Consider the following 115343-nt stretch of genomic DNA (forward strand, 5'->3'; position numbering starts at 1 on the left):
CACGGGCCAGCTGGAAGGCATAAACAATCGAATAAAGGTCATTAAGCGGATGGCGTACGGTTACCGGGACAGCGAATTCTTTTTCATGAAGATCAAGAGCGTCTTTCCCGGTAATCCGTGAAGAACCTTTTTTTTGCCCTTGGAAAAGGTTTCGTCGATCAACGTACTTTTCCCATCCAGGCATTTTTCTGACCCGATCACTCGCCCCCAACCAAAATCCCCGATCCCGTGCAAGCCGCCAACCATCGGACGCGAAATCATTTCGCTACTAAACTCGGGACAAGCATGCTCAGGTGCAGGATCATAGCCAGCACGCGACCGACGCCTACCCGGCGGCAAGGTACACAACAATAGCCAGCCCACTTTAGAGGGCATTACCCAAATGGATAGCAGAACCTTACGTAACCTCATGCGCATTGTGCAGACCGGCTCATTGTCGGCGGCGGCAGAGCATTCCTGTTTGACCGTGCAGGCATTGGCCGCGCAGTTGAACAAGGTCGAAGAGCAGTTCGGTTTTCGGTTGTTTCGTCGCTCCAACAAGGGGCTGACTCTGACAACGCAGGGCACGGAGCTCACGCCCTACATGGACAAAGTGTTGGTCGCTACGCGGCAACTGGAAGAGAAAGTCGCCGCGCTCAAGGTGCCTGGGCAGCGCACGCTCAAGGTTGCGCTTAATACCACGCTCTCGGCCGACTTCAACCGGCGAATGATCGGACGCCTCTTTGAGGTTTTTCCTGATTATCAGCTGGAATTCAGCTACGCGGAGTCGATGGAAAACCTCAGTAAGTTGAAGAATGAAGACTTCGACCTGGCCGTGCTGATCGGCCCGCAGCAACCGGGGTTATCCAGCATTGCCCTGCCCGAGGTACAGGTGCAGGTGGTCGGTGCTCATTGCGGTCAGGAGAACGATCCGCTGATGCTGCTCGGCAATAAGGTTCAGGTTCGACCGGCCGACGATTGTCCGTATTCCCACAGCTTCTTGCGCTTTCTCGACTCCGGTCTTGGCAATTACGAGTCAGGCAAGCGGATGATCTATTCCTGCAGCGAGACCCTGACCCTGTCGTTGATCACGCAAATGGACGGCCTCGGCATGGTTTCCCGTGAGGCAGCCCTGCGTAACGGCTTGACCATTTTCCCGGGTTTCGAGGATTCCCTCGAAGTACGGCTGGCGGTCAATAACCCCGAGTTGTCGGGCCAGGCCCTGAACGACGTGGTCGCTCTGTCGCTACATGAACGATCCGAGCGCAATGTACGCAGCCGTCCCAACCGCCACACTGAGAAAGAGGTTTTTGCTGAAATACGCACATAACAACGTCGGAATCGCTGCATAGAATTCCGGGCGATCGAGCTGCACCTGTTGATCCTTGATCAACAGGGGCGTGAGGCTGATTGCAGCGACGATCGCCACCGGCAGGTATTCCAGCGCCCGGGCGACCAAGGGTGGCCAATGGTCAGTGCTCACCTGCAGCGGCAACGCGCGCGGCAGGAACGTCACGGCCATCATCAGCACGACGACCAGGATCAGGAACGTTTGGTCAGGCATACACCCACCCCGCAGCCCACGAATGTGGCGATGAATACGTTGAAGGGTGAATTGCCGACCAGGCTCAAGACACCCATGCAGGCGACCGCGGCCAGTGCGGCGATCAGTTTGTTGCGGGTGTTGCACAGCGATACCAGCACGTAGAGCATCATCGCGGTCAGCGCATAGTCGAGCTGATATTTGATCAGGTGCGCCGCGTACTGCGCGCAGATTGCGCCCAGCAAACCGCCCAGCACCCACGACGTGTGGCAATACAGATTGAAGCCGATCAGGTAACGCACATTGACCGGGGTGCCCTTGCCCAGTTTGACGCTGTGGAAGGCGAACGATTCATCGGTCAGCCCGCCCGCATAACACCAGCGCTCGAGACGACTGAGCCCCATTGCCTGCAAGGCCTTGGCCATGTAGACCGACATCAGCATGTGCCGTGCATTGATCAGAAACGTGGTGAGGATGATGGTGGTCAGCGACGCGCCGCTGGAGATCAGCGCCAGAGCAGCGAACTGCGAGGCACCGGCGTAGACGAACAAGCACATCGCGACCGGTAGCCACACGGGCAAACCGGCATTGACGGCCATCAAACCAAATACGAACGACACCGTGAAGTAACCCGCCACTACCGGGCTGGCTTCAGCGAAGGTGCGCGAGGGCTGGGGCTCGACCATTAGCGGCTGGCTGCTGGACGTCTCATTCATAGGTCCCTCTCAAAGGTCGTTTCGCCGCGTGGCTCGCAAAAGCCCTGGGCACTCCAAAAACGTTTGCCGGCAAGGTTAGCATCGTCGACAAACAGGAACATCCGCAGCACGCCCACCCGTTTCATGTCCGCCGAGGCCGCTTCCACCAGGCGCTGACCGACGCCTTGGGCGCGATACTGCGGGCTCACCGCCAAGTGATTGATGGTGCCACGGCTGCCGAGCATGCCGCCCAATACCGCGCCGACCACTTCGCCACAGACATCGACCGCGAGGAACGCGATGGTAGTTTTCTGCACCAACACACCGCGCAGGCATTTGGCGTCCTGCCATTCACAGAACGACACTTCTTCGAATTGCCGAAAGAAGCGCTCCAGGCGTTGGGCATCCTTGGCCGTCGCGCGCTGCAGCATCACCCGTGCGGGGCACTCGGCGATGTGCATCATGGGGTCTAGCTGTTCAGCGAACAATGTCGAAAGCGGTCCCGGGCCGCGAGAAGGAAATGGCCAGAATCTGCCGATAGGCCATTTCGTGAGCGTGGGTGTTGCGTGCCGGTGTCACGTAGTGACGCATGTCGCGATCGAGGAAGTAGGTGGTGTCGAGGATTTCCAGATAGGTCGTCACCGCCAATTGTTCCTCTTGGGCCGAATACAAACGGCTCTCCGCCCCATCCACGTTGTTGCGGCCCCAGAAATGCACACCGCTGAACGGATAACCGTCGCAGTGAATACCTTCCGGGGTGATTTCCAGTTGCTTGCCCGGCTTGATCTCGATGCGGATCTGATGAATCTGGCATTGCCAGATTTCGTCGTGCAACTCCGGCGGCAATACGTTTTTGTACACCTCGAAATCCGCATCGATGAGGCTGCGCATCACCGGCGAATTGATGACTTCATTAGAGAAATCCTGGAAGTGCCGCTCAAGTCCCCCGACATAGCTGTTGTTGGCCTTCGATTGCACGTAGGCGCGGTGTTCCAGCTGCTTCAAGTCACGGGTGACCGGGTTGTATTCGAAATCACTGTAACGACGGAAACGCATGCCCGCATCGGCCTGGCCGTAATAACTGTCCGGCTCCATGCTTTCCCAACTTTTGGTCAATCTGACGAAGTCGGAAAAATGACCGAAGAGATTGAAGTCGGCTCCCTTGACGTTGACATACTTGTCGCGCCGTAGCGATTCGCCAACTTCTCTGTTCAACACGATCATTACCAGGTCTCCGCTGCATTTAGCGGCTTAATCTAGTAGGTGCAGGATTTGCGGCCCATGAGAAAGAATTTCAGGCATATCAAGGGTTGCTTGAAACGCGGTATGAAATTGCTTTAATTCGACTTTTTATGAGGAAAACAGTCGTTTCAGATGCTTTTCCAGGGTTATGAGGCAAAAGAACCAAACCAGTCAGGAGTTTTTAAATTCAATGGGCACAGCCGTCGAGACCACAGATTTGAAACGCGGATGAAGACTCTTTTGCCACAAGTGACTGGTTCAACCATTGGGCGAAGGCTTGCGGCTTGCCGAGCCACGGGCCTATGTCGACCAGGGTGAACTGGCCATCCTGTTCCAGCGCGAAGGTCGGGAAACCCTGACCGCCAACATTTGCCAAGAGTGCGCGACTGTCCTTGATATGGCGCTCGGTGTCGGCTTCATTAAATGCCTGTTGGAACGCCTCAAGTTCAAGACCTGTCTGTATGGCGAGTTCCAGCAGAACGGCTTCGTCAGCGATGCGTCGACCCTCTACGTAATGAGCCGTCTGCAAACGCCCCAGCAACGCTAGACCGCGTCCAGCGATCTGCTCGGCTGCCAGCACGGCGGCAATCGGCGGCGCGGAATCGAACACCGCCGTCACATCGCGGAGCAAACCCTCAAAATACGCCTCACCAAACGGCTGGCCGGTGTACTCGGCAATGCGTCGATCGTGGGGCATAACGTAATTGCGCAGTTGTGGCGAAACGGTCTGGCGGTTGGCGCCGGTCATCATGCCGCCACCGTGGGCGATCACTGGCAATACGGCTTGGGCAGCCTGGACCAATGGTTTGGCGCCGTAACACCAGCCGCACAGAGGGTCGTAAATGTAGTGAAGGATCATGGGGAAAACTCCGGCAACAAAGTAAGAAAACTCAATGCCGGCAGATTAATCCCCAGACAGTTTCGGAAAAACGCTGGAATGGCTTTCAGTCTGTTTCATGAATCGGTCGAATACGCCCCTAATACTTTTGTACCAATCACGACATAACTTGAAACAATCAAACGAAGAAACCATTCAAGAACAATTAACGAAAGTAAATAACAAGCATTACCATTCGCGCCCTCGATTTTCTCTACCCTTCCGGATGCGCTTTAGATGCCTGCCCCCTTCCGCCTTACGCCCGTCACCCTTGGGCTCTCCGTTTTTTTGTCTGCCGGTTTTACCTGCGCCGCCACGACTGTTTTACCCGAGACCTCGATCAGCGCCGAAGCGCAAGCTGACGATCCACGCGTAAAGGAAACCAGCACTGCGACGCGCACTGCGACACCGGTGCGTTATGTGCCGCAGGCCATCGATTCGGTGAAAACCGCGAACGTGGTGGATTACGGCACTAACGATCTGGGCACGGCGCTGAGCGGTATCCCTAACGTCAGCAGTGGTGCCGACACCCGCTTCGATAGCCTGCGCATCCGTGGTTTCGACGCCAGCAACGACTTCTATCTCGATGGCATCCGTGACGACAGCCAGTACGTGCGCGACTTGCACAACATCGAACGCATCGAAGTCCTCAAAGGCCCGGCAGCGGTGTTGTATGGACGTGGCAGCCAAGGCGGGATCGTCAACCGGGTCAGCAAGCTGCCGGAGTTCGGCCGCCGCTCGACCCTTGAAGCCCAGGGCGGCAGCGACGATCTGCGTAGTCTTTATGCCGACCTCAGCACCGATCCGAGCGAGAACATCAGCCTGCGCCTGAACATGGGCAACATGGACCAAAACAGCTTCCGCGACGGTGTCAGCGGCAATCGCCAACTGTTCGCGCCGTCCATGAGCTGGCAACTGACGCCCGACCTGAACTGGTTGGTGCAATACGAATACAGCCGCTACAACCGTACGCCGGATCGCGGTATCCCAGGGGTCAATGGGCGCCCGGCGGACGTAGGACGGGACACGACCTACGGCAGCGAGCACGATTTCATCGACGACAAGTCGCAATCCCTGCGCTCGAAACTCAGCTATGAACTCAGCGATAACTGGCAGCTGCGCCATACCTTGGGTGTGTTCAAGCTCAACAGCGATTTCGACAACACTTACCTGACCGGTTACACCCCGGCAACCAACAAGGTCACTCGCCAGCACTGGCAGCAAGACCTGACCACCCGCAACGTCTATAACAACATCGAGCTGGAAGGCGGCTTCGACACACTCGGCCTGGAGCATCGCCTGCTGACCGGTATCGAGATCGGCAGCCAGCGTCGCGATCCGACGCTGTATAACGCAGCAACCTCCGGACCCGGTAGTTCCCCAGTACCGGCGCTGGACTTGTACAACCCGAATCGCGATTTGCGCCACACCGGGCGCATGCAGGTGTCGAGCAGCACCCATACCGAAGTCGAAAGCCGTGCGGTGTACGTGCAGGATCAACTGCGTCTGAACGATCAATGGCAACTGCTTGCCGGTTTGCGTTACGACACTTTTGATATCGAATCGACCAACAAGCTGCGGGGCATTTCCGAAGATCGTGACAGCCACAGCACCAGCCCGCGTGTAGGCGTGGTCTGGACGCCGCTGCAGAATCACTCCTTCTACGCATCCTGGACCAAGACCTTTTCCCCGGTCGGCGGCGGCTTGATCGGCATCACCCCAGGCGCGGCCGGCAACAGCAACGACCTGAGTCCCGAGCTGACCAAGCAGAAGGAAATCGGCGTGAAGAGCGACTGGCTCGACGATCGCCTGAGCACTACGCTGGCGATCTATGAACTGGAACTCTCCAACCGTCGCACCAGCGACCCGAACGATCCGACCGTGACATTGCTCACCGGCCTGCAACGCTCCCGCGGGATCGAGCTGACCGGCACCGGCAAGATCTCTGGCAACTGGTACGTGCGCGGTGGCGTGGGCGTACAGGACGCCACGGTCGAGAAGGATAACAACGGCTTCGAAGGCAAACGCATCAGCAACGTGGCTAAGCGCAACGGAAGCCTGTTCCTGACCTGGAAACCGGAAATGGGCTGGTACGCCGAAACCGGTTTGACCTTGGTGGGTCAGCGTTACGCCGACAACCTCAACACTACCGTGCTGCCAGGTTACGGCCGTTGGGATGCATTGGCCGGCTTCCGGCACAAGGATTGGGATTTGCGGGCGGCACTGAACAACATCACCGATCGCGAGTATTACTCGTCGGCCACCAGTGCGGCACAGATTCAACCTGGCGCACCACGGAGCCTGGTCGTGACCGGTACTTACAGCTTCTAAACACTGTTGATACGGTTTGGGTTGATCGTTCCCACGCTCTGCGTGGGAACGATCAATGATCTCCAGTGCTCATAAAACCTTTCGCCCATAAAAAAAGCGCCGCCTTCCCGGCAGCGCTTTTATCAATCCGTTGTTTTTCTTCTTATCCTTCCATCACATCCCACAGTGCTTCCAGTTCCGCCTCGCTGAATAAACCAGCGGGGTAGCGCTCGATCATCATCCGGCGCGGATCAGGTTCTCTGATCTGACGCGTTCCATTGGACTTCAACCATTGCGCCAAGACCTGGAGCGATTCGCTGTTAACTGCCAGGGGATGCAGTGCCCGCTCGCTCACGACGTTCATTTCGGCGTTCATCTCAGCGCTCTCTCCTGGTTTGTGAGCGGCTAACTTATCCAAGGTTTATGACAGAACATCGAAGTTCTCTCCCTCCCCGTGTTGCGCCATCGAAGATACAAGAGCTGTGCCAATGTTTTCGAAGTGTCGATAAGTGGATACAAAAAAGCCCGCGGTCCTGATGGGCTGCGGGCTTTCTGTGAAACAACGAGGCTGAATCGTTGCTCAATCGATTCTTCAATCAACTCAAGGTGTTACGACCTCACTCACTCCTTGTGCGGGGCTGGCTGTTGTTGGGTAAGGCAGTGGATGTTACCGCCCCCCAGTAACAATTCACGACCCGGCACCATGACCACTTCGTGTTGCGGGAACAACCTCTGCAAAATCTCTTTGGCCGGACCATCCAAGGGGTCGTCGAAGCTCGGCGCGATGATGCCGCCGTTGACGATCAGGAAGTTCACGTAAGAGCCGGCCAGACGAACGGTCGGATTGCGTTCCTGAGTGCCATCCACCGGATCGACACCTGCGCACTCGTCTTCAGTTGCGTACAGCGGCCCCGGAATCGGCATCTTGTGCACCGTGAACGGGCGCCCCTTGGCATCGGTGCTGTTTTGCAGCACGTTCATTGCCGCCTGGCAGCGCGGGTAGTTCGGGTCCTGCGGGTCGTCGGTCCAGGCCAGCAGTACTTCGCCCGGACGCACGTAGCAGCAGAAGTTATCCACATGGCCGTCGGTTTCGTCGTTGAACAAACCGTCTGGCAACCAGATGATTTTATCCACAGCCAGATTGGCGCTGAGCACCGCTTCGATCTGCGTGCGGTCCATGTGCGGATTGCGATTGCGGTTGAGCAGGCACTCTTCGGTAGTGATCAGGGTGCCTTCGCCATCGACATGGATCGAACCGCCTTCGAGCACAAAACCCTCGGTGCGGTAGCGCGGGCTGCGCTCGATTTCGAGGATCTTGCCCGCCACCTGCGAGTCACGGTTCCACGGCGAATACAGACCACCGTCGAAACCGCCCCAGGCATTGAAGTCCCAATCCACACCACGGACTTCGCCGCGGTTGTTGATGACGAACGTCGGGCCAGTGTCCCGAACCCAGGCGTCATCGCTGGACATCTCCACCACACGAATATTCGGCACGTCGAGACGGGCATGAGCATTTTCATACTGGCCAGCGGAGACCGCCACGGTCACCGGTTCGAATCGCGCGATGGCCTTGGCCACCGCCACATGCGCGGCTTGCGCCGGTTTGCCGCCCAGGCGCCAGTTGTCCGGGCGCTCGGGCCAGACCATCCAGGTCTGGGTCTGTGGCGCCCATTCGGCTGGCATGTAAAAGCCGTCGGTGCGAGGGGTGCTGTTCAACGTGGTCATGGTTCAGGACTCCAGGGAACCGTCGAGGGTTTTGATCGCGCCATACAGGTTCGGACGACGGTCACGGAATGAGCCCCATGCGCTGCGGATGTGCTCCAACTCATCGAGGTCGAAGCTGTGAACCAGAATGCCTTCTTCTGTTTCGTTCAGCTCTTGGACTTTCTCGCCAAACGGGTTGGCAATGAACGATGAGCCGTAGAAGGTAATGTCGTAGCCGTCCTGCTCTTCGTTGCCGATGCGGTTGCTGGCGATCAGCGGCATCAGGTTCGCACCGGCATGGCCTTGTTGCACGCGCTGCCAGTGGTCGCGGGACGAAATGGTCTTGTCATGTGGCTCGCTGCCGATGGCGGTCGGGTAGAACAGGATTTCCGCACCTTGCAGCGCCATGCTGCGGGCGCACTCAGGGAACCACTGATCCCAGCAGATGCCCACGCCAATTTTTGCGTAACGGGTATTCCAGACTTTGAAGCCGGTATCGCCCGGGTTGAAGTAGTACTTTTCGTGGTAGCCAGGGCCGTCCGGGATGTGGCTTTTACGATAAATCCCGAGGTTGCTGCCGTCGGCATCGATGATCGCGATGCTGTTGAAACGTGCGCGGCCGGCCAGTTCGTAGAAGCTGATCGGCAGAACGACCTGCAGTTCTTTGGCGACTTTCTGGAAGTGCTTGATGGCGACGTTATCTTCAACCGTCGTAGCCAGTTGCAGATAGTCCGGGTTCGGCTTCTGGCAGAAGTACGGCGCCTCGAACAGCTCCTGGATCAAGATGATTTGCGCGCCTTTCGCCGCAGCCTCACGGACCAGCTTCTCAGCGGTCTCAATGTTGGCCTCAAGGTCCCAGGAACAGGCCATCTGGGTAGCGGCGACGGTAACGATACGGCTCATGAATCATCTCCTGGGCAAGTGCTTGAGGGTCGAGAGTGGCATCGACCGATGACAGAAAGAGGTAGCACCGGGCGTGGTTTGTCCACACCGTGGGCAGTGGCGACTTTATAGCCGATAAAAATCGGCTTTTAAAGCAATAAATATTCTTTCTGTCTAAAATTACTCACTTAAACCCGATAACAATCGATATTTATGTATGTCTTTATGACGCCTTCGCGGGCAAGCCTCGCTCCTACGGGGGGTTATGCCGTGCGGATACAATCCGCGAACAACACAAATCCTGTAGGAGCGAGGCTTGCCCGCGAAAGCGATATCAAGTCTTACAACCCTTCGTCCAAGACCTTCGAGAGCATGTCGACAAAGAAATCCACACTCTGACGCGAGGTAACCATCGGCGGCTTGATCTTGAGGATGTTCAGGTAATCACCCGTCGGCTGCATGAAGATCCCCAACTCACGAAGACGATCGCACAACGCCGTGGTTTCTTCGGTCGCAGGCTCCAGGGTTTCTCGATTGCGAATCAACTCCACGCCCAGATAGAAGCCGGAACCATGCACCGCTCCTACCAACGGATGCCGATCAATCAACGCTTCAAGACGCTCCTTGAAATACCCGCCCACGACTTGGGCGTTTTCCCAGAGTTTTTCTTCTTCCATCACATCCAGCACTGCCATGCCAATCTGGCAACTGACCGGGCTGCCACCGGCCGACGAGAAAAAGTAACCCTCGGCCTCCAGCGCTTCGGCAATTTCCCGACGAGTGATCACCGCGCCCAACGGCTGGCCGTTACCCATGCCTTTGGCCATGGTGATGATGTCCGGCACCACACCCTGCTCCTCGAAGCCCCAGAAGAATGTGCCCATGCGGCCATAACCGACCTGCACCTCATCGGCGATGCATACCCCGCCCTGAGCGCGAACCAATGCATAGACCTGTTTCAAATAGCCCGGCGGCAGCGAGATACCGCCGGCATTGCCGTACACCGGCTCGCAGATGAAACCGGCCAATTGGCGCTTTTGCTCGGCGATTTTCGCCAGGTTGTGTTCAACGCTACGCACGTAGTCCGGTGCGCTGTCGACGCCACGAAACTCACCGCGATAGGTGTTTGGCGCAGTCACCGGATGCACCCAGTCCGGACGGCTGCTCAGGGCCTTGGGGTTGTCGGCAATCGAGGTAGAGACCGCATCCGCCGCCACCGACCAGCCGTGATACGCCTCCAACACGCTGAGCATGTCGCGACCGCCGCTGTAGGCCCAGGCCAGGCGGATCGCCAAGTCATTGGCCTCGGTGCCGCTGTTGACCAGAAATACGCGATCCATATTGTCCGGTGCCAGCTTCAGCAAGCGCTCGGAAAATTCGGCAATCGCCGCGTAGTGAAAACGCGAGTTGGTGTTGAGCAGCGACCACTGTCGGCTGGCGACGGCGGCCATGCGCGGATGGCCATGACCCAGGACCGCGACATTGTTGAGCATGTCGAGGTAAGAGCGGCCCTGCATGTCGATCAGGTGATTGCGCCAGCCTCGCTCGATGCGCGGCGGGTCGACGTAATAGTGCTTCTGGGAGCGAGCGAAACTCGCGTCGCGGCGGGCCAGCAACGTCTGCGGGTTGAGTTCCTCTTCCGCATCGCAGGCCAGGCCCAGCAATGCGGCAGGTGAAGGACATAACGCCTGCCAGGCTGCGGCGCGTGAAGGCGTGCAAAACAACGGCGCGTGCAGTTGAGCGCTTCGACACAACTGCACGATCAACGGCCCGCTGACCGAACCCAGCACCTGGCCTTTGACCAGTGCTGCGCCACTGCGCATGGATGGAGTCACACCCCACAATCGGACGCTCAGTTCCGGGCCATCCAGTTGCAGCAGGTTTTCCCCTTCAATATGGATAACGCCGGCAAACGGTGCTTCGACCGCCGTGCCGTCGGGCACTCGCAACGCAACGTGTAACGGGAAAGTATCCGGTTCGCTGGCACTGTCCGGTCGGGTTTGAGACAGACGATATTGGCCATATCGACTGGCCGCCAGACCGTGAGCAGCGGCGGCCTCCGTCAACAGACGCAGATCGATCCCCTCCTGCTCCCAGTTACCCGCCTCGAAATGTGGGCTGAGCACGCCCAGATCGATCAAAGCAAATTCGCGCCCCACCAGACTCGGCAACAATGGCGTGAAGCCTTCACTGCCGATGCTCGGCAGGCTTTGACCGACTGCGGCAAGAATCGCCGCCTCCATCAACGCCAATGGCACCGACGTAGCAACGCGGAAAATCTCCCACTCATGGGTCAGGTTGTCGCGACTGTACTCATTTCCCGGATCGATGCTGACCTGCTGCTCGCCACTCAGCACCAGCACCGCCGAGCGGGCGACGATCAGCGGCCATAGCGCCAGCAACTCTTCATGCTGCAACTGATTGACCGCGTGATAAGCCCGAATCGCCGGCAAAATATAGAACGGATCGCCATCGGCATGGTGCAGCAGCGCGGCGCAGGTCACCGACAGATCAGTGATCCGCCAGGTTCGGACCAGATCGCCGAAATCGATCACGCCCTGCAACTGCCATTGGCGCTGGGAATCCCGCTGCCAGACCACGTTGTCGTCAGTGATGTCCATGTGAATCGCCTGCACCGGCAACTTACCCACCAGCGGTTGCAAATGGCGCTCAGCCTGTTCGGCCGCCTCAACAATCAATTCTCGCTGCCGATCATCCTTGATCACCGGCAGCAAATGCGCGATCAACGCGTTGGCGTGGCGGGCGTCCCATTGAAGGGTGCGCTCAAGGCCCGGATGATCGAAACCGGCCAGCGCCAGGTCCATTTCGCCGCAGAGCCGACCGAAACCGGTGACCACTGAATGGCTTAGATGATTGAGGTGCGTCAGGGATTGGCCGTCGATGTAGTCGAGCAGGCGCACGTGCACTGCTTGGCCCCCAACCTCAAGTGAGAGCAAGTCTGCGCCATTTTTCGCAGCAATCACTCCAGGCACCGGCACCCCGGAATGTTCCGCCAGATGCTTGAGCCCTGCGTGCTGGGCTTGAAGCTCCAGCGCCGAATAATCGCCACGACAGATTTTCAGGACGAAACGCCCCTGATCACTGTCGACCCGGTAGTTGAGATCCTGCTGGCTCCCAAGCGTCTGCAACCGCCCGCTCAGCCCGTAATGTTCCTCCAGCAGCTCAAGCGCTTGCGCCGCAGACACGTGAGGGCTCGGCAAACTGGCGCGGTGAATCAAAGTAGCGAGCGGCATACAACGACCCCTGAAATTTTATTAGGCGCTTATATCGCCACTGCTTGGGGCGATACGCAACCCCCTCCCTGGTTGGCGCGAATCAAATGTCCACGCAACTCTCTTTATGCCCCACTCGCACCAACCACCACTTTGCGTAAGAATGTCGGCCATCACACCTTCTGCTGGAGAAACACCATGAATGTAGTCACCACCGACCTGCCCGGTGTTCTGATCCTCGAACCCAAGGTATTTGGTGACGAGCGCGGCTTCTTCTATGAGAGCTTCAACGCCAAGGCTTTCGAAGAAGCGACCGGTCTGAATACCCAATTCGTTCAGGACAACCATTCCCGCTCGCAAAAAGGCGTACTGCGCGGTTTGCATTACCAGCTGGAAAACACTCAGGGCAAACTGGTCCGCGTCACCGTCGGTGAAGTGCTGGACGTGGCGGTGGACATTCGCCGCAGCTCACCGCATTTCGGCAAATGGGTGGCGGTGCGCCTGTCCGCTGACAATCATCGCCAACTCTGGGTACCGGAAGGTTTCGCCCATGGTTTTGTGGTGTTGAGTGATTTCGCCGAGTTCCTCTACAAAACCACCGACTACTACACGCCGTCGGCCGAGCGCAGCATTCGCTGGGACGATCCGGACCTGGGCATCGACTGGCAGCTGGACGAAGCACCGAAACTGTCGGCCAAGGATCAGGCCGCCGCGCTCCTCAAGGACGCTGACGTCTTTTCCTGAATGCCTGTGTGAATCTTCACCGCCAGCGCGCACTTGATCCCAGGTGCGCAGACTGCGCCCGCAAGCCTAGGCATAATGCATCTGTCCCCCCAGGCGCTTGATGCTCATGACACCGACTCTCCCTCGCAGACCCCGCTGGCGCAGCCTGGCGCTTTTAGCGCTGTGCCTGGCGCCCTTGCTGTGGCCGCTGGAGCATCTGGCCGAGCGCTATTACCGCAGCGAACTGGCTGGGCAAAACCGTCAGACCCTCGACCTCTACGTCGCCAACCTGCTGGGCACCCTGCACCGGTATGAAGTGTTGCCGCAGATTCTCGGCGAGTTGCCCGCGCTACGTGCGACATTGTCTGCTCCCGATGAGGGTGTGGTTCAAGGCAATGCCAATCGCCTGCTGAAAAACATCAGCGCCCAGACCGGCGCCGAAGTCATGTACCTGATGGACACCACCGGCAAGACACTGGCGGCTTCCAATTGGGACAAACACGACAGCTTCGTCGGCCGCAATTTCGCTTTCCGTCCTTATTTCAGTGAAGCCATGGCCGGACGTCTGGGGCGTTTCTTCGGCCTGGGCACCACCTCGGCCAAACGCGGTTACTTCTTTGCGGCGGCAATACGTGATCGCGAAAAAATCATTGGTGTGCTGGTCATCAAGGTTGACCTCGACCACACCGAAAGCCTCTGGGGCAAAACCCCGGAACAACTGCTGGTCACCGACCACAATGGCGTGGTCATCCTCACGTCGAGGCCCGAGTGGCGTTTCCGCTCGACGCGCCCATTGAGCGACGCAGAGCGCGAGGCCATCACCGCCATTCAACCCTACCCGACCCGCGATCCCAAGCCGTTGAATCTCGACGCCAACGCCTGGCTGACCCAAACCCGGCAGATCGAAGAAACCGGCTGGAGCGTCAGTATCCTTGCGCCGCGTACCCTGATCGACCGCCCGGTACGCACGGTCGTGGCCATCGGCGGCGCAACGCTGTTGGTATTGATGTTGCTGCTCGGCCTGATGATGCAACGCCGACGCCATTACCTGGAGCGGATCGCCTTCGAAGGCAAGGCCCGCCAGGAATTGGAAGGCCGGGTCGCCGAACGGACCAGCGACCTCGAAGGCCTCAACCGTCGACTGAAGCAGGAAGTGCTGGAGCGCGAACACGCTCAGCAGGAACTGGTGCGCGCTCAGGATGACCTGGTACAGGCCGGCAAGCTCTCGGCGCTGGGGACGATGTCGGCGAGCATCAGCCATGAACTCAACCAACCGCTGGCGGCGATCCGCAGCTATGCGGAAAACGCCGAAATACTGCTCGATCATCAGCGCACCGAAGATGCCCGCGGCAATCTCAAGCTGATCAGCGAATTGACCGGGCGCATGGCGTCGATCATCGCCCACCTGCGCGCCTTCGCCCGACGTGATCGCCACGCCCCGGAAAGCGTGGCACTGCAACCGGCACTGGACGATGCGCTGGCGTTATTGGCCAAGCGTCGGCGCAGCATGGAAGTCGAGCTGATCCGTGACCTGCCGGCCGCTACCCTGTGGGTCGAGGCCGGTGAAACCCGTCTGCGCCAGGTACTCGGTAATCTGCTGGCCAATGCCCTCGATGCCCTGACGGAAAAAGGCCCGCCGCGTAAACTCTGGTTGAGTGCCGAGTCCACCGCCGACGGCGTCAATCTGTACATTCGCGACAATGGCCCCGGGTTCTGCATGGAAGCGCTGGGTCGTGCCGGCGAGCCTTTCTACACCACCAAGACCCGCACTCAGGGGCTTGGGTTGGGGCTGGCGATCTGCGACACCTTGATGCGCGCCTTCGGTGGTGAACTGTCGTTCTCCAACCACAAGGAAGGTGGCGCCCTGATTACCCTGAAACTGCGCGCAGGCGCACCGGGCGTGAGCCTGCAACCGTCCGAGGACCGAAGTGCATGACCATCGACAACCGCATTCAGGTCGTGTTGATCGACGACGATCCCCACCTGCGCCAGGCCCTGAGCCAGACCCTGGACCTGGCCGGCCTGAAGATTCTGCCGCTGGCTGAAGCCAAAGGCCTGGCCGGGCAACTGGAACGCGACTGGCCCGGCGTGGTGGTCAGTGACATCCGCATGCCGGGCATGGACGGCCTTGAACTGTTGACTGAACTCCACGCCCAGGATCGGGAGCTACCGGTGTTGCTGATCACCGGCCACGGCGATGTGCCACTGGCCGTACAAGCCATGCGCGCCGGGGCTTATGACTTTCTGGAAAAGCCTTTCGCCAGCGACGCCCTGCTCGACAGCGTGCGTCGTGCCCTGGACCTGCGCCGATTGGTGCTGGACAACCGCAGCCTGCGCCTGGCCCTGAGCGATCGCAACGAACTGAGCGCTCGACTGGTCGGGCAATCAGCTCCGATGCTGCGCCTGCGCGAGCAGATCGGGGCTCTGGCGGCGACCAAGGCGGACGTGCTGATCCTCGGCGAAACCGGTGCGGGTAAAGAAGTGGTCGCCCGCGCGCTGCACGATTTGTCGAGTCGGCGTAACGGCCCGTTCGTGGCGATCAACGCCGGAGCCCTGGCCGAGTCGGTGGTGGAAAGCGAGCTGTTCGGTCACGAACCCGGTGCGTTTACCGGCGCGCAGAAGCGCCGTATCGGCAAGTTCGAATTTGCCAATGGCGGCACGTTGTTCCTCGATGAAATCGAAAGCATGAGCCTGGACGTGCAGGTGAAATTGCTGCGCTTGCTGCAAGAGCGGATTGTCGAGCGCTTGGGTGGCAACCAACTGATCCCGCTGGACATTCGCATCATCGCCGCGACCAAGGAAGACCTGCGTCAATCCGCCGATCAGGGGCGCTTCCGTGCCGACTTGTATTACCGCCTGAATGTCGCGCCGTTACGCATTCCGCCATTGCGCGAGCGGAGCGAAGATGTGCTGATGCTATTCCAGCATTTCGCCGATGAAGCCAGCGCCCGCCACGGTTTACCACCCCACGAATTGCAGCCGGGGCACCGGGCGCTGCTACTGCGCCACACCTGGCCAGGTAATGTGCGGGAACTGCAGAATGCCGCCGAGCGTTTTGCCTTGGGCCTGGAACTGGCACTGGACAACAGTGCACCGGATGGCGGCGTTGGCAGTACGGTTGAAGTGGTCAGCGGCGGTCTGAGCGAGCAAGTGGAGAACTTCGAGAAGAGCCTGATTGCCGCCGAACTGACGCGCTCGCACAGCTCCGTGCGCAGCCTCGCCGAAGCGCTCGGCATTCCGCGCAAAACCTTGCATGACAAACTGCGCAAGCATGGCCTGAACTTCGGCGACAGTGGCGCCAGCAACCCCACCGACGACCTCGATTGAGCTACCGTAAAATCATCCTCTTCAAACAAAAGGCCCGTGAATGAACCGCGACAGTCGTCACCTGGAATCGATCCTCCATTCCGACATTCCCCTCACGCGGGACATGGGCCTCAAAGTGCTCGACTGGCACGACCAACAACTGCGCCTGCATCTGCCACTGGAAGCCAACGTCAATCACAAGAGCACCATGTTCGGCGGCAGCCTGTATTGCGGCGCGGTGCTGGCCGGCTGGGGCTGGTTGCATTTGCGTTTGCGCGAAGAAGGCATCGAAGACGGGCACATCGTGATTCAGGAAGGGCAGATCAGCTACCCGCTGCCGGTCACCATGGATGCAACGGCGATTTGCCAGGCACCGAGTGCGGCGGTCTGGAAGAAGTTTCTGGCGATGTATGAGCGATATGGACGAGCCCGGTTGACGCTGCATTCCCGGATCGTGAATACCGGGAGTGATGAGGATGCGGTGAAGTTTACCGGGCAGTACGTCCTTCACCGATGACTGATCGTTCCCTCGCTCTGCGTGGGAATGCAGCCCGTGACGCTCCGCGTCACTGGACGCGGAGCGTCCCTTGAGGCATTCCCACGCGGAGCATGGGAACGATCTTAGTTGCGGGCCAAAGCCAACAACTTCTCCCGCCACGCAGCCTTAGCCGGCAGCGCCAGGAAGAACTCATTCAGCAACGACTCCCGCGCCGGATAACAGAACGGCTCACCGCTCAAATCCATCACCTCACCACCCGCACCTTCCAGCACACCTTGCGCAGCCGCCGTGTCCCACTGCGAAGTCGGCGCCAACCGCGGATAGCAATCCGCCGCCCCTTCCGCCAGCAGGCAAAATTTCAGCGAGCTGCCGATATTCGCCAGTTGCAGCTCACCCAGGCTGTCACTCAACCCCGCAAGTAACCGCTCCTGCTCAGGGCTCGTATGCCGACGACTGGCGACCACCGTGAACGCTTCACTCGCAGCCGGAACCTCGCGAACCTGAATTGGCAACGGCTCGACACCTTTATCGCCGCGCCAGGCACCCAACCCGGCACCACCAACATAAAAGCGCCCATTGGTCGGCATCGACACCACGCCAAACACCACACGTCCCTGCTCGATCAGCGCAATGTTGACGGTGAACTCTTCGCTGCCGGAGATGAACTCCTTGGTCCCGTCCAACGGATCGACCAGCCACCAGCGCTGCCAGGCGGCACGCACGCTCTGAGGGATATTGGCGTCCTCTTCGGACAACACCGGAATGCTCGGATCCAGCGCCGTCAGCCCGGCCAGAATCAGATGATGAGCGGCCATGTCGGCGGCGGTGACCGGGGAATCATCGGACTTTGCAGTGACGGCAACATTGACGCGCCAGAACGGCAAGATCACCTCGCCAGCCTTCAAAGCCAGTTCAACGACCGGCGCCATCAGCGGATGGGGGAAATTCAACTTCATGGCAGGAACACCCCACGCTGAGTCAGCAAATCACGGACCAGGTACAGCGCCGCCAAGGCCCGGCCCTCTGTGAATTGCGGGTTCAGCGCCAAGGCCGACAATTCACGCAGGTTGACCTTGTCGACCCGCATCGGCTCGGGCTCGTCGCCCTCCAGGCGTTCTTCGTACAAATCGGAGGCCAGCACCACCTGGATTCTTTGGCTCATATAGCCGGGCGACAACGACAATTCGGTCAGATATTCCAGCTGCCGCGCACCATACCCGGCCTCCTCCATGAGCTCCCGCTCGGCCGCCGCCAACACATCTTCGCCCGGCTCGATCAAGCCTTTGGGCAGGGACAATTCGTATGCATCGGTGCCGCCGCAGTATTCCTCCACCAATACGGCGTGCTCCGCATCGAGCATCGCCACGATCATCACTGCGCCATGCCCGGTGCCTTTGCTGACCAGACGCTCGTAAGTGCGTTCCACGCCATTGGAAAAGCGCAATTTCAGCTCTTCGACACAGAACAAACGGCTGGTAGCGACAATCTCGCGGGCGAGTACGGTGGGTTTCTGGCGCATGGGAAGCTCCTTGGCGTGAACGCGTTACTATACCCGGCCTATCCTGATTGTTTATCCCGGATATCTTTTTTACCGCTGGAGAAGTTTTTTATGTCCCTGCTGCCCTGGCGCGACATCGATACCGTTTTACTGGATATGGACGGCACGCTGCTGGACCTGCACTACGACAACCATTTCTGGATGGAACATCTGCCCCAGCGTTATGCCGAGCTGCATGGGGTGAGCCGGGCCATGGCGGAGCTGGAATTGCAGCCGTTGTTCGAACGCAATGCCGGCCAGTTGCAGTGGTACTGCCTGGATTTCTGGAGCGCCGAGCTGAAGCTGTCGGTGCGCGAGCTGAAACTGGAAACCGCGCACTTGATCGCCCTGCGTCCGGATGCGGACACTTTTCTGGCGGCGATCAAACGGGCCGGCAAACGCGTGGTACTGATCACCAACGCCCACCGCGACTCGCTGTCATTGAAGCTGGAACGAATTGAACTGGCGCCGTATTTCGAGCGACTGATCAGCTCTCATGATTACGGTTTTCCCAAGGAAAGCCCGCAGTTCTGGGATGCCTTGCAGGCCGACATCGGCTTCGACCCGACGCGCAGTCTGTTTATCGACGACACGTTACCAATCCTGCGCAGTGCGCGCCATTTTGGCGTGGCGCATCTGCTGGCCGTGAGCGAGCCGGACAGTCGCAAAGGGCCGAAGGACACGGCCGAGTTTGCGGCGGTGGGGGATTATCGGGAATTGATTGCCGGGCTTTAGACCGAGTCGTCTGCTTCGCGGGCAAGCCTCGCTCCTACAGGTCCTGGTCGGCGCATGTTCCGCGAACGACCAGGACCTGTAGGAGCGAGGCTTGCCCGCGAAGGCCATCACACGGTCTCGAACCTTACTCAGGAATCCGCAACACCTGCCCCGGATAGATCTTGTCCGGGTGCGAAAGCATTGGTTTGTTGGCCTCGAAGATTTTGTTGTACTTGTTCGCGTCGCCGTATTCGGCCTTGGAAATCGCGCTGAGGGTGTCGCCCTTTTTCACCGTAACGAAACGCGCGGCCTTCGCCACCGGCCCAGTCACAGTAATCTGGTCATCAACACTGCCGACACCTTGGATATTGCCCACGGCCAGCAGAATCTTTTCCTTTTCTTCCTGACTCGCCACTTCACCGGTGACGATGACTTTGTCGCCCTCGATGGTCGCCTGAACATTCGGATTACCCAGGCCGACCTTGCTGATGTGTTCCTTCAACTGCTCGCTGGCATTGGCATTGCCAGGTGTCAGCAGATCGATAAGTTTTTCGCCTGCTTCTTTCACAAAGCTAAAAATACTCATGATGCACGCTCCTTGGGGTTTAGGTTCCAGACGCCAAAGACTAGACCAGCCTTGCGAAGCCCGGTTCCCGGCCGACCAATGACCCAACCCCGCGCAGGCGGTAGAATCGCAAACCTTGCCCGCGCCCTGGAGCGAAGATGGACATCAAGCAGCTCAAATTCCTCATCGCACTCGACGAAACCCGGCACTTCGGCCAGGCCGCCGCGCGTTGTCACATTACCCAGCCGACCCTGTCCATGCGCCTGCGCAGCCTCGAAGAAGAGCTTGAACTGCCGTTGGTCAACCGCGGCCAGCGCTTCGAAGGTTTCACTGCGCCGGGCGAGCGCGTGCTGGCATGGGCGCGGACGGTGCTGGCGGCCTACGACGGTTTGCAGGCCGAAGCAGCAGCCTGTCGCGGCAACCTCGTGGGCACGTTGCGTCTGGGCGTGGTGCCACTGTCGAGTTTCGACCCGGTACCACTGATGCAACGCCTGCACACAGAACACCCGAACCTGCGCTTCGAACTCTCGGCGCTAAGCTCCGAACAGATCCTTGAACAATTGGCGAATAACCGTCTCGATATCGGCGTCTCCTACCTGGAACGCCTGGACGGTGAGCGTTTCGATTCCCTGGCCTTCAGCGAAACCAGCATGGGCCTGCTTTACGATCAGCGTTTCTTCAGCTTCGGCGAGGCGCCGTTAAGCTGGGAATCGTTGATTGAACTGCCATTGGGCATGCTCACCAGCGGCATGCATTTTCGCCAGTCCATCGACCATAATTTCCACAGCCGTGGCTTGGCCCCTCAACCGTTGCTGCAAACCGATGCAGTCCACCAATTGTTACAAGCGGTACACGGCGGTCTGTGTTGCGCCGTGATGCCGCTGAACGGTGGCCTCGAAAACCTCACCGATCACTTGCGCCTGCAACCCATCGAAAACGCCCAGACCCTCGCCCGGCTAGGGCTGATCATGCGTCGCAGCGCTCCACGTTCGGCGCTCGCAGAAGCCTGTTTCGCGATCTATCAGCAATCACTGACAGCCTCTTGATCGACCTCATCTATCGGTGGATCAGTAATAGCGATTAGACGCGACAAGTTGACGCGCCTAGTCTTAGGGGGCGTTCTCAATTAGTTTCCCCGCCGCGTTGTCGCCTTAAAGCGGGCCAGGCAAGGCGCAGGCCGCTGGGAATGGTTGTTCCCTTTCCAAGGCCTGCAACGCAGCCTGGCCCGCTTTAAGGCACAACCCGAAGGGCCGGGCCTGCTGTTGTGCAGGGCTGCGTTGCTCGAAGCTTATTTGGAATGACCAAACCACGCTTCTCGCGCCTTCCCCTGCACAACAGCAGACCCGGCGCGGCGGGGAAACCAATTGAGAACGCCCCCTAAGCTGACCAAACCGTTGGTGATGCCCATGAACGCCAAGCGCCCTGCCCGCGCGGCGCCTGCTGTTGAAACGCCCGCGACCGCCGCAAGCCAGACCTACAGTTACTGCAACCTTGAATACACCGAATCGGCCAGCACCGCGCTGGCCGAGGAAGTTGCGTTGGCAATCGCCTACAACGGCATCAGCCAGGCGGTCATGTTGGTGACGCCGACGGACCTTGAAGACTTCATCGTCGGCTTCAGCCTCGGCAGCGGCATCATCGAAGACGCTTCAGATATCTACGACTTGCAACTCAGCGGCACGGGGTCGGCGCAATATGCGCAAGTGACTATCGCCAACCGCGCCTTCTGGAACCTCAAGCAGCAGCGTCGGCAACTGGCCGGCACCAGCGGTTGTGGGCTCTGCGGCGTGGAAGCCGTGGAGCAAGCACTGCCCGACCTCAAAGTACTGCCAGGCGCCCCACTGCCCCCGGCCGAATGGCTGGATGGATTGCGCCATCGCATCGGCGAATTCCAGCCTCTGGGTCAGCATTGCGGTGCGGTGCATGCGGCGGTGTTCATGAATGGAAACGGCGAATTGCTGCTGGGCCGCGAAGACATTGGTCGGCACAACGCTCTCGACAAGCTGATCGGCGGGTTGATCCGCCAGAAGATCCCGACCACTGGCGGCCTGGCGATTGTCACCAGCCGTTGCAGCCTTGAATTGATCCAGAAAGTTTTACGCGCCGGCATCCAGACCCTGGTCAGCCTGTCGTCGCCCACGAGCCTTGCCGTGCAATGGGCCCGTCGACACAACCTCAACCTCATCCACCTGCCGCAGAAAAATGCGCCACGGGTTTACAGCCCTGCTAGAGAGAATCAAGCGTGAGCCAACATCGTCAAGCCGACCAGAAACCCGTCCCCCGCTACAAGCCCTACAAAGGCCCAGCCGGTGGCTGGGGCGCGCTGATCAGCGTCGCCCAGGCCTGGTTGACCAGCGATAACGCGCTGAAAAACCTCCGCATCATGCTCAAGACCAACCAGAACGGCGGCTTCGACTGCCCCGGTTGCGCCTGGGGCGATTCTCCGGAAAAGGGCATGGTGATGTTCTGCGAGAACGGCGCCAAAGCGGTGAACTGGGAAGCGACCAAACGTCGTGTCGACGGCGCGTTCTTCGCCAAACACAGCGTCAGCTCGCTGCTGGAGCAGAGCGACTACTGGCTCGAGTATCAGGGCCGATTGACCGAACCGATGAGCTACGACGCCGAGACCGATCGCTACAAACCCATCAGCTGGGAAGACGCCTTCGCGCTGATTGGTAAACATTTGCAAGGCCTGTCGAGCCCGGACCAAGCCGAGTTCTACACCTCGGGTCGCGCCAGCAACGAAGCGGCGTACCTCTATCAGCTGTTCGTGCGCGCCTACGGCACCAACAACTTTCCCGACTGCTCGAACATGTGCCACGAGGCCAGCGGTGTGGCCATGGCGCAAAGTATCGGCGTTGGCAAAGGCACCGTGACCTTCGATGATTTCGAACACGCCGATGCGATTTTCGTCTGGGGGCAGAACCCCGGCACCAATCACCCACGGATGCTCGAACCCCTGCGCGAAGCAGTGAAACGCGGTGCTCAGGTAGTGTGCGTCAACCCGCTGAAAGAACGCGGACTGGAACGCTTCCAGCACCCGCAGCATCCGCTGGAAATGCTCACCAACGGCGACAAGCCGACCAACACCGCCTACTTCCGTCCTGCATTGGGCGGCGACATGGCGGTGCTGCGTGGCATGGCGAAGTTCCTGCTGCAATGGGAACGCGATGCGCAGAAGACCGGCGCCCCGGCGGTGTTCGATCACGACTTCCTGAATGAACATGTCGTCAACGTGCTGGAATACATGGGCGTCATCGACGACACCCCATGGGAACAGATCGTCGAACAGTCCGGCCTGACGCTGGTGGAGATCGAGCAAGCCGCGCGTATGTACGCCAAAGGCAAGAACGTGATCATGTGCTGGGCCATGGGCATCACCCAGCATCGTCATTCGGTGCCGACCATCCAGGAAATCGCCAACCTGATGCTGCTGCGCGGCAACATCGGTCGGCCGGGTGCCGGTCTGTGCCCGGTGCGTGGCCACAGTAACGTGCAGGGCGACCGGACGATGGGCATCAACGAACGTCCACCGGTGGCGTTTCTCGATGCCCTTGAGCGGCGCTTCCAGTTCAAGGTGCCGCGTGAAAACGGCCACAACGTGGTCGAGGCGATTCATGCCATGGCCGACGGCCGCTCGAAAGTCTTCATCGGCCTGGGCGGTAACTTCGCCCAAGCCACCCCGGACAGCACGCGCACCTTCCAGGCCCTGGCCAATTGCGACCTGACCGTGCAGATCAGCACCAAGCTCAACCGCAGCCATTTGGCCCACGGCAAAGATGCGCTGATCCTGCCGTGCCTGGGCCGTACCGACATCGATATCCAGACTGAAGGCGCCCAAGCGGTGACCGTGGAAGACTCGTTCAGCATGGTCCATGCCTCCAACGGTCAATTACAGCCGCTGTCGAACCAGATGCGCTCGGAGCCTGCGATCATCGCCGGTATCGCCGCCGCAACCCTGGGCAGCAAACCGGTGGACTGGAACTGGCTGGTGGCCGATTACAGCCGCATCCGCGACCTGATCGCCGAGACCATTCCGGGCTTCCGGGACTTCAACGAAAAGATTCAGAACCCGGGTGGTTTCCATCTGGGTAACAGCGCCGGCGCACGTCGCTGGAATACTCCATCGGGTCGGGCCAACTTCCGGGCGAACAGGCTGCCCAAAGACCTGGTGCACGAACGCACCCGCGCCACCGGCGTGCTGCCGGACCTGATCATGCAGTCGATGCGTTCCCACGATCAGTACAACACCACGATTTATGGTCTTGATGACCGTTATCGCGGGGTGAAAGGTCAGCGGAATGTATTGTTCGTCAATGAAGCCGACATCATTCGCCTGGGCTTCAAACCGGGACAGAAGGCTGACATTGTTTCGATCTGGGATGATGGCCGTGAGCGTCGGGTGAAGGGTTTCACGCTGCTGGCGTTTGATATTCCTGCCGGGCAAGCGGCCGCTTACTATCCGGAAGTGAACCCGTTGGTGCCGCTGGAAAGTACCGGGGATGGCAGTCATACGCCGACGTCGAAGTTTGTGGCGATTCGGTTGGAGGCGGCGAGTGAGACTGGGTTGATTATGGCGAAGTCGGCTTAACGCGGCAGTAGGTATGGCCTCTTCGCGGGCAAGCCTCGCTCCTACAGATTGTGTTTCGTTCTCAGAATATGCGTATGACGCAAATCTGTAGGAGCGAGGCTTGCCCGCGAAGACATTCGACTTGGCAACACATGTATCGACCCCTTCGAACACTTTCCAATCGCCCACAAAAAAAGGCCGTTTTTATATAAAAACGGCCTTTGCGAATTAGTTAAAGACCGGCGAAAAACACTTAAGTTCCGCCCAAAAAACAGTAACTTATAGAATTGTGTTCAAGTCGTGTTATTCGTCGGATTTCGATTGTCACAACCACAACACAGCCTCAGGATCGCGCCGTCATCCCCTTGAGGTTCCTCTATGAAGTTCTCCTCGATTCTCTTGTTGTCCCTTGGCCTGGTCAGTGGCTTCGCTTCTGCAGGCGGCACCACCGAAGCGGGTGTGGGCGGCGCATTGGGCGGGGTTCTTGGCTCGGTCGTCGGTCAATCGTTAGGCGGCAGTACAGGTTCAACCATTGGCGCAGCCCTGGGCGGCGCGGGTGGTAGCGCAGTCGGCGCAGACAAACGCAGCCGTGGCGAAGCCGCCATTGGTGGTGCGCTGGGCGCAGCAGGCGGCAACGTTGTCGGCCGCAGCATGGGCGGCACCACCGGCAGCCTGATCGGCTCCGCAGCAGGCGGCGGCGCCGGTGGCGCGTTGGGTAACTACATGGGCAGAGAGAGTGATCGCGACGATGATCGTCGTTCCTATCGTGACCGTGACGATCGTCGCTACTACCGTGACGGCCATCCAGGTCGTGGCCATGCCTATGGCCATCGCAAGCATAAACATCGCTATCGCGACTGAGGCTTGAATCGCCTCGTTGACCGGTAGATAAAAAAATCGCAGCCCTCGGGCTGCGATTTTTTTTGCCCCTCAAAGCGCTAGCCGCTCCAATGCACCGCGCAATCCGGCAGGAATCGCCACCGGTTGATTCGATGCCCTATCCACGAACACATGCACGAAGCGCCCCGCCGCACAGGCTTCCTCTTCATCCGCCTTGAACACCGCCAGTTCGTATTGCACCGAACTGTTGCCCAACTTGCCGACCCGCAGGCCAATCTCGATCCGGTCCGGGAAAGCGATGGAGGCAAAGTAGTCGCAGGCGGAACTCACCACAAAACCCACCACCTCGCCGTCATGGATATCCAGCCCGCCGACTTCGATCAGGTAGGTGTTCACCGCCGTGTCGAAGAAACTGTAGTAGGTGACATTGTTGACGTGACCGTAGGCGTCATTGTCATGCCAGCGGGTGGTGATGGGCTGGAAGTGCGGGTAGTCGGAGCGTTGGGGCATCGGAGCGGGTCCTTTCATGATCGTTCCCACGCTCTGCGTGGGAATGCAGTCCGTGACGCTCTGCGTCACATTCAGGAGCGGACGCAGAGCGTCCATGGAGGCGTTCCCACGCAGAGCGTAGAAACGATCAGTATAAAATCACATGTCAGCAAACCCTCGCCCCTCTGCCGCCAACTCACCGATCAACCGCGCCGGCGCCCAGTGATCGCCCTGCTTGGTCTCAAGCTGCAACAACCGCAGATGAATATCCGCCAAACCTTGCTGATCCGCCCAGGCCATCGGCCCTCCCTTGTCCGCCGGGAAGCCATAACCATTGAGATACACCAAGTCGATGTCGTGCGCCGACGTCGCAATACCTTCCTGAAGAATCTTCGCCCCTTCGTTGACCAGCGCCAGCAAACAACGCTCTAGAACCTCTTCAGGGCCAATCTCGCGACGCTGGAACCCCAACCCTTCGCTGACTTTCAGCACCAGCGCATCGACTTCCAGATCGTGCTCAGCCTGGCGACTGCCCGGTTCGTAGTGATAATACCCATCGCCACTCTTCTGACCAAAACGCCCGAGCTCGCACAGGCGGTTGTCCACCTGAATCTCCGGCGCATCCTGGCCCTTGCCAGCCAGTTCCCGAGCGCGCCACTCCAGGTCGATGCCGACCACGTCATACATGCGGAACGGCCCCATGGCAAAACCAAAACCTTGGAGTGCCGCATCCACCTGATAAGGCAAAGCACCCTCCAGTAGCATCTTGCGCGCTTCGAGCACATACGGATGCAGCATGCGGTTGCCGATGAAACCGTGGCAGTTGCCCGAGACCACGCTGACCTTGCCCATGCGCTTGCCCAACTCCAGCGCCGCATCAAGCACCGCCGGTTCCGTCTGGGCGCCGCGCACAATCTCCAGCAATTTCATGATGTGCGCCGGGCTGAAGAAATGCAGGCCCAGCACCTGCTGCGGACGGCGAGTTGCAGCGGCGATGGCGTCGATGTCCAGTGCCGAGGTATTGCTGGCCAGAATCGCTTCAGGCTTGAGCAAGCCGTCGAGTTCGCGAAAGATTTTCTGCTTCAACTCGAGGTTTTCGTAGACCGCTTCGATGACCAGATCGACATCATGGATCGCCGCGTAATCGGCTGCCGCCGACACCCGTGCAACGCGCGCATCCGCCTCGGACTGATCGATCCGTCCCTGGCGCACGTTGTGGGCGTAAGTGTCAGCCACGCTGGTCAGCGCCTGCTCAAGCATCTGCGGATTGTTGTCGACCCACTGCACCGGAACGCCGGCGTTGGCCAGGCACATGACAATGCCACGACCCATGGTGCCCGCGCCGATCACGGCGGCGCGCTGAATATCGAACGGTGTCTGGCTCATGGTTGTTCTCTTGTTAGCGATCCAAAGACAGTCCTCACCATAGTCAGGCGCCGGGCTTTTTTGAAATTTATTCCTGTGATGAGCGACATTCAGCGGATGGATGTGCTTTAAAAAACAACGATATCCGTGTGGGGGCGGGCTTGCTCGCGAAAACGGTGTATCAGGCAACATCAATGTTGAATGTGATGGCCCCTTCGCGAGCAAGCTCGCTCCTACATTAACGGTGCTTCAACTTGGTAGACGCGCTTGAGCCCAGTCACGCACGTCGCCATACGGATAATCCTCCAACGCCGCAAACCCGGGAATCGCCCGCGCCTTGAGCTTGGTAAATAGCGGCACGCTGATCCCGCACAGAAACCGCGTCACGCGCTCCGCCGATGGAACACTCCCCGTGTGGTGCTCGTGCCTGTGGATAAAATCACCACACAGCGCCTCGAAATTTTTATCCACAAGCGCCGGCAATTCCGGTGGCTCTGGCAGCCGTGCCACGTGGCCGTGACACACGGAACAATGCCCGCACCGCTGCGGCGCGTTTTCGTCGCCAAAGTACTCGGCCAGCCGATAGCCCAGGCAGCGGTCGGTGGCGAACAGATCCAGCATGGCGTGAATCCGCGCGATCTCGGTGCGCTCGTGTTGGGTGAAGCAGGCGTGCAATTCAGCGCTCAGGGTTTGGGCATCAAAGTCTGCTTTCTGCAGGCTGTAGACCTCGGTCATCTGCTTGCTTTCAAGCTCTACCCAACCCTTCTCCTGGAAGTAATCCAGCGCCTTGACCACACGACTGCGCTCGGCCTGATGCTGCTCGTACAGCGCATCAAAATTCACCGTGGCCCAGGTTCGTGCACGGCTGGAAGTCTGGATGATCGCCGAGACGAAGTCCCTGCGCTCACCTTCGAAACGGGCAAGCAACGCCTCGGGCTCCTGCAAATACTTGAAGCGGTACTCAGCGTAATAGGCATAACGCGGTGCGATTATTGCGCGCAGCTCCAATTGCACCAGCAAGGTCTTGAGCGGTAACTGGCGAATGTTGCTCTGATCGGCCAAAGGTCCCAACAGAAACTCCCATTGTCCCTCGGGTGCGGCGGCTTGCAACTCCTCGAGCACGTAACGAATGCCATCCCGTTCCGGCGTGTCGCCGTAAACGAAGTTTTCCAGCACATTGAGGCTGTCGCGGTTGGCCAGCACCAGGCAATCGGAAGGCTGCCCGTCTCGGCCAGCGCGACCGATTTCCTGGCTGTAGTTTTCGATGGATTTAGGCAGGTCGAAATGCACCACGTTGCGGATGTCGCTTTTATCGATGCCCATGCCGAAGGCAATGGTGGCGACGATGCAATTGGACTGTCCGCCCATGAATCGCCTCTGAATCCCTTCCCGTTGTTCGTGGGGCAAACCGGCGTGATAGGCCTCGGCCTGTATGCCGTTGCGCCCCAGATGTTCGGCGATGTGCTCGGCGGTTTTCTGCAGGGTCACGTAGACGATACTCGGCTGGCCGGGACGCTGGCTCATCCACTCGACAAGACGTCGGCGCTTGTCCTGGCCGCGTACCGGTTCCACCAGCAAATTGAGGTTGGGTCGGTAGAAACCGGTGGTCACCACATCCTCGGGGGCGATGGCGAATTTCGCCTCCATGTCGGCGATTACCTTGGGTGTTGCAGTGGCGGTCAGCAGCAGGGCCTGAGGGATATTGAACTGACGCTGGTAGTCCGGCAGTTTGAGGTAATCGGGGCGGAAGTTATGCCCCCATTCAGAGATGCAGTGAGCCTCGTCTACCACCAGCAGAGAGATCGGCACTTGCTGCAAAAAATGGCGGAAGCGCTCGTTCTTCAAGCGCTCCACGGAAATCATCAGAATCTTCAATTCGCCGGACTTTGCCCGGGCCATCACATCGCTGGCGTCATCGCGGCTCTGGGCCGAATCGATACTGCCCGCCGCAATGCCGTGACGCTGCAAAAACGCTAACTGATCCTGCATCAACGCCAACAAGGGCGACACAACCAATGTCAGGTGCGGCAGCAATAAGGCCGGCAATTGATAGCAAAGGGACTTGCCCGAACCGGTCGGGAAAATCGCCGCCGCCGAGCGCCCGGCCAACACAGCACTGACCGCCGCCTCCTGACCGGGTCGAAACTGTGGATAACCGAAAACCTGTTCCAGGGTGTTGTGCATAAGCTGTCACTCCGTTGACCGCTGCGAAGCCCAAAGCCTAGCCGGAGAACGCAGCGAGTCGAGAAAAGGTCGGGGGTAAAAACGATACGGGATGATACCGCGGATGGCACGAGTCAACTCAGACGCTTCGAAACGTCCTACAAATTCTGGCGCGCACCATCCCGAGGCCTGATGCGTTAAGCCTGACAATCCTGTAGGAATATCGACCTCTAGGGGAATAGCTTAAAAAATAGTCGGGATGTATGTAGGCAATGGGCGATAGCGCCGGTAAACCCCCTACAAATCCTGTCCATTTGCGCCACCTTGCGACGCCTCGCCGCCGACCTCTATAGTTTTCGACGCGGCTGAAAACACTGTGTCGGCCCGCCAGCGAGACTGCCCGATTTCCCACAGGACCGACTTCGATGAACACGCGCCACTCGTTAACTGACCGCTATCGCCCGCTCAAAACCAGCTACAGCGATACCCCCGTGCTGGTCATCGACACCGAAGCCAATCCTCACGAGATTCTCAACGCCGCCCAGCAACGCATCCGCGCCGCCAGCGACCTGCTCGAAACGCTCTATTGCCTGTGCTTCAAGCAGGCCGACGTGAAAGACATTCCCAATATCGTCAACGCACTGTACCTGCTGACCCAGGATGGTCACGAACTGCTCGAGATAGCCCGGCAACGCTTGCCGAAAACCACAGCGGGTTGAACCCAGACAACGATCCCCTGTAGGAGCGAGGCTTGCCCGCGAAGAACGAAAACGCGGTGTCTGAATACAATCGAAAGAGGGAGATGTCGGCTGGAAACAAGTCCGTAGGCAACGCCCTATCAAATCTTCATACCGTTCCTACAACCGAAGACACCTTGTCGTCTATCGCTGCCCGGTGACTCAAACCTATAGTCGTGAATGTCGCTGCCAAATCAGCGACTCGGGCTTGGTCACCCGAATAGAGAACTCATTCGCTTCCGTTGTATGCTGCGGCACCTCAAGTGCTGCACGCTATATGGTGGCTGTGTTCGGGACGCCTTCGGGCGTACCGGCAAAGTGAGTTCTCACCGGTTTGACCAACCCGAACACAGTCCACCTCCCATCGCTTGGTCACGATGGCGGCGGTTTCTCCCGATGCACTTGAGAATTCTCACTATGAATAAATGGAATCCGCTTACAAATATTCGCTACCTCCCTCTCAATACCAACCTCACTGATTCCCCGCCCCTGATCATCGACACAGAGGCCAATCCCCAAGACATCCTCGAAGCCGCCCTCCAGCGAATCCGGGCCTCCAGTGATCTCCTCAAAACCCTGCACTGCGTTTGCTTCAAACACGGCGACATCGAAGACATTCCCCACATTACCCACGCGCTCTACCTGTTAACCCAAGACGGCTGCGACCTGCTGAAAGTCGCCCAGCAACGCATGATGGGCTGGAAAGCGCCTGCCTGACGCCATGCACAAAAAAGGCAAGTCGCACCTTGTGAGCGCTGGCTTGCCTGCAAAAAAAGATCCGTATAATTCAAGTTCTGGGCGAAAACTCCATCAAGCCTATAAATGAACCTGTTTTTTTAAACACCTAAACATTATGCGAACATATGGATTTACTACCTACAAGAAGCATCACTCGCTCATCATCCTGGTAACAAACTCTTCATAATTAATTTGTCCATCACCATCAATGTCCGCATCTCTGATCATTTTGTCGACCTCCTCATCGGTGAACCTTTCTTCTACCTTGTCGACTAACCTTTTTACTACCTCATCGGTTAAACCTTCTCTTAAGTTAGTCAAAACATCACGTAGTTCTGCCGCGCGAATCCAACCATCACCATTCTGATCAAACACCCTAAAGGCTTCTATAATTTCTTCTTCACTAATTTCACTCATAAAATTTTCCTCCATAGAACGATGCATTGGCCTCACCTACTATGAGCGCGAACAAATCGTTGTCTACTGTCAGAAATATCAGGTTAGTTATATCTATTAGGAATAAAATATTGATTTTTTAGTTGACGAAATTACGCATCTGCATGTTCTACAAAGCGATCGAGATGCACCGGGGGGGGGGATACGCAGGAATTGGAAGGGATCTAGCCAAACCTGAATCGCACCCATAAAAAAGCCGCCCTCAAAGGGCGGCTTTCTCATTACCTCAAACCACTACCGATTCTTACAACTTCGGTCCAGCAGCCTTGATCGCATCGCTAACTTCAAACTTCTTGAAGTTCTCAACAAACAACCCAGCCAGTGCTTTCGCGGCTTCATCATAAGCAGCCTTGTCAGCCCAGGTATTACGTGGGTTCAACAGGCCAGTCTCAACGCCCGGCACAGCCAATGGCACGTCCAGGTTGATGGTGTCCAGGTGCTCAGTCTCGGCACCGATCAACGCACCGCTCTGGATCGCTGCAATCACGCCGCGAGTGGTCGGGATGTTGAAGCGTTTGCCGACGCCGTAGCCGCCGCCGGTCCAGCCGGTGTTGACCAGATAGACCTTGGAGCCGAAGCCGCGGATACGCTTGATCAGCAGTTCTGCGTATACACCGGCTGGGCGCGGGAAGAATGGTGCGCCGAAGCAAGTGGAGAAGGTCGATTTGATGCCGCTGCCTGAACCCATTTCGGTCGAGCCCACCAGTGCGGTGTAGCCGGACAGGAAGTGGTAGGCCGCTTGTTCTTCGCTGAGGATCGATACTGGCGGCAAGACGCCGGTCAGGTCGCAAGTCAGGAAGATCACCGCGTTTGGCTCGCCACCGAGGTTTTTCTCGGAACGCTTCTCGACGTGCTCCAGCGGGTAGGCAGCGCGGCTGTTCTGGGTCAGGCTGCCGTCGGCGTAGTCCGCCTTCTTGGCCTCGTCCAGCACAACGTTTTCCAGGACTGCGCCGTGCTTGATGGCTTTCCAGATGACCGGCTCGTTCTTCTCGGACAGGTCGATGCACTTGGCATAGCAACCGCCTTCGATGTTGAACACAACACCCTCGCCCCAGCCGTGCTCGTCGTCACCGATCAGGTAACGGCTTTCATCGGCGGACAGGGTGGTTTTGCCGGTGCCGGACAAACCGAAGAACAGGGTCACGTCGCCCTCTTCGCCGATGTTGGCGGCGCAGTGCATCGGCAGCACGTCAGCGGCCGGCAGCAGGAAGTTCTGCACCGAGAACATGGCTTTCTTCATTTCACCGGCGTAGCGCATGCCGGCGATCAGCACTTTCTTCTGGGCGAAGTTGAGAATCACGCAGCCATCGGAGTTGGTGCCGTCACGCTCTGGAACGCATTCGAAGTTGGCGACGTTGAGAACTTGCCACTCTTCACGGCCAGCCGGGTTGTACTGGGCCGGGTTGATGAACAGGCAACGACCGAACAGGTTCTGCCAGGCAGTCTGGGTGGTCATCTTCACGGCCAGATAGTGCTCTTCGGCAGCACCTACATGCACGTGGGAAACGAAATGCTCTTGCGCGTTGTTGAAGGCCTCGACGCGAGCCCACAGGGCATCGAACTTGTCGGCCGGGAACTTGCGGTTGATCGGGCCCCAGGCGATGGCGTCCTGGGTGGTCGGCTCTTCAACGATGAAACGATCGACTGGCGAACGGCCGGTACGGTGACCGGTACGAACAACCAGCGCGCCGGTATCGGCAAGCTCGCCTTCACCGCGATTCAGGGCTTCTTTAACCAGATCATCAACACTCAGATCGGTGTACACGGCGTTATTGGCTTGCGTCATGAGGTTCCCCGTCGGCCAGTGGCCGAGTGCTCCAAACGTTTTGTAGTAGAAAGTCCAGCACTACTACCGCGAAAAAAGTGGGCCGGATTATGCCAGAAAAGCCCAAAAAGTGTAGGGTCCTCCCGTCGTAACGGCGTTATTCCGGCGTTAAGCAGTGAATTTACCTGCGCTGAAACGTTTTAGTGACGGGTATCTGACGGCGATTCGACCCCTGCACCCGCAAACAATTGGGTGATATCGGCCCCGTCGAACAGGTAGCGTTCGTTGCAAAACTGACAATCGACCTCGATGCGGCCGCCATGTTCGACGACCAGCTTCTGAGCATCCTCCAGACCCAAACTGACCAGCGCATTGCCCGAGCGTTCCCGCGAACAGCTGCAATGGAAACGCAGTCTCTGTACGTCGAACAGGCGCACCTGTTCTTCATGGTAGAGGCGATGGAGCACGGTTTCGTTGTCCAGGCTCAGCAATTCATCGGCCGTCAGGGTGCTGGCCATGGCGGTGATGTGCTGCCAGCTGGCGGCGCGCTCTTCTTCGTCTTTCAGACGGTCGGCAGGCAATTGTTGCAGCAACAGGCCACGGGCACGACGGCCATCGGCGTAGAGCCAGAAGCGGGTATTGGTCTGTTGGGACATGACGAAGTAGTTAGTGAAGCACTCCGACAGGGTTTCGCCGTCGAGGTCGACGATGCCTTGGTAACGCTGGCCCTGAGTCGGGTCGACGGTCAGTGCCAGCACACCGTTGGGCATCAGGTCGGCGAGGGTCGCGTCGGGGGCAATCTGATCGGCTTCGTAACGAGCCAGACCACGAATTTCACGCTCACTGGAGCACTCGATCATCAGCAACGGCACCGGGCCTTCGGAACGGGCCTGAAGAATCAGCAAGCCATCGAACTTCAAGGTGCCAACCAGCAACGCCGCCGCCGCCATCAGTTCGCCCAGCAGTTGCGCGACTGGCTCCGGATAGGCGTGTTTGGCGAGGACTTCGGCATAGCTACGCTCCAATCCAACCAGCTCGCCGCGGGTGTCGCTGTCATCGAAGATGAAGCGTTGGGTGTAGTCGTTATCCGATAGATTGGTCATAGGTCTGGGTATCTGAAGTGGTGACAAAAAATGAAGATCGCCCCATTGCACACGTGTGGGCGGGCAACGTTTAGCCGTGAAGGCATTTTATGAACAATTCGGGGTTGTTCCAAGCAAGGTCAAACCTCGCTTTTCGACGAACGGTGTTCCCCATCTGCCGAATGCGCACTGGCGAACACCCCATATGGCTGCACAGGTGCGCGATTACAAGTCTGTACCCGACGGCGATCACTACTCGTCGTTGCTGTTACCGCGAAACTTGAATAGATCCCGGCGCTGTTTCTTGCTCGGTTTGCCATCGGTGCTCACGCTCAATGCCCCCGCCTTGCGCATGGCCGCAGCGGCTTCACGTTTGGCGATGCTGGCTTCGGTTTCGGCATACAGGGCCTGAGCCTCTGGCGCGCCACGGCGCACGATCGACAGCGCCTGGACTACCACGGTGCGCTCCTCGAAGCCGGTGCGAATCTGAAACTCATCGCCGACCCTCGGCTCCTTGCCTGGCTTGCAGCGCTCGCCCCGGCAATGCACCTTGCCGCTTTCAATGGCGGCCTTGGCCAAGGCACGTGTTTTATAAAAACGCGCGGCCCACAACCATTTATCGAGACGGACCTTGTCGTCCTCTTCGCTTTTTTGTGCCATCGGATGACCTCATTCTGAAATATCAATGAACTGTACTACCGTTTCTGTCGTGCCATGAATTCCCATGCTGTGGATTAGAATGCAGGCATTCCCCCGCACATTGGGGGATGGAAATCCGGGCAGTAGATATCTGTCGCCTTTTACCCATTATTCTGCGTGAATACCGCGAATTCGGCCGCACGCGGTCTGAGCGGTTTTTGCCGGTTGAGCACTTTTGAAGACATTTGATCATTTGACCGTTATCGGTCTGCGCGAGTGGGTGGCGCTCCCGGATTTGGGAGTCGCGGGCCTTCGGGCAAAAATCGACACCGGCGCCAGCACCTCCAGTTTGCACGCCACTGATATCGAGCCGTTCGAGCGCGATGGGGAACAGTGGGTGCGCTTTACCGCGCACCTGGGCACGGTAGTGCAACTGCGTCACCGGCGTTGCGAAGCCCCGTTGGTAACGAGGAAAACCATTAAAAGCTCCAATGGCCACACGCAGATGCGCTATGTGGTCAGTACCACTCTGGCCCTCGGTGATCGGGTCTGGCGGGTCGAGTTCACTCTCGCCTGCCGCAAGTCCATGCGATATCGCCTGTTACTCGGTTCCAAAGCCCTGATCGACGGCCAGTTGGTGGTCAATCCGGGCATTAAATATGTACAAGACAAGCCGGTGTTCCCGGTATCTACCTTCTCCACAGGTGTTGCATGAAGATCGCTGTGCTGTCGCGGAACCCGCGTCTGTATTCCACCCGTCGTCTGGTCGAAGCCGGTATGGAGCGTGGCCATGAAATGGTGGTGATCGATACCCTGCGCGCCTACATGAACATTGCCAGCCACAAGCCGCAGATCCACTACCGTGGCAAACCGCTGGAGGGTTTCGATGCGGTGATCCCGCGGATCGGCGCATCGGTAACGTTTTATGGCTGCGCGGTGCTGCGCCAGTTCGAAATGATGGGGGTGTTTCCGCTCAACGAATCGGTGGCCATCGCCCGTTCGCGAGACAAACTGCGTTCGCTGCAATTGCTGTCGCGCCGGGGGATCGGTTTGCCGGTCACCGGTTTTGCTCACTCCCCGGATGACATTCCCGACTTGATCGAGATGGTCAACGGCGCGCCGCTGGTGATCAAGGTGCTGGAAGGCACCCAGGGCATCGGTGTGGTGCTGTGCGAGACAGCGACGGCGGCGGAATCGGTGATCGAGGCCTTCATGGGCCTGAAGCAGAACATCATGGTTCAGGAATACATCAAGGAAGCCGGCGGCGCGGACATTCGCTGTTTCGTGGTCGGCGACAAGGTAATCGCGGCCATGAAGCGTCAGGCCAAGCCGGGGGAGTTTCGCTCCAACCTGCATCGCGGTGGCAGTGCGAGCCTGATCAAGATCACGCCGGAAGAACGCATGACCGCGTTGCGTGCGGCAAAGGTCATGGGATTGGCGGTGGCGGGGGTGGATATCCTGCGCTCCAATCATGGACCGCTGGTGATGGAAGTGAACTCATCGCCGGGGCTTGAAGGGATTGAAACCACCACCGGGAAGAATGTGGCGGGGATCATCATCGAGCATCTGGAGAAGAATGGCGGGCCGAATATGACGCGGACCAAAGGGAAAGGTTGAGGCTGGCAAGGTGATCGTTCCCACGCTCTGCGTGGGAATGCCTCTACGGACGCTCCGCGTTCGGCTCTGGATGGGACGCAGAGCGTCCCGGGCTACATTCCTTTGCTGCGCGTGGGAACGATCGAGTCAGACAGCATCCCGCGGCAACATCAACCCCAGCGGCAACCGCACCCGCGCTTCCAGCCCACCACCGGACCGATTGCGCAACTCGACATTCCCGCCATGCATCGAAGCGATCCGCTTCACGATCGCCAACCCCAACCCGGTCCCCTTCCCGCCCCGAGCCCGATCGCCACGGGTGAACGGGTTGAAAATCGCCTCCAGCTCTGACGGATCGATCCCCGCGCCACGGTCCATGACACTCAGGACCACATACGGCGCACTGGTATCCCCGGACACATAAGCCGCCACTTCCACCCCGCTGCCGGCGTGATGCAGAGCATTACCGATCAGGTTGTTCAGCAGCCGCTTCATCGACACCCTACGCAGCGGGAACGGCTGGATCGGCTCCAGGCGCAAATGCACTTTCTCTTCGTTCTGGTTGTACGGCGCGGCAACTTCGCGAACCAGATCGCTCAGGTCCACTTCTTCCACCGACTCATCACGTCCGTCACGAATGAACGCCAGGAACTGGTCGAGAATCGCGTCCATGTCTTCGATGTCGCGGATCATATCGTCCGTCAGGTCACTGTGGGCACCCATCAGTTCCAGGGACAGCCGCAAACGAGTCAATGGCGTGCGCAGATCGTGGGAGACGCCGGCCAGCATCAGTTCTCGCTCGCGACCGGCCTGTTCGACGTCTTCAGCCATTTGGTTGAAGGCGCGATAAACCTCGGTCATCTCGCTCGGTGTATCACTGATCGGCAGGCGCACGCTGCGGCCCTGACCGAGTTGCCTCGCGGCATAGACCAGACGTTTCAGTGGTTGATTGAGCTGGCTGACGAAAATCCACGCCGAGGCGGTCGACAGCAGACCAATGGCTAGGAACCAGCCGAGCACGTTCCAGATTTTCTGGCCGCGCAATGGGTGCGGATACAGCGGCACTTTCAGCCAGCCGTCGCCCAGGCTGGGCGCCCGAACCCACAGCGCCGGCGGTGAGTGCATGCGCAATCGCACTTCGGTGTCGGCACCCAGTTCGGCCTGCATCTGTCGCTGGTAGATCTCGCTGTAGGGCCAGTGCTGTTCGCCTTCCGGCACACCGGCACCCACCACCCGGATCAGGGTCGCGGCATCGGCGATTTTGGCGCGGTTCTCTTCATCAGCGGCCCAATAGGCGCGCAGCGTCAGGGCGACGCCGTGACTGTATTGGCGATCCACCAGCACATCTTCGTTCATCAACAGATAAACCAGGGTCAGCGCCTTGGAGAACAGGACGACGATCAGCACCAGCCACAGGGTGCGGGAGAAGAAGCTCTGGGGGAACCAAACAGGGGTTTTCATGGGTAACCGCTACACACTTGCAGGAGCGAGCGATGCTCGCATATTGCGGATCGCGAGTCTGCGGCAAAGGTCATCTGACCCGTTACCCGCAAGACCCGCTCCTACAAATCACCAATCACTTCGTGGCGGCGCCATCCGGAACGAACACGTAACCCACGCCCCAGACGGTCTGGATGTAGCGTGGCTTGGACGGATCGGGTTCGATCATCCGGCGCAGACGGGAGATCTGCACGTCGATGGAACGCTCCAGGGCATCCCACTCGCGGCCACGGGCCAAATTCATTAGCTTGTCGCGGGTCAGTGGCTGACGCGCGTTCATGACCAACGCCTTGAGCACCGCGAACTCACCGGTGGTGAGCATGTGCACTTCGTCGCCGCGCTTGAGTTCGCGGGTGGCCAGGGACAGTTCGTAGTCACCGAAGGTCACGCTTTCGTCTTCGCTGCCCGGTGCGCCCGGCACGGGTGCCGCCTGACGACGCAGAACTGCTTTGACCCGAGCCATCAGCTCGTCCGGGTTGAACGGCTTGGCCAGGTAATCGTCGGCGCCCAGTTCGAGGCCCTTGATGCGGCTAAGCTCATCGCCCTTGGCGGTGAGCATGATGATCGGAATCTGATTGTTCGCCGTGCGCAGGCGGCGGCAGGCGGTCAGGCCGTCTTCGCCGGGCAGCATCAGGTCGAGGACGACCAGGTTGAACACTTCACGCGCCAGCAGGCGATCCATTTGTTCGGTGTTCGGGACGGCGCGGGCACGGTAGCCCTTGCTGACGAAAAAGCGCTCCAGCAGGCTGCTCAGCCCGGGATCGTCGTCAACAATAAGAATTTTTTCGCCTTCAGCAATGTTTGCAGTGCTGCTCATTGGATGCTCCTTTGATCTCGGCGCGCATTATGGCGTAGCTGCCGTTATACGCACCGTGTGCATTGTTAGCAGATTTTTCCTTCACCGCCAGAAAACCGGGCATTGTGCCTACAACCCGCGATGCCCCCGAATGGACAGAACGCTGGTTATAATGCGCGGCCTTTTGTGTCAGGCAACGTCTGATCGTTACTGTAAGCAGCCGCTTTTTTTTCATGGCGCAGGCAGTAATTGTTCGATTTCACGGGTCAACGGGAAGCCTGTTGGCTCAGGTAGCGGCGCACGCCAGGTCGCTCAACCAGACTCGCCGAGCCTTTATCTCTGCGCCTGCGAGCCTGCTTTCACAATTTGTCAGGTGGTTTTATGGACAGCATCAACAGCCGCATCGCCGAGGAACTCGGTGTACGCCCACAACAGGTCGAAGCGGCCGTCGCGCTACTCGATGAAGGCTCTACCGTTCCCTTCATCGCCCGCTACCGGAAAGAAGTGACCGGCAGCCTCGATGATATCCAGTTGCGTCATCTGGAAGAGCGTCTGCGCTACCTGCGAGAACTCGACGAACGGCGGATCAGCATCCTTGCCAGCATTCAAGAGCAAGGCAAACTGACCCCACAACTCGAACGCGACATCAAACTCGCCGACACCAAGACCCGCCTCGAAGACTTGTACCTGCCGTACAAGCAGAAGCGCCGCACCAAGGGCCAGATCGCCCTGGAAGCCGGCCTCGGCGAGTTGGCCGACGGCCTGTTCAACGACCCGACCCTGAGCCCGGAAACCGAAGCCGCGCGCTTCATCGACGCCGAAAAAGGCGTGGCCGATGTGAAAGCCGCCCTTGAAGGCGCCAAGTACATCCTCATGGAGCGCTTCGCCGAAGACGCTGGCCTGCTGGACAAGTTGCGCAACTACCTCAAGCAGGAAGCCACCCTCAGTGCCCGCGTGATCGCCGGCAAGGAAGAGGAAGGCGCCAAGTTCCGCGACTATTTCGAACACGACGAACCGCTGAAAAGCATGCCATCGCACCGCGCGCTGGCGATCTTCCGTGGCCGCAACGAAGGCATTCTCAGCTCCGCGTTAAAAGTCGGCGATGAATTGCCGGGCACTATGCACCCGTGCGAAGGCATGATCGGCCAGCAATTCGGCATCCAGAACCAGAACCGCGCCGCCGACAAATGGCTGGGCGAAGTGGTGCGCTGGACCTGGAAGGTCAAGCTCTACACCCATCTGGAAACCGACCTGCTGGGCGAATTGCGCGACGGTGCGGAAACCGAAGCGATCAACGTATTCGCGCACAACCTGCACGATTTGCTGCTGTCGGCTCCGGCCGGCCCGCGTGCCACCCTGGGCCTCGATCCGGGCCTGCGCACCGGTTGCAAGGTCGCCGTGGTCGATGCCACCGGCAAGCTGCTGGATCACGCCACGGTTTACCCACACGTACCGCACAACAAGTGGGACCAGACCCTCGCCGTGCTCGCCGCCCTGTGCGCCAAGCATTCGGTGGACCTGATCGCCATCGGCAACGGCACCGCCAGCCGTGAAACCGACAAGCTCGCTGCTGAGCTGATCAAAAAATACCCTGCCATGAAGATGACCAAAGTCATGGTCTCCGAGGCCGGTGCATCGGTTTACTCGGCGTCGGAACTGGCTTCCAAGGAATTCCCGGACCTCGACGTGTCGATCCGTGGCGCGGTGTCGATTGCCCGTCGCTTGCAGGATCCACTGGCTGAGTTGGTGAAGATCGATCCGAAATCCATCGGCGTCGGCCAGTACCAGCACGACGTGTCGCAGCTGAAACTGGCGCGCGGCCTGGACGCGGTGGTCGAGGACTGCGTGAACGCCGTCGGCGTCGACGTCAACACTGCCTCCGTGGCGCTGCTGGCCCGTATCTCCGGCCTCAATGCGACCCTGGCGCAGAACATCGTCAGCCACCGCGACGAGCATGGCGCGTTCAAAACCCGCGCGGCGCTGAAAAAAGTCGCGCGTCTGGGTGAAAAAACCTTTGAACAGGCCGCCGGTTTCCTGCGCGTGATGAATGGCGACAATCCATTGGATTCGTCCGCGGTTCACCCGGAAGCCTATCCGCTGGTGCAGCGCATTGCCGCTGAAACCGACCGTGACATTCGCTCGCTGATCGGCGACGCGAGCTTCCTCAAGCGTCTCGATCCGAAGAAATACACCGACGAAACGTTCGGTCTGCCGACGGTCACCGACATCCTGCAAGAGCTGGAAAAACCCGGTCGCGACCCACGTCCCGAGTTCAAGACCGCCGAGTTCCAGGAAGGCGTCGAAGACCTCAAGGACCTGCAACTGGGGATGATCCTCGAAGGCGTGGTGACCAACGTGACCAACTTCGGCGCGTTCGTCGACATCGGCGTGCATCAGGACGGTTTGGTGCACATCTCCGCGCTGTCGGAGAAGTTCATCAAGGATCCGCGCGAAGCGGTGAAGGCCGGTGATGTGGTCAAGGTGAAGGTCATGGAAGTCGACATTCCGCGCAAACGCGTTGGCCTGTCGATGCGCATGAGCGATACCCCGGGCGAGAAGATCGACGGTGCCCGTGGCGCGCGTCCGGGGTCGGCACCACGCCAATCCCAGAACACCGCACCGCGCAAGGAAACCACGGCAGCAGCCCCGGCCAACAACGCCATGGCCTCGCTGTTCGCCAACGCCAAACAGTTGAAAAAGCGCTGATGGAGATCCCGGCGGGCTTGACCGAAAGTGCGTTTTTCAAGCTGCTGGGGTGTCGCTTGCACAGTCTGGAAACCGGGGTGGCGCAAGTCGCCCTGGCACTTGAGCCAGAACTGCGCAATCGCGGCGGCAAGCTGCATGGCGGCGCCTTGTTCAGTCTGGTGGACATTGCCATGGGGCTGGCCTGTTCCAGCACCCACGGCTTTGACCAGCAAAGCGCAACCATCGAGTGCAAGATCAACTACATCCGCGCCGTCGCCGACGGTGAAGTGATGTGCACGGCACGGGTGATCCACCCGGGCCGCCGCACGCTGGTGGTCGAAGCCGACGTGATGCAAGGCGACAAACTCGTCGCAAAAGCACAAGGCACGTTCGCTGTCCTGTAGATAGTCTTCCCCGATTTGAGTTAATTTCGGCGCTGGACTGCAGCGCCGAAATTTTCTGTAGGAGCTGGCTTGCCAGCGAAGACGGTTGTCATTCAACACTTTCGTCGACTGACCCACCGCTTTCGCGAGCAAGCTCGCTCCTACAGAGATTGCGACCATTGCGGCTCCAAAACCAGGCGAAAACGCCAGTTTTAACTTCACCCTTGTAGACCGTCTTGCCCACCCCCATATTGGGGCGACTGACGCGTGAAGGAATCCAACTTGAGCGAACTTCTCAACCGCCGCCTGGCTCTGCTCGGCGAGCGCGCAAACCTCTCTCTGCTCGAACAGTGTCTTCACGGCATCGAACGTGAATGCCTGCGCGTGACAGGCGAAGGGCGCCTGGCGCAAACGCCGCACCCTGAAGCATTGGGTTCCGCGCTGACCAACGAACAAATCACCACCGACTATTCCGAGTCGCTGCTGGAATTCATCACGCCAGCCCTGCCAGACCCGGCGGATACGCTGGCGAGCCTGGACAAGATTCACCGGTTTGCCTACAGCAAGCTCGGCAATGAGTACCTGTGGAGTCCATCAATGCCGTGCCCGTTGCCGGCCGAGGAAGACATCCCGATCGCTTATTACGGCACCTCTAACATTGGTCAGCTCAAGTACGTCTACCGCAAGGGCCTGGCCCTGCGTTACGGCAAGACCATGCAGTGCATCGCCGGGATCCACTACAACTTTTCCCTGCCGGAAAAGCTCTGGCCACTGCTCAAAGAGGCTGAAGGCTTTGACGGCACCGACCGCGACTATCAGTCGTCGGCCTACATCGCGCTGATCCGCAACTTCCGCCGTTACAGCTGGCTGCTGATGTACCTGTTTGGCGCCTCTCCGGCGCTGGACGCCGGTTTCCTGCGCGGTCGCTCGCATCAACTGGAACAGCTGGATCCGGACACCTTGTACCTGCCGTACGCTACCAGCCTGCGCATGAGTGACCTGGGTTACCAGAGCAACGCCCAAGCCGGTCTGACGCCATGCTACAACGACCTGACCAGCTACACCGACAGCCTGCGCAAAGCGGTGGCCACGCCATATCCGCCGTACGTCGAAGTCGGCACGCATCAGGACGGTGAGTGGGTTCAGCTCAACACCAACATCCTGCAGATCGAAAACGAGTACTACTCCAACATCCGCCCGAAACGCGTGACCTACACCGGCGAACGGCCGATCCAGGCACTGGTGGCCCGTGGCATTCAGTACGTCGAAGTGCGCTGCCTGGACATCAACCCGTTCCTGCCGATGGGCATCGACCTCACCGAGTCGCGGTTCCTTGATGCGTTCCTGTTGTACTGCGCACTGAATGACAGCCCGCTGTTGACTGGTACCAGCTGCGGCAACGCGACGTCGAACTTCCTCAGCGTGGTCAAGGAAGGTCGTCGTCCGGGCCTGCAATTGCAACGCGACGGGCACCCGGTAGACCTGAAGGAATGGGCCAGCGAATTGCTGGAAAAGATTGCGCCATTAGCGGCATTGCTGGATCAAAGCCATGGCGGCGATGCTCACAGCAAGGCGCTGGACGCACAACTGGCCAAGGTCAAGGACTCGTCCCTGACGCCATCGGCTCAGGTGTTGGCGGCGATGGCCGAGCACAAGGAAGGCTTCGCCCGGTTCTCGTTGCGTCAGAGTCAGGTGCACGCGGATTTTTTCCGCAGCGAACCGCTTTCAAGCGAAGAACAGGCTAGATTTGAAGAACTGGCGCGCTCGTCGCTGGCTCAACAAGTGGAGCTGGAACAGAACGAAGTTGGCGATTTCGATGTGTTTGTCGGGTCGTATCAGGCGAGTATTCTGGCGATCAGTAATTAAGCGGCGTCTGTGAAAAGATCGCAGCCTTCGGCAGCTCCTACGGGACAGTGTCGAGGCTGCGATTTTTTTTGCCCGCATCACGCAATTTCGGATTCGCACGCTACCTTTGTAGGAGCTGCCGCAGGCTGCGATCTTTTGATCCTTTAGAATTTTCCGCTCATAAGATAATTCGAAAAAGTTATTTATTTTCGGATTCTTATATCATTTAGTCTCCTTTTCACGCCGACTCTCGGTCGCCTGACAAGGAGCTTCCCCATGAAACTGACTTTCCCCCTTCGCCTCCTGGCAGCCGCATCACTGGCAGCGGCGAGTTTCCTGGCTCAGGCGGCAGATGTGACCGTCGCCTACCAGACCACCGTTGACCCGGCCAAAGTCGCCCAAGCCGACGGCACCTACGAAAAAGCCACCAAAGCCAACATCGACTGGCGCAAATTCGATAACGGCGCTGACATCATTGCCGCCATCGCTTCCGGCGATGTGCAAATCGGCTACCTCGGTTCCAGCCCTCTGACGGCGGCAATCACTCGCAAAGTCCCGGTAGAAACCTTCCTCATCGCCACCCAGATCGGCGCCGCCGAAGCGCTGGTCGCTCGCGACGGTTCCGGGATCAAGACTCCGCAAGACCTGATCGGCAAGAAAATCGCCGTACCGTTCGTTTCCACCGGTCACTACAGCCTGCTGGCCGCGCTGAAACACTGGAACATCGACCCATCGAAAGTCACCGTACTCAACCTCGCCCCGCCGGCGATCATCGCTGCGTGGAAACGCGGTGATATCGACGCCACTTACGTATGGGACCCGGCGCTCGGCGTGGCCAAAGAAAACGGCAAAGTGCTGATCACCTCAGGCGAGTTGGCCAAGTTCGGCGCGCCGACTTTCGATGCCTGGATCGTGCGTAAGGATTTCGCCGAGAAGCACCCGGAAATCGTCACCGCGTTCGCCAAAGTGACCCTCGACGCCTACGCCGATTACCGTAAAGACCCGAAAGCCTGGCTCGCCAACCAAAGCAATGTCGACAAACTGGTGAAGCTCTCCGGTGCCAAGGCCAGCGACATTCCGCTACTGCTGCAAGGCAACGTCTTCCCGCTCGCGGCTGATCAGGTGATCACCCTCGGCGCGCCGACCACCAAGGCCATCACCGACACCGCGGCGTTCCTCAAGGAACAGGGCAAGGTCGAGGCCGTGCTGCCGGACTACGCGCCGTACGTCAGCGCCAAATACATCACCAACTGATCGGGAGTTAACTGCGATGGCTTTGCTACAACTGGAGCGCATCTGCGCACAGTATCCCGGCGCAGCGGAACCTGTGTTGGCGGATATTTCCCTGAGCCTGGGCCCCCGGCAGTTGCTGGTCGCACTTGGCCCGTCCGGCAGTGGCAAAACCTCGCTGTTGAACCTGATTGCCGGTTTCGTCGAGCCCAGCGCCGGGCGCATCACCCTTGACGGCGTGCCGGTCAAAGGCCCAAGCGCCGAGCGCGGAGTGGTGTTCCAGGACGACGCCCTGCTGCCTTGGCAGGACGTGCTGGCCAACGTCGGCTTCGGTCTGGAACTGGCCGGTGTTCCCCGGGACAAACGCGAAATCCGCGCGCGGGAAATGCTTGCGCTGGTGGACCTTTCCGGTTTCGAAAATCGCCGAATCTGGCAGCTCTCGGGCGGGCAGAAGCAACGTGTCGGCCTCGCTCGCGCACTTGCCGCAGACCCTCGGGTTTTGCTGATGGATGAACCCTTCGGCGCTCTCGACGCCTTCACCCGTGAACAGATGCAGGAGCTGTTGCTGCAGGTCTGGCAGCGTACCGCCAAACCAGTGTTCCTCATTACCCACGACATTGAAGAAGCGGTGTTCCTCGCCACGGATCTGATTCTGCTGGCGCCAAACCCCGGGCAAATCGTCGAGCGTCTGAGCCTGGACTTCGGTCAGCGTTACGCCGCCGGCGAATCGGCGCGGGCAATCAAATCCGATCCACGCTTTATCGAAACCCGCGAACACGTGCTCGCCAAAGTGTTCTCCCAACGCAGTGCCGTCCAGCGGCAGGAGCGCGCATGAGCACTTATGAAATTCCCGCCGCGACGGTGAAATCGAGCTCGACGGTAATTCCGCTGCGTCGCAATTTGAACACGCGCTGGATCAGCGTGCTGACGCTGGTCACGTTGTTGGCGATCTGGTGGGCCGTCACGGCCACCGGTTTGATCGAACCGCTGTTCCTGCCGCCGCCCTCCGCCGTGCTGCAAAAAGCCTGGCTGCTGGTGACCACCGGCTACATGGATTCGACGTTGTGGCAGCATTTGGGCGCGAGCCTCAGCCGTATTGGCCTGGGCCTGGGCTTCGCGGTGCTGACCGCCGTGCCGGTCGGCATCGCCATCGGCCACAACCGCATCGCTCGCGGCATTCTCGATCCGCTGATCGAGTTCTATCGCCCGATTCCGCCACTGGCTTATCTGCCGCTGATCGTGATCTGGTGCGGCATCGGTGAGTTGTCGAAAGTCTTGTTGATCTACCTGGCGATCTTCGCTCCGATCGCGATTGCCACCGCCACTGGCGTGCGCACCGTCGACCCAGCGAAATTGCGTGCCGCGCAGTCGCTGGGCGCGACCCGGGCGCAGTTGATTCGGCATGTGATTCTGCCCAGTGCCTTGCCGGATATTTTGACCGGCGTGCGGATTGGTTTGGGTGTAGGTTGGTCGACGCTGGTGGCCGCCGAGTTGATCGCAGCCACCAGTGGTTTGGGCTTTATGGTGCAGTCAGCCGCGCAGTTCCTGGTCACCGATGTGGTGGTGTTGGGGATTCTGGTGATCGCGCTGATCGCCTTCGTCATGGAAATGGGGTTGCGTGCGCTGCAACGCAAACTGGTGCCATGGCACGGCCAGGCTCACTAAGCCTTTTTTGAAGAGAACCATCATGAGTCACCCGACCATTGTCCCTTTAAGCTCAGCCCTCGGCGCGCAAATCAGCGGCGTCGACATCAGCCAGCCGCTGAGCCAGGAACAACGCGACGCCATCGAGCAGGCGCTGCTCAAGCATCAAGTGCTGTTCTTCCGCGACCAGCCGATCGAGCCGCAACAGCAAGCGCGATTCGCCGCCTATTTCGGCGACCTGCATATTCATCCGATCTACCCAAACGTGCCGGAGCAGCCGGAAGTGCTGATCCTCGACACCGCCGTCACCGACGTGCGGGACAACGCGATCTGGCACACCGACGTGACCTTCCTGTCGACCCCGGCCATGGGCGCGGTGCTCAGCGCCAAACTGCTGCCGGAATTTGGCGGCGACACGCTGTGGGCCAGTGGTATTGCGGCGTATGAAGCATTGTCCGCACCGATGAAAAGCCTGCTCGAAGGGTTAACCGCTACTCACGATTTCACCCGGTCGTTCCCGCTGGAGCGCTATGGCAACACACCTGAGGCCCTGGCCCAGTGGGAAGAAGCGCGGCGCAAGAATCCACCGCTGTCGCACCCGGTGATTCGTACCCATCCGGTGAGCGGGCGTCGGTCGTTGTTCGTCAATGAAGGGTTCACGTCGAAGATCAATGAGCTGTCGGAAACGGAAAGCGAGGTGATTCTGAAATTCCTGTTCTCCCACACCACACGGCCGGAGTTCACCATCCGTTGGCGCTGGCAGAAAGACGACATCGCATTCTGGGACAATCGCGTGACCCAGCATCACGCCGTGGATGATTACCGCCCGGCGCGGCGGGTGATGCAGCGGGCGACGGTGTTGGGGGATGTGCCGTTTTTCCGGTGAGCCCGATCGTTCCCACGCTCCGGCGTGGGAATGCCTCAACGGACGCTCGGCGTTCGGCTCTGGATGGGACGCGGAGCGTCCCGGGCTGCGTTCCCACGCGGAGCGTGGGAACGATCAGTACGGAGTTACTCAGCCGTCGAAGGCTTCTCCCAAAGATTGACCCCACCCTCCTGGGCAAACCGGTCAATCTCCGCCAACTCTTCCACGCTAAAACTCAGGTTCTTCAACGCCCCGACGTTCTCGATAATCTGCTCCGGCCGGCTCGCGCCAATCAGCGCCGAGGTCACCCGTGGGTCGCGCAGGGTCCAGGCCAACGCCAGTTGCGCCAGGCTCTGACCGCGACGTTTGGCGATTTCATTGAGCGCCCGCACATGGGCAATGTTGGCTTCGGACAGGTGAGATGCCTGCAACGAACCACCACCCGGACGATTGACCCGCGCATCCGCTGGCACGCCATTGAGGTACTTGTCGGTCAACAGACCCTGAGCCAATGGCGTGAAGGCAATCACGCCGGTGCCGAGTTCATCGGTGGTGTCCAGCAGGTCCTTTTCCACCCAGCGATTGAGCAGGTTGTAAGCCGGTTGATGGATTAGCAACGGCACTTTCCACTCTTTCAGCAACCCGGCGATTTCACGGGTTTTCATCCCGGAATAGGACGAGATGCCAATGTACAGCGCCTTGCCCTGCTGCACCGCGGTGGCCAGTGCGCTGGCAGTTTCTTCAAGCGGCGTGTCCGGGTCGAAGCGGTGGGAATAGAAGATATCCACGTAGTCCAAGCCCAGACGCTGCAGGCTCTGGTCGAGACTAGCCAGCACATATTTACGCGAACCACCGCCCTGCCCGTAAGGGCCGGCCCACATATCCCAACCGGCCTTGCTGGAGATGATCAACTCGTCGCGGTACTGCTTGAAGTCTTCACGCAGCAAACGACCGAAGTTGATCTCGGCGCTGCCATACGGTGGACCATAGTTGTTAGCCAGGTCGAAATGGTTGATGCCCAGATCGAATGCCGTGCGCAGCAACGAACGCTGGGTATCGATTGGCGTGCTGTCGCCGAAGTTGTGCCACAAGCCCAGGGACAGTGCCGGCAGCACCAGCCCGCTGCGACCCACGCGGCGGTAAGGGATGGAATCGTAGCGGTTTTCGGCAGCGGTGTAGGTCATCGAATCCTCTCTTGTCTGTCTTGAATGTGGTATCGACTGCTTTGCAAGTTGCCCAGCATACGCTTGGGAAAACGCCGATAAACCTCGGACTCGATTAATTGCTGAAACGTTTCACAGATTTTCGGTCCTGAGAGTGATCGTTCCCACGCTCCTGCGTGGGAATGCATCCCGTGACGCTCCGCGTCACCTTCAGAATCGGAACGCGGAGCGTCCCAGGCGGCATTCCCACGCGGAGCATGGGAACGATCGATGGGTCGGCAATTACTGAGCCTCCGCAAACACCTCCCCCAACCAATCCACAAACACCCGAACCCGTGGCGACATGTGTTTGTTATGGGGATACAACACGGAAACCGGCATCGGCGGCGGAGGTGTGTCGACCAGAATTTCCCGCACCAGCCCTTGGGAAATCAGCGTTTCCATTCGGTAGTGGGGGCACTGAATCAGGCCCAGTCCGGCAATCGCCGAGGCTGTATAAATCTCCGCACCGAACACCGACAACGCGCCATCGATGGCCACTTCTTTCAGCTCGCCATCGACCATGAATTCAAATGGAAACAACTTGGCGGTGGTACGCGAAACGTAGTTCACAGCGCGGTGTTTTTTCAGGTCTTCGAGGTTTTTCGGTTCGCCATATTTGCGCAGGTAGGCGGGGCTCGCGCAGGTGATCTGTCGCAGGTTGGCGACACGTTTACCGATCAGTGCCGAGTCGCCCAAGGTGCCGGCGCGCAACACACAATCAACGCCTTCGGCGATCAGGTCGACGAAGCGGTCGGCCTCGCTGATGGACAGTTCGATGTCCGGGTAGCGCGCCATGAACTGTGGCAACGCCGGGATCACGAAGTGTTTGGCCAAGGTGCCATGCAAATCCACCCGCAACCGCCCTTTCGGCGCCACGCTGCGGAATGCCAGTTCGGCCTCTTCCAGTTCCGCCAGCAATTGCACGCAACGCAAGTAGTACGCCTCGCCATCCAGCGTAGGACGCACCTTGCGCGTGCTGCGCTCCAGCAAACGGGTGCCAAGCCAGGCTTCGAATTGATTCAGCGTATGAGTCAGGGTCGCACGCGGCAGGTTCAGGTCATCGGCCGCCAGCGTGAAGCTGCTGCGCTCGTAAATCCGCACGAAAACCTTCATCGCTTTGACTTGATCCACGCTGGTCTCCTGACGGTCGATTGTTGGCGATTATTGAACAGTTAAGGCAACTCTCATGCATTTATCACCCTGAGTAAACATGTGAGTCTGGTTCCAGTTCAAACCACTCCAAGGAATCAACGCCATGACTACTCAAACGTCGAAAGTTGCCATCGTGACCGGCGCCTCCCGCGGCATCGGTGCCGTGATCGCCAGACAACTCGCCAGCGAAGGTTTCGCGGTCGCCATCAACTACGCCAACAGCGCCACTGAAGCATCAAAACGGGTGGTGGAGTTGCGTCAGGCCGGGCATCAGGCCCTAGCGGTGAAGGCTGACGTGGCCAATGCCGACGACGTGCGCCGGTTGTTCGACGAGACTGAAGCACAATTGGGCAAGGTCGATGTGCTGATCAACAACGCCGGCATCCTCAAAGTGATGCCGCTGGCGCAGCACACGGACGAACTGTTCGACCAGACCTTCAACATCCACGCTCGCGGCACCTTCAACACCTTGCGTGAAGCGGCAACCCGCCTCAACAGCGGCGGCCGGATCATCAACTTCTCCAGCAGCACTGTTGGTCTTAACTTGCCGGGCTATGCGGTGTATATCGCCAGCAAAGCGGCAGTGGAATCCCTGACCCAGGTGTTCGCCAAGGAAATGCGCGGGCGCAACATTACCGTCAACGCAGTGGCACCTGGCCCGGTGGGGACGGAGCTGTTTTTGCACGGAAAGAGTGAAGAGCAGATCCAGAATTTCGCCAAAATGCCTCCACTGGAGCGTTTGGGTCAGCCGGAGGATATTGCTCGTGTTGTGTCGTTTCTGGTGGGGCCGGATTCGGCTTGGGTCAATGGGCAAATCCTGCGGGTGAATGGTGGGCTGGTTTAACTATGCTCGATGTATTGGGGTGAATCAGCAAGGACGCCTTCGCGGGCAAGCCTCGCTCCTACAGGGTCAGTGTCGGTCACGGGATTGTGTTCGACCCAAATCTGTAGGAGCGAGGCTTGCCCGCGAAGACGGCCTCAAAGGCACCACAAATCTGAAGGGGAGGAACGCATCATGCACACCACCATCATCATCTTCTTCGGCCTGGTCCTGCTGGCGCTGATGCTGTTCATCGGCGAGAAAATCGGTTTCCCCCGCCAAATCCTGGCCTACAGCTTTGTTGTGCTGTGGCTGGCATTGACCTTGATCAACGGCGCGGTCGGCATGGTCAACGCCGGCCAGCCGTTGAGCACGGAACTGGTGGTTGGCAGCGCCGTGTTCGGTGTCCCGGTGGCGGCGCTGGTGCTGTTCATGGTGTTGAGTACTGATACCTAGAAAGACGCGGTTCTCGATCAACGCACCAAATGCAAAAACTGCATGTGCCGCTCGTACTGGTCGAGGATGTCGTTGATGACCTGCTCCTTGGTGTAGCCCACCAGATCGTAATCCTGACTACCCTCTCTCAAATGCACCTCGGCCCGGTGGTAACGGCGGTTGTTGAGTTGCTTGGAACCCATGCCGCCACGGGCGAACGACGGCGTGAAGTAACCACGCATCTGCACCTGATAGATGAACGGATGCAGTTCGCCGTGACCGATCTCCAGGCTGACATTGTCATTGGCCGGATCAGGCTGAGCGACCACGTGCAGCCCCTTCTCGACGAACACTGCGGTCACGTCCTCAATCGCCGGGCGCACTATCGTATCGAGGAAGCGATAGACCTCATCCCGGGATGGGAAATGCACCGCCTGACTCAAACGCTGACGCCAACCGCCGCGCCGCGATCCGGAGACCGGCGCGAGGGAATGCAGTTGCGCGATCTGCTTCTGCGACTCCAGGTAAAACGCCTTGTGCAGTCCCCACATCATCAGCAGCAAAATCATCGAGAACGGCAACGAGGTCAGCACCACTGCTGACTTCAACGCATCGATGCTGCCGGAGAACAGCAGCGCACTAGTCACCAGCGCCGTCATCGCGCCCCAGAACACTCGCAGCCATTTCGGCCCGTCTTCATCCGGGTTACCGCCCTTGGCGGACAATGTCGACAAAACTACAGTGCCCGAGTCGGCGGAGGTCACGAAGAACACGAAGCTGATGAACACCGTGACCGCGATCACGGTTTTGCTCCACGGGTAGGTTTCCAGCAGCAGGTACAGGGTCATCGACGGGTTGTCGATGGCCGACATGCCGAGTGCGCTCATGCCGTGGTTGAGGACTTGGTCGATGGCGCTGTTGCCGAAGATCGACATCCACGCCAGGGTGAAACCAAGCGGGATCAGCAGCACGCCGAAGACGAATTCGCGGATGGTCCGGCCACGGGAAATCCGTGCAATGAACAGGCCCACGAACGGTGCCCATGCAATCCACCAGGCCCAGTAAAACACCGTCCAGCCGCCCAGCCAGTCGCTGGTTTTGTCATAGGCGTAGAGGTCGAAACTCTTCATCGGCAAGGCGCCGAGGTAATCGCCAAGGTTCTGGATCAGCGTATTGAGCAAGTGCTGGGTGGGGCCAGCGAACAATACAAACAGCAGCAGCGCACAGGCCAGTAGCATGTTGATGTCGGACATCACTCGCACGCCTTTATCGACGCCGGACACCGCGACGATGATCGCCGCGCCCATCATCAGCGTGATCAGGCCGACCTGAACCCACTGGGTGTGGGCGATGCCAAACAGGTAGTCCAGGCCCGAATTGAGGTGCAACACGCCAAAGCCCATATCCGCGCCGAGGCCGAATACCGTAGCGATGATGCCGAAGCCGTCCACCGCGTAGCCGATCGGGCCGTTGATGCGCTTGCCGATCAGCGGGTACAGCGCCGAACGCAGGGCCAGCGGCAGGTTATGTCGATAGGCGAAATAGGCCAGCGCCATGCCGACAAAAGCGAACACGCCCCAACCGTGCAGGCCCCAGTGCAGAAACAGAATCTGCATCGCCTGACGTGCCGCATCCGCCGTGCCGGCCTCGCCTTGCGGCGGTTGCGCCAAGTGCGTCAGCGGTTCGGACACGCAAAAGAAAAACAGCGTGATGCTGATCCCGGCGGCGAACAGCATGCCGGCCCAGGACAGGTAGCTGAATTCGGGCTCGTCGTGGTCGGCACCGAGCTTGATCTTGCCGTAGCCAGACAAGGCGGTGACCACCACGAAGACCAGATACAGCGTCATCGCGAGCATGTAGTACCAGCCGACCGTATTGGCCGCCCAGTTCTGCGCTTGCAACAGCCAGGCACCGGCCTGTTCGGGCATCGCCATGACCACGACGGCGAACAACAGAATGAAGGTCGCCGCGAAATAAAAAACCGGCGGATTCATGCGGACCAGGCCGCTTGCGGGGATGGACGATGCACTCATGAAAGGTGCACCTCGAGGGGGGGAAACGTGGCTGTAAAAAACGGACTCAGCAAAGGCAAACCTCCTGTTGTGAGCGGGCGGCGAACCACCGGTTTAACTTGAATGAACGTTCAAGTTAAACATGGATAGGGGGCTAAGGACTAATCGCAGGGCTCGGCGGTAGCTTTTCTACGCTAGCTCAAGGAAGGGTATGACGCGGGGTTTGGAGGATGATCGTTCCCACGCTCTGCGTCACATCAAGAGCGGACGCGGAGCGTCCAGTGAGGCATTCCCACGCGGAGCGTGGGAACGGTCAGGTGAGGGACTTACTTACTTCTGCGTCCCATCATCATGCTGCAGATTCGCCTGGGTCAGATTGCACCCCGCCGGCACGCTGCGGGTCAGCCAGACGTTGCCGCCGATGGTCGAACCCTTGCCGATGGTGATGCGCCCCAGAATCGTCGCGCCGGCATAGATCACCACATCGTCCTCGACGATTGGATGCCGCGGATGGCCCTTCTGCAACTGGCCGTCCTCATCCGCCGGGAAGCGTTTGGCGCCCAAAGTCACCGCCTGATAAATCCGCACGCGCTCGCCAATGATCGCGGTCTCGCCGATCACCACACCTGTCCCGTGATCGATGAAGAAACTGCGACCGATCTGCGCGCCCGGATGGATATCGATACCGGTTGCCGAATGGGCGATTTCCGCGCTGATCCGCGCCAGCATCGGCAACCCGGCGCGGTACAAATGGTGAGCCAGGCGATGGTGAATCACCGCCAGAATTCCCGGGTAGCAGAGCAACACTTCATCGACACTGCGCGCCGCCGGGTCGCCGTGATAGGCCGCCAGCACGTCGGTGTCCAACAGGCTGCGCAGCCCCGGCAAAGCGAGGGCGAAGTCTTGAATGATCTGAATGGTTTTGGCCTCGACTTCAGTGTCGGCCTGGGCACTGTGGCGCGCGGCGTAACGCAGTTCGAGCCGCGCCTGAGCCAGCAACGCGTTCAGTGCGACGTCGAGCGTGTGACCGACGTAGAAATCTTCACTCTCCTCGCGCAAATCCACCGGGCCCAGGCGCATCGGGAACAATGCACCGCACAAGGCTTCGAGAATGTCCGCCATGGCCGCTCGGGACGGCAACTCGCGACCGCCCTGCTCGCCGCTGGCCCGGCCGTTTTGTGCGCGCCACTGATCGCGCGCCGTACGCAGTTGGCTGACGATGGTCTGCAATTGCCAATGGCTGGAACGCTCGCTCACGGTAAAAACTCCTCACGGGCGGCCGGATTGTCTGGCCGCGTTAACCGCGATTACTTTACGGCAACGGCTTGCAGCCGAATTAAGAACCAATAGTGCTGTGTTCAATACTTTTGGCTATAAGCGATTGGCAGTTGCCCCACTAAATACCCGTGCCTATAGTCCTGACATCTTCCTCCGCCAGTACGGACCCATGATCAAACAACAGCTTGCCCGCTTTAACCGCCTCGACCTGCTCGGTCATCCTACTCCCCTGGAAAAACTCGAACGCCTGTCGACCTGGCTGGGCCGCGATGTGTACGTCAAACGCGATGACCTGACGCCATTGGCACTGGGCGGCAACAAGCTGCGCAAACTCGAATACCTGGCCGCCGATGCCTTGGCCCAGGGCGCTGACACCCTGATCACTGCTGGCGCGATCCAGTCCAACCACGTGCGCCAGACTGCCGCCATTGCGGCCAAGCTTGGTCTGGGCTGCGTGGCCCTGCTGGAAAATCCGCTCGGCACTGATGACAGCAACTATGTCGGCAACGGCAATCGGCTGTTGCTGGACCTGTTCGATGTCAAGGTCGAGTTGGTGGAAAACCTCGACAATGCCGACGAGCAATTGGAAGCGCTGGCCGGGCGTCTGCGCAGCAACGGCAAGAAGCCGTATCTGGTGCCGATTGGTGGCTCCAATGCATTGGGCGCTTTGGGATATGTCCGTGCAGGCCTGGAACTGGCCGAACAGATCAAGGACACCGGGCTGCAATTCGCCGCGGTGGTTCTGGCGTCCGGCAGTGCAGGCACCCACAGTGGCCTGGCGTTGGCATTGAGCGAAGCACTGCCGGATTTGCCAGTGATCGGCGTGACCGTTTCCCGTAGCGATGAAGCTCAACGACCGAAAGTTGAGGGCCTCGCAGAGCGCACGGCCGAACTGCTGGGCGTGAGCCTGCCGGCGAATTTCAAAATCGAACTGTGGGACGAATATTTCGGTCCGCGTTATGGCGAGCCGAATGCCGGGACATTGTCGGCGCTGAAGTTGCTGGCGAGTCAGGAAGGGTTGTTGCTGGATCCGGTGTACACCGGCAAGGCCATGGCCGGTTTGCTCGACGGCATCGGACGCCAGCGCTTCAATGACGGCCCGATCATCTTCCTGCACACAGGTGGGGCTCCGGCGTTGTTTGCCTATAAAGACTTTCTGTAATTGATCGTACGCTGAATGATCGTTCCCACGCTCCGCGTGGGAACGATCATGAAACCGCGTTCTCCTGTAGGAGCGAGGCTTGCCCGCGAAAGCGATCTCAAAGTCATATACAAATACAGAATAACAAAATCAATATTTATTATTTTCCATTCTAAACATCTCATTCTATAGTCGCGCCGCAGGCGAATTTGCAGCAAGACGCATAAGCTGCTTTAGGGCAGGATATCGCAGTCGTTCAAATCCCGAATTTGCCAACTTTCCTTAAGCGTCTTCCATAAGAAAACACAGGGGCTTGTCATGAATTTTTCCGCATTACGTCGAAATCTGCTGGTGGGTTCGCTGGGCCTGGCGCTGAGCGCCGGCCTGCTCGGGCAGGCAGTGGCCGGTGAGCAACTGCAAAAAATCAAGGACGCGGGCGTGATCAACGTCGGTCTGGAAGGCACTTATCCACCGTTCAGCTTCGTCGACGAGGCCGGCAAACTGAGCGGCTTCGAAGTCGAGTTCTCCGAGGCCTTGGCCAAAGAGCTTGGCGTGAAGGTCAAACTGCAGCCGACCAAATGGGAAGGCATCCTCGCAGCCCTGGAATCCAAGCGTCTGGACGCGGTGATCAACCAGGTGACCATCACCGAAGAGCGCAAGAAGAAGTACGACTTCTCCACGCCTTACACCGTTTCCGGGATTCAGGCGCTGACCCTGACCAAAAACAAAGACACCATCAAGACCGCCGCCGATCTGGCCGGCAAGAAAGTCGGCGTAGGTCTGGGCACCAACTACGAGCAGTGGGTGAAAGAGAATGTGCCTAAGGCTGACATCCGCACCTACGAAGATGATCCGACCAAGTTCCAGGATCTGCGCGTCGGTCGCATCGACGCCATTCTGATCGACCGCCTGGCCGCGCTGGAATATGCCAGGAAGGCCAAGGACACTGCCGCTGCCGGCGAAGCGTTCTCCCGCCAGGAAGCCGGTATTGCCCTGCGCAAAGGCGAGCCTGAGCTGCTGGCCGCAGTGAACAAAGCCATCGACAAGCTGCGTGCCGACGGTACGCTGAAAAAGCTGTCGGAAAAATACTTCAGCGCTGACGTCACTCAATAATGGGAGAAGCTTTCCAACTCGCGCTGGACTCCGCGCCCTTTCTGCTCAAGGGCGCGTACTACACCGTCATCCTGAGCCTGGGCGGAATGTTCTTCGGCTTGCTGATGGGCTTCGGCCTGGCATTGATGCGGTTGTCGCGCTTCAAACTGGTGAGCTGGATCGCCCGCATCTACGTGTCGTTCTTTCGCGGCACGCCGTTGTTGGTGCAACTGTTCGTGATCTATTACGGCTTGCCGCAATTGGGTATCGAACTTGATCCGCTGCCGGCGGCCCTGATCGGCTTCTCGCTGAACATGGCCGCCTACGCCTGCGAAATCCTGCGTGCCGCCATCAGCTCCATCGAGCGCGGCCAGTGGGAAGCCGCCGCCAGTATCGGCATGACCCGCGCGCAAACCCTGCGCCGGGCCATCCTGCCGCAAGCGGCGCGCACGGCTCTGCCACCTTTGGGCAACAGCTTCATCTCGCTGGTCAAGGACACCGCGCTGGCAGCCACCATTCAGGTGCCGGAACTGTTCCGCCAAGCGCAGCTGATCACCGCCCGTACCTTCGAAATTTTCACCATGTATCTTGCCGCCGCGCTGATCTACTGGGTTCTGGCGACTGTACTGTCGCACCTGCAGAACCAGTTGGAAGCGCGGGTCAATCGGCACGACCAGGAGTCCTGACCCAATGATTGTCGTGGAAAAACTGACAAAGCAGTTCAAGGGTCAGGTGGTGCTCAACGGCATCGATCTGCAGGTGAAGGAAGGCGAGGTGGTGGCGATCATCGGCCCCAGCGGCTCGGGCAAGACTACCTTCCTGCGTTGCCTGAATTTTCTCGAGGAACCCAGCAGCGGCCGGATCAAGGTCGGCGACATCGAGATCGATGGCAGCCGCCCCCTGACCCAGCAACAGAGCCTGGTGCGACGCTTGCGCCAGCACGTGGGTTTTGTGTTCCAGAACTTCAACCTGTTCCCCCATCGCACCGCCCTGGAAAACGTGATCGAAGGCCCGTTGGTGGTGAAAAAGATCCCGCGCGCTGAAGCCGTTGCCTTGGGTAAAAAGCTATTGGCCAAAGTCGGCCTGGCGGGCAAGGAAGACGCTTACCCGCGACGCCTCTCCGGCGGTCAGCAACAGCGTGTGGCGATTGCCCGAGCGTTGGCGATGGAACCGGAAGTGATCCTGTTCGATGAACCGACCTCGGCGCTGGACCCGGAACTGGTGGGTGAAGTGTTGGCGACCATCCGCGGCCTGGCCGAGGAGAAACGCACCATGGTGATCGTCACCCACGAAATGGGCTTTGCCCGGGACGTGGCCAACCGCGTGGTGTTTTTCGACAAGGGTGTGATCGTCGAACAAGGTGAAGCCAAGGCACTGTTTGCCAATCCGAAAGAGGAACGGACCAAGCAGTTTCTCAGCAAGTTTCTTAATAACGCTTAGTGCTGTCCCACTCGAAAACTGTAAACTTCCATGGATGGAAGTGACACTTGCCCGAACTTTAAGACCCTGTATCAGCCTTCAGCGACTTATTTTAGTCGCGCGCATCATAGATAACTTCCCGCCCTCTCATGCGGTACATATATATGTCCCGCAACAGATTCATATTGCCTGGAATTCATAAAATTCCTGGCCATTCTTCGTCAACGGGTTGCTGCCTCCGGGACGTTAAACTCCCTAAATATAGGGCTAAATTCGACAGTGCAGTGTGGTTTATTAACTGCACTGCGTAGGAGATTTCTGAATAAACAAAGAACCAACCTTTAACCAACCAGCGCTATTGACACTTACTGGAGCGCACTCTTATCTAGTTCCCAACAGACACTCAATCATTATTGAAACTCACAAACAGTTAATCGTTTTGTTGCTTGGTAATTCACGCCTTTCGATCTTTCAGAAATGGACTTCGCGGCAAGGCTTCAAGGAGAGAAACCCATGACAAGCACTTCGAAAAAACCCGTACTTGCAACCCCGACCCTGGCGCAAAGCCACAAGGCCGGTATCAACATCACCTCGGCCGCTCATCTTACGATCGACGTGCCGCCCTACCCCGGCATGGACGAAGGCGATCTGATCGAGCTGTTCTGGAACAACTGCTACGTGGCCTCCAGCCTATTGGGGTCCGACCATAACAGCAAAGCCGTGAGCCTGCGGGTGCCGGAAAGCTTCATTGCCAATGGTTCTGCACGCGTCCATTACAAGGTCATGCAGGTCGGCCAGGGGCCGGCGGTATCACCGGCGGCTCGCGTACAGATCAAGCTCGATTGCCCGGGCGGCCTGCTGCTTTGCGATGAGGAAAACCAGAGCCTGGCGCCCGTATTCATCCCTGAGACCATTCGCCGTCAGGGGGTCAATCCGAACCAGGTCAAACGCGGTGTCCCGTTGACCATCGAGCCTTATCTGAACATGGCCGCCGACGACGAAATCACCCTGCGCTGGGGCGATGTGCGCATGGACCTGCCCAAGCTCAAGGCTTGCGATGTGGGTCAGCCGATTCAGGTCTGGGTGCCACCGGCGATCATTCTCGAAGCCGGCGAAGATCTTCGACTGGAAGTGACCTATTGCATCCTCGATCGGGTGGGTAACAACTCGCGCTGGGCGCCGGCACGCACACTGAAGATCGGTTGTGCCAATCCCTACCTGAAAGTGCCGGTGAAAGAAGCGCTTAAAGCCGCTGAGCCCCGCAGCCGATGAGGTCCCCGAAGCCTGCGTTCGGCCGTAGCAGCTGTCGAGCCTGCGAGGCTGCGTTCGGCTGCGCAGCAGTCGTTAATCCGGCTGACGCGCTCTACCAGACGTACCGCAATTTCCGACTTCACGACTGCTGCGCAGCCGAACGCAGGCTTCGCCAGCTGCTACAAGAATGCGTTATCCCCCCCCTTTTTTGGCAGGCCATAAGGTCTGATAACGCCTTCTATGCATATTCCTAAAAGTTAGTTCATTAATTATTTATACACGTTTAGGGTATATACACCGGACCACCGGACATTCGTGTTTTTCGTTCGCCGCAACTTGCGGCGCTTTCATGAGATGTGAGGTAGGTATGGTCCGGAACACAATCACCCCAGTGCAAATCGCCAGGGCATTGCGTGCAGCCAAGGAGCGGCACTGATGTCCAGTCTGGCAGATGCAATCGTCCAGAGTGATCTGGACATCGCCCCGTTGTTGTTGCCCGCGCAGGTCTTGCGCAACGACGCACAAGCCATCAAGGCTGCCCATGAGCTGGCGCAAGTCGCCCGCCTGCAAGCCGCCAAACGTGACCAGCAGCGCAAGCTGCCGTGGTCGGAAATCGAACAGTTCACCCGCAGCGGCCTGGGCAGCATTGCCATCCCGCGAGAGTACGGTGGCCCGCAGGTTTCATTCGTCACCTTAGCCTCGGTATTCGCGATCATTTCCGCGGCCGACCCGGCTTTGGGGCAGATCCCGCAGAACCAGTTCGGGATTCTCAACCTGATACTCGGCAGCGCCACCGAGCCGCAGAAAAAACAGCTGTTCAAAAGCGTGCTCGAAGGCTGGCGCATCGGTAATGCGGGACCAGAGCGCGGGACCAAAAACACCCTGGAGCTCAAGGCACGGATCACTGCCGACGGCGATGGCTTCGTCATCAACGGACAGAAGTTCTATTCCACCGGCGCTCTGTTCGCCCACTGGGTGGCCGTCAAGGCGCTGAACGATGACGGCAAGCAAGTGCTGGCCTTCGTCCGCCGTGGCACACCGGGGTTGCGCATCGTTGATGACTGGTCGGGGTTCGGCCAGCGCACCACTGCCAGCGGCACCCTCTTGCTCAACAACGTGCGGGTCGACGCCGAGCTGGTGGTGGATAACTGGAAGATCAACGACAGCCCGAATATTCAGGGTGCCGTGTCGCAATTGATTCAAGCTGCCATCGACGCCGGCATCGCCCGGGGTGCCATCGATGACGCCATCGAGTTCGTGAAAACGCGTGCACGGCCGTGGATCGACGCCAAGGTCGAGCGCGCCAGCGACGACCTCTACGTGATCGCCGACATCGGCAAGCTGAAAATCGAACTGCACGCCGCCGAAGCGCTACTGCGCAAGGCCGGACAAGTACTCGATAAGGTCAACGCCGCGCCGCTCACCGCCGAGTCCGCTGCACGCGCCTCGATTGCCGTGGCTGAAGCCAAAGTGTTGACCACCGAGATCTCGCTGCTGGCCAGCGAAAAGCTCTTCGAACTGGCCGGCAGCCGCGCCACCCTCGCCGAATTCAACCTCGACCGCCACTGGCGCAACGCCCGGGTGCACACCCTGCACGACCCGGTGCGCTGGAAATATCACGCGGTCGGCGCCTATCACCTCAACGGCGCATTACCGGCCCGCCATTCCTGGATTTAACAACCATGACTCTTTCTCACCACGTCGCGGTCATCACCAGCGATGAGCAAGCCCTGATTGTCGCCAGTGACCTGGCCGACGATTTCAAACGCGACAGCGCCCTGCGCGATCGCGAACGTCGTTTGCCATACCCGGAACTGGAAGTGTTTTCCCGTTCGGGTCTTTGGGGCATCAGCGTGCCAAAAGAATACGGTGGCGCTGGGGTTTCCAACGTCACCCTGGCCAAGGTCATCGCGCTGATCGCTCAGGCCGATGGCTCTCTCGGACAAATTCCCCAGAACCATTTCTACGCCCTCGAAGTGCTTCGCGTGAACGGCACCGATGAGCAGAAAAAACGCCTGTGCGCCGAAGTGTTGGCCGGCCAGCGCTTCGGCAACGCACTCGCGGAACTGGGCACAAAAACCGCCCATGATCGCGTCACCAGCCTGACTCGCGATGGTAACGGCTACCGCATCAACGGTCGCAAGTTCTACGCCACCGGCGCCATTTACGCCCAGCGTATCCCGACATCAGTGGTGGACGAAAACGGCGTGCAGCAACTGGCCTTCGTCCCGCGCAACAGCAAAGGCCTGACGGTGATCGACGACTGGAGCGGCTTCGGCCAGCGCACCACCGGCAGCGGTTCGGTGGTGTTCGAGGATGTCTATGTTGCCGCCGAGGACGTGATCCCGTTTCAAAGCGCGTTCGAGCGCCCGACCACCGTCGGCCCGTTGGCGCAGATTCTCCACGCCGCCATCGACACCGGCATCGCCCGCGCCGCTTACGAAGATGCCCTGCATTTTGTGCGCACCAAGACCCGGCCGTGGATTGATTCCGGCAACGACAAAGCCACCGAAGACCCGCTGACCATCAAAAGTTTCGGCCACTTGAGCATTCGCCTGCACGCCACCGAAGCCTTGCTGGAACGCTCCGGCGAATTCCTCGATCAGGCTCAGGCCGATACCAATGCCGAAACCGTCGCCGCGGCGTCAATTGCGGTTGCCGAAGCCCGGGCCATCAGCACCGAAATCTCCCTCGCCGCCGGCAGCACATTGTTCGAACTGGCCGGCAGTCAGGCAACCCTGGCCGAACACGGTCTGGATCGCCACTGGCGCAACGCACGGGTACACACCCTGCACGACCCGGTGCGCTGGAAGTATCACGCTGTCGGCAACTACTACCTCAACGATGAAAACCCTCCATTGCGAGGGACCATCTGATGGCCGATGCCAAAAAGAAAATCCTGCTCAATGCCTTCAACATGAATTGCATCGGGCACATCAACCATGGCCTGTGGACTCATCCACGAGACACGTCGACCCAATACAAAACCATCGAATACTGGACTGAACTGGCACAGCTGCTGGAACGCGGATTGTTCGACGGTCTGTTCATCGCCGACATCGTCGGCGTGTACGACGTCTACCAAAACTCGGTGAACGTCCCGCTCAAAGAGTCGATCCAGTTGCCGGTCAACGACCCTTTGCTACTGGTCTCGGCCATGGCCGCCGTCACCAAAAACCTCGGCTTCGGCCTCACCTCTAACCTGACCTACGAACCGCCGTACCTGTTCGCCCGACGCCTGTCGACGCTCGATCATTTGAGTCGTGGACGGGTCGGCTGGAACATCGTCACCGGCTACCTCGACAGCGCCGCCAAGGCCATGGGCCTGAGCGAACAGGTGGAACACGACCGGCGTTACGACCAGGCCGATGAATACCTGCAAGTGCTCTACAAACTCTGGGAAGGCAGCTGGGAAAACGGCGCGGTGCTCAACGACCGTGAGCAACGGATCTACGCCCAACCCGAGAAGGTGCACAAGGTCGAGCACAAGGGCGAGTTCTATCAGGTCGAGGGCTATCACCTCTGCGAACCGTCGCCACAACGCACGCCGGTGCTGTTCCAGGCAGGCAGTTCCGATCGCGGTTTGCTGTTCGCCGGTCGGCATGCCGAGTGCGTGTTCATCAGCGGTCAGAACAAACCGGCGACCCGGGTTCAGGTGGACAAGGTGCGCGCCAGCGCCGTCGAAGCCGGGCGCAATCCTTGGGACATCAAGGTGTTCATGGGTTTGAACGTGATTGTCGGTGAGACAGAAGAGCTGGCCTGGAAGAAGCACGCTGAGTACCTGAGCTACGCCAGTGCCGAGGCCGGTGTGGCGCACTTCTCGGCGTCCACCGGGATCGACTTTTCCGAGTACGAACTCGACGAACCGATCCAGTACGTGAAGAGCAACGCCATCCAGTCCGCCACCAAGAACCTGCAAAACAACGACTGGACCCGCCGCAAACTGCTGGAGCAACACGCCCTCGGTGGCCGCTACATCACCGTGGTCGGCTCGCCGCAGCAGGTGGCCGATGAGCTGGAATCGTGGATCGCCGAAACCGGGCTGGATGGCTTCAACCTGACACGGATCGTCACCCCGGAAAGCTACGTGGATTTCATTGAACTGGTGATTCCGGAATTGCAACGCAGAGGGTCGTACAAGACGGCTTACGACAACGGCAGCCTGCGGGAAAAGCTGTTTCACGAAGGGGCGCATTTGCCTGAGCAACACACAGGCTCCGCGTTCCGCCGTTAAAAGCTTCGCGGGCAAGCCTCGCTCCTACAGGTATCGGTCGTTCACAAATATCCGGTACGGCGCTGACCCTGTAGGAGCGAGGCTTGCCCGCGAAGAGGCCCGCCCAAACACCAAAAATTTATGCACTGACTGGAAACCCCATCATGAAAAAGACCTACCTCTCTCACCCAGTCAAAGCACTGGCCCTGGCCCTCGGCCTCTTCAGCTCCATCACCTTCGCCGCCGACGCGCCACTGAAAGTCGGCACCACCGCCGCCTTCGCCATTCCCCTGGAAGCCGCAGTCGAAGAAGCCAACAAACAAGGCCTGAAAGTCGAACTGGTGGAATTCAGCGACTGGATCGCCCCCAACGTCAGCCTCGCCTCGGGTGACATCGACGTGAACTATTTCCAGCACATCCCGTTCCTGGAAAACGCCAAAGCCGCCGCCGGTTTTGACCTGGTGCCATTCGCCCCGGGCATCATCAACAACGTCGGCCTCTACTCGAAAAAATACAAAAGCTTCGACGAGTTGCCCGAAGGCGCCAGCGTAGCCATCGCCAATGACCCGATCAACAGCGGTCGCGGCCTGCAACTGCTGGCCAAGGCCCGGCTGATCACCCTCAAACCGGGCGTCGGCTACAAGGCCACCGAAGAAGACATCATCGCCAACCCGAAGAAAATCAAAATCCTTCAGGTCGAAGCCGTGCAACTGGTGCGCGCCTACGACGACGCCGATCTGGTCCAGGGTTACCCGGCCTACATCCGCCTGTCGAAGACCTTCGATGCCAGTTCCGCACTGCTGTTCGATGGCCTCGATCACAAGGAATACGTGATCCAGTTCGTGATCCAGGCGAAAAGCAAAACCGACCCACGCCTGATCAAATTCGTCGACATCTACCAACATTCGCCAGCCGTTCGTGCGGCGCTGGATAAAGCTCACGGCAAGCTCTATCAAGCCGGTTGGGAAAGCTGAGGATGACGGCCGCTATCCAACGGCGACTGGAACTTCCGGAGCCACATAACGCCACACAAACCGAACTGCACCCAGACCTGAATCGCGCCCACGTGCGCTTCATCGGCCTGGGTAAAACCTACAACGGCCAGCAAGGTCCGGTGGCGGCCCTGCACGGCATCGACCTGGCAATCCAGCGCGGCGAAGTGTTCGGCATCATCGGTCGCAGCGGTGCTGGCAAGTCGTCGCTGATACGCACCATCAACCGCCTCGAACAACCGAGCAGCGGGCGGGTGCTGATCGATCAGGTGGACATCGGCGAGTTCGATGAAGACCGCTTGGTGGCGCTGCGGCGGCGGATCGGCATGATCTTCCAGCACTTCAATCTGATGTCGGCCAAGACGGTATGGCAGAACGTCGAATTGCCGCTGAAAGTCGCCGGTGTGCCCAAGGAGCAGCGCGAGCGCAAAGTCCGCGAACTGCTGGAACTGGTCGGCCTGCAGGAGAAGCACAAAGCCTACCCGGCGCAACTTTCCGGCGGGCAGAAACAGCGCGTCGGCATCGCCCGCGCGCTGGTGCATGACCCGGAGATTCTGCTGTGTGACGAGGCGACTTCGGCGCTGGATCCGGAGACCACGCAATCGATCCTCGGCCTGCTGCGCGAGATCAATCAGCGCCTGGGCCTGACCATTGTGCTGATCACCCACGAGATGGCGGTGATCCGCGATATCTGTGATCGAGTGGTGGTGCTGGAGCACGGGCGAATCGTCGAGCAAGGGCCGGTCTGGGAAGTATTCGGCAACCCGCAACATGAAGTCAGCAAGACCTTGCTCGCGCCGCTGCAACACGGTCTGCCGGAAGAACTGCAAAGCCGCTTGCGAGCACAGCCGCAGTCTTCGGACGCCGCTGTGGTGTTGCGTTTGCAATTCACCGGCAGCGCGAGCGACGAGCCAGACCTGGCGGCGCTGTTCAGCGCCCTCGGTGGTCGCGTGCGCTTGCTGCAAGGGGGCGTGGAACGGATTCAGGGGCATGCGCTCGGGCAATTGCTGCTGGCGGTGACCGGCTCGTCCCTCGGTGCCGAGGAATTGCATCAGCGCGCCGGCCACTGGGCGCAACAGGTGGAGGTGCTGGGTTATGTGGTTTGATCGGTTGCTTCAGGGTTTTATCGACACGTTTTTGATGGTGGGTGTGTCGTCGTTGATTGCACTGCTGGCGGGCATTCCATTGGCGGTGATTCTGGTCACCAGTTCCAAGGGCGGAATCTACGAAGCCCCGGCGCTGAACCGCGCATTGGGCGCGTTCGTGAACCTGTTTCGCTCGATTCCGTTTTTGATATTGATGGTGGCGTTGATACCGTTTACCCGGCTGATCGTCGGCACCACGTATGGCGTGTGGGCTGCCGTGGTGCCGCTGACCATTGCGGCCACGCCGTTCTTTGCGCGGATTGCTGAAGTCAGCCTGCGGGAAGTCGACCATGGATTGATCGAAGCCGCGCAAGCCATGGGCTGCCGACGCGGGCATATCGTCTGGCATGTGCTGCTACCTGAAGCACTGCCGGGGATTGTCGGTGGGTTTACGATTACGTTGGTGACGATGATCAACTCCTCGGCCATGGCCGGGGCGATTGGGGCCGGTGGGTTGGGGGACATCGCTTATCGATATGGGTATCAGCGGTTTGATAGCCAGATCATGTTGACGGTGATTGTGTTGCTGGTGGTGTTAGTGGCGGTGATTCAGCTAGGCGGGGATCGCTTGGCGCGGGGGTTGAATAAACGTTGAGTGAAGATCAAAAGATCGCAGCCTTCGGCAGCTCCTACAGGGTGTGGCGTTAACAAGGAATTTGCGTCGGGCACGGTCCCTGTAGGAGCTGCCGAAGGCTGCGATCTTGGCGTCATCAAATTCACCGCTCAAAGGGAAGTTTTCGCACAAGAAAATCAGAGTGCCAGCAGGCCCGATCCCTTTCTTTTGCAGGACATTTCCTAGATCATTCCGCTCGCTTGCGCCTGCCAAATTCCGTGGCTAGTCTCGGTCCGTCACTGCTCATCAGTGATCGGGTTTAGTCGCCCGGATCTTTCCAGGCGCACAGCGCTACCTCATTCCAGGTGTTCATTACCTGAAAGTTATGGTGGCTGTGCGCAGGGCACCCTCGGGTGCGCCGGTGTTGCCTGGAGACCGGTCGACTAACCTGCGTGCAGCCGCCACCCCTATTCGTTTAGTCGCGATAACGGTTGGCTCCAATTAATTCCAGGAGTTTTACCAATGAAAAAATCCGTACCCGATCCACCTCCCGAAAACCCCACCAACGAAACCGCCACTGAAGATCCGCTCAGGGATCGATCGGCGCTCTACCGTGCGATTGATTTCTACCTCACCGGCGATCAGCCCTCACCGCCCGACGAATTTCGCTTCTACAACGTCAGCAAAGACGTGAGCTTCGAGGATACCCAGCTTTACGTCGCCGATCTGCTGCGCTGCGCCTCGGTCACGGCGTATCAGTGTGGCGATCAGCTCAAGGGGGCCGATCGGGCATTGGTGTTTTCCGTTTGGCATTTGCTGGAGATTGCCAAGGCGATGGTTGATCGGTCCATTGAATGTCTGGGGATGAAGCAAAGCTGAATCTGGCCTGAGTCATTGGTCGTCAGTGATATTGCCTTCGCGGGCAAGCCTCGCTCCTACAGGAGTTATGTGGTTCTGGCGATCACTGGCCCCCTGTAGGAGCGAGGCTTGTCCGCGAATGGCTGCGCAGCAGCCCCCGGCGTCATGGCGTATATTCGGCGAATCCCCATTGCCTGCGCAGCCGACCATGAAACAGACTCCCGCCGATCTGGAGCAGATCACCTCCACCACGCTGGGCCATTACAACGCGGTGGCCGAAGACTTCCGCGAAGGCACTCGCGATCACGATGTCAGCCAGAACATCGATGCCCTGCTGCGGCATATTCAGGGTGAGGCGCCGTTCACCCTTCTCGACTTCGGCTGCGGCCCTGGCCGTGACCTGAAAACCTTCACGCGCCTGGGCCACACCGCCGTCGGCCTCGACGGCTCGGAAAAGCTTGCGCAAATGGCGCGGGAGGACAGTGGTTGTGAAGTCTGGCAGCAGGACTTTCTGAAACTCGACCTGCCGGCCGAGCGGTTTGACGGGATTTTTGCCAATGCGGTGCTGTTTCATGTGCCGAGTCAGGAATTGCCTCGGGTGTTGAAGCAGCTGCGCGAGGCGTTGAAGCCGGGTGGGGTGTTGTTCAGCTCCAATCCGCGAGGCGAGAATCAGGAAGGCTGGAACGGGCCGCGTTATGGGGCGTATTACGATCTTCAGGCCTGGCAGGAAATGCTGACCGAGGCAGGATTTGTGGAGCTTGAGCATTACTACCGGCCGGCGGCGCTGCCGCGGGAGCAGCAGCCTTGGTTGGCGAGTGTTTGGCGTCGAGCCAACTGATCGTTCCCATGCTCTGCGTGGGAATGCCTCTCGGGACGCTCTGCGCCCCTGTGGCTGTGACGCAGAGCGTCACTGGCTGCATTCCCACGCGGAGCATGGGAACGATCATTAGGCAGACTTCGGTTCGCGGATTTTGTACCAGGCCACATACAGCGCCGGTAAAAACAGCAGCGTCAGCAACGTCGCGATGATAATCCCGCCAATCATCGCGTAGGCCATCGGCCCCCAGAACACTTCCCGGGCAATCGGGATCATCCCCAGGCTCGCCGCCGCCGCCGTCAACAAAATCGGTCGGCGCCGATGTTCCGTGGCCTGCACCACCGCATCCCACGGTGTGTAGCCATTCTTCTCGAAAGAGTCGATCTGAGTCACCAGAATCACCGAGTTGCGGATGATGATCCCGATCAACGCCAGAATCCCGAGGATCGCCACGAAGCCCATGGGCGTGCCCGTCGGGATCAACGCCAGTACCACGCCGATCAACCCGAGTGGCGCGACGCTGGCCACCAGGAACAGTTTCTGAACGCTGTGCAACTGGATCATCAGGAAGGTCGCCATCAAAAACAGCATCAACGGCACGACCTTGGCAATCGGCCCCTGGGCCTTGCCGCTTTCCTCCACGGTACCGCCGGTGGCGACTTTGTAGCCCACCGGCAAACCGGCGGCGAATTTGTCGATGTCCGGTTGCAACTGTTTCACCAGGTCGGTCGGCTGAATCTCATCGCGCACCGCGGCCTTGATGGTGATGGTCGGTTTGCGATCGCGACGCCACACCAGCGGCTGCTCGAGCTCATACCGCACCGTGGCAAACGCCAGCAGCGGAATCGACGTGCCGCCGGGGGTGACGATCTGCAGGTTTTGCAGCGTTTCCGGGCTACCGCGCTCAGCATCTTCAGCGCGGCCGACCACGTCGATCAGGTAGATATCGTCATCGACCTGCGTCACCGGCGAGCCGACGACGATGCTGTTCATCAGGTTCGCCATGTCTTCCGACGACAACCCAAGTTGCCGTGCCTTGTCCTGGGCGATGTCGATGCGCAGCACTTTGCCCGGCTCGTTCCAGTCGTAAATGATCTCGCCGATGTGCGAGTTCTTATCCAGTTCGGTGGCCAGGGCGATAGCGTGTTTGCGCACCTGATCGATGTCTTTGCCGCTGACCCGATACTGAATCGGCCGCCCCACCGGCGGGCCCATTTCCAGAGCCTGGACGTAACTGCCGACACCGACGAACTCTTCACGCAGGCGTTTTTGCAGACGAGCAGTCAAGGCTGGGCGTGACTTGCCTTTGCTGACGATCACCAGTTGCGCGTAGTACGGGTTCTGCAATTGCTGGTCGAGGGGCAGATAGAAACGGATCGCGCCCTCGCCGATGTAGGTGCTCCAGCGCACGATGTCCGGGTCGCCCTTGAGCGTCGCTTCGAACTTATCCACGATCATGCGGGTTTCAGCAATCGAGGCGTTTTGCGGCAGGTTCAGGTCGACAAGGATTTCCGGACGGTCCGAGGACGGGAAGAACTGGTTCTGCACGAACTGCATGGAAAACACCGAGAGCACAAACAGCGCCACGGTGATGCCGATGGCCCACCAGCGATTGCGCATCGCCCAAAGCAGGCCGCCATTGAACGCCCGACCGATGCGCCCCGGCTCTGCGTCGTGAGGCTTCACCTTGGCGCTCAGAATGTGCACACCGAGCACCGGGGCGAACAACACGGCGACGATCCATGACACCAGCATGGCCACCGCGATCACCGCGAACAGCGTGAAGGTGTACTCACCGGCAGAGCTTGCGTTCAAGCCGATCGGCACGAAACCGGCGACGGTGACCAACGTGCCGGTGAGCATCGGGAATGCCGTCGAGGTGTAGGCGAAAGTCGCCGCCTGCTCTTTGGTTTCGCCCATTTCCAGGCGCGTGACCATCATCTCGACCGTGATCATCGCGTCGTCCACCAGCAGACCGAGGGCGATGATCAGCGCACCAAGGGAAATCCGCTGCATGGTGATGCCACTGTATTCCATGAAGAGGAAGACCATCGCCAGCACCAACGGAATCGAACACGCCACCACCAGCCCGGCGCGCACACCGAGACTGACGAAGCTGACGATCAGCACGATCACCACCGCTTCGAACAACGCACTGGTGAAGCCGCCGACGGCTTCTTCCACCACTACAGCCTGGTCGGAAACGGTGTGTACACCGACGCCCACCGGCAGGTCCGCCGTCAGCTCATCCATACGCAGGTGCAGCGCCTTGCCGAAGTCCTGAATGTTGCCGCCCTTTTTCATGGCGATCGCCAGGCCGATGGCTGGCTGACCGTTAAAGCGAAACTCCGGGGTCGACGGATCGACGTAGCCACGGCTGATGTTGGCGATGTCGGCCAGTCGGTAGAAGCGGTCGTTGAGCTTCAGGTTAACGTTGGCCAGATCTTTTTCAGAGGCAAACTGCCCCGAGGTCCGCACCGAAATCCGCTCTGGACCAGCCTCGATCACCCCGGCCGGGGTCACAGCGTTCTGCGATTGCAGGGTCTGCACCACCTCGCGCCGATCAATGCCGAGGGCGGCCAGTTTGCGGGGGGAGAAGTTCAGGTAAAGGACTTCATCCTGCTCGCCGACCATCTCGACCTTGCCCAGCCCCGGGACTTCGCGGATTTCGGCACGCACCTGTTCCACGTAATCGCGCAACTGACGCATCGACAGGCCGTCGGAGGTAAAGGCATACACCGAACCGAACACATCGCCGAACTCATCGTTAAAGCCCGGCCCTTGCAGGCCCTGCGGGAACTCGCCGCGAATGTCGTTGATCTTCTTGCGCACCTGGTACCAGATCTGCGGGATGTCCTTGGCGCTGGTGGTGTCGAGCAGGTTAACGAAAACCGTCGATTCTCCGGGGCGGGTGTAGCTTTTCACGTAATCAAGCGAGTCGAGCTCTTCGAGTTTTTTCTCGATCCGGTCAGTGACTTGCTTGAGGGTTTCTTCCTGGGTCGCGCCGGGCCAGCGGGTCTGGATCACCATGGTTTTGATGGTGAACGAGGGGTCTTCTTCGCGCCCCAGGTTCAGGTACGAAAACACGCCCATCAGCAGCGCGACGAACATCAAATACCAGACAAACGACTGATGCTTGAGGGCCCATTCGGATAAGTTGAAACTCCCTTTCATTGCGGGCTGTCCTCGTCAATTTTCACTTTCTGCCCCGGTTTGAGGCTGTTCACACCCGCGCTGACCACCCGCTCGCCGGACTTCACGCCGTTGGCCAGGACCACCGTGGCATCGGTCCGGCTGATCAGGCTGACGTCCCGTGGAGAAACGGTTTGCGTCTGCGGATCGACGACCCAGATCCGCAGTTTTCCATCGACCTCTTGCAGCGCGCTCACCGGCAGTTCGAGGCGTGGTTTGATCGCGGAGCTGAGGGTCACACTGATCGCTGTGCCAAGGCGAAAGCCCGGCGGCGTTTCGGTCAGGCTGAGGCGGGCGCGACGGGTACGGGTTGCGCTTTGGGCCTGGGGTTCGATTTCGCGCACGATGGCAGTGCTGGTGATGCTCGGGTCCAGTTGCGAGGCGACCTGGAACACCACATCGGCCGGCAACCGATCGACCAGGGTGTCGGGCAAGTCGATCACCGCTTCCTTGATGTCCGGCTGCGCCAGGGTCACCACTTGCTGGCCGGCCGTGACCACTTGCCCGGCTTCGGCGCTCCACGCGGTGACAATGGCTTTGTGATCGGTGCGCAGCTCGACGTAGTTGAGTTGGTCCTTCGCCTGTTCAACTGCGGCCCTGGCTTGATCGAGAGAGGCCTGGGTGGTTTTCAGATCGGTCTGGGCGATGTCGAGCTGCGCCTGCGCGCCAACCCCGCGATTGAACAGTTCCTGCTGACGCCGAGCGTTAGCCTGAGCGTTGATGAGCTGCGCCTGCACCCGTGCCAAATCACCTTGGGCCGAACGCAACTGGTTCTGCTGATCGGAGGGGTCGAGGGTGGCGAGTAATGCGCCCTTCTGGACTTCGGCGCCGACATCGACGTTACGGCTGGCGATACGCCCCGGCACCCGGAAACCGACGTTGCTTTCATAACGGGCCTGAATGCTGCCGGCGAACCGGCCGAGGTCTTCTTGATTGAGCGCTTTCACCTCCACGGACAATACCGGCCGAACCGGTTCTGGCGGCGCTTCCTCTTTGGAGCAGGCGAGCAGTAGTGCAGCGGCGGACAACAGCAACAGGCGCTTCATGGCTGAGCTCCTGTCATTGGCGTCTTATAGGTGTTTTCGACGATCTCCACCCGCACGCCCGGATGCAGTAATTGGCCGCCTGCGGTGACGACTTTTTCGCCGCCGTTGAGGCCGGCGCTGACGATGACTTTGCCGGTCAGATAACGGCCGACGGTGACCGTATGCAACTGCGCCTTGCCCTCGGCATCCACCAGCCACACGGCCGGGTCACTGAGGTTTTTGGTCAGGGCCGACCAAGGCAGCTCCACCGCGGTTTTGCCGACTGGCTTGGCGGTGGCGCTCACCACCGAACCGAGTTGCATGCCCTCGGGAAGACTGTCCAGAGTGACTTTGACTTGCACCGTGCCGGTCTGCGCGGACACTGCCGGCGTGACTTCCCGAACGGTGCCCGTGGTTTTGATCTTCGGGTTGTCGAGCAGGCTGACCACAATCGATCTATCGGACGGCGGCTCGGCCAGCAGCGATTCATAAACGTTGAACACCGCGTCACGCTCGCCGTCCCGGGCCAGGCTGAAAATCGGCACCGTGGCTTGCACCACTTGGCCGACTTCGGCCTGGCGCGCGGTAATTACACCCGGCGCATCGGCAATCAATGCGGTGTAGCTCAGTTGATCACGGGCGTTGGCCAACTGCGCTTGAGCAGCGGCCAGGGCGCTCTGACTGCTGCGCAAGGCGGCTTGGGCGGCGTCGTATTCGCTCTGGCTGGTGTAGCCCTTGGGCAGGAGTTTTTGCTGGCGAACGAAGGCGGCGGCGGTTTGTTTGACCCGGGCCTGTTCGGCCACGACCTGAGCCTGGGCCGAGTCGACATTGGTTTGCAGGTCTTTCGGATCGAGTTTGGCCAGCACTTGTTTGGCCGAAACCCGGTCACCGACATCGACCATACGCTGGATGATCTTGCCGCCCACGCGGAACGACAATTCGGTTTGTACTCGGGCCTGGACGTCGCCGGTGAGTGTCACCGCGGCGGCGTAATCCGATGGCTTGACCTCTTGCACGAAGACTCGCGGGCGGTCTTTCTCGACCGGTTTTTTATCGCCACAGGCGGTCAGCATTGCGACAAGGCTCAGGCCAACCATTAATTTCAATCCGGGACCCGCCATGCAGACTCCTTTGCGTTGTACGAACGTGCCAGTGACGATACGACTGAGAGCTTAGATCAGGGTTCCACGTCTGCACGAGCGATCCTTATACTCCATTGATCGTTCCCATGCTCTGCGTGGGAACGCCGCCATGGACGCTCTGCGTCCACTGTGACGCGGAGCGTCACGGGATGCATTCCCACGCGGAGCGTGGGAACGATCAATGAGGAACTCATGCTCAAAACTCTCGCGGTGGCCAATTACCGTTCGATCAATAAATTGGTGATTCCGCTGGGTCGGTTGAACCTGATCACCGGTCCCAACGGCAGCGGCAAATCCAACCTCTACCGCGCCTTGCGCCTGCTGGCGGAAACCGCTCAGGGCGGGGTGGTCAATGCGTTGGCCCGTGAGGGTGGGCTGGATTCGACGTTCTGGGCCGGGCCTGAAAATATCAGCCGACGGATGCGCAATGGTGAAGTCCCGGTCGAGGCGACCGTGCGACACGGCGTCAAACGCCTGCGACTGGGGTTTGCCGGTGAGGATTTCAGCTATTCGATCAGCCTCGGGCTGCCCGACTCCAACGGCCACTTCATGCTGCCCGAACACAGTTCACCTATTCCGTCACGCTTCAACCTCGACCCGCAAATCAAGCGTGAATGCGTCTGGGCCGGGCCGATTTATCGGCCGGCCAGCCTGCTGGTGGATCGCGACGGCCCGATGATTCGTGCCCGAGCCAATCGCAGCTGGGATGTACTGGCCCAGCACACGCCGAATTTTGACAGCCTGTTCGATCAGGTCGGCAGTTTGCGTTCTTCGCCGGAGGTTCTGGAATTACGCGAGTTCATCCGTCGCTGGCGCTTCTACGATCACTTTCGCAGTGACGCCGATGCACCGGTTCGCCAACCGCAACTGGGCACCCGCACGCCGGTGCTGCACCACGACGGTCGCGACCTGGCGGCAGCCTTGCAGACCATCATCGAAATCGGCGATCCCGAAGCCTTGCAGGCGGCTATCAGCGATGCCTTTCCCGGCGCGCGACTGAACATCGAATCGCTGCAAGGTGGACGGTTTGCGATCGAGTTTTATCAGGAAGGGTTATTGCGACCGTTGTCCGCCGCCGAGTTGTCGGACGGGACATTGCGCTATCTACTGCTGGTCGCGGCATTGCTGACCCCTCGCCCGCCAACGTTGATGGTGTTGAACGAACCGGAAACCAGTCTGCATCCGGACCTGCTGCCAGCGCTGGCGCGATTGATCATTCGAGCGTCCGAACAGTGTCAGGTGTGGGTGGTGTCCCATGCGCGGCGCTTGATCTCGGCGTTGCAGCAGGACCCGGAATGCAATTGCATTGTGCTGGAGAAGAATTTCGGCCAGACCGGGATGGTCGGGCAGCGGATGCTGGATGAGCCGGCGTGGTATTGGCAGGATTAGAGGGTGCCTGATGATCGTTCCCACGCTCTGCGTGGGAACGATCATCGCCGAAGGTCAGAGACTCACCCCTGCCACTTCCCACCCTCGACAATCACGCTCTCAGGCTTGGTGTCATCGCTCAATTCTTTACGCACATATTGGTCGTACAGTTTGAGCAAAAACTTCTCCTCGCCCAACTTCGCCAGCTCCACATTCACCCAATCACGCAGTTCGATGTTGCCCTTCTTTACCGCTGGCGCTATCGGTGCTTCTGCACCCAGTTTTTCCTCTAGCACGCGGTAGCCCGGGTTCTGTTTGGCCCAGCTGAACAGCACAAGATTGTCCTGCGCATAAGCGTCGCCGCGACCATTGGTCAGGGCTTGCAAAGACTCGGAGTTTTTCTCGAACTTCAGCAGTTTCCAGTCCGGATGGTTCTTGGTCAGCCAGATATCTGCGGTGGTGCCCGTGGTCACGATGGTGGTGCGGGTCGCCAGGTCATCGAGGCTCTTCACCGAACTCGCCTGCGGCACCAACGCTTGCACCGCAACCTTGAGATTCGGGTTGGTGAAGTCCACCGCCTCCTTGCGCTCCGGGGTGACGGTCATGTTGGCCAGGATCAGGTCGACCTTGTCGCTTTGCAGGAATGGAATCCGGCTCGCCGGCTCCACCGCAACGAATTCCACTTTGTTCTCATCGCCCAACAGATCCTTGGCGAATTGGCGACCGATGTCAGTATCAAACCCCACGTAGCGCCCGGCCTCATCGACAAAACCGAACGGCGGTTTGTCGGTGAAGACGCCGACGATCAGCTTGTCCCGGGCTTTGATTTTTTCCAGATAACCGGCCGGTGCGGTGCTGACGCTTGCGACTTTCGGCTTCGTCGGTTCTTCGGTTTTGTTGCAGCCGGCCAGTAGCGCCAGGCCGAACAGCGGGAGTAGCAGCAGAGAAGACTTGGCAGTTTTCATGGCAGTTCCAATTCCTTTGTTTGAGTCGTTTTGGGTAGTGCGGCGACGTAGGAGAACTTCTCCAGGAACTGCTGCGCTCGTGCGGTTTGCGGGTTCGTAAAGAAAATCTCGGGTGGGTTTTGCTCAAGAATGCGCCCGGCATCCATGAACACAATGCGGTCGGCGACGGCGCGGGCGAAGGCCATTTCGTGAGTGACGATCAGCAGCGTCATGCCTTCGCGGGCCAGGCCTTGAATCACCTCGAGCACTTCCTTGACCATCTCCGGATCGAGGGCGGCGGTGACTTCGTCGAAGAGCATGACCTTGGGGTTCATACACAGCGAACGGACGATGGCGATGCGTTGCTGCTGGCCGCCGGAGAGCTGGCGCGGGAAGGCATCGCGCTTGTCCAGCAGACCGACACGCTCAAGCAGCGCTTCAGCCTGAACGCGGGCTTCACGGCGTTCGCGCTTCTGCACCTTGAGCGGGCCTAGCAACAGATTGTCGAGCACACTCATGTGCGGGAACAGGTGGTAACTCTGGAACACCATGCCGATCTGCTGACGCACTTCGCGCCAGTTAGTGCCCTTATTCAGCAACTCGCGCCCGGCAAAATTCAAGCGGCCGCTGTGAGCGATTTCCAGTCCGTTGAGGCAGCGCAGCAAAGTGCTTTTACCACAGCCGCTGGGGCCGAGGATGACGATCACTTCGCCCGGCTTCACCTTCAGATCAATGCCGTCGAGCACCTGTTGCTCGCCGAAAAACTTGTTGAAACCCTTGAACTCGATCAATGCACTCATGCTTGCGTCCAGCGCCGCTCCAGCACACGCGAGGCGGCCGACAGCGGGTAGCAGATGAAAAAGAAAAACAGAAACAGCGCGCCGTAGATCAGCACTGATTCGTAGGTGCGCTCGATGATCTGTTGGCCGACCTTGATCACGTCCACCACGCCGATCAGCACCGCCAGGGAGCTGGTCTTGATGATGCGCGTGTAAACGTTGATGGTCGGCGGCGTCATGCGTTTCAGCGCTTGAGGCAACAACACGTAGCCGTAGAGTTGCGGACCGTCCAAACCGATCGACAACCCCGCCTCACGCTGCCCGCGTGGCAATGAATGCAACGCACCGCGCACCACTTCACCGACTTCGCTGGCGCCCCATAGCGACAACACCAGCACCGCGCACCAGAAACTCGGAATGCTCAGGCCGAAAAAAATCGGCAGGCCGAAGAACAGCAAATACAGCCAGACCAGCACCGGGATTGCCCGGAACAGTTCCAGATAGACCCGCAGAATCGCGTTCAGCCATTTCGAATTCAGGGTGCGCAATACGCCGTAGAGCACGCCGCCCACTGTGCTGATGACGATGCTCAGAAAAGAGATCGACAGGGTTTGCGCAGCGCCCTTGCCCAGTTGTGGCAACGACACCATGAGCAAATCAAGACCCGAACTGGCCATGCTGGAGCCTCCTTTCCAGACGACTGAGCAGCAGCGACAACGGCAAAAACAGCAGCACACAAATCAGCGTCAGCACGGCGAGCATTTCGTAGGTTTTGTAATAGAGCGCGATGTAGCTCTTGGTGGTGTAGAGAATCTCCGGCACCGCCACCGCCGAGACCACGGTGGTTTCCTTGAGCAGGAAAATGAAATTGGCGAACAGCGACGGCAGGCTGAGAATGCCGGCTTGCGGCAGGATCACATAGCGCAGCAATTGCCCGTGGGACAGGCCAATGGAGCGGCCGGACTCGAGTTGCGCTTGGGGCACCGCATCCACGCCGGCGCGCAGGACTTCGGTGAGGTAGGCGCCGCCGAGGAAAGTCATGGTGATGATCGCTGCCGCGAAACCCGAAACTTTGATGCCCAGCGCCGGCAAGGCGAAGTAGACGAAGAACAACTGGATCAGCAGTGGGGTGTTGCGCGCCAGCTCGACGTACAGCCCGACCAGGCGCTGCAAGTAAGGCGTGCGAAACACAAGAATCGTCGCGTTGATCAGCGCCACCAGCAACGAAGTGCCTATGGCGATAAAGCCGACCTGCAGCGTCACGCCCACGGCTTTGAGAAACGCCGGAAGGGTGCTGAGGATAAACGCGTAATCGAAAGTCATTGCACATCCTGTACGCCGCTCGGTAAGCGACGGTGGCGCAGTCCATGGGCAGTGGATAATTACCCGGCAGGCACCGACTTTAAAGGTATAAAAAGAAGAATTTAAATACCGTTAAAGCATATTGATATCACGCAAAAAACTATCTGCGGATTTGCGGCGGCAGTGGAGGACGACTATTTTTCTTTGCGCTGTAGGAAGGCTCCTTTTTTCAAAATACCCCTACAAGGACGAGCAGCTTTTGGCCAGACTCCCCCCAGCCGAACCATCACAAGGAAGAGAAAAATGGCTGACATAAACGTGCCACAGCGGCTGGATCCGCAGGAAATCGTGAAATTGCTGGTGGCGTTGCGCAAGGCGCTGAAGGCCAGGGTGGCCTAAGCCCCAAGCCTCCTGTAGGAGCGAAGCTTGCTCGCGAAGCAGGCGACTCCGTCTGTCTGGGAGGACGCCTTCGCGAGCAAGCTTCGCTCCTACAGAAGCCCGCGATCACGCCGACGCTATCGAAAGCCGTCGGCGTTTGAAACCTTGAAGAGGTTCGTTACTCCATCGATCAGAACGCCGGCAGTACCGCGCCGCTGTATTTCTTGTCGATAAACGCTTTCACTTCCGGGCTGGTCAGAGCCTTGGCCAGTTTCTGGATGGCGACGCTGTCCTTGTTGTCTGGACGAGCCACCAGGAAGTTCACGTAAGGCGAATCGGCACCTTCAATCACTAGCGCATCTTTAGCCGGGTTCAGACCCGCATCCAGCGCGTAGTTGGTGTTGATCATGTCCAGATCGACCTGATCCAGAACACGCGGCAGCATGGCCGATTCAAGTTCCTTGAACTTGAAATTGTGCGGGTTCTTGGCAATGTCTTTCGGGGTGGCCACGGCGTTTTTCGGGTCTTTCAACTCGATCAGGCCGGCCTTCTGCAACAGGATCAGGGCACGGCCGCTGTTGCTGCCTTCGTTCGGGATAGCGATGGTTGCGCCGTCTTTCAGCTCAGCCAGGCTTTTGACTTTCTTCGAGTAGCCGCCAAATGGTTCGACGTGTACGCCGATCACAGTCACCAGGTTAGTGCCTTTGCCTTCGTTGAAGTTTTTCAGATACGGCAGGGTCTGGAAGTAGTTGGCGTCCAGACGCTTCTGGTCGACCTGTACATTCGGCTGAACATAGTCGGTGAAGACTTTGATCTCCAGGTCCACGCCTTCCTTGGCGAGGGTCGGCTTGATCAGTTCAAGAATTTCGGCGTGTGGAACCGGGGTCGCCGCAACCACCAGTTTCTCGCCAGCCTGGGCCAGGCCCGAAGTCAGGGCAGCCGCCAATGCGGTGAACAACAGAACCTTTTTCATGCAGTGTCCTTATCGAAATTCGCGGTCGTCATCGACGACGGCTAAATGTTTATGTGCCAGCGAAGTGCTATCGCTGGCGTGACGCGGACAATACCGGGATTTTTTATTCCCGAACAATATCTTTTATTCACTTTCATATTCCATTTTGTTCATACAGATCTAGCTCGCACACAACCCTGTAGGAGCGAAGCTTGCTTGCGAAGCAGGCGACTCGGTCTGCCTGGGAGGACGCCTTCGCGAGCAAGCTTCGCTCCTACAGAAGGCCGGTGGCTTTGAGCAGTTTTTTCAAGGCATCTTTCTCGGCGGCGGAACCGTTGCCGAGAATTTGTTTGAGTTGCTGCTCGATCTGTAGCAGCGACACAGCCGCCTCCGGCAGATTCAAATGCTCCGGCAAAATCTCGTCGCCGGTACTCACCAGCAGCGCAAAGTGAATGACGTTCTCCAGCTCCCGGGTATTGCCCGGCCAACTGTGTTGCTCCAACAGTTGCTGCGCGGCTTCGCTGATCAATGGCACCGGCAGGTCGAGGCGTTGGCTGTAGATGCCAAGGAAGTATTCAGCCAGCGACAGAATATCGCCCACCCGTTCGCGCAAGGCCGGCAGTTCGAGCTGGCCTTCGCTGAGGTAGTGATAGAGCCGCTCATGGAATTTTCCGGCAGCCACGGCCTGAGCCAGATCGATGCTGGTGGCGGCCACCAGACGTACGTCCACCGGGCTTGGCTGCTGAGCGCCGACGCGGGTGACTTCGTGGTTTTCCAGGGCGGCGAGCAACTTGATCTGGATTGGCAACGGCAAGTCGCCGATCTCGTCCAGATAGAGCGTGCCGCCATTGGCCGAACCAAACCAGCCAGCGCGACTGCTGGCCGAACCGCTGTAGCTGCCTGCGGCATAGCCGAACAATTCAGCATCGGCGTAGATCGGGCTGATCGCGCCGCAATTGACTGACACGAACAATCCACCACGGTCACTGGCGCGATGGATGTGCCGCGCCAACAGTTCTTTACCGCTGCCGGTTTCACCGCGGATCAACACCGAAATCGAACGCGGTGCCAGTTGTTCCAGCTCCTGGCGCAACTGCCGGGAACGCGGGTCGACGAACACCAACGCCTTGGCGCGAATGCTCAGCGGGCTTTTCTCCGCATCGGGAAAGGTCAGCAGCGGCTGACCGAATGTTTCATGCAAGCTCATGGCAGACTCCCGCCCAAAACCGCCGGGGAGACGGGGGCGTTCAATAAAAGAAAAGATTCAAGCGCGGCGCAGGGCGTGCTGCTCCATGCGGTTCTGCAGACGATAGAGGTACGCAAAACCCTGCTCCCAGCGCTGGTGCCCGGACTTCACATTGATGTGCCCGGCACCCGATAAAATCCCCGCCTCGGCGCCCCACTGACGCGCCAGTTCAAGTGCTCGGGGTGCGCTCACGGCGCTATCGTTGTCGGAGCTGACGACCTGGCTCGGGAACGGCAGCAAATGAGTCGGGATCGGTGCGAAGTTGCGCAGGGCCGGCGCGCAAGCCGGGCGCTCGACGTCCGCTGGCGCGACCAGCAACGCGCCGCGCACCTGACGCAAAAATGGCAACGGTGCCGTAGCCGCCCAATGGGCGACGGTGATGCAGCCCAGGCTGTGGGCGATCAGAATCACTGGCGTGTTGTCGGCGGCAATCGCCTCGGCCAGTGCCGCGACCCAGTCCTCACGACGAGGCGTCAGCCAGTCGGCCTGCTCCACCCGCGCACTGTTTGGCAGGCTATTCTGCCAATGGGTTTGCCAATGATCTTCTGGCGATCCTTGCCAGCCCGGCACAATCAGGTAGCGAATTGATTCGTTGCGCATGGGGGAGCTCTCCTGCTGCGTGTCTGTTCCTGATCGAGTATAGGGAGGAGAGTTATATTCGTTAAGGAATAAGAAGATATTTATTAAGATCGATATCGAATATAAAAAACCCACGGCCTGTAGGAGCTGGCTTGCCAGCGAAGACGTCCCTCCAGCCGATAGAAATGTAGCCTGACCCACCGTTTTCGCTGGCAAGCCAGCGCCTACAAAGGTCGTGTTTGTCCGGAATAAAAAAGGGGCCGCACCCTGCCAAGGAGACGGCCCCGGAAACTCAAAATCTGTAGCGCGAACCACATCGCTGGGATGTGATGATTGGCTGAAACGGTTATCTAATAAAGGAATATTTAATTACTTTATTAGGTCAAAATCGCATATACCAATCATTGCGATCTATTCAAGCCACCGCTGCTTGCGTCACAACGTAACGTTCCTTTGGGTCAAATTGATGACCAACGTTTGAGTTTCCGGGCACATCTATCAAACCTGAGCGGCAGGAACCTCCTGCGTCGCCAGGGTGTCCTCACGCACAAACCGGTTCGCCCGCCCGAACGTCCCGAAATCATTGAACCGAACCCCCATCTCGCGCATCACCTTATGCGCCACCGGGACGGTCATCTGACGGATGTAAAACGGCTCTTTCACCACGAAATGATGGATCCCGTGGCTGCTGCCAAAGTTGAAGCAGAACGCCTGCAACGGCCACATCCACCAAGGGTTCAACACCTGAGTCTGCTGGATCACATTGCCCGGTTCCACGTCACCGTAGTAGTGCATGTTCGAGCTGACAAAGTGCAGGCAGAACGTGCGCAACACGTTCGGGCCGATGATCACCACGGCAGCGATGTCGATTACCTGCATCACCGTCAAAGTAGTCGACGACCATTCGATAGACGCACCCGACAGATACGCAATGCCATTGACCGCGTGGAAACCGAGGAACACGTACCACGCCCCCCAATGCACCAGTGCCAATGGCGCATAGACTTTCAGAAAACGCTTGATGATGCTGAACTTGTGCGCCCGGGTCTTGGCCCGCAGCATGCGGATCAACGCCGACATCACGTTGTCGCCGACCATCAGTAACCGCGCGATTCCCCAAGGTTCACCGTTGGTGATCGCCCGCTCTTCCATGTCAGCTTCGGTGCCGGACACCTTGTGGTGGTTGAGGTGCAAATGGCGGCGAATCCAGGGATTGATGGTGCTCGGCCGCGCCAACCAAACCAGGCCCATCATCAGGTTGTGCGGCACCCGCTGTTTGCGGAAATACATGCTATGGATCAGATCATGCTCCAGCTCATGGGTCAGCGAGGCGAAAAACGCGTTGAGCAACAGGCATACCCACCAGGCCATGTACCCGGTGATGTATAGCGCTGCCGAACCGATCATCCCGGCCAACGCGAAGGCAAGAATGCCCGCGCCCAAGGCGTCCTGATGGTTGAGAATCGGGTAGCGCTGACGCAGTTCGACGCCCTTGGCCAATACCACCTCGCGAATATGTGCTGATCGCTGTGCTGCATTCAGTCGCTGGGGACTTGCAGAAGTACCGTCCATGCTTCCATCCTCTGGTTATTGATGTTCGCATCCTGCCTTGCCATGCTTTACAGAGCGGTAGCCGTGAACGCCAACCTGTTGACCGGACGCGCCAACATGACTGAACCGACCTCACTCGCCAGCTGGACCCGCGCCCTGCGCAAGCAGCTCGATGCGCTGGGGCTCGACAGCACCGCCCTGTGCCAACAGGCGGGGCTCGACCCGCAGTTGATGGACGACCCGAACGCCCGTTACCCGTTGTCCGCAACCACACGCCTGTGGCAAATCGCAGTGCAGGTCAGCGGCGATCCGGCGATTGGCTTGCGGGTGTCGCGTTTCGTCAGCCCCACCACCTTTCATGCGCTGGGTTATGCGTTGGTGGCCAGCGGCAGTCTGCGGGAGGTGTTCGAGCGCATCGTGCGTTATCACCAGGTGGTCAGCGATGCACTGGACCTGGAGCTGACCCGCGCCGAGGATCGCTACCGCTTCCGCCTGAAAATCCCCCAGGGCAACCCCGCGCCGGCCTTCGAAGCCATCGACGCCTTTGCGGCGATTTACGTGCGCACCTGCCGCAATCGCCTGGGCCGTGACTACGCGCCGCTGGCGGTTTACCTGCGCCGTCCGGAACCGGCGGACTCGCATCAATGGCACAAAGTGTTCCGCTCACCGGTGTATTTCGCCGCCGACGAAGACCGACTGGAGTTCGCTCTGCAGGACTTCGACAGCCACCTGGACGATGCCAATCCGGAACTGGCCGAGCACAACGAAACCGTGCTCAAACGCACCCTGGCGCAACTCAAACCCCTGACCTGGGAGCGCAAGGTTCGCGACGCCATTGAAGAGCAATTGCCGGAAGGCGAACCGTCGGCCGAATGCATCGCCCATGCACTGCACTTGAGTTTACGCAGCCTGCAACGGCACTTGGCGGACGAGGGTTGTCGATTCGATACGCTGCTCAACGAAAGTCGGGAAAACCTGGCGCTGCTGCACCTGCGTGACCCGCTGTGCTCGTTGGGCGAAATCAGTTATCTGCTGGGTTTCGCCGACACCAGCAGCTTCAGTCGTGCGTTCAAACGCTGGACCGGAATGACGCCGGGGCAATTTCGGGATGGGTTGCGGTGACAGATCCGAGAGGTGTTTTGTATGTTCCGGCCTCTTCGCGGGCAAGCCTCGCTCCTACAGGGTTTTCGGTTGCTCACAAAACTGTGATTCACCCAGAACCACTGTGGGAGCGGTGTTCAAACTCTTAACTGACTGGCATTGGGGCTTACCCGCGATAGCAATTTCTCAAACACCACTGAAACCGCTACCGCCCGCGATCCCGCCGCAACAGCTTGCGCACCCGCTTCACCAGTTCACTGACGGCAAACGGCTTGAGCAGGTAATCATCCTCATGCAATTCCAGCCCGCGCAGGCGATCTTCGATGCCGTCCTTGGTGGTGAGGAGCAATACCGGCGTGTCGCCGAGCTTGCGGATCTGCTGCAGCAACTGCCAGCCGTTGAGCCCCGGCAGCATCACGTCGAGGATGATCAGTTCGTATTCGCCGGACTCGATAAAGCGCCGGCCGTCCATGCCATTGAGCGCTACATCTACCGCGTAACTCGCTTCGCTCAGGCCTTTGGCCAGGAGACTGGCGGTCTCGGGTTCGTCTTCCACTAGCAACACACGCATGGCACACCTCGATTGTCGTCGTCACAGGCTAGGCGCGGTCGCGGATAAAGCCCACCAATACCGTGGCGGCCTAAAAGATCGCAGCCTTCGGCAGCTCAGAGAGGGCTGCGATTTTTTTCAAATCACCGCCAACGCCCGCAACCGCTCGGCATCCAGAATCTCGATCTCGCCATACTTGAGATTCAGAATCCCTTGCCCCTGCAAATCCTTGAGAAGCTGGTTGGTGGTCTGGCGCGACAGCGACAGCATCGACGCCAGTTGCTCCTGAGGCAGTTGCAGAACACGGCGCGGCGCAGCGACTTCGCCATAGCCCTCGGCGATCATCAGCAAGCGATGGGCCAGGCGCGCCGAGGCAGGCATCAGGCTCAGCTGTTCGAGGCTGATGAAGGTCAGGCGCAGTTTGTGGCTCATCAGCAACGCCAGTTGCCGCCAGTACACCGGGTGTTCGTCGAGCAACGCCAGCAGCGTTATTTGCGGGATGTGCAACAGGGTGCACTGGCCAAAGGCGTAGGCATCATGGGTTCGCGGCTGGCCATCGAACAGGCAGATTTCGCCGAACCAGTGCGGCGCTTCCACCAGGCTCAGCAGAGCTTCCTTGCCCTGCTCGCTCACCGCGCCAATGCGCACCGAACCTTCGAGCACTGCATACAGCCCACACGGCGGATCACCGCGTTCGAATAGCAGTTGCCTCGACGGCAGGCGCCGAACCCGGGCAGCAGCCAGCAGACTATTCTGTAAGAGAACAGGTAAATGACTGAACCACTGCCCCGTATCCAGGCGCGAACGCCAAACCTGCATGTCCATGAAAACTCCTGGAGATTGTCGCCTGGCTGACAGAGCAAGAGATGAAACCCGGGGCATGATCAATCACCCTACAGGAGGAATAACAATGAAAAGCCTCGTTGACCATCTCAGTCAATACGCCGCCTATCACCGTGACCCGCGCAATATCGCCAGCCACTTTATCGGTATCCCGCTGATTGTAGTGGCGGTCGCGGTGTTGCTGTCGCGGCCGCAATGGGGCGGAGGCTGGTTTTCGCCAGCGGTGCTGGTCGCGATGGCATCGGCGTGGTTTTACCTGCGCCTGGAGGTGCGTCTTGGGGTGTTGATGACCGTGTTGCTCGGTCTGTGCATTTGGGCGGGTCAGGTTCTCGCGCAGCAAAGTACGCTGGTCTGGCTGGCCAGCGGCATCGGGATGTTTGTGGTGGGGTGGGCGATTCAGTTTGTCGGTCATCATTACGAGGGACGCAAACCGGCGTTTGTCGATGACGTGACGGGGTTGATTGTCGGGCCGTTGTTTGTGGTGGTTGAGTTGGCGTTTTTGCTCGGGATGCGGCATGAGCTGAAAGAGCAGATCGAGGCGCGGGTGGGTGGGGTGCGTTTGCGTCAGAAGAACGCTGCGGTATAGATCGCTTTTTCGAGTAGGCCCCGTTCCCACAGAGAATTTTTTGATCGAACGCACGCTCTGTGGGAATACGGCCCGTGACACAGAACAAGTTTATGCAGCGCAACAGTAACGAAACTGCTTCCGTCAAGACTCCAATATAAAAAAAGTATGAGCCAATGCGAATGTCACTAAGAAAACCAAAGAGACCACACCAAGTAATCGCTCATACAACTTGAAATCCAAAATAAAACCCAAAGCAAAATCATTTTCTGGTGAAGCAGAGCCCATTACTCCATCAACTGAAAAACAACATACCGTAACAGCGACAATTATTGATTCGACAATAAAACTACACGCACAAGCAAACAATACGCAGACCGAAAAAAAAGAAATTGAATTACCCTCGAAATGCAGACTACTCAGAACAAAAAAATAGAACAGAAACACAAGAATAAATGGAATCAAAGGAAGAAAAAACCTTAACGATAAAAATATCTTCGGATGGAGGCTAACCGTCGAAGATACAGAATAATTACTTATCACGCCAACAATCATTTATACGCCTATTTTAGTGAAAGCGCTTGGTGACGCTAAAAAATCTTTAAGCGCTTGCGTAATATTAAACCAGGAATCGCAGTTCGCTCCTCCTGGCCAATTCATGATGTAATATTCGCGATTATAGTTTCTATTACCTTCACGCCGGCCGGGCCTCCAACATAGAAGCTCCAGCTGCCGCACCTGTTAAAATAACAGTTGTAAGACCTGCCGCGACCGCTGCCGGAGTTGTGATTGGACTGGGCACAATCGCAAGGCTGGCAGCAGTAGCTCCCGTTAAAGCAGCCCCCACTGCCAGTATATGAGACACTTGGATTCCATCCCCACTAGCTGCACCTGAAATGAATTGAATTTCTACATCCGATAGAGCTCGCATAACTTACCTCCATATAAATATCAACCACGTAATTACATCTATGACTTGTCAACACTAAGCACAAGGCATTCAAATTAAAGACAACAGCTGGCGATTTTGCGAACCGTATAGTCTTCATTTCGACGAACCCAGTAGACTTTTTCGATTCTTTCTCGCCTAAAAACCTCTTTAATCTCTTTAAACGCATCGATGGCGCAACCGCGAGGGAAATTAAAATCGATAATCCAGGTCTTTCCTCCTTCGTTCCATTCAGAGGGGTGAAGCAAAAAATTCGGATCGTTAATCAGTCGTTCTTCGCTATCATGCGCCAAATGAGCCCACGTCATATAGCCAATTGGTGTCGATTTTTTGTCAAAGAAAAACGCAATTTGTTTATGGTCGATTGCAGGACTAATCCAAAATTTCAATGTGGCAATTTGAAATAACGAATAGCGTCGACACATGGACATGATTGAACAAGCAAAACCAAGAAGCTGCGCTTTGTCCTTCACGCCGGAAGCTATACATTGAGTGGAAAATTCACAACTTTTTATCAAAAAATACACTCCTGATATCGTTATAGAAAGAAAATTTAATATCCGGACACTTTTCACTCACACGCTTGTTAACCTTCCGTTCCATAGCCGATACCTAATGATTACAATCTAACGCTTTCACGCCTCTTGAAAAAACCCTACACATGTAGGGGTACCGGATGGATTAAGCGCAAGGTTGCACGAGCGTTGGTGATTCAGTTTGTCGGTCATCATTACGAGGGACGCAAACCGGCGTTTGTCGATGACGTGACGGGATTGATTGTCGGGCCGTTGTTTGTGGTGGTTGAGTTGGCGTTTTTGCTCGGGATGCGGCATGAGCTGAAAGAGCAGATCGAGGCGCGGGTGGGTGGGGTGCGTTTGCGTCAGAAAAACGCAGCGACGTAAGACGCCATCGCGAGCAGGCTCGCTCCCACAGGGATTTGTGAACGACACAAATCACCGTAGGAGCGAGGCTTGCCCGCGAAGCTTTTAAAGGTTGGCGACTTTCTGCCAGACCTTGGGCTTGAAGAACAACGTCTCACCCTTCGCCAAGCCAACCAGGCTGTCGTGATCCTTCACCACTTCGGCTTCGATCAGCTCGCTCTGCCCTTCGACCTTCAGCGTCACCCGCGTGGTGGCACCCAACGGACGAATATCCCGCACTTCAGCCGCGTGGTGGTCTTCCAGTTCATGCCGCGACAGCGACACTTCGTGTGGACGGAACAGCACGTGCCGGTCTTCACCCAAATGCAGACGGTTCGAATCGCCGAGGAAGTGATAAACGAAATCGCTGGCCGGGTTTTCGTAAACGTCGCCCGGTGAGCCGATCTGCTCGATCACACCCTTGTTCATCACCACGATCCGGTCGGCGACTTCCATCGCTTCTTCCTGGTCGTGGGTCACGAACACCGAGGTCAGGTTGATGTCTTCGTGCAGCCGTGCGAGCCAGCGACGCAGTTCTTTACGGACCTTGGCGTCGAGGGCGCCGAAGGGCTCGTCGAGCAGCAAAACTTTCGGCTCCACCGCCAAGGCACGGGCCAGCGCGATGCGCTGACGCTGGCCGCCGGAGAGTTGTTCCGGGTAGCGATCGGCCAACCAGTCCAACTGCACCATGTTCAGCAGTTCGTGGACTTTCACCGCGATCTGGCTTTCATTCGGACGCTGGTTTTTCGGCTTCATACGCAGGCCGAAAGCAACGTTGTCGAACACCGTCATGTGGCGGAACAGAGCGTAATGCTGGAACACGAAACCGACATTGCGATCCCGCACGTCGTGGCCGGAAACGTCTTCGCCATGGAACACAATGCTGCCCTGATCCGGGGTTTCCAGGCCGGCGATGATTCGCAGCAACGTGGTCTTGCCGCAGCCGGACGGCCCCAGCAGCGCCACCAGCTCGCCGCTTTGAATGTCCAGGCTGATGTTGTCCAGCGCCTTGAACGCGTGGAAGTTCTTGCTGACGTTACGCACTTCGATCGACATGACTTATTCCTCCGCGGCGCTGGCGCGCAGGCGGTTAATACGGTTTTCGCTCCACTGCTTGAGCAGCAGGATGAAGAGCGCCAGGATCAGCAACAGGCTCGCCACGGCGAACGCGGCCACGTGGTTGTATTCGTTGTAGAGGATCTCGACGTGCAGCGGCAGGGTGTTGGTCACCCCGCGAATGTGCCCGGAAACCACCGACACCGCACCGAACTCACCCATGGCCCGGGCCGTACACAGCACCACGCCATAGATCAGGCCCCATTTGATATTGGGAACGGTGACGTGCCAGAACATCTGCCAGCCATTAGCGCCGAGCAGGCGCGCGGCCTCTTCTTCCTGAGTGCCTTGTTCCTGCATCAGCGGGATCAGCTCACGGGCCACGAACGGCACGGTAACGAAAATCGTCGCCAGCACGATGCCCGGCAAGGCGAAGACGATCTGGATGTCGTGGTCCTGCAACCACGGGCCGAACAACCCCTGGGCGCCGAACATCAACACGTAGACCAGGCCTGCGATCACCGGCGACACCGAGAACGGCAGGTCGATCAGGGTTACCAGCATGCTCTTGCCGCGGAACGAGTATTTACTCACGCACCACGCCGCGCTGACACCGAACACCAGGTTCAACGGTACCGAAATCAGCACGGCGATCACGGTGAGTTTCAACGCCGACAAGGCGTCTGGCTCGAAGATCGCGGTGAAGAATGCACCCAGGCCCAGCTTCAGGCCCTGGGACACCACGATGAACAACGGCAATAACAAAAACAGCGCGAAGATCAGCCCGCCGAGGCCGATCAAGACTCGCCGCGACGTGGCACTGCCACGGCGGGCGGCGTTCGAGGAGGCAGCTGCAATAGACGATTGGGACATTTTTGCGCCTCCTTATGGGGTTTCGATGCGCCGCTGCAGCAAGTTGATCAGCAGCAACAGGACAAAGGAAACCACCAGCATCAGTACACCAATGGAGGTGGCGCCGGTGTAATCGTACTGGTCGAGTTTGACCATGATCAGCAGCGGCAGAATTTCGGTTTTCATCGGCATGTTGCCGGCGATGAAAATCACCGAACCGTACTCGCCGACCCCGCGGGCAAAGGCCAGAGCAAAACCGGTCAGCCAGGCTGGCAACAGCGCGGGCACCAGAATATGGCGAAAAACCTGTAACGGTTTCGCCCCTAGGCAAGCCGCCGCCTCCTCCACTTCACGCGGAATATCGGCCAATACCGGCTGTACCGTACGTACCACGAATGGAAGCGTCACAAAAGTCAGCGCCAGCGTGATGCCAAGGGGGGTGTAGGCGATCTTGAAACCCAGGTCCGCCGCGAACTGACCCACCAGACCAGTAGGGGTATACAGCGCGGTCAGCGCGATACCGGCCACCGCGGTGGGCAAAGCAAAGGGCAGGTCGATCATCGCGTCGATGACTTTGCGTCCCGGGAACGTGTAGCGCACCAGCACCCAGGCCAGCAGCGTGCCGATGATGCCGTTGATGATCGCAGCATAAAGCGCGGTGCCGAAGCTCAACTTCAGTGCCGCCAGCACCCGTGGCGCCGAGATGATGGCCCAGAACTGGTCCCAGGTAAGTTGAGCGGCATGCACGAACATCGCCGCCAGTGGAATGAGCACAATCAGGCTGAGGTACACCAAGGTGTAGCCCAGCGTCAGCCCGAAGCCGGGTATGACGGGGGAGATACGACGCGACATAAAAGTCCTTGGTTGAAAACGCGCTAAGCCCCGACGGTGAAATCGGAGCCTGTTGGCTAATGCCCGTCAGTTAAGATGCGAAACCTGTGGGATCGCCGCACCGCCGCTCCCACATGGATTGCACTTAACTGACCAGTATTTTCAGATTACTGCGCCTGATAAATCTGGTCGAACACGCCGCCGTCATTGAAGAATTTCGGTTGCGCGGTTTTCCAGCCGCCGAAGTCCTTGTCGATGGTCACCAGCTCCAGAGCCGGGAACTGCTTGGCGTACTTGGCGGCTACATCCTTGTCCCGTGGACGATAGAAGTTTTTCGCCGCGATTTCCTGGCCGGCCGAGCTGTACAAGTGCTTGAGGTAGGCTTCGGCGATTTCGGTGTTGCCCTTTTTCTCGGCGTTTTTGTCGACCACGGCCACCGGAGGTTCGGCAAGGATCGACAGCGAAGGCACGACGATGTCGAACTTGTCGGCACCGCCTTCTTCTTTCAAGGCCAGGAAGGCTTCGTTTTCCCAGGCCAGCAGCACATCGCCCTGACCGTTGTTGACGAAGGTAATGGTCGAGCCGCGTGCACCGGTGTCCAGCACAGGCACATGCTTGAACAGGGTCTGCACATACTCTTTGGCCTTGGCTTCGTTACCGCCATTGGCTTTCAGGCCATAGGCCCAGGCCGCGAGGAAGTTCCAGCGTGCGCCGCCGGAGGTTTTCGGGTTCGGGGTGATGACTTCCACGCCGTTTTTGGTCAGGTCGCCCCAATCCTTGATGCCTTTCGGGTTGCCTTTGCGCACCAGGAACACGATGGTCGAGGTGTAAGGCGTGCTCGCTTCCGGAAAACGCTTCTGCCAATCGACCGGCAGGCTCTTGCCGAGCTTGGCGATTTCATCAATGTCACCGGCCAGGGCCAGGGTCACCACGTCGGCCCGCAGACCATCGATCACTGCCCGGCCCTGCTTGCCCGAACCACCGTGGGACTGTTGGATTTTTACGCTGTCGCCAGCATGGTCTTTCTTCCAGAAATTGATGAACTCGGCGTTGTAGTCCTGATACAGCTCACGGGTCGGGTCATACGACACGTTGAGCAATTCGTAATCCTTGGCAACCGCGGAACCAGCAAAAAGGGCACTGGCCAGGGCGGCCAAAGCAAAATGGCGAATCGACGACATGGTGAAAGCTCCTGGAATTCTTGGTGTGGTGGCTTTTTTTATGGTCTGGAACGGGTTGCCTGTTCGAAGATCGCAGCCTTCGAAAGCGCCTACATCAGCCTCCCGTAGGAGCTGCCGAAGGCTGCGATCTTTTGATCTTGCTTCAACTCGGCTTGTTGCCCGGCTGCTGCAAACGGAATTTCTCTTTGCGTTCGATCTGGACCACCTGGGCGTTGTGCACGGTGATTTCCACCGCGCCAAAGCGCAAATCGCGCAAGGCGCTCTGGATCTCACGCAAAATGGTGGCTTCGTCCTGCCCGTCAACACTACGTAGGGATGCGCTCATGGTGCTGCTCCTTTAATGAGATATGCCTGGCAGTGGCGAGCACTGCTTACGGCGTAGGGCAATAGTAGATAGGCGCTTATATTCTTAAAAAGACTATTTAAGAATGTTTATATAACCAGAAGACTGATCGTTCCCATGCTCTGCGTGGGAACGATCATCAAGCGCTCATCCAATCACTGGCGCCCGGGCCCAATCCAATGATGTCGCCGGCACTGGCCGCCCAAACCAGTACCCCTGCCCTAAATCGCAGTCGTGCTCGAGCAGGAAAGTCGCCTGCTCGACCTGCTCGATCCCCTCGGCATGCACTTGCATCCCCATGCTCCGCGCCAGCGCAATGATCACCCGCACAATCGCCACGTCGTCCTCATCACACGGCAAGCCTGCGACAAATCCCTGATCGATCTTGAGCTTCTGCACCGGCAAACGCTTGAGCCGCAGCAACGACGAATACCCCGTACCGAAGTCATCGATGGCCAGCCGCACGCCCAACTCGCGCAAGCGATGCATCTGTTCCAGCGCCACTTCCGGGTCGTCCATCACCGCACTTTCGGTAACTTCCAGTTCCAGATACGCCGGATCCAGCCCTGTGTCGTGCAGCACCAGAGCCACCTGCTGATACAACTCGCGCCGGGCGAACAGGCGAGAAGAAACGTTCACCGCGACAAACGACAACACCACGCCCGCCGCTTGCCACTGGCACATCTGCTGGCAGGCCTGGCGCATGATCCAGGCATCGATCTCGGCAATCAGCCCGGTGCGTTCGGCAATGGGGATGAATTCAGCCGGCGACACCAGCCCACGTTGCGGATGCTCCCAGCGCACCAATGCCTCGACGCCGATCAGGCGACTGCTTTTGAGGTCATGCACGGGCTGGTAATAAACCCGCAATTCCTGCTGTTCCAGCGCTCGGCGCAATTCGAACGCGATCTCGACGCGTAGCTGGGCATGCGCGGTCAATTCTTCGGTGTAGAGGGCATAACCATCGCGGCCAGTATTCTTGGCCTTGAAAAGTGCCGAATCAGCGTTGCGCAACAATTGCTCGGCGCTCAAGGCATCGCTGGGGAACAGGCTGATGCCAACGCTGGCATTGATGAACAACGGATGCCCGTCGATCTGGAATGGCTCTTTAAGGCCAGTGATGACCCGCTGAGCCAGTGCCGCGGCATGCCCCGGTTGCGGGCAATTTTCAGCCAATACCGCAAACTCGTCGCCACTGAGCCGCGCCAGCGTCATGCCCGGGCCGAACAAGGCGTTCAGGCGCTCAGCCACGGCCTTGAGCAGTTGATCACCGACACTGTGGCCGAGGCTGTCGTTGATCAATTTGAAGTGATCCAGATCAATCATCAGCAACGCGCAACCACGTTTATGAACCTGCGCCGAGGCCACTGCCTGCCCGACGCGGTCGGTAAGCAGCAGACGATTGGGCAGATCGGTCAGCGGATCGTGGTGGGCCAGGTGCGTCAGTTCATGCTCGGAGTTTTTGATCGCGCTGATGTCGGAAAACACCGCAACGTATTGGCTAAACTGCCCCTGATCGTCGTGAATGAGGCGGATCGTCTGCCATTGCGGGTAGATCTCGCCGCTTTTGCGACGGTTCCAGATTTCCCCGCTCCACTCGCCGAGGCTGTCGAGCGTGACGAACATCGCCTGGTAGAAATCCGGCGGGTGATGACCCGACTTGAACATGTTCGGTCGCTGACCCAACACTTCCTCGCGCTGATAGCCGGTGATTTCCATGAACGCCCGGTTCACATGGACGATTAATCCTTTGCTATCAGTGACCAGCACCCCTTCACGGGTGCAATCGAACACCGCTGCCGCCTGACGCAGGCGTTCCCGGTCTGCACTGCGCTCACGCAATTTGGCGCCGACGCCCAGGCAGCGAAACAATCGTGCCCGTGCAATGAAGATCAGCCCCGCACTGAACGCCACCCAGGCATAACCGTTGATCAGTTGCCAGCGCAGCAGGTCGGCGGAGCTATCGAAGAATCTGTTCAATAAATAACCACTAAACTGGAGCCAGGCTACGGAAAGCACCAGGTAGAGCAGCGCTGCGCGCAAGGCATCGCGATATGTGGCTGACATTCGAGCGTCCATGTCCCTACAAAAAAGGCTGGAATTATAGATTGAAGAAACATCCAGCCACTCTTATCTGAAAGGGTGACTGGTTTTATCTGTGGGCTTAGTGATAATGCGATGGCTGTTTTTTTCTTTATCGAGGGTCCTATAGGCTATGTGGTACGAAGGTTTTCTTGGCTTATCGCCCTGGTCACTGGTGGCAGTCACCCTACTGATGACCCACGTGACAATCATCGGCGTCACGGTCTATCTGCATCGTTATTCAGCCCATCGCTCGCTCGAGCTCAATGCCGGCCTGAAACATTTCTTCCGCTTCTGGCTGTGGTTGACCACCGCGCAGAACACCCGCGAGTGGACGGCTATCCACCGCAAGCATCACGCCAAATGCGAAACCGTCGATGACCCGCATAGCCCGGTCATCAAGGGCCTGTCCACCGTTCTGCGCAAAGGCGCCGAGCTGTACCGCGCCGAAGCGGAAAACCCTGAAACCCTGCGCATCTACGGCAAAAACTGCCCCGAAGACTGGATCGAACGCAACCTCTACAGCCGCTTCCCGCTGCTGGGCGTGGCAATCATGGGCGTCATCGACCTGCTGCTGTTCGGCACCATCGGCATCACCATCTGGGCCATCCAGATGATGTGGATCCCGGTGTGGGCCGCCGGTGTGGTCAATGGCCTGGGCCATGCCATCGGCTACCGCAACTTCGAATGCCGCGATGCTGCGACCAATCTGGTGCCTTGGGGCATCCTGATCGGCGGCGAAGAACTGCATAACAACCATCACACCTACCCTAACTCGGCCAAACTGTCGGTGAAGAAGTGGGAGTTCGACCTCGGCTGGGCCTGGATCCAGGTCTTCAGCTTCCTGCGTCTGGCCAAGGTCCAGCGGGTCGCACCGATTGCCCACCGTGTCGAAGGCAAAGGCAACCTGGACATGGACACCGCCATGGCGATCCTAAACAACCGCTTCCAGATCATGGCCCAGTACCGCAAGCTGGTGATCGCGCCGCTGGTCAAGCAAGAGCTGGAAAAGGTCGATCACTCGGTCCGCCACCAGTTCCACCGGGCCAAACGCCTGCTCTCGCGGGAAACCAGCCTGCTGGACGACAAACACCATGTGCGCATCCAGACCATGCTCGAGCACAGCCAGGCGCTGAAGATAATTTACGAGAAACGCCTGGCCTTGCAGCAGATCTGGGTCAAGACCAGCTCAAATGGTCACGACATGTTGGCCGCCATCAAGGATTGGGTACACGAGGCCGAGGCCAGCGGAATTCAATCCCTGCGCGACTTCGCCGACCAGTTGAAAACCTACTCCCTGCGCCCCGCCAACGCCTGATCCTCTGTGGCGAGGGGGCTTGCCCCCGTTCGGCGGCGAAGCCGTCGCAAAACCTGACGACGCGTTTCACCCGTAAAAACGCGTCGTCAATTCAAGCAGCCATACCGCCCAGCGGGACCCTTCCCCCCAAGCGGGAACTTCGCTCCAAATCCCCTATCTCAAAGACACTTCGCCATCCAGGCGGGTCGCTGTCGACATAGCGGCACGCCCTTTGAGATTTGTGCCGATGGTTAATAAAAGCCTACAAGACACATCCCTTCCGCAGTGGCCCGAGGCCGCGCAAACGCTGATGGCGCTGATGCATGCCCAAGGTGAAGTGGCACGCCTGAGCGAACGCGAACAGCTGTTCAGCTCGCTGCTGATCAGCGTCAATGCCGTCCTCTGGGCATTCAACTGGGAAACCCGTCAGGTGCTCTACGTCAGCCCGGCCTATGACCGGATTTTCGGCCGCCCCGCCGGCCTGTTGCTGTCCGACTTCAATCACTGGCGCGACAGCGTCTATCCCGACGATCTGGACTACGCCGAGAGCAGCCTCGCCCAAGTGCTGGTCAAAGGCGCCGTTGAAGACCGTGAGTACCGCATCATCGCTGCCGATGGCCAGGTACGCTGGCTCAGCGACAAGTGCTTCATCAACCGTCAGGCCGAACCGGGCCAACCGGTGATCATCGTCGGCATTGCCGAAGACATCACCGAAAAGAAGCAGATGGAAACCGAGCTGCAACGTCTGGCCACCACCGATGCATTGACCCAAAGCAGCAACCGTCGGCACTTCTTCGAATGCGCCCATCGCGAATTCGAGCAGGCGCGATTGAACGGTGCACCGATGGCGTTCCTGCTGCTGGACATCGATAACTTCAAAGTGGTCAACGATACCTACGGCCATCCGGAAGGCGATAAGGTGCTGCAATGCATCGCCGAGAGCGGTCGCGCGGCCCTGCGGCGCGGTGATCTGTTTGGACGGATCGGCGGTGAGGAATTCGCCGCTGTGCTCCCCGGCTGTGCACCGGACATGGCGATGCAGGTAGCCGAGCGCCTGCAACGGGAGATTCAACGGTTGAGTTTCAGCCATGACGACCAGACGTTCGGCATCACCGTCAGCCAGGGTCTGAGCAGCCTCACTCCCGAGGATGAAAGCGTCGACAGCCTGTTCGCCCGCGCTGATGCGGCGATGTACCAGGCCAAGCGCCAAGGCAAGAACCGCATCATTTCTGGCTGATTCGATTTTGTAGGAGCGAGGCTTGCCCGCGAAGGGGTCACCTCGGTTTTGCTGACCCGCCGTGGTGACTTCTTCGCGGGCAAGCCTCGCTCCTACAGGATTTGCGTCAGGCGTACTTCTTGCGCAAACGCATCAACTCCGGCAATCCGATCTTGAGCAACCGCGCCGTGCGGCTCTTGGACAACGCTTCGATCCCCTCATGCTCGGTCAGGCGCGCCAGTTGCGCGGCCATGTTCATCACCAGCGCTTCGCGGGAGTAAACCCCGCCACCGAGCTGGTATACGGCCGCAATCAACTCTCGCAACTCCAAGGGCAAGCGCCAGCGGGTCCGTAGCGCCGAACCGTAAGCCGCACCGAATTCGGCCAAGGCATCGCCAACTTCCTCCCATTCATCCAGCTCACCACCGGCCTGCTTCCACTCCTGCAAACAGCGCAACAAAGCCAGGTCGCCGAGGCGATGCAGCATGCCTGCGCAATAACAGCGCTCCTGATCCAGATCCAACAAGCGCGCCAGCGTCCGCGCGTATTCGGCGGTGTGCAGTGACAACTCCCAATAACGCTCGGCGTAGTCCGCCAGTTGCGGATCGCTGAGCCGGGCACTGCGTTTGAGGGCGAGCCCCAGAATCAGGTTCATGCTTTGCCCGGTGCCCAAGCGATGCAGCGCCTGGGCCAGGGTTTGCACAGCGACGCCATGATGCTGAGCCGCGCTGTTGGCGGCGGCGATCAGGACAGCGGTGATTTGCGGGTCAGTGCGGATCTCGTCTTTCAGCCGTGTCAGATCGAGGCCATTGGGATTGAGGCTACGTTTGATCGCCACCTGCACATCGGCCATTAACGGCGCACCCTCCGCCAGATCGCGACGCAGCTCCAGATACACCGACAAGGTCATGCCTGGCGCCAATGACGGTACCTCGCAGGACACCTCTTCACCGGTGTTCAGCAACAAATCCTGCAGGCGCTGGGTCAGGCTTTCCATGTTCAAGGGTTTGGTCAGGTACGCCGTGGGCGCCAGGGGCAAGGCTTCGCGCACGCTAGCGCTGTCGTTGCGGCTGCTCATCAGGATGAAGGGCAGCGGCGGATTATGTTTGCGCTGACGAACACTGCGCAAGACGTTCAGGCCATCGACGCCAGGCAACTCCCAGTCGACGATCAACAGGTCATAAGGATTTTCCGCCAACAGGTGCAGTGCCTCCTGACCATCGGCACACAGGTCCAGCCGCGCGTCGCAGCGCACATTCAACAACACCTGCTTGAGCAGGTCGCGAGACCAAGGGTCGGCCTCGGCAATCAGCACTCGCGGTACAACGGGTAACACCACAGCAGTCATCGCACACTCCAACGGCAATGCTTGCACCTTAGTCAATGATGGCCATTCGATACAGTGATGTGTTTCAAGCACTATGAAAAAACCCGCCGAAGCGGGTTTTTTTGTCGATCAGGTCACAAATGGATCAGAGCTCGGCGAAGCACTCTTCGATGATCGCCAGGCCTTTGTCCAGTTGCTCGTCCGGCGAAGTCAGCGGCACCAGCACGCGCAGAACGTTGCCGTAGGTGCCACACGACAGCAGGATCAGGCCCTTGTCGCGCGCCTTGGCCACAACCGATGCCACAGCAGCAGCGTTCGGCTTGTGGCTGTCGCCGTCGACGAACAGCTCGACCGCGATCATCGCGCCCAGGGCACGTACTTCGCCGATGACCGGGTACTTGGCCTGGATGGCCTTCAGGCCAGTCACCAGACGCTCGCCGACCGCTTTGCAGCGATCCAGCAGGTGCTCTTCTTCGAACACTTCCATCACGGCCAGGGCCGCGGCGCAAGCGATCGGGCTACCGGCGTAAGTACCGCCCAGGCCGCCTGGAGCAATGGCGTCCATATATTCGGCCTTGCCGCAGACACCGGCCAACGGGAAGCCGCCAGCGATGGATTTGGCAAAGGTGGTCAGGTCGGCGGCAACGCCCATCTGTTCCATGGCGAAGAAAGTGCCGGTACGGCCAGCGCCGGTCTGCACTTCGTCAGCGATCAACAGAATGCCGTGCTGGTCGCACAGGGCGCGCAGACGTTTCATGAACTCTTTAGGCGCGACGTAGAAACCACCTTCGCCCTGAACCGGCTCGATGATGATCGCAGCGATGTCACGCGGCTCGGCGTCGTTCTTGAAGATGCGCTCGATGCTGGCGATCGAATCGTCGATGCTCACACCGTGCAGTTCGTTCGGGTACAGCGCGCGGAAGATGCCGCCTGGCATCAGGCCCATGCCGGCCGAGTACGGCACGACTTTACCGGTCAGGCCCAGGGTCATCATGGTGCGACCGTGATAAGCGCCGGTGAACGCGATCACGCCGGCACGGCCAGTAGCGGCGCGGGCGATCTTGATGGAGTTTTCCACGGCTTCGGAGCCGGTGGTCACCAGCAGGGTTTTCTTGGCGAAATCACCCGGTACCTTGGCGTTGATTTTTTCGCACACTTCCACGTACGGCTCATAAGCCAGTACCTGGAAGCAGGTGTGGGTCAGCTTGTTCAGCTGCTCGGTAACGGCGGCGATGATTTTCGGGTGCACGTGACCGGTGTTCAGCACAGCGATACCGCCGGCGAAGTCGATGAACTCGCGACCTTCAACGTCGGTCACGGTGGCGTTCTTCGCGTGGTCGGCGAAGATCGGGTGAATCTGGCCAACACCGCGCGGTACAGCGGCTTCGCGGCGTTTCATCAGGGATGCGTTAGTCTTGCTCATAGTGTCCTCATTCACCGCTCATCGGGCGGCGTGGCTCAAGGAAAATGCGGCGGGGAGGCAACTACGGCAGCATGCGATGATCGACTGCCACAGCGTTCCCGGCCACAGAGAAAATTCCGTTTGAAGCGTCGCAAAGGGACAGCGCTCTCGTGCCCTTTGTGATTGAAGCAATGCCTTGCCGGGCCGAGCTTAGATGCCCAGGCAGAGGTATTTGATTTCCAGGTAATCTTCGATGCCGTACTTGGAGCCTTCACGGCCCAGGCCCGAGGCCTTGATGCCGCCGAACGGCGCGACTTCGTTGGAGATCAATCCGGTGTTGACGCCGACCATGCCGTATTCCAGGGCTTCAGCCACACGGAACACACGACCCAGGTCGCGAGCATAGAAGTACGAGGCCAGACCGAACTCGGTGTCGTTGGACATCGCGATCACGTCGGCTTCGTCTTTGAAGCGGAACAGTGGCGCCAATGGACCGAAGGTTTCTTCCTTGGCCACAGCAGCGTTATTCGGCACGTTGGTCAGGATGGTCGGCTCGAAGAAGTTGCCTTGCATGCTCTTGCCACCCGCCAACACGGTGGCGCCTTTACCGACGGCGTCAGCAATGTGCTCTTGAACCTTGGCCACGGCTTTTTCGTCGATCAGCGGGCCAGTGGTAGTGCCGTCTTCCAGACCGTTACCGATCTTGAGTTTGGCCACGGCCACTTTCAGTTTTTCGGCGAACGCGTCGTAGACCGAATCCTGAATGTACAGGCGGTTGGCGCAGACGCAGGTCTGGCCGTTGTTGCGATACTTGGAAATGATCGCGCCTTCGACGGCCTTATCCAGGTCCGCGTCGTCGAACACGATGAACGGCGCGTTGCCGCCCAGTTCCAGCGAGACTTTCTTGATGTCCTTGGCGCACTCAGTCATCAACTGACGACCAATTTCGGTCGAGCCGGTGAACGACAGTTTGCGCACGATCGGGTTACCGGTCAGCTCGCTGCCAATGTCGCCGGCGCTGCCGGTCACCACACTGAACACACCGTTCGGAATACCGGCACGCTGGGCCAGTTCAGCCAGGGCGAAAGCCGAGAAAGGTGTTTGCGAAGCAGGTTTGAGCACCATGGTACAACCGGCGGCCAGCGCCGGGCCGGCTTTACGGGTGATCATCGCGGCCGGGAAGTTCCACGGAGTGATCGCAGCGGTCACGCCGATCGGCTGCTTGATCACGATCAGGCGCTTGTCTGGCTGGTGGCCCGGAATCACGTCACCGTAAACGCGCTTGGCTTCTTCAGCGAACCACTCGATAAAGGAAGCGGCGTAAACGATCTCGCCCTTGGCTTCAGCCAATGGCTTGCCCTGCTCCAGAGTCATCAGGCGCGCCAGGTCGTCCTGATTCTCGATAATCAGCTCGAACCAGCGACGCAGTTTGTTCGCGCGCTCCTTGGCGGTCAGTGCACGCCAGGCCGGCAGCGCTTTGTCAGCGGCTTCGATCGCACGGCGGGTTTCGGCAGCGCCCATCTTCGGCACAGTGCCCAGAATTTCGCCCGTTGCCGGGTTATTGACCTTGATCGTCTGACCGTTGTCCGCATCGACCCAAGCGCCATCGATAAAGGCTTGCTGGCGGAACAACTGGGTGTCTTTAAGCTGCATGTCGGCTTTCCTTAACAGCACCGCGGCACGCGCGGAGCGAATTATGATTATAGAAAGGCGCCTTATAGGCTGCCGTCAGGGAAATCATTCACCGGGCTGAAGCACATAAATAGCGCACTGATCAAACTCGTGCGGTTCAGCACCCAGACAAGAGCGTTTGAAATCTCAAACGAATCCTAGGATCAAAGGGGGTAAAGGACAATAGGCTGTTCGAAAAAAAGAACGAAAACGCCGCATTTGCCTATTTTTTCAGATCAGCGTAGCAATCGTAGGTTACGCTTTGGAAAAACGCAGACGATTCAGCAGCATGGACGCCCGCAGTGCATATGAGTATCATGGCGCCCGCATTGCACCAGTAGCTCAGCTGGATAGAGTACTGCCCTCCGAAGGCAGGGGTCGTGGGTTCGAATCCCGCCTGGTGCACCATACGTAGAAACGAGAAAGCCTCAGGCCGCAGGGTCTGGGGCTTTTTTGTGGGTGGTGTCTGTCGCGTCCTGAATAATGTTTACACCTTCTGGCTTCTTATCAGGAAGGTGCAATGGCAGTGGTCAGGCATGCACCTCACGATCAAGAACGTCAGCTACCCACTGATTGATACTCTTGTGGGCTAGCTGCGCTTTTACGGCGACAGTTGCGTGGAGTGCCGGCGCTAAACGCAGACTGAGGTGGCCAGAATAGGGCTTCTGCGGTGTGCGCCCGAGCTTGGCGCAAGTCTCCAGATAATCAGTAACGGCCTCTTCAAGTGCATTTCGAAGCTCCTGCACTGTCTCACCGTGAAACCCAACGACATCTCTAATACCAGCGATATGGCCGACAAACAGGCCGTCTTCTTCGCTGTATTCAATTCGGGCGGCATAACCTTTGTAATTCATTACGCTCACGGGGTGACTCCTGCTTGTTCAAGGAAAGCCCGAGCATCACGAACCTGGTAGGGCTTTGCTTCTTTGTCCGGGGGTGGTCGATGAAAGGTGGTTCGCCTTGATGGCAACGTCAAACAGCGCTCCTTTAATGGCAAAAAACCGCCAAAGCGGTTTTTTCATTCTGTCGTCCAGTCAAACTCGTCGTAATCATCATCGTCGTCTTCGTCCTCGACCACTTCATCATCAAGAACGTCTTCCTCAAGCGCTTCTTCTGCCTGCTTCGCCAGAAGAAACTCCTTACGACTCTCAGTCACTGCTCGCCGTAATTCCTCACCCTTCACCGGGCAGTTGAGCATTTGGGCGATGCGGTCGATTTTTTGTGCCACGGCATCCTCCAACGCATCGGCTATAGGCCGATAGTGCGCGCTTTCGGGTGTCGATGCCAAATTTGCCGACCGCTGTTCACCTCATTTCTTCTGCAAATCCTTGAGTCGGGCCGTGAGATTTTCCTTGGGAAAGCGCTTGTGCAATGTCGTCAGCAGCGCCTCGGCGGCTTGGGTTTGTCCGGTGTCTTGCAGGTGTATCACTTCACGTAATTGATCATCCAGTGACTTGGCCGGCGCAGCTAAGCGTTTGCTGATTTTTGCTTCGTCAGCCATTTCGCTATTGATCGACTCGCGCTGCATCGGCGCCGAGAACTCCGCCATGGGCGCAGCAGGTGCGGGGGCAGATAAAGCGCCGGTCGGTGCAACCTGGGAGCGGGCAGCGGCTTCCGGCTTGGCAGCCGGGGCGGATACTTTAGGCGCTGGCGCGAAGTCATAACTCGGCAGTTGTTCCGGCGTGCGTTGCACCAGTGCCAGCATTAGCGCGACGCCGACGAGGCTGGCGAATGCTACTTGCCAGCGGGGTTGCTGGCAGGCGCGGAGCCAGCGTTGCCACAGGTTCGGCTTTGGTGCGGGGGCTTCCCGATGCGCGGTGGCCAGGATGGAAGCATCTAGATGGGACGGCGGTTCACCGCTGCTGTGGTCGCGAAAATGCTTGAGCACTTCATCGTCAGGCGATGACGGTGTTTTTGGGGCGTCAGTCATGTCAGTACCTCCTCGGCCAGCAGCCGACGCAGTTTTTGCTGGGCGTAGCGCAAGCGGCTTTTGACGGTTTCCAGCGGGGTTTCAGTGAGGGTGGCGATCTGCGGCAGGTCGAGGTCGCCGTGGGCGCGCAGCAGGAACACTTCGCGCTGGTCGGCGGGAAGGGTTTGCAGGGCGGCTTCGAGGCGTTGACCGTCGCGGCTCAGGCTCAGCAGTTGTTCGGGGTCGGCTGCGTCATCAATCAGGGCGTGGGTTTGTTCGTCATAGCTGTCGTGCAAGGGGTTGTGTATTCCGTGTTTGCGCCAGTGATCGATCAGTCGGTTGCGGGCAATCTGATAGAGCCAGGTACGAAAGTTCGCCCGGCCTTGTGGCTGACTGGTGCTGCGGATCAGGCTCAGCCAGGTTTCCTGATACACCTCTTCGGCCAGTTCGGGCTTGCCGCTGAGGCCGAGGAGGAATCGATAAAGGCCCTGGCGATGACGGGCGTACAAAACTTCGAACGCCGGCCCGTCGCCGGAGCGGTAGCGCGCCAGCAGCGATTCGTCGCTGCTGGCGGCTGAGCTGATTGCAGAATCGGACATGTCAGCGCTGGCCTCTTTCACTCTATCCGGTTGTCGTTGGGCTGTTGATTCGAGGCGGTCGGGGTTCGCAGGCTCTGCGCCAACTCCACCAATTGCACGAATTCACTGCGCAGGCCGAATTGATCATCGCCTCGTGCGCCACGGGCCAGGGCTTCGGTGTCCTTCAGGCTGAACTCACCGGTATAACGCCCGTCCTTGAGCTGCTGGGAAAAGGCAGCGACGGCCGCGGCAAAGCGCAGATCATCACTGGCTGCAGACAGTTTGCCGGTCTCACCCTTCAGGATTGGCCGCTCGATCAAGCGACTGTTCCCACCTTCCGGCAACTGATAACGCACCCGCAGCATCGCCAATTCTCCGGTTTTTGCGGAAACATCGGCCGCAGGATTGCTATAGCGCAGCGGTTCCAGCCAGCCCTTCTCGCCCTTGGGCACAATTTCGTACAACGCTGTCACCGTATGCCCTGCGCCGATCTCACCGGCGTCGACTTTGTCATTGCTGAAATCCTCACGTTTCAAGGCGCGATTCTCATAGCCCAACAACCGATATTCGCTGACCAGGGCCGGATTGAACTCCACCTGCAGCTTCACGTTCTTTGCCACCACCGCGAGGGTGGAACCGAGCTGATCCACCAGCACCTTGCGCGCCTCGCGCAGGTTGTCGATATAGGCATAGTTGCCATCGCCAGCGTCGGCCAGTTGTTCCATCAGGTGTTCATTGTAGTTATCCACACCGAAACCCAGAGTGGTCAGGGACACGCCGGTCTTGCGTTTATCCACAGCCATTTGCTTGAGGCTGTCGAAGTCGCTGATGCCGACGTTGAAGTCACCGTCGGTGGCCAGCAGGATGCGGTTGATGCCTTTGGGGATGAACGCTTGTTGGGCCATTTGATAAGCCAGTTCGATACCCGACGCGCCGGCGGTCGAGCCGCCTGCGGTCAATTGATCGATGGCGGTACGAATTTTCGCTTTTTCCCGTCCGGAAGTCGGCTCCAACACCACGCGAGATTCTCCGGCATACACCACCAGCGAAACCCGGTCCTGCTCACGCAGTTGATCGACCAGCAATTTCAGCGTGCTTTTGACCATGGGCAAGCCTTCGCGACGATCCATCGAGCCGGACACGTCCACCAGAAACACCAGGTTCGCCGGGGCCAAATCCGCCACCGCGCGATCAGAGGCCTTGATGCCGATGCGCAGCAAGCGTGTATGCGGGTTCCAGGGCGACGGCGCCAGCTCGGTGGTCACGCCGAACGGCGAGCCATCGGTGGGTAAGGCGTAATCGTAGGGGAAGTAATTGACCATTTCCTCCAGCCGCACCGCCCCTTCGGGAGGCAAACGCCCCTGATTGAGCAAGCGCCGGACATTGGCGTAAGCGCCGGTGTCGACGTCGGCACTGAAGGTCGAGACCGGCGCCTCAGTCACGCTGTGAATCGGGTTATCGGCCAGCGCCTGATATTGCTCCCGCTGCTCATCCCGATAGCCCTGTGGATAAGCTTCACCGGCCGGCATGGGTGCGAAAGCGACCAACGGTGCCGTTCGCGCGCTGCGCTTGGCCAGTGCGGTGTCCGCCATGACCGCCTCGCGCGCCAACGCTTCAGTTTTCAGCGCACCTTGAACCGGTGGCGCAACCGCTGCCGGGCTGTTCGTCGCAGAATCTGGCGTGGATGAAGCACCGCAACCGGCAACGGCCAGCAACAACCCGGCGGCGAAACCCTGGGCGGCCGGGCGGAGAAAATGCAGAGGGAGGGACATGGGGGCTGACCTCAGGAGGAAATTGACTCATTCATCCTTTGAGACGGGCAGCCCGATCAGTTCGGGTTAAGCCGAAGTGAAAAATCTTCAGCGATGATAACGCCGCACCACGCTGCTGTTTTTCAGCACATGGCCTTTGATCTGCTCCATCAACTGCGCGCGAGTCAGGCCGGCGGGCAAGGCATCTGGCGCCAAGTCCAGGGCGTAGAGCTGGATGAGGTAGTGATGGGAGCTGTCGCCGACGGGCGGGCAAGGGCCGATGTAACCAGTGCTGCCTTTACTGTTGCTGCCGCCCACGCCTTCGAGGGCGGATTTGGCGCCGACGCCGGCCGGGATCTGACGCGTTGCGGCCTTGATGCCGTAGTGAATCCAGTGATCGACGCCCAGGCCTTTCTGGCCGTCCGGGTCGTGCATGACGATGGCGTAACTAAGGGTGCCCGGGGGGCCGGCGTTCCAGCTCAGGGCCGGGGACTGATTCTTGCCGCCGCAACCACTGCCATCGCTGGCCTGCGCCGAGGTGAACAGGCGATTGTCCGAAACACCGGGAATGCTGAGGGTGAAACGCTCCTGGGCCTGCGCCGGAAACTGCACGCAAAGGGCGACTGCTACGGCCGCCAGCCAAGGGAAAGAGGTCAATCGGGTCATACCGGAGCACCTTGTGCGGGTGGGGCCGTGGTCGGCTCGCAAACTATAGCCGGACCGTTCGTGCGGTGGCAGCGGGAATTGGCTGAACCTCGGAATAGGCGCCAAACTCCTAAGTGAAACACCTGCCTGGAGATCGATCATGGCACTGCACCGCGTCGCCCGTTTCGCCGATGTGCCCCTAGACCGTGGCCTTGAAGTCCGGATCGATAAGACGAAAATCGTCTTGCTGCGGGTCGGTGATCAATTACGCGCCTATCAAGGCAAATGTCCCCACGCCGGGGCTCCCTTGGCCAAAGGTGCGCTGTGTGAGGGACGATTGATCTGCCCATGGCACAAGGCGGCTTACCGGCTCGAAGACGGCGCGTTGTGCGAACCACCGTCCCTGGACAGCCTGCTGCGCTATCCGCTTGAAGTCCGCGACGATGAGGTCTGGGTCGACGACCAACCGATGCCCACCCCCAGCACCCCGCCGGCGGACGATAAGCGAACCTTTGTGATCATCGGTGCCGGTGCCGCCGGTACGGCGTGTGCGGCGGCACTGCGGGAGAAAGGTTTCGGCGGCCGGGTGATGCTGATCGACCGTGAGTCCGAGGCGGGTTACGACCGTACGGTATTGAGCAAATTCGTGATTGCCGGGGAGATGCCGCCGGACGAAGTCCCGCCACTACGGGATGAAGGCTTTTACAGCGAACAGCGCATTGAACGGATAAACAGCGATGTGATGGGCCTGGATGCATCGATCCGGGCCCTGCGTCTGGCCGATGGCCAATCGTTGAACTATGACGCCGCCGTGATCGCCACCGGCGGCATACCAAAATCCCTGTCGCTGCCCGGTGCCGATTTGCCGCAGGTGTTCGTGCTGCGTTCGAAGGTGCAAGCGCAGCAGATTCTGACGACCGCAAAACCCGGGCAACGGGCAGTGATCGTTGGCGACAGTTTCATTGCTCTGGAGTCCGCGTCATCCCTGCGTCAATACGGCCTGGACGTCACCGTCCTGGCCCGCCATGCCATCCCCTTCGAGGCGCATTTCGGCGAAGCTGTCGGCAAAGCGATTCGTGCCCTGCACGAGGCGAACGGCGTGGTATTTCATACTGATGGCGAAGCCGCGCAGATCGAAGGCACAGACAAGGTCGAAGCGGTGCTATTGGACAACGGTCAGCGCTTGCCGGCGGACCTGGTGTTGGTCGGCATTGGTGTCACTCCGGCAACCACCCCGTTTACCGATTTGCCAAAAGAAAAAGATCAATCACTGAAGGTCGACGGCGGGATGCGCGTGATGGACGGGCTCTGGGCCGTCGGCGACATCGCGACCTTCCCGCTCAACGGCCAGCCGCAACGGATCGAACACTGGCGCCTGGCCCAGCAACAGGCGCGAATTGCGGCGGCGAATATGCTCGGCGGCGACGAGCGCTACCTCGATGTGCCCTATTTCTGGACCTGGCACTTCGGCAAAAACTACGACTACCTCGGACACGCCGAGGCCTGGGACGAGGTCGAGTTCAAGGGCGATCCTGACCATCCACCGTTTATCGGCCTGTTCGGCAAGAATGGCGTGGTGGCGGCCGCCGTTGCGTGCGATCAGGAGCGGGCTATGGCGATGCTCGCTGAACGGATGAAACAGCCGCTGTCGGTGGATGAGGCGTGGCAGTTGATTCGGGATTTTGCCTGAGCGACATCTTCAATATTCCGCACTCCCCCGTAGGAGCGGCCGCAGACTGCTCCAGATGCCATGAACGACGCGAACCCCGTAGGAGCCGGCTTGCCGGCGAAGGCGTTTTCATCGGCGCTGCATGACGTGAAGCCGCCTTCGCTGGCAAGCCAGCTCCTACAAAAGCGGGTTATGCGATGCTCGCCTAACGGATGAAACAACAGGAACGTGCCCTGTCAGACGTGGCTCAACGGCTCTCGATTGTCGTCATCTTCGGCCGGTAAGCGAATCACGAACGGATGCTCCAGCGGAGCCAATGGCGGCGGCAGTTCGGCCGGATCAACCGGGAAGTAGTGCGTAACCACATGACTGACATCGCCATCCTGATCGTTGTGAATGGTCATTGAGCCCGGCGTGCGCAGCTTCTCCAGTCGGTCGCCGGTCAGCTTGAAGCTTTTGCTGAGTCCCTGATCGTCCACCACCGGCGCCGGCAAACGGCGCTGGGCGAAGCGCTTGCTTTTGCGCTGTTGATAACGCGCCCAGCCGATCAGGACCGCCGCGTTCACCACCGCCACCCACAGATAAGTCTGCAACGTGTCGAGGGCGTCGAAAAATGACGCATCGATGCGCGGGCCGTCATGGTTATCAATCAATGGCCACAAACCCTGTGCCAGCAAATACAGCAGCCCGACCCAGGCGAGCACGGTGAAAAAAACATCGAGCACGACCAGAAAGGGCCGCTGCCGGGTTCTGATGATTTTCATTTGATGACCTCCTCTTCATCGTCATTCAGCGGCTTGATGCCCCGGTCCGGGCTGACCCAACGTGCGCGCTTCTGATGTTGGCCGAACAGCACTTTGGGGAAGCTGACCAGGGTGGTGAACAAGCTGATAAGCCAGAACACCAGCGGATACCAGACCACCCAGAACATGGTCTTGCCGAGGCCCTTCTCGTAACGGCGATCGATCAGGATGCTGACCGCGAATTGCACCAGGCAGACCACTGCCAATAGCAGCCCGGTAAACGCCGGAGGCATTAGGTGATCGACGGCAATGGCTGGCGGCATTTCGACGAATTTGCCAACACCCCAGAAAATCATCGACAGCAAAAAGGTGAAGGCCCACCCGGTAGACAGGCAGTATTCGAACAGCAGTGGCCAGAGGTAACGATGGCGGTATTGCCAAATGCCACGGATGTTCTTGAACAGCACCTCGGCGCCGCCCTGGGCCCAACGCAGACGCTGCTTCCACAGGCCGCCGAGGGTTTCCGGCATGAGGATCCAGCACAATGCGCGGGGCTCGTAGAAAATGCTCCAGTGATCCAGTTGCAGCTTCCAACTGATGTCGATGTCTTCGGTGATCATGTCCGGGCTCCAGTAGCCGACCCGGTTCAGTGCTGTGCGACGGAAGGCGACGATCACTCCGGAAACGGTAAAGATCCGCCCGAATACCCGTTGGGTGCGCTTGATCAGGCCGATGATTGACGAGAACTCACCCACCTGCACGCGACCGATCAGGGTCGAACGGGTGCGGATTCGCGGGTTGCCGGTCACGGCGCCCAGTCGCGCATTGTCGAGCATCGGCGCCACCAGATACGCCGCGGTGTTCGGTGCCAGCAGCGCGTCACCATCGATGCACACCAGGTACTCGCTGCGCGCCGCGATGGCCCCCATGCGCAGGGCCACGGCCTTGCCCTGGTTTTCCGCCAGGTGCAGCACTCGCAGGCGCGGATCCTGCGCTGCCAGTGCGTCGAGCACCGCAGCGGTGTTGTCCTTGGAACCGTCGTTGATCGCGATCACTTCGATGTTCGGGTAATGCTGGGCCAGCGCCGCGTGGATGGTGTCGGCCGCGTTGTCGCCTTCGTTGTAGCAAGGGATCAGGATCGAGATCAGCGGTTCGCCGGCCAGCGGTGGCGGCAAAGTGTCGTCCTGCCACGGCCAGTGCCGCTCCCAGTGCAGCCAGAAATACAAGCCGCCGGCAATCCATAGTCCTGACATGAACAGTGGATAGAAGAACACGAAGTCCATCAGGAATTGCCCGGTGAGCAGAAAGATCAACCCGAGGGGTATCCCAAGGACGATCGCCAGAACCAGCAGGGCTAAAAGTCTGTCCAGCATGTCATGGATTCCACTTGTTGGAGAGCGCGGGCCGTACGGTTTTCAGGTCCGGCTGGTTCTCGAGGAAGTTGTCCGGGTAGTAGCCGAAGCTGGTGGCGCCTTGACGCTTGAGGCGACCCATCCAGTCGGTCAATTGCGCACTGTTGATGTCGGCGCCGGCGCTTTTCGTCCAGTCCCGGGCCTGCAATTCGAAAACCGTGCGGTCGAGTGCGCCGGGGCGCGATTTGACCGTCGCCACCAGCTTTTCGAGCCAAGGGCCGGATTGTTGGCGGCTCTGCTTTTCCATGAGTGGCATGGCCATCGGTGCCGTCCAGTCGTAGGCACCCAGGAAGTCGTCGAGGTTCTGCGCGAACCACGCTTCGCTCTCGGGGTTGAGCATCGGTTCGGCGAAAATATTGCGCGCCGTTTTCACTTGCGGGCCACGAATCGCGCGGACCTTGGCGGTCAGTTCATGAGTGAAATCGATCAGGTAGCGGCTCTTGAATCGTGTCCAGCGCTGCAGGGTTTCCGGGTCGGCGCGCAGGGCGGCAATCGAACCGGGCAAACCGTTGGCGGCATAGACCTTCAGGGCTTCGGGGCCGGCGTCTTCGAAATCCGAGAGCACCGCGTCATCGTGATAGAGGATGCCGTCGACCGAGGTCAGGCGTGCCACGTCTTCGTAGATTTCACCGATGATGCGCCGCACGTTCGGATCGAATGGCGACAAGCGCTTGTACTGGTCCGGATCGATCGACGTGGTAGTAGTTTTCGGGTCCCAGCGAGTGACTCGTGGCAGCTTCGAATCGAGGGCAAAACTCAGCACCGGCATCCAGGCATAGACTTTCACCTGAGCCCGGGTGCGCAACTGCCAGGCTACGCGGTCGAAGATATCGGCGCGCATCGGCAGGTGCCGGTTAGGGAAGTACAGCGAGCGCACCAGGCCATCGCCCGCAGGGTCGGCGAAGGCTTGCAGGAACACCGTGTTGGCGCCCATGTCGGCCATGCGCTGGATCAGTTTTCCAAGGTTGATGTCCTGTTGGGCCGGGTTCGGGTCGTAGACGTTGTCCAGGTCCACGTGCACCACGCGCATCGGCGATTTGGACTGCACCGAGACGATGCTGTTGGCGAAGCGTTCGCCATTCGGGTCCGAGGCCACCAAAAAGCGTGGGCTGCTCATCAGGTTGTCGAGGGCATCGAGGCCGTCATCCAGGGTCAGGGCCATCTGATAACCCTGATCGTCGATCACTTGCAGCGAGGTGCCATCCGCCACACCGTATGGCCAGACCCAGACACGCGGTTTGTAACCGGTAACCTTGCGGATCTTCTCCGAGATGGTCGCCACGTCGGCGCGCATCCGGGCCTGAAACTGGGCTTCGGTTTCGTAGCGCCCGGTAGCGGCGTCATAGCGCCGCGTCGCGGCGGCCGGTTGCAGGTTGCCTTGCGGGTTGGCCAACACGCCTTTGTGGCTGGCGTCGGTGTGGGCGGCGATTTCCACCAGGCCGGATCGGGAAATCTCGCGGATCTGCTCCCAGGTCAGGAAGTCCGAACGCTGGCGCGGTGTACCGGCGAAATCCACCGGCTGGTTCAGCGGCGTATCGATCCACACCCCGACCGGCGCCAGCAAGGCATGCCAGTTATAGGCGCGCAGCACCGGCAACACGCGGGTGTAGAAGCTTGCGTAGCCGTCGTCGAAGCTCAGCAGAATCGCCCGGGGCGGCAATTCGGGACCGCCATTGCGAGCAGCCATGATCTGGTCGACGCTGACCGGTTTGTAGTTGTTCTCCCGTAGCCACGCCAGTTGCTCGATCATGCGCTCGGTATGCACGGCCACCACCGCCTGATCGGGGTCGCGGTCTTCGACATCGTGGTAAGCGATCCCGAGTACGTGGTTTTTCGGCCACGGCTTTTCATTGGCCGACACCGGGCGTTCGGACGGCGGTGCGAAGGCCGGGGCTTGCTGGGCGCAGGCGCTGATCAACAGCACTCCCAGCAAAAGGATGAAACGCGAAATAAATGACATCTTCAAACTCTTCTAGAAGCGGTAAGTGAGGTCGACGAGCAAGCGCAGATCGGTTTCGCGGTCGCCGTCGTAAGGCCGGTTGATCGCGCTCAACAGGCCGCCCACCTCGAATACGTCGTTCCAGCTGTAGCGCTGGCCATAACCCACCAGGCCGACGCCGCCGGTGCCGTGATCGCGCTGGCTATAGGTGCCCGCACCGGCCTGGAACTGCTGGCTCCAGGAGGTTTCGTAGCGGCGATAGAGCACGTGGTTGACGTTCACCGTCGGCAGCACGCTGAAGTCGGATTTTGGGTTGAAGTACGGCACGTCGCCGGACTTGGAGTTATGGCTGGAGCCGACTTCCAGACCGAGGTCGACCTGCAACCCCGGCGCGCGGTAAACGCCCTCGCGACCGGTGAGCAAGGCTTCGACACGATTGTTGCCGTCACTGAAATGCGAGGGACTGACCGCCAGCCTCCACTCGCGGCTCTCATTGGCGCGCCAACGGATGAAACCGCTGCCGCCGTTGGCGGTGATGTCGCTGTTCAAGGCCCGCAACGGCGTTTGCGCCGACAGGTACTTTAGGCTGCCGCCGTACTGCCAGTGATCGTCGATGTCTCGGGCAATCGCCAGGCGCGCGCCCTGTTTGTCACCAAAGCCGTAGGAGTGGTTGGAGACTTCCGCTTCCAGGGTCATGTCGCGGGTTCGACGTTCAAGCCCGACGCGCTGAAAGCGATGGTGACCAGTGCCTTCCTTGAAGTCGCCGGTGGCATAACCGGCACCGGCGAACACACGCCAGTCTTCATCGATAGGTGGGCTATACAGCGTGGTTTCGATGCCGAAATCGCGACTGCCGTTGACCGCCCCGGCGTCGCCGTTGTCACCGCTATAACTCTTGCCGCCGTAGGCCTCCACCCGCAGCTCGGCCATGTCATGGACCGCACGCTGACGCTGCAAACGCTGCACCTGCCGGTTGTCGGGAAAACGCGCGACCACATCGTCGGTCAGCGCATCCAGCTGCCGCCATTCCTGCAGATCCATGGCGGTATGGCCCTGAGAGATTTCCAGCCCGACGTCTCGGGGGGCCATGCTCTCGGTCTCCTTGAGTTGACTCTCGGCGCGCCGTGGCCAGCCCCGGGCCAGGTACAGATCGGCCTGGGCCAGACGCAGGCCGGTATTACCGGGCGCCTGATCTACCAACGTCTGCAAACGTTGCTCGCCCGACGGAAGATCGGCGCCGTAAATACCGGCCTGGGCGGCGAGTTGCTGCGCGGCCATCCATTCATCGTTGGGAATGCCGCCCGGCAAGCCCTTGAGCTCGATCCGCGGTTTCTGGTTCTTGGCCAGGTCCTCGGCGACCTGGCGCGCTTCATCGGCCTTGTCGCTTTCGAGCAAGGCGTAATAGAGCGCAGCGCTGCCTTCCGGGCGGTCGCCGACATCGGCATCCGGCGTGATCAGCGCTTGGCGATACAGATCGGTGGCAATTTCCGGCTGTCGCTGGTCCAGATAGGACGACGCCACCCAACGCAGGGCGTAGGTCGGAACCTTCACGCCTTCGGCGAGCAGCTTCTGGTATTCGGCGATCACATCGGCGGTGCGCGCACGGGCCTTGAGGGCGCCCATCCGGTCGATTCGCCAGCGGATGACGTCATCGTGGGCCTGAGGATCCGGCGTCCAGGTCGTCAGTAACTGGTCGTAATCGGCCAGAGCCCGATCGGCGATCACATAACGTTCTTTTTCGCTTCGAGCGGCCAGCTCGGCCAGGCGCACGCGTTCAGCGGCAAGATCACCTTCAAGGCGTCGCAGTGTGACCGGATCCAGCAACCCCGGCCGCTGACGCGCCAGGCGCAAGGCTGGCTCCGGCAGGCGGGCGCGTTGCAGGGCAACCACGTATTCCCGAGCGACGTCGGGTTTGCTGCCAGCACGGATGAAAGCCTGGTCGTATTCAAACAGTGCATCGTAGGTGGCACCGGCACGGGTCAAGGCGTAAGCCAGAGCCAGACGGCGGGAAGGATCATCCGGTTTCGCCGCCACCAGTGCCCTGGCGCGGGCAACCGCCTCGTCAGGTTTACCGGCGTCGGCCTGGGTCATTGCCAGGCCCAATTGAAGGTCGGGATTTTTCGGCTCAAGGGCCAGGGCCTTGTTGTACATCTGGGTCGCCGAATCCCAACGCTTGAGGTTGCGATAAGCCCGTGCGGTAGCGGTCAGGGCCTGGACCTGCAACGCCCGATTGTGCCCTTGGGTTTCATAGACCTGGACCACTTCAGCGTCCAGGCCCGCCCAGCTGGCGATCTGCAAGTGATCGCTGATCTGGCCGGTGGTGGCCTGGTTTACCGGCACCTGGCGCAACACAGTCAGCGCAGGCGTGTAGCTGCCGGCCCGGGCATCGCGAACCATTTGGTCGTAAGGGGTGTCGGCGAGCGCCAGCGCCGGCCACAGCAATTGGCCGCACAACGCAACGCGAAACAAGGGGCGTAGCCCACGATGAATAAAGGGACCAGCAATACACGGCATTCGTCAGCATCCTTACATGGCCAGCCGGGTCGCAATGTCCCTTTGCCCAGTCGTAGCGGAAAGCCGGGTCGAAAGACCCAGCCAAGCTTTATCGATGCAGTTTTGCATGCAAGCGTAGTCGACTATTCAGAACACAATAATTGTTCAGATTCGTGATACTCGGCTCCCGTAATACCAGGCAACGTGCGGAACCTGTGGGAGCGGGCTTGCCCTAATGCCAGTCAGTTAAGGAATTGACTTGCCCGCCAAGCAATCATAGAAACGGTCTTATGTTTTTATGAGCTCGCTTCATGCCCCTCCAAAACGACCTTCAACAAGTTACCAAACTTAGTCCGATCTCCTTCGAGCGCTTTGCACAGCTGATTGATCCTGTGTGGATTGAGCAGGCGCTGGCGTCAACCGGTACGGTCTCTATTCGCCGCAGGCGCTTGCCGGCCGAGCGTATTGTGTGGCTGGTGGTTGGGTTGGCCTTGTTCAAGAACGAACCGATTTGGCTCATCCTGCAACAGCTGGGATTAGCTTTGGGTGAAGCGAAACCAACTACGCAGCAAACAACCTGATCTGGTGCGCCAGGAACTGTGGGGAACCCTGCTAGCCTACAACCTGATCCGTCAGGAAATGCGCCTGATGGCTGGAGAAATGAAAGTGGCGCCGCAACGCTTGAGTTTTCTCTGGTTAGCTCAAGCGGTCACCAATGCGCTGCGCTTTTGTCCGCTGGAAACGCCAGGTACGATCCCTAAGCGACTGGCAGAACTGAGAATCCAGGCTCAGCATTTTATGCTTCCTGCCAGACGGTCGCGAAGTTACCCAAGGGTGGTGAGGCCTAGGCCAGTCAAATATCCCAAAAAGAAGGCCGGAGGGCTTAACTGACTGGCATTAGGGCAAGCCCGCTCCCCCAGGGTTATCTGTTAGCTTCAGAACCGGTTACTGCTTTTCCAGCAACCACTTACGATTTCCCGGCGTAAACGAAGGCATCTCATCCGCCAGCGCGGTGTTCACCGTCTGGAAAATCTCCAGTTCTTTGCCCTTGCGCGCAAAGATCCAGGTATTGCCCTGGCCGTTCACCTGCAGCCAGATGTTGTCGTTGCCGCCGCTCATCGACGCGCAATCGCCTGCCAGGCACAAGGCATAACGATCCGCACCGGGCAGGCCGGCAACCTGGCCATCGGCCTGGAATTGCACGGTGTTGCCTTCGCCGGGGCCGCTGAGAATTTTCCAGCTGCCGCCCATGTAAGCCGAATACAGTGCCCGCTCGAAACTCGCGCCAATCGGTGCACCTTCCGGTGCCGGAACCGCTGCACGGTCGAAGACTTGCTCCGGTTCGTTGTCGTTAGCGGCCTGGCTCAGTTGCGTGCCGTCACGTTTCAGTTCGCTGGCGGAACTGCCATAAAAGTCGACTTTCCAGGCCCCGGACTCTTCGCCCAGCAGCTTGCCTTCGACATTCTCAAAACCATTGGTGTAGCGGGCCTGACCGGCTCGGGTGTTGACGTCCCATTCCAGATTCGGGCCATAGGCCTGAAGCGCTTCCCGCAGTGGGCCGCCTTTGGATGCAGCATCGATCGCCGACTGATTGATCCAGGTGCCGCTGATATCACGGTCGGCAGGGTCGCTGGCACAGCCGCCCAAGAGAAGGGCGATCAGCGAGAGAGCTAGCGCTTGGCGCATGGTGGAATCCTTTCAAGACAAGATCGGCGCAGCCTTAGAGGGCTGCGCCGGACACATTACTCGATGACCAGAATGGCATCCATTTCAACCTGCGAACCCTTTGGCAGGGCTGCTACGCCGATGGCGGCGCGGGCTGGGTAAGGCTGGTCGAAGTACTTGCCCATGATCTCGTTGACCTTGGCAAAGTGACTCAGGTCAGTAAGGAAGATGTTCAGTTTGACGATGTCCTTGAACGAACCGCCGGCCGCTTCAGCTACGGCTTTGAGATTCTCGAACACCTGGACGGTCTGG

At 59.1% G+C, this 115343-nt stretch carries 106 protein-coding genes, 1 tRNA gene and 2 pseudogenes (1 of these 109 running past the window's edge); 48 read left to right on the top strand and 61 right to left on the bottom strand.

Going from position 1 to position 115343, the window contains the following annotated elements:
- Together CKW20_RS19615 and CKW20_RS19620 are read left to right on the top strand one after the other, a co-directional pair.
- Positions 1–121: transposase (locus CKW20_RS19615; RefSeq protein ID WP_141228961.1), on the top strand; the 121-nt coding region annotated here is incomplete at its 5' end.
- A gap of 261 nt (positions 122–382) precedes the next feature.
- Positions 383–1309 carry a LysR family transcriptional regulator gene (locus tag CKW20_RS19620; protein WP_095054399.1) on the top strand — a complete coding sequence of 309 codons (927 nt, stop codon included), beginning with the start codon at positions 383–385 and terminating at the stop codon, positions 1307–1309.
- Here CKW20_RS19620 and CKW20_RS19625 read toward each other — a convergent pair.
- The 5 genes from CKW20_RS19625 to CKW20_RS19645 form a co-directional block, all read right to left on the bottom strand.
- Entirely contained in the window at positions 1226–1543 is a 318-nt protein-coding gene (locus CKW20_RS19625) for an AzlD domain-containing protein (RefSeq protein ID WP_038978526.1), read from the bottom strand. The genes CKW20_RS19620 and CKW20_RS19625 overlap by 84 nt on opposite strands.
- Complete coding sequence (locus CKW20_RS19630; RefSeq protein ID WP_095054400.1) at positions 1522–2238, bottom strand: AzlC family ABC transporter permease; 717 nt, start codon at positions 2236–2238, stop codon at positions 1522–1524. The genes CKW20_RS19625 and CKW20_RS19630 overlap by 22 nt, the downstream gene beginning before the upstream one ends.
- Positions 2235–2648 (bottom strand): GNAT family N-acetyltransferase, encoded by a 414-nt coding sequence (locus CKW20_RS19635; protein WP_176466933.1) that lies wholly within the window; start codon positions 2646–2648, stop codon positions 2235–2237. Before CKW20_RS19635 ends, CKW20_RS19630 begins: the two co-directional genes overlap by 4 nt.
- A 46-nt stretch (positions 2649–2694) precedes the next feature.
- The gene (locus tag CKW20_RS19640; RefSeq protein ID WP_095054401.1) at positions 2695–3441 is read right to left on the bottom strand and encodes a 2OG-Fe dioxygenase family protein; all 747 of its coding nucleotides are present in this window, start codon (positions 3439–3441) and stop codon (positions 2695–2697) included.
- A 205-nt stretch (positions 3442–3646) separates the two neighbouring features.
- Positions 3647–4318 (bottom strand): DsbA family protein, encoded by a 672-nt coding sequence (locus CKW20_RS19645; RefSeq protein ID WP_095054402.1) that lies wholly within the window; start codon positions 4316–4318, stop codon positions 3647–3649.
- Positions 4319–4573: 255 nt separating this feature from the next.
- On the opposite strand from CKW20_RS19645, the gene CKW20_RS19650 reads away from it, so the two are divergent.
- Positions 4574–6667: a TonB-dependent siderophore receptor gene (locus CKW20_RS19650; protein WP_095054403.1), complete on the top strand. Its 2094-nt coding sequence runs from the start codon at positions 4574–4576 to the stop codon at positions 6665–6667.
- Positions 6668–6809: 142 nt separating this feature from the next.
- On the opposite strand, the gene CKW20_RS19655 is transcribed toward CKW20_RS19650, so the two are convergent.
- From CKW20_RS19655 to CKW20_RS19670, 4 genes are all read right to left on the bottom strand, one after another.
- Positions 6810–7022 carry a hypothetical protein gene (locus CKW20_RS19655; protein WP_030129326.1) on the bottom strand — a complete coding sequence of 71 codons (213 nt, stop codon included), beginning with the start codon at positions 7020–7022 and terminating at the stop codon, positions 6810–6812.
- 245 nt (positions 7023–7267) lie between these two features.
- A complete protein-coding gene (gene aguA / locus CKW20_RS19660; RefSeq protein ID WP_095054404.1) occupies positions 7268–8374 on the bottom strand; it encodes an agmatine deiminase in 1107 nt (368 codons plus the stop codon).
- 3 nt (positions 8375–8377) lie between these two features.
- Entirely contained in the window at positions 8378–9256 is an 879-nt protein-coding gene (gene aguB, locus CKW20_RS19665) for an N-carbamoylputrescine amidase (protein ID WP_095054405.1), read from the bottom strand.
- Positions 9257–9576: 320 nt separating this feature from the next.
- Complete coding sequence (locus CKW20_RS19670) at positions 9577–12489, bottom strand: aminotransferase (protein WP_095054406.1); 2913 nt, start codon at positions 12487–12489, stop codon at positions 9577–9579.
- Positions 12490–12666: 177 nt separating this feature from the next.
- Between CKW20_RS19670 and rfbC the strand changes: the two genes are divergently transcribed.
- The 4 genes from rfbC to CKW20_RS19690 all read left to right on the top strand — a co-directional run bounded on the left by rfbC (position 12667) and on the right by CKW20_RS19690 (position 17014).
- On the top strand, positions 12667–13212 hold the full coding sequence (rfbC, locus tag CKW20_RS19675) for a dTDP-4-dehydrorhamnose 3,5-epimerase (protein ID WP_095054407.1): 546 nt from the start codon (positions 12667–12669) through the stop codon (positions 13210–13212).
- A 106-nt stretch (positions 13213–13318) separates the two neighbouring features.
- Positions 13319–15127, top strand: a complete 1809-nt coding sequence (locus CKW20_RS19680; protein WP_095054408.1) for an ATP-binding protein — start codon at positions 13319–13321, stop codon at positions 15125–15127.
- Positions 15124–16518 carry a sigma-54 dependent transcriptional regulator gene (locus CKW20_RS19685; protein WP_095054409.1) on the top strand — a complete coding sequence of 465 codons (1395 nt, stop codon included), beginning with the start codon at positions 15124–15126 and terminating at the stop codon, positions 16516–16518. The genes CKW20_RS19680 and CKW20_RS19685 overlap by 4 nt, the downstream gene beginning before the upstream one ends.
- Positions 16519–16558: 40 nt before the next feature.
- Positions 16559–17014 carry a thioesterase domain-containing protein gene (locus tag CKW20_RS19690; RefSeq protein WP_095054410.1) on the top strand — a complete coding sequence of 152 codons (456 nt, stop codon included), beginning with the start codon at positions 16559–16561 and terminating at the stop codon, positions 17012–17014.
- Between the two features lie 104 nt (positions 17015–17118).
- Here CKW20_RS19690 and cysQ read toward each other — a convergent pair whose 3' ends face one another.
- Complete coding sequence (cysQ, locus tag CKW20_RS19695) at positions 17119–17952, bottom strand: 3'(2'),5'-bisphosphate nucleotidase CysQ (protein ID WP_095054411.1); 834 nt, start codon at positions 17950–17952, stop codon at positions 17119–17121.
- Entirely contained in the window at positions 17949–18515 is a 567-nt protein-coding gene (gene nudE / locus CKW20_RS19700) for an ADP compounds hydrolase NudE (RefSeq protein WP_095054412.1), read from the bottom strand. Before nudE ends, cysQ begins: the two co-directional genes overlap by 4 nt.
- 90 nt (positions 18516–18605) lie before the next feature.
- On the opposite strand from nudE, the gene yrfG reads away from it, so the two are divergent.
- Positions 18606–19268 carry a GMP/IMP nucleotidase gene (gene yrfG, locus CKW20_RS19705; RefSeq protein ID WP_095054413.1) on the top strand — a complete coding sequence of 221 codons (663 nt, stop codon included), beginning with the start codon at positions 18606–18608 and terminating at the stop codon, positions 19266–19268.
- 124 nt (positions 19269–19392) lie between these two features.
- Here yrfG and lysM read toward each other — a convergent pair whose 3' ends face one another.
- On the bottom strand, positions 19393–19833 hold the full coding sequence (gene lysM, locus CKW20_RS19710; protein WP_095054414.1) for a peptidoglycan-binding protein LysM: 441 nt from the start codon (positions 19831–19833) through the stop codon (positions 19393–19395).
- 137 nt (positions 19834–19970) lie between these two features.
- Here lysM and CKW20_RS19715 point away from each other — a divergent pair, with 137 nt between their 5' ends.
- The 4 genes from CKW20_RS19715 (at position 19971) to CKW20_RS19730 (ending at position 25243) form a co-directional block, all read left to right on the top strand.
- Positions 19971–20858 (top strand): LysR family transcriptional regulator, encoded by an 888-nt coding sequence (locus CKW20_RS19715; RefSeq protein WP_095054415.1) that lies wholly within the window; start codon positions 19971–19973, stop codon positions 20856–20858.
- Between the two features lie 360 nt (positions 20859–21218).
- Positions 21219–22058, top strand: a complete 840-nt coding sequence (fdhD, locus tag CKW20_RS19720) for a formate dehydrogenase accessory sulfurtransferase FdhD (RefSeq protein WP_095054543.1) — start codon at positions 21219–21221, stop codon at positions 22056–22058.
- Entirely contained in the window at positions 22055–24403 is a 2349-nt protein-coding gene (locus tag CKW20_RS19725; protein ID WP_095054416.1) for an FdhF/YdeP family oxidoreductase, read from the top strand. The genes fdhD and CKW20_RS19725 overlap by 4 nt, the downstream gene beginning before the upstream one ends.
- Before the next feature lie 357 nt (positions 24404–24760).
- The gene (locus CKW20_RS19730) at positions 24761–25243 is read left to right on the top strand and encodes a glycine zipper domain-containing protein (RefSeq protein WP_052962864.1); all 483 of its coding nucleotides are present in this window, start codon (positions 24761–24763) and stop codon (positions 25241–25243) included.
- A gap of 69 nt (positions 25244–25312) precedes the next feature.
- On the opposite strand, the gene CKW20_RS19735 is transcribed toward CKW20_RS19730, so the two are convergent.
- The 3 genes from CKW20_RS19735 to CKW20_RS19745 all read right to left on the bottom strand — a co-directional run bounded on the left by CKW20_RS19735 (position 25313) and on the right by CKW20_RS19745 (position 29260).
- Positions 25313–25732 (bottom strand): thioesterase family protein, encoded by a 420-nt coding sequence (locus CKW20_RS19735; protein ID WP_095054417.1) that lies wholly within the window; start codon positions 25730–25732, stop codon positions 25313–25315.
- Positions 25733–25870: 138 nt separating this feature from the next.
- Entirely contained in the window at positions 25871–27097 is a 1227-nt protein-coding gene (locus CKW20_RS19740) for a 3-hydroxyacyl-CoA dehydrogenase (protein ID WP_095054418.1), read from the bottom strand.
- Positions 27098–27325: 228 nt separating this feature from the next.
- The gene (locus CKW20_RS19745; protein WP_095054419.1) at positions 27326–29260 is read right to left on the bottom strand and encodes an ATP-dependent DNA helicase RecQ; all 1935 of its coding nucleotides are present in this window, start codon (positions 29258–29260) and stop codon (positions 27326–27328) included.
- A gap of 404 nt (positions 29261–29664) precedes the next feature.
- Between CKW20_RS19745 and CKW20_RS19750 the strand changes: the two genes are divergently transcribed.
- On the top strand, positions 29665–29958 hold the full coding sequence (locus CKW20_RS19750; protein WP_095054420.1) for a hypothetical protein: 294 nt from the start codon (positions 29665–29667) through the stop codon (positions 29956–29958).
- Between the two features lie 435 nt (positions 29959–30393).
- Entirely contained in the window at positions 30394–30693 is a 300-nt protein-coding gene (locus CKW20_RS19755; protein WP_095054421.1) for a hypothetical protein, read from the top strand.
- A gap of 171 nt (positions 30694–30864) precedes the next feature.
- Here CKW20_RS19755 and CKW20_RS19760 read toward each other — a convergent pair whose 3' ends face one another.
- The 4 genes from CKW20_RS19760 to CKW20_RS19775 all read right to left on the bottom strand — a co-directional run bounded on the left by CKW20_RS19760 (position 30865) and on the right by CKW20_RS19775 (position 34677).
- Positions 30865–31131: an EF-hand domain-containing protein gene (locus CKW20_RS19760; protein WP_176466931.1), complete on the bottom strand. Its 267-nt coding sequence runs from the start codon at positions 31129–31131 to the stop codon at positions 30865–30867.
- A 283-nt stretch (positions 31132–31414) separates the two neighbouring features.
- A complete protein-coding gene (locus CKW20_RS19765; protein ID WP_095054423.1) occupies positions 31415–32956 on the bottom strand; it encodes a phosphoenolpyruvate carboxykinase in 1542 nt (513 codons plus the stop codon).
- 179 nt (positions 32957–33135) lie between these two features.
- Positions 33136–34038: an Hsp33 family molecular chaperone HslO gene (hslO, locus tag CKW20_RS19770; protein ID WP_095054424.1), complete on the bottom strand. Its 903-nt coding sequence runs from the start codon at positions 34036–34038 to the stop codon at positions 33136–33138.
- A 231-nt stretch (positions 34039–34269) separates the two neighbouring features.
- Positions 34270–34677, bottom strand: a complete 408-nt coding sequence (locus tag CKW20_RS19775) for an RNA-binding S4 domain-containing protein (protein ID WP_095054425.1) — start codon at positions 34675–34677, stop codon at positions 34270–34272.
- A gap of 232 nt (positions 34678–34909) precedes the next feature.
- Here CKW20_RS19775 and CKW20_RS19780 point away from each other — a divergent pair, with 232 nt between their 5' ends.
- Both CKW20_RS19780 and rimK read left to right on the top strand, forming a co-directional pair.
- Positions 34910–35371 (top strand): ATP-dependent zinc protease, encoded by a 462-nt coding sequence (locus CKW20_RS19780; RefSeq protein ID WP_176466934.1) that lies wholly within the window; start codon positions 34910–34912, stop codon positions 35369–35371.
- Complete coding sequence (gene rimK, locus CKW20_RS19785) at positions 35368–36273, top strand: 30S ribosomal protein S6--L-glutamate ligase (protein ID WP_008005189.1); 906 nt, start codon at positions 35368–35370, stop codon at positions 36271–36273. Before CKW20_RS19780 ends, rimK begins: the two co-directional genes overlap by 4 nt.
- 126 nt (positions 36274–36399) lie before the next feature.
- Here rimK and CKW20_RS19790 read toward each other — a convergent pair whose 3' ends face one another.
- Positions 36400–37713, bottom strand: coding sequence for an ATP-binding protein (locus CKW20_RS19790; protein ID WP_095054427.1), 1314 nt, complete (start codon positions 37711–37713; stop codon positions 36400–36402).
- Between the two features lie 115 nt (positions 37714–37828).
- Positions 37829–38569: a two-component system response regulator OmpR gene (ompR, locus tag CKW20_RS19795; RefSeq protein ID WP_007903084.1), complete on the bottom strand. Its 741-nt coding sequence runs from the start codon at positions 38567–38569 to the stop codon at positions 37829–37831.
- A 360-nt stretch (positions 38570–38929) separates the two neighbouring features.
- On the opposite strand from ompR, the gene CKW20_RS19800 reads away from it, so the two are divergent.
- The 7 genes from CKW20_RS19800 to tauD all read left to right on the top strand — a co-directional run bounded on the left by CKW20_RS19800 (position 38930) and on the right by tauD (position 47221).
- Positions 38930–41254, top strand: a complete 2325-nt coding sequence (locus CKW20_RS19800) for a Tex family protein (RefSeq protein ID WP_095054428.1) — start codon at positions 38930–38932, stop codon at positions 41252–41254.
- Entirely contained in the window at positions 41254–41637 is a 384-nt protein-coding gene (locus CKW20_RS19805) for a PaaI family thioesterase (RefSeq protein WP_008076564.1), read from the top strand. Before CKW20_RS19800 ends, CKW20_RS19805 begins: the two co-directional genes overlap by 1 nt.
- A gap of 261 nt (positions 41638–41898) precedes the next feature.
- Positions 41899–43482: a glutamate--cysteine ligase gene (gene gshA, locus CKW20_RS19810; RefSeq protein WP_095054429.1), complete on the top strand. Its 1584-nt coding sequence runs from the start codon at positions 41899–41901 to the stop codon at positions 43480–43482.
- A gap of 255 nt (positions 43483–43737) precedes the next feature.
- Positions 43738–44715, top strand: coding sequence for a taurine ABC transporter substrate-binding protein (tauA, locus tag CKW20_RS19815; RefSeq protein WP_095054430.1), 978 nt, complete (start codon positions 43738–43740; stop codon positions 44713–44715).
- A gap of 16 nt (positions 44716–44731) precedes the next feature.
- Positions 44732–45526: a taurine ABC transporter ATP-binding subunit gene (gene tauB, locus CKW20_RS19820; protein WP_095054431.1), complete on the top strand. Its 795-nt coding sequence runs from the start codon at positions 44732–44734 to the stop codon at positions 45524–45526.
- Positions 45523–46356 (top strand): taurine ABC transporter permease TauC, encoded by an 834-nt coding sequence (tauC, locus tag CKW20_RS19825; protein ID WP_095054432.1) that lies wholly within the window; start codon positions 45523–45525, stop codon positions 46354–46356. Before tauB ends, tauC begins: the two co-directional genes overlap by 4 nt.
- A gap of 22 nt (positions 46357–46378) precedes the next feature.
- Positions 46379–47221 carry a taurine dioxygenase gene (gene tauD, locus CKW20_RS19830; RefSeq protein WP_095054433.1) on the top strand — a complete coding sequence of 281 codons (843 nt, stop codon included), beginning with the start codon at positions 46379–46381 and terminating at the stop codon, positions 47219–47221.
- A 125-nt stretch (positions 47222–47346) separates the two neighbouring features.
- Here the strand turns inward: tauD and mgrA are convergent, their stop codons facing one another.
- Both mgrA and CKW20_RS19840 read right to left on the bottom strand, forming a co-directional pair.
- Entirely contained in the window at positions 47347–48384 is a 1038-nt protein-coding gene (gene mgrA, locus CKW20_RS19835; protein WP_095054434.1) for an L-glyceraldehyde 3-phosphate reductase, read from the bottom strand.
- A 261-nt stretch (positions 48385–48645) separates the two neighbouring features.
- A complete protein-coding gene (locus CKW20_RS19840; protein WP_095054435.1) occupies positions 48646–49536 on the bottom strand; it encodes a LysR family transcriptional regulator in 891 nt (296 codons plus the stop codon).
- A gap of 124 nt (positions 49537–49660) precedes the next feature.
- On the opposite strand from CKW20_RS19840, the gene CKW20_RS19845 reads away from it, so the two are divergent.
- Complete coding sequence (locus CKW20_RS19845; RefSeq protein ID WP_095054436.1) at positions 49661–50401, top strand: SDR family oxidoreductase; 741 nt, start codon at positions 49661–49663, stop codon at positions 50399–50401.
- 171 nt (positions 50402–50572) lie between these two features.
- A complete protein-coding gene (locus CKW20_RS19850; protein ID WP_095054437.1) occupies positions 50573–50833 on the top strand; it encodes a hypothetical protein in 261 nt (86 codons plus the stop codon).
- A 17-nt stretch (positions 50834–50850) separates the two neighbouring features.
- On the opposite strand, the gene betT is transcribed toward CKW20_RS19850, so the two are convergent.
- Positions 50851–52806 (bottom strand): choline transporter BetT, encoded by a 1956-nt coding sequence (gene betT, locus CKW20_RS19855; RefSeq protein ID WP_176466935.1) that lies wholly within the window; start codon positions 52804–52806, stop codon positions 50851–50853.
- A 348-nt stretch (positions 52807–53154) separates the two neighbouring features.
- The gene (gene epsC, locus CKW20_RS19860) at positions 53155–54081 is read right to left on the bottom strand and encodes a serine O-acetyltransferase EpsC (protein ID WP_030128481.1); all 927 of its coding nucleotides are present in this window, start codon (positions 54079–54081) and stop codon (positions 53155–53157) included.
- A 190-nt stretch (positions 54082–54271) separates the two neighbouring features.
- Between epsC and CKW20_RS19865 the strand changes: the two genes are divergently transcribed.
- From CKW20_RS19865 to CKW20_RS19930, 13 genes are all read left to right on the top strand, one after another.
- Positions 54272–55264, top strand: a complete 993-nt coding sequence (locus CKW20_RS19865; protein WP_095054439.1) for a D-cysteine desulfhydrase — start codon at positions 54272–54274, stop codon at positions 55262–55264.
- Positions 55265–55561: 297 nt separating this feature from the next.
- On the top strand, positions 55562–56356 hold the full coding sequence (gene tcyJ, locus CKW20_RS19870; RefSeq protein WP_007903114.1) for a cystine ABC transporter substrate-binding protein: 795 nt from the start codon (positions 55562–55564) through the stop codon (positions 56354–56356).
- Positions 56356–57021 carry a cystine ABC transporter permease gene (gene tcyL / locus CKW20_RS19875; RefSeq protein WP_007903115.1) on the top strand — a complete coding sequence of 222 codons (666 nt, stop codon included), beginning with the start codon at positions 56356–56358 and terminating at the stop codon, positions 57019–57021. The genes tcyJ and tcyL overlap by 1 nt, the downstream gene beginning before the upstream one ends.
- Positions 57022–57025: 4 nt before the next feature.
- Positions 57026–57775, top strand: coding sequence for an L-cystine ABC transporter ATP-binding protein TcyN (gene tcyN / locus CKW20_RS19880; RefSeq protein WP_095054440.1), 750 nt, complete (start codon positions 57026–57028; stop codon positions 57773–57775).
- 492 nt (positions 57776–58267) lie between these two features.
- Positions 58268–59026: a hypothetical protein gene (locus CKW20_RS19885; RefSeq protein WP_095054441.1), complete on the top strand. Its 759-nt coding sequence runs from the start codon at positions 58268–58270 to the stop codon at positions 59024–59026.
- Positions 59027–59440: 414 nt separating this feature from the next.
- On the top strand, positions 59441–60682 hold the full coding sequence (locus CKW20_RS19895) for an SfnB family sulfur acquisition oxidoreductase (protein WP_095054443.1): 1242 nt from the start codon (positions 59441–59443) through the stop codon (positions 60680–60682).
- Positions 60683–60687: 5 nt separating this feature from the next.
- Positions 60688–61881 carry an SfnB family sulfur acquisition oxidoreductase gene (locus CKW20_RS19900; protein WP_095054444.1) on the top strand — a complete coding sequence of 398 codons (1194 nt, stop codon included), beginning with the start codon at positions 60688–60690 and terminating at the stop codon, positions 61879–61881.
- Positions 61881–63239, top strand: a complete 1359-nt coding sequence (locus tag CKW20_RS19905; RefSeq protein WP_095054445.1) for an LLM class flavin-dependent oxidoreductase — start codon at positions 61881–61883, stop codon at positions 63237–63239. The genes CKW20_RS19900 and CKW20_RS19905 overlap by 1 nt, the downstream gene beginning before the upstream one ends.
- 143 nt (positions 63240–63382) lie before the next feature.
- Positions 63383–64192 (top strand): MetQ/NlpA family ABC transporter substrate-binding protein, encoded by an 810-nt coding sequence (locus CKW20_RS19910; RefSeq protein WP_095054446.1) that lies wholly within the window; start codon positions 63383–63385, stop codon positions 64190–64192.
- Between the two features lie 2 nt (positions 64193–64194).
- A complete protein-coding gene (locus tag CKW20_RS19915) occupies positions 64195–65316 on the top strand; it encodes a methionine ABC transporter ATP-binding protein (protein WP_095054447.1) in 1122 nt (373 codons plus the stop codon).
- Entirely contained in the window at positions 65306–65950 is a 645-nt protein-coding gene (locus CKW20_RS19920) for a methionine ABC transporter permease (RefSeq protein WP_095054448.1), read from the top strand. Before CKW20_RS19915 ends, CKW20_RS19920 begins: the two co-directional genes overlap by 11 nt.
- A gap of 480 nt (positions 65951–66430) precedes the next feature.
- Complete coding sequence (locus CKW20_RS19925) at positions 66431–66787, top strand: DUF6124 family protein (RefSeq protein ID WP_095054449.1); 357 nt, start codon at positions 66431–66433, stop codon at positions 66785–66787.
- 187 nt (positions 66788–66974) lie between these two features.
- Positions 66975–67604, top strand: coding sequence for a bifunctional 2-polyprenyl-6-hydroxyphenol methylase/3-demethylubiquinol 3-O-methyltransferase UbiG (locus CKW20_RS19930; protein ID WP_095054544.1), 630 nt, complete (start codon positions 66975–66977; stop codon positions 67602–67604).
- 108 nt (positions 67605–67712) lie between these two features.
- On the opposite strand, the gene CKW20_RS19935 is transcribed toward CKW20_RS19930, so the two are convergent.
- Genes CKW20_RS19935 through CKW20_RS19945 form a run of 3 tightly spaced genes read right to left on the bottom strand, consistent with a single transcriptional unit; the run spans position 67713 to position 72921 of the window.
- The gene (locus tag CKW20_RS19935) at positions 67713–70757 is read right to left on the bottom strand and encodes an efflux RND transporter permease subunit (RefSeq protein ID WP_095054450.1); all 3045 of its coding nucleotides are present in this window, start codon (positions 70755–70757) and stop codon (positions 67713–67715) included.
- Positions 70754–71821, bottom strand: a complete 1068-nt coding sequence (locus tag CKW20_RS19940; protein WP_095054451.1) for an efflux RND transporter periplasmic adaptor subunit — start codon at positions 71819–71821, stop codon at positions 70754–70756. The genes CKW20_RS19935 and CKW20_RS19940 overlap by 4 nt, the downstream gene beginning before the upstream one ends.
- A complete protein-coding gene (locus CKW20_RS19945; RefSeq protein WP_095054452.1) occupies positions 71818–72921 on the bottom strand; it encodes an efflux RND transporter periplasmic adaptor subunit in 1104 nt (367 codons plus the stop codon). The genes CKW20_RS19940 and CKW20_RS19945 overlap by 4 nt, the downstream gene beginning before the upstream one ends.
- 213 nt (positions 72922–73134) lie before the next feature.
- Between CKW20_RS19945 and CKW20_RS19950 the strand changes: the two genes are divergently transcribed.
- Positions 73135–74331: an AAA family ATPase gene (locus CKW20_RS19950; protein WP_095054453.1), complete on the top strand. Its 1197-nt coding sequence runs from the start codon at positions 73135–73137 to the stop codon at positions 74329–74331.
- 62 nt (positions 74332–74393) lie between these two features.
- Here CKW20_RS19950 and CKW20_RS19955 read toward each other — a convergent pair whose 3' ends face one another.
- From CKW20_RS19955 to CKW20_RS19990, 8 genes are all read right to left on the bottom strand, one after another.
- Entirely contained in the window at positions 74394–75275 is an 882-nt protein-coding gene (locus tag CKW20_RS19955) for a transporter substrate-binding domain-containing protein (protein WP_095054454.1), read from the bottom strand.
- Positions 75272–76054 (bottom strand): amino acid ABC transporter ATP-binding protein, encoded by a 783-nt coding sequence (locus CKW20_RS19960; protein ID WP_095054455.1) that lies wholly within the window; start codon positions 76052–76054, stop codon positions 75272–75274. The genes CKW20_RS19955 and CKW20_RS19960 overlap by 4 nt, the downstream gene beginning before the upstream one ends.
- A complete protein-coding gene (locus CKW20_RS19965; protein WP_095054456.1) occupies positions 76051–76710 on the bottom strand; it encodes an amino acid ABC transporter permease in 660 nt (219 codons plus the stop codon). The genes CKW20_RS19960 and CKW20_RS19965 overlap by 4 nt, the downstream gene beginning before the upstream one ends.
- Positions 76691–77356: an amino acid ABC transporter permease gene (locus CKW20_RS19970; RefSeq protein ID WP_007941049.1), complete on the bottom strand. Its 666-nt coding sequence runs from the start codon at positions 77354–77356 to the stop codon at positions 76691–76693. The genes CKW20_RS19965 and CKW20_RS19970 overlap by 20 nt, the downstream gene beginning before the upstream one ends.
- A 547-nt stretch (positions 77357–77903) precedes the next feature.
- Entirely contained in the window at positions 77904–78686 is a 783-nt protein-coding gene (locus CKW20_RS19975) for a MetQ/NlpA family ABC transporter substrate-binding protein (RefSeq protein ID WP_095054457.1), read from the bottom strand.
- 253 nt (positions 78687–78939) lie between these two features.
- Entirely contained in the window at positions 78940–79872 is a 933-nt protein-coding gene (locus tag CKW20_RS19980) for a sigma 54-interacting transcriptional regulator (protein WP_095054458.1), read from the bottom strand.
- Positions 79873–79929: 57 nt separating this feature from the next.
- Positions 79930–80511 carry an alpha/beta hydrolase gene (locus CKW20_RS19985; protein WP_095054459.1) on the bottom strand — a complete coding sequence of 194 codons (582 nt, stop codon included), beginning with the start codon at positions 80509–80511 and terminating at the stop codon, positions 79930–79932.
- Positions 80512–80988: 477 nt separating this feature from the next.
- The gene (locus tag CKW20_RS19990; RefSeq protein WP_095054460.1) at positions 80989–82062 is read right to left on the bottom strand and encodes a fatty acid desaturase; all 1074 of its coding nucleotides are present in this window, start codon (positions 82060–82062) and stop codon (positions 80989–80991) included.
- Positions 82063–82158: 96 nt separating this feature from the next.
- On the opposite strand from CKW20_RS19990, the gene CKW20_RS19995 reads away from it, so the two are divergent.
- A complete protein-coding gene (locus tag CKW20_RS19995) occupies positions 82159–83163 on the top strand; it encodes an AraC family transcriptional regulator (protein ID WP_095054545.1) in 1005 nt (334 codons plus the stop codon).
- Positions 83164–83347: 184 nt separating this feature from the next.
- Here CKW20_RS19995 and CKW20_RS20000 read toward each other — a convergent pair whose 3' ends face one another.
- Both CKW20_RS20000 and CKW20_RS20005 read right to left on the bottom strand, forming a co-directional pair.
- Positions 83348–83713 carry a response regulator gene (locus CKW20_RS20000; RefSeq protein ID WP_030131593.1) on the bottom strand — a complete coding sequence of 122 codons (366 nt, stop codon included), beginning with the start codon at positions 83711–83713 and terminating at the stop codon, positions 83348–83350.
- 117 nt (positions 83714–83830) lie between these two features.
- A complete protein-coding gene (locus CKW20_RS20005) occupies positions 83831–84517 on the bottom strand; it encodes a Crp/Fnr family transcriptional regulator (protein WP_095054461.1) in 687 nt (228 codons plus the stop codon).
- 85 nt (positions 84518–84602) lie between these two features.
- Between CKW20_RS20005 and CKW20_RS20010 the strand changes: the two genes are divergently transcribed.
- Positions 84603–85121, top strand: a complete 519-nt coding sequence (locus CKW20_RS20010; protein WP_095054462.1) for a DUF962 domain-containing protein — start codon at positions 84603–84605, stop codon at positions 85119–85121.
- A gap of 984 nt (positions 85122–86105) precedes the next feature.
- On the opposite strand, the gene CKW20_RS20015 is transcribed toward CKW20_RS20010, so the two are convergent.
- Positions 86106–86576 carry a toxin-activating lysine-acyltransferase gene (locus CKW20_RS20015; RefSeq protein WP_141228968.1) on the bottom strand — a complete coding sequence of 157 codons (471 nt, stop codon included), beginning with the start codon at positions 86574–86576 and terminating at the stop codon, positions 86106–86108.
- A 180-nt stretch (positions 86577–86756) separates the two neighbouring features.
- On the opposite strand from CKW20_RS20015, the pseudogene CKW20_RS20020 reads away from it, so the two are divergent.
- Positions 86757–86951, top strand: a pseudogene (locus CKW20_RS20020) (hypothetical protein); the annotation flags it as partial.
- An 84-nt stretch (positions 86952–87035) separates the two neighbouring features.
- Here the strand turns inward: CKW20_RS20020 and CKW20_RS20025 are convergent.
- The 6 genes from CKW20_RS20025 to dibA form a co-directional block, all read right to left on the bottom strand.
- Positions 87036–88025, bottom strand: a complete 990-nt coding sequence (locus CKW20_RS20025) for a sulfate/molybdate ABC transporter ATP-binding protein (RefSeq protein WP_050682815.1) — start codon at positions 88023–88025, stop codon at positions 87036–87038.
- 3 nt (positions 88026–88028) lie between these two features.
- A complete protein-coding gene (gene cysW / locus CKW20_RS20030; RefSeq protein WP_095054464.1) occupies positions 88029–88898 on the bottom strand; it encodes a sulfate ABC transporter permease subunit CysW in 870 nt (289 codons plus the stop codon).
- Positions 88899–88910: 12 nt separating this feature from the next.
- Positions 88911–89729, bottom strand: coding sequence for a sulfate ABC transporter permease subunit CysT (gene cysT / locus CKW20_RS20035; protein WP_033058556.1), 819 nt, complete (start codon positions 89727–89729; stop codon positions 88911–88913).
- A gap of 146 nt (positions 89730–89875) precedes the next feature.
- Positions 89876–90889 carry a sulfate ABC transporter substrate-binding protein gene (locus CKW20_RS20040; protein WP_095054465.1) on the bottom strand — a complete coding sequence of 338 codons (1014 nt, stop codon included), beginning with the start codon at positions 90887–90889 and terminating at the stop codon, positions 89876–89878.
- Between the two features lie 142 nt (positions 90890–91031).
- The gene (gene oscA / locus CKW20_RS20045; RefSeq protein WP_022643503.1) at positions 91032–91214 is read right to left on the bottom strand and encodes a sulfur starvation response protein OscA; all 183 of its coding nucleotides are present in this window, start codon (positions 91212–91214) and stop codon (positions 91032–91034) included.
- A 165-nt stretch (positions 91215–91379) separates the two neighbouring features.
- Positions 91380–93299: a phosphodiesterase DibA gene (dibA, locus tag CKW20_RS20050; protein WP_095054466.1), complete on the bottom strand. Its 1920-nt coding sequence runs from the start codon at positions 93297–93299 to the stop codon at positions 91380–91382.
- 148 nt (positions 93300–93447) lie between these two features.
- On the opposite strand from dibA, the gene desA reads away from it, so the two are divergent.
- Both desA and CKW20_RS20060 read left to right on the top strand, forming a co-directional pair.
- Complete coding sequence (gene desA, locus CKW20_RS20055; protein WP_095054467.1) at positions 93448–94632, top strand: delta-9 fatty acid desaturase DesA; 1185 nt, start codon at positions 93448–93450, stop codon at positions 94630–94632.
- A 226-nt stretch (positions 94633–94858) separates the two neighbouring features.
- Positions 94859–95848, top strand: coding sequence for a sensor domain-containing diguanylate cyclase (locus tag CKW20_RS20060; RefSeq protein WP_095054468.1), 990 nt, complete (start codon positions 94859–94861; stop codon positions 95846–95848).
- 106 nt (positions 95849–95954) lie between these two features.
- Here the strand turns inward: CKW20_RS20060 and CKW20_RS20065 are convergent, their stop codons facing one another.
- From CKW20_RS20065 to gabD, 3 genes are all read right to left on the bottom strand, one after another.
- Positions 95955–97175, bottom strand: coding sequence for a response regulator (locus CKW20_RS20065; protein WP_095054469.1), 1221 nt, complete (start codon positions 97173–97175; stop codon positions 95955–95957).
- Positions 97176–97299: 124 nt separating this feature from the next.
- Positions 97300–98577 (bottom strand): 4-aminobutyrate--2-oxoglutarate transaminase, encoded by a 1278-nt coding sequence (gene gabT / locus CKW20_RS20070; RefSeq protein ID WP_095054470.1) that lies wholly within the window; start codon positions 98575–98577, stop codon positions 97300–97302.
- A 189-nt stretch (positions 98578–98766) separates the two neighbouring features.
- Positions 98767–100209, bottom strand: coding sequence for an NADP-dependent succinate-semialdehyde dehydrogenase (gene gabD / locus CKW20_RS20075; protein ID WP_019581696.1), 1443 nt, complete (start codon positions 100207–100209; stop codon positions 98767–98769).
- Positions 100210–100558: 349 nt separating this feature from the next.
- Between gabD and CKW20_RS20080 the strand changes: the two genes are divergently transcribed.
- Positions 100559–100635 (top strand) — tRNA-Arg (locus CKW20_RS20080).
- Between the two features lie 122 nt (positions 100636–100757).
- On the opposite strand, the gene CKW20_RS20085 is transcribed toward CKW20_RS20080, so the two are convergent.
- The 7 genes and pseudogenes from CKW20_RS20085 to CKW20_RS20115 form a co-directional block, all read right to left on the bottom strand.
- Entirely contained in the window at positions 100758–101090 is a 333-nt protein-coding gene (locus CKW20_RS20085; RefSeq protein WP_095054471.1) for a type II toxin-antitoxin system HicB family antitoxin, read from the bottom strand.
- A pseudogene (locus CKW20_RS29950) lies at positions 101087–101179 on the bottom strand (type II toxin-antitoxin system HicA family toxin); the annotation flags it as partial. The pseudogene CKW20_RS29950 and the gene CKW20_RS20085, both read right to left, overlap by 4 nt.
- A 66-nt stretch (positions 101180–101245) precedes the next feature.
- Positions 101246–101515 carry a hypothetical protein gene (locus tag CKW20_RS20095; protein ID WP_229768698.1) on the bottom strand — a complete coding sequence of 90 codons (270 nt, stop codon included), beginning with the start codon at positions 101513–101515 and terminating at the stop codon, positions 101246–101248.
- A gap of 21 nt (positions 101516–101536) precedes the next feature.
- Complete coding sequence (locus CKW20_RS20100) at positions 101537–102157, bottom strand: hypothetical protein (RefSeq protein ID WP_095054473.1); 621 nt, start codon at positions 102155–102157, stop codon at positions 101537–101539.
- Positions 102154–102735 carry an RNA polymerase sigma factor gene (locus tag CKW20_RS20105; protein ID WP_095054474.1) on the bottom strand — a complete coding sequence of 194 codons (582 nt, stop codon included), beginning with the start codon at positions 102733–102735 and terminating at the stop codon, positions 102154–102156. The genes CKW20_RS20100 and CKW20_RS20105 overlap by 4 nt, the downstream gene beginning before the upstream one ends.
- 17 nt (positions 102736–102752) lie before the next feature.
- The gene (locus tag CKW20_RS20110) at positions 102753–104486 is read right to left on the bottom strand and encodes a VWA domain-containing protein (RefSeq protein ID WP_095054475.1); all 1734 of its coding nucleotides are present in this window, start codon (positions 104484–104486) and stop codon (positions 102753–102755) included.
- Between the two features lie 87 nt (positions 104487–104573).
- Positions 104574–105131: a YbhB/YbcL family Raf kinase inhibitor-like protein gene (locus tag CKW20_RS20115; RefSeq protein ID WP_095054476.1), complete on the bottom strand. Its 558-nt coding sequence runs from the start codon at positions 105129–105131 to the stop codon at positions 104574–104576.
- Between the two features lie 139 nt (positions 105132–105270).
- Between CKW20_RS20115 and CKW20_RS20120 the strand changes: the two genes are divergently transcribed.
- Positions 105271–106800 (top strand): apoptosis inducing factor family protein, encoded by a 1530-nt coding sequence (locus CKW20_RS20120; protein WP_095054477.1) that lies wholly within the window; start codon positions 105271–105273, stop codon positions 106798–106800.
- A gap of 215 nt (positions 106801–107015) precedes the next feature.
- Here CKW20_RS20120 and pgaD read toward each other — a convergent pair whose 3' ends face one another.
- The 4 genes from pgaD to pgaA are packed head-to-tail and all read right to left on the bottom strand — an operon-like array spanning position 107016 to position 113387.
- On the bottom strand, positions 107016–107543 hold the full coding sequence (pgaD, locus tag CKW20_RS20125; protein ID WP_095054478.1) for a poly-beta-1,6-N-acetyl-D-glucosamine biosynthesis protein PgaD: 528 nt from the start codon (positions 107541–107543) through the stop codon (positions 107016–107018).
- Entirely contained in the window at positions 107540–108895 is a 1356-nt protein-coding gene (gene pgaC / locus CKW20_RS20130) for a poly-beta-1,6-N-acetyl-D-glucosamine synthase (protein ID WP_095054479.1), read from the bottom strand. The genes pgaD and pgaC overlap by 4 nt, the downstream gene beginning before the upstream one ends.
- Position 108896: 1 nt before the next feature.
- The gene (gene pgaB, locus CKW20_RS20135; protein WP_095054480.1) at positions 108897–110894 is read right to left on the bottom strand and encodes a poly-beta-1,6-N-acetyl-D-glucosamine N-deacetylase PgaB; all 1998 of its coding nucleotides are present in this window, start codon (positions 110892–110894) and stop codon (positions 108897–108899) included.
- A gap of 12 nt (positions 110895–110906) precedes the next feature.
- The gene (gene pgaA / locus CKW20_RS20140; RefSeq protein ID WP_095054481.1) at positions 110907–113387 is read right to left on the bottom strand and encodes a poly-beta-1,6 N-acetyl-D-glucosamine export porin PgaA; all 2481 of its coding nucleotides are present in this window, start codon (positions 113385–113387) and stop codon (positions 110907–110909) included.
- A gap of 290 nt (positions 113388–113677) precedes the next feature.
- Here pgaA and CKW20_RS20145 point away from each other — a divergent pair, with 290 nt between their 5' ends.
- Both CKW20_RS20145 and CKW20_RS29275 read left to right on the top strand, forming a co-directional pair.
- Positions 113678–113947, top strand: coding sequence for a transposase domain-containing protein (locus CKW20_RS20145; RefSeq protein ID WP_095054482.1), 270 nt, complete (start codon positions 113678–113680; stop codon positions 113945–113947).
- Positions 113913–114257, top strand: a complete 345-nt coding sequence (locus CKW20_RS29275) for a hypothetical protein (protein WP_141228969.1) — start codon at positions 113913–113915, stop codon at positions 114255–114257. The genes CKW20_RS20145 and CKW20_RS29275 overlap by 35 nt, the downstream gene beginning before the upstream one ends.
- Positions 114258–114311: 54 nt before the next feature.
- Here the strand turns inward: CKW20_RS29275 and CKW20_RS20150 are convergent, their stop codons facing one another.
- Both CKW20_RS20150 and CKW20_RS20155 read right to left on the bottom strand, forming a co-directional pair.
- On the bottom strand, positions 114312–115052 hold the full coding sequence (locus CKW20_RS20150; RefSeq protein WP_095054483.1) for a hypothetical protein: 741 nt from the start codon (positions 115050–115052) through the stop codon (positions 114312–114314).
- Between the two features lie 56 nt (positions 115053–115108).
- A protein-coding gene (locus CKW20_RS20155; RefSeq protein ID WP_003177257.1) for a RidA family protein crosses the window boundary here: on the bottom strand, positions 115109–115343 show its 3' portion. It continues 146 nt past the right edge of the window; only the last 235 of its 381 coding nucleotides appear in the window; its start codon lies off the right edge, out of view; it ends in the stop codon at positions 115109–115111.

The organism is Pseudomonas sp. Irchel s3b2 (assembly GCF_900187445.1).
Lineage (GTDB): Bacteria > Pseudomonadota > Gammaproteobacteria > Pseudomonadales > Pseudomonadaceae > Aquipseudomonas.

Excerpts from the sequence above, each read along its gene's own strand:
- CKW20_RS19620 (WP_095054399.1), top strand. The coding sequence starts at position 383 with ATGGATAGCAGAACCTTACGTAACCTCATGCGCATTGTGCAGACCGGC.
- CKW20_RS19625 (WP_038978526.1), bottom strand. The coding sequence starts at position 1,543 with ATGCCTGACCAAACGTTCCTGATCCTGGTCGTCGTGCTGATGATGGCC.
- CKW20_RS19630 (WP_095054400.1), bottom strand. The coding sequence starts at position 2,238 with ATGAATGAGACGTCCAGCAGCCAGCCGCTAATGGTCGAGCCCCAGCCC.
- CKW20_RS19635 (WP_176466933.1), bottom strand. The coding sequence starts at position 2,648 with ATGCTGCAGCGCGCGACGGCCAAGGATGCCCAACGCCTGGAGCGCTTC.
- CKW20_RS19640 (WP_095054401.1), bottom strand. The coding sequence starts at position 3,441 with ATGATCGTGTTGAACAGAGAAGTTGGCGAATCGCTACGGCGCGACAAG.
- CKW20_RS19645 (WP_095054402.1), bottom strand. The coding sequence starts at position 4,318 with ATGATCCTTCACTACATTTACGACCCTCTGTGCGGCTGGTGTTACGGC.
- CKW20_RS19650 (WP_095054403.1), top strand. The coding sequence starts at position 4,574 with ATGCCTGCCCCCTTCCGCCTTACGCCCGTCACCCTTGGGCTCTCCGTT.
- CKW20_RS19655 (WP_030129326.1), bottom strand. The coding sequence starts at position 7,022 with ATGAACGCCGAAATGAACGTCGTGAGCGAGCGGGCACTGCATCCCCTG.
- aguA (WP_095054404.1), bottom strand. The coding sequence starts at position 8,374 with ATGACCACGTTGAACAGCACCCCTCGCACCGACGGCTTTTACATGCCA.
- aguB (WP_095054405.1), bottom strand. The coding sequence starts at position 9,256 with ATGAGCCGTATCGTTACCGTCGCCGCTACCCAGATGGCCTGTTCCTGG.
- CKW20_RS19670 (WP_095054406.1), bottom strand. The coding sequence starts at position 12,489 with ATGCCGCTCGCTACTTTGATTCACCGCGCCAGTTTGCCGAGCCCTCAC.
- rfbC (WP_095054407.1), top strand. The coding sequence starts at position 12,667 with ATGAATGTAGTCACCACCGACCTGCCCGGTGTTCTGATCCTCGAACCC.
- CKW20_RS19680 (WP_095054408.1), top strand. The coding sequence starts at position 13,319 with ATGACACCGACTCTCCCTCGCAGACCCCGCTGGCGCAGCCTGGCGCTT.
- CKW20_RS19685 (WP_095054409.1), top strand. The coding sequence starts at position 15,124 with ATGACCATCGACAACCGCATTCAGGTCGTGTTGATCGACGACGATCCC.
- CKW20_RS19690 (WP_095054410.1), top strand. The coding sequence starts at position 16,559 with ATGAACCGCGACAGTCGTCACCTGGAATCGATCCTCCATTCCGACATT.
- cysQ (WP_095054411.1), bottom strand. The coding sequence starts at position 17,952 with ATGAAGTTGAATTTCCCCCATCCGCTGATGGCGCCGGTCGTTGAACTG.
- nudE (WP_095054412.1), bottom strand. The coding sequence starts at position 18,515 with ATGCGCCAGAAACCCACCGTACTCGCCCGCGAGATTGTCGCTACCAGC.
- yrfG (WP_095054413.1), top strand. The coding sequence starts at position 18,606 with ATGTCCCTGCTGCCCTGGCGCGACATCGATACCGTTTTACTGGATATG.
- lysM (WP_095054414.1), bottom strand. The coding sequence starts at position 19,833 with ATGAGTATTTTTAGCTTTGTGAAAGAAGCAGGCGAAAAACTTATCGAT.
- CKW20_RS19715 (WP_095054415.1), top strand. The coding sequence starts at position 19,971 with ATGGACATCAAGCAGCTCAAATTCCTCATCGCACTCGACGAAACCCGG.
- fdhD (WP_095054543.1), top strand. The coding sequence starts at position 21,219 with ATGAACGCCAAGCGCCCTGCCCGCGCGGCGCCTGCTGTTGAAACGCCC.
- CKW20_RS19730 (WP_052962864.1), top strand. The coding sequence starts at position 24,761 with ATGAAGTTCTCCTCGATTCTCTTGTTGTCCCTTGGCCTGGTCAGTGGC.
- CKW20_RS19735 (WP_095054417.1), bottom strand. The coding sequence starts at position 25,732 with ATGCCCCAACGCTCCGACTACCCGCACTTCCAGCCCATCACCACCCGC.
- CKW20_RS19740 (WP_095054418.1), bottom strand. The coding sequence starts at position 27,097 with ATGAGCCAGACACCGTTCGATATTCAGCGCGCCGCCGTGATCGGCGCG.
- CKW20_RS19745 (WP_095054419.1), bottom strand. The coding sequence starts at position 29,260 with ATGCACAACACCCTGGAACAGGTTTTCGGTTATCCACAGTTTCGACCC.
- CKW20_RS19750 (WP_095054420.1), top strand. The coding sequence starts at position 29,665 with ATGAACACGCGCCACTCGTTAACTGACCGCTATCGCCCGCTCAAAACC.
- CKW20_RS19755 (WP_095054421.1), top strand. The coding sequence starts at position 30,394 with ATGAATAAATGGAATCCGCTTACAAATATTCGCTACCTCCCTCTCAAT.
- CKW20_RS19760 (WP_176466931.1), bottom strand. The coding sequence starts at position 31,131 with ATGAGTGAAATTAGTGAAGAAGAAATTATAGAAGCCTTTAGGGTGTTT.
- CKW20_RS19765 (WP_095054423.1), bottom strand. The coding sequence starts at position 32,956 with ATGACGCAAGCCAATAACGCCGTGTACACCGATCTGAGTGTTGATGAT.
- hslO (WP_095054424.1), bottom strand. The coding sequence starts at position 34,038 with ATGACCAATCTATCGGATAACGACTACACCCAACGCTTCATCTTCGAT.
- CKW20_RS19775 (WP_095054425.1), bottom strand. The coding sequence starts at position 34,677 with ATGGCACAAAAAAGCGAAGAGGACGACAAGGTCCGTCTCGATAAATGG.
- rimK (WP_008005189.1), top strand. The coding sequence starts at position 35,368 with ATGAAGATCGCTGTGCTGTCGCGGAACCCGCGTCTGTATTCCACCCGT.
- CKW20_RS19790 (WP_095054427.1), bottom strand. The coding sequence starts at position 37,713 with ATGAAAACCCCTGTTTGGTTCCCCCAGAGCTTCTTCTCCCGCACCCTG.
- ompR (WP_007903084.1), bottom strand. The coding sequence starts at position 38,569 with ATGAGCAGCACTGCAAACATTGCTGAAGGCGAAAAAATTCTTATTGTT.
- CKW20_RS19800 (WP_095054428.1), top strand. The coding sequence starts at position 38,930 with ATGGACAGCATCAACAGCCGCATCGCCGAGGAACTCGGTGTACGCCCA.
- CKW20_RS19805 (WP_008076564.1), top strand. The coding sequence starts at position 41,254 with ATGGAGATCCCGGCGGGCTTGACCGAAAGTGCGTTTTTCAAGCTGCTG.
- tauA (WP_095054430.1), top strand. The coding sequence starts at position 43,738 with ATGAAACTGACTTTCCCCCTTCGCCTCCTGGCAGCCGCATCACTGGCA.
- tauB (WP_095054431.1), top strand. The coding sequence starts at position 44,732 with ATGGCTTTGCTACAACTGGAGCGCATCTGCGCACAGTATCCCGGCGCA.
- tauC (WP_095054432.1), top strand. The coding sequence starts at position 45,523 with ATGAGCACTTATGAAATTCCCGCCGCGACGGTGAAATCGAGCTCGACG.
- tauD (WP_095054433.1), top strand. The coding sequence starts at position 46,379 with ATGAGTCACCCGACCATTGTCCCTTTAAGCTCAGCCCTCGGCGCGCAA.
- mgrA (WP_095054434.1), bottom strand. The coding sequence starts at position 48,384 with ATGACCTACACCGCTGCCGAAAACCGCTACGATTCCATCCCTTACCGC.
- CKW20_RS19845 (WP_095054436.1), top strand. The coding sequence starts at position 49,661 with ATGACTACTCAAACGTCGAAAGTTGCCATCGTGACCGGCGCCTCCCGC.
- CKW20_RS19850 (WP_095054437.1), top strand. The coding sequence starts at position 50,573 with ATGCACACCACCATCATCATCTTCTTCGGCCTGGTCCTGCTGGCGCTG.
- betT (WP_176466935.1), bottom strand. The coding sequence starts at position 52,806 with ATGAATCCGCCGGTTTTTTATTTCGCGGCGACCTTCATTCTGTTGTTC.
- CKW20_RS19865 (WP_095054439.1), top strand. The coding sequence starts at position 54,272 with ATGATCAAACAACAGCTTGCCCGCTTTAACCGCCTCGACCTGCTCGGT.
- tcyJ (WP_007903114.1), top strand. The coding sequence starts at position 55,562 with ATGAATTTTTCCGCATTACGTCGAAATCTGCTGGTGGGTTCGCTGGGC.
- tcyL (WP_007903115.1), top strand. The coding sequence starts at position 56,356 with ATGGGAGAAGCTTTCCAACTCGCGCTGGACTCCGCGCCCTTTCTGCTC.
- tcyN (WP_095054440.1), top strand. The coding sequence starts at position 57,026 with ATGATTGTCGTGGAAAAACTGACAAAGCAGTTCAAGGGTCAGGTGGTG.
- CKW20_RS19885 (WP_095054441.1), top strand. The coding sequence starts at position 58,268 with ATGACAAGCACTTCGAAAAAACCCGTACTTGCAACCCCGACCCTGGCG.
- CKW20_RS19895 (WP_095054443.1), top strand. The coding sequence starts at position 59,441 with ATGTCCAGTCTGGCAGATGCAATCGTCCAGAGTGATCTGGACATCGCC.
- CKW20_RS19900 (WP_095054444.1), top strand. The coding sequence starts at position 60,688 with ATGACTCTTTCTCACCACGTCGCGGTCATCACCAGCGATGAGCAAGCC.
- CKW20_RS19905 (WP_095054445.1), top strand. The coding sequence starts at position 61,881 with ATGGCCGATGCCAAAAAGAAAATCCTGCTCAATGCCTTCAACATGAAT.
- CKW20_RS19910 (WP_095054446.1), top strand. The coding sequence starts at position 63,383 with ATGAAAAAGACCTACCTCTCTCACCCAGTCAAAGCACTGGCCCTGGCC.
- CKW20_RS19915 (WP_095054447.1), top strand. The coding sequence starts at position 64,195 with ATGACGGCCGCTATCCAACGGCGACTGGAACTTCCGGAGCCACATAAC.
- CKW20_RS19920 (WP_095054448.1), top strand. The coding sequence starts at position 65,306 with ATGTGGTTTGATCGGTTGCTTCAGGGTTTTATCGACACGTTTTTGATG.
- CKW20_RS19925 (WP_095054449.1), top strand. The coding sequence starts at position 66,431 with ATGAAAAAATCCGTACCCGATCCACCTCCCGAAAACCCCACCAACGAA.
- CKW20_RS19930 (WP_095054544.1), top strand. The coding sequence starts at position 66,975 with ATGAAACAGACTCCCGCCGATCTGGAGCAGATCACCTCCACCACGCTG.
- CKW20_RS19935 (WP_095054450.1), bottom strand. The coding sequence starts at position 70,757 with ATGAAAGGGAGTTTCAACTTATCCGAATGGGCCCTCAAGCATCAGTCG.
- CKW20_RS19940 (WP_095054451.1), bottom strand. The coding sequence starts at position 71,821 with ATGAAGCGCCTGTTGCTGTTGTCCGCCGCTGCACTACTGCTCGCCTGC.
- CKW20_RS19945 (WP_095054452.1), bottom strand. The coding sequence starts at position 72,921 with ATGGCGGGTCCCGGATTGAAATTAATGGTTGGCCTGAGCCTTGTCGCA.
- CKW20_RS19950 (WP_095054453.1), top strand. The coding sequence starts at position 73,135 with ATGCTCAAAACTCTCGCGGTGGCCAATTACCGTTCGATCAATAAATTG.
- CKW20_RS19955 (WP_095054454.1), bottom strand. The coding sequence starts at position 75,275 with ATGAAAACTGCCAAGTCTTCTCTGCTGCTACTCCCGCTGTTCGGCCTG.
- CKW20_RS19960 (WP_095054455.1), bottom strand. The coding sequence starts at position 76,054 with ATGAGTGCATTGATCGAGTTCAAGGGTTTCAACAAGTTTTTCGGCGAG.
- CKW20_RS19965 (WP_095054456.1), bottom strand. The coding sequence starts at position 76,710 with ATGGCCAGTTCGGGTCTTGATTTGCTCATGGTGTCGTTGCCACAACTG.
- CKW20_RS19970 (WP_007941049.1), bottom strand. The coding sequence starts at position 77,356 with ATGACTTTCGATTACGCGTTTATCCTCAGCACCCTTCCGGCGTTTCTC.
- CKW20_RS19975 (WP_095054457.1), bottom strand. The coding sequence starts at position 78,686 with ATGAAAAAGGTTCTGTTGTTCACCGCATTGGCGGCTGCCCTGACTTCG.
- CKW20_RS19980 (WP_095054458.1), bottom strand. The coding sequence starts at position 79,872 with ATGAGCTTGCATGAAACATTCGGTCAGCCGCTGCTGACCTTTCCCGAT.
- CKW20_RS19985 (WP_095054459.1), bottom strand. The coding sequence starts at position 80,511 with ATGCGCAACGAATCAATTCGCTACCTGATTGTGCCGGGCTGGCAAGGA.
- CKW20_RS19990 (WP_095054460.1), bottom strand. The coding sequence starts at position 82,062 with ATGGACGGTACTTCTGCAAGTCCCCAGCGACTGAATGCAGCACAGCGA.
- CKW20_RS19995 (WP_095054545.1), top strand. The coding sequence starts at position 82,159 with ATGACTGAACCGACCTCACTCGCCAGCTGGACCCGCGCCCTGCGCAAG.
- CKW20_RS20000 (WP_030131593.1), bottom strand. The coding sequence starts at position 83,713 with ATGCGTGTGTTGCTAGTGGAAGACGAACCCGAGACCGCCAGTCTCCTG.
- CKW20_RS20005 (WP_095054461.1), bottom strand. The coding sequence starts at position 84,517 with ATGGACATGCAGGTTTGGCGTTCGCGCCTGGATACGGGGCAGTGGTTC.
- CKW20_RS20010 (WP_095054462.1), top strand. The coding sequence starts at position 84,603 with ATGAAAAGCCTCGTTGACCATCTCAGTCAATACGCCGCCTATCACCGT.
- CKW20_RS20025 (WP_050682815.1), bottom strand. The coding sequence starts at position 88,025 with ATGTCGATCGAAGTGCGTAACGTCAGCAAGAACTTCCACGCGTTCAAG.
- cysW (WP_095054464.1), bottom strand. The coding sequence starts at position 88,898 with ATGTCCCAATCGTCTATTGCAGCTGCCTCCTCGAACGCCGCCCGCCGT.
- cysT (WP_033058556.1), bottom strand. The coding sequence starts at position 89,729 with ATGTCGCGTCGTATCTCCCCCGTCATACCCGGCTTCGGGCTGACGCTG.
- CKW20_RS20040 (WP_095054465.1), bottom strand. The coding sequence starts at position 90,889 with ATGTCGTCGATTCGCCATTTTGCTTTGGCCGCCCTGGCCAGTGCCCTT.
- oscA (WP_022643503.1), bottom strand. The coding sequence starts at position 91,214 with ATGAGCGCATCCCTACGTAGTGTTGACGGGCAGGACGAAGCCACCATT.
- dibA (WP_095054466.1), bottom strand. The coding sequence starts at position 93,299 with ATGTCAGCCACATATCGCGATGCCTTGCGCGCAGCGCTGCTCTACCTG.
- desA (WP_095054467.1), top strand. The coding sequence starts at position 93,448 with ATGTGGTACGAAGGTTTTCTTGGCTTATCGCCCTGGTCACTGGTGGCA.
- CKW20_RS20060 (WP_095054468.1), top strand. The coding sequence starts at position 94,859 with ATGGTTAATAAAAGCCTACAAGACACATCCCTTCCGCAGTGGCCCGAG.
- CKW20_RS20065 (WP_095054469.1), bottom strand. The coding sequence starts at position 97,175 with ATGACTGCTGTGGTGTTACCCGTTGTACCGCGAGTGCTGATTGCCGAG.
- gabT (WP_095054470.1), bottom strand. The coding sequence starts at position 98,577 with ATGAGCAAGACTAACGCATCCCTGATGAAACGCCGCGAAGCCGCTGTA.
- gabD (WP_019581696.1), bottom strand. The coding sequence starts at position 100,209 with ATGCAGCTTAAAGACACCCAGTTGTTCCGCCAGCAAGCCTTTATCGAT.
- CKW20_RS20100 (WP_095054473.1), bottom strand. The coding sequence starts at position 102,157 with ATGACTGACGCCCCAAAAACACCGTCATCGCCTGACGATGAAGTGCTC.
- CKW20_RS20105 (WP_095054474.1), bottom strand. The coding sequence starts at position 102,735 with ATGTCCGATTCTGCAATCAGCTCAGCCGCCAGCAGCGACGAATCGCTG.
- CKW20_RS20110 (WP_095054475.1), bottom strand. The coding sequence starts at position 104,486 with ATGTCCCTCCCTCTGCATTTTCTCCGCCCGGCCGCCCAGGGTTTCGCC.
- CKW20_RS20115 (WP_095054476.1), bottom strand. The coding sequence starts at position 105,131 with ATGACCCGATTGACCTCTTTCCCTTGGCTGGCGGCCGTAGCAGTCGCC.
- CKW20_RS20120 (WP_095054477.1), top strand. The coding sequence starts at position 105,271 with ATGGCACTGCACCGCGTCGCCCGTTTCGCCGATGTGCCCCTAGACCGT.
- pgaD (WP_095054478.1), bottom strand. The coding sequence starts at position 107,543 with ATGAAAATCATCAGAACCCGGCAGCGGCCCTTTCTGGTCGTGCTCGAT.
- pgaC (WP_095054479.1), bottom strand. The coding sequence starts at position 108,895 with ATGCTGGACAGACTTTTAGCCCTGCTGGTTCTGGCGATCGTCCTTGGG.
- pgaB (WP_095054480.1), bottom strand. The coding sequence starts at position 110,894 with ATGTCATTTATTTCGCGTTTCATCCTTTTGCTGGGAGTGCTGTTGATC.
- pgaA (WP_095054481.1), bottom strand. The coding sequence starts at position 113,387 with ATGCCGTGTATTGCTGGTCCCTTTATTCATCGTGGGCTACGCCCCTTG.
- CKW20_RS20145 (WP_095054482.1), top strand. The coding sequence starts at position 113,678 with ATGCCCCTCCAAAACGACCTTCAACAAGTTACCAAACTTAGTCCGATC.
- CKW20_RS20150 (WP_095054483.1), bottom strand. The coding sequence starts at position 115,052 with ATGCGCCAAGCGCTAGCTCTCTCGCTGATCGCCCTTCTCTTGGGCGGC.